This is a genomic window from Streptomyces sp. NPDC044921 (assembly GCF_056432865.1).
The window spans coordinates 55,553-153,027 of sequence record NZ_JBWKIF010000022.1 but is presented as its reverse complement, the minus strand read 5'-3'; the positions used below and the strand labels follow the sequence as shown (position 1 = coordinate 153,027).

Annotated in this window: 92 protein-coding genes, 7 tRNA genes and 1 pseudogene (1 of these 100 cut by a window edge); 27 read left to right on the top strand and 73 right to left on the bottom strand. The window is 72.0% G+C overall.

The features are described 5' to 3' along the window. The 13 genes from AC07DA_RS29395 to AC07DA_RS29335 form a co-directional block, all read right to left on the bottom strand. Positions 1 to 506: chorismate synthase (locus AC07DA_RS29395; protein ID WP_479131234.1), on the bottom strand; the 506-nt coding region annotated here is incomplete at its 3' end. A 225-nt stretch (positions 507 to 731) separates the two neighbouring features. Beyond that, positions 732 to 1,247, bottom strand: coding sequence for an acetyltransferase (locus AC07DA_RS29390; RefSeq protein ID WP_479131233.1), 516 nt, complete (start codon positions 1,245 to 1,247; stop codon positions 732 to 734). Between the two features lie 52 nt (positions 1,248 to 1,299). Then, the gene (locus AC07DA_RS29385; RefSeq protein WP_479131232.1) at positions 1,300 to 2,139 is read right to left on the bottom strand and encodes a shikimate dehydrogenase; all 840 of its coding nucleotides are present in this window, start codon (positions 2,137 to 2,139) and stop codon (positions 1,300 to 1,302) included. Further along, positions 2,120 to 3,835 (bottom strand): endolytic transglycosylase MltG, encoded by a 1,716-nt coding sequence (gene mltG / locus AC07DA_RS29380; protein WP_479131231.1) that lies wholly within the window; start codon positions 3,833 to 3,835, stop codon positions 2,120 to 2,122. Before mltG ends, AC07DA_RS29385 begins: the two co-directional genes overlap by 20 nt. A 121-nt stretch (positions 3,836 to 3,956) precedes the next feature. Next, positions 3,957 to 4,421 (bottom strand): Holliday junction resolvase RuvX, encoded by a 465-nt coding sequence (ruvX, locus tag AC07DA_RS29375; protein WP_479131230.1) that lies wholly within the window; start codon positions 4,419 to 4,421, stop codon positions 3,957 to 3,959. Positions 4,422 to 4,436: 15 nt separating this feature from the next. Further along, complete coding sequence (alaS, locus tag AC07DA_RS29370; RefSeq protein WP_479131229.1) at positions 4,437 to 7,109, bottom strand: alanine--tRNA ligase; 2,673 nt, start codon at positions 7,107 to 7,109, stop codon at positions 4,437 to 4,439. Then, positions 7,109 to 7,462: a hypothetical protein gene (locus AC07DA_RS29365; RefSeq protein ID WP_479131228.1), complete on the bottom strand. Its 354-nt coding sequence runs from the start codon at positions 7,460 to 7,462 to the stop codon at positions 7,109 to 7,111. The genes alaS and AC07DA_RS29365 overlap by 1 nt, the downstream gene beginning before the upstream one ends. A gap of 9 nt (positions 7,463 to 7,471) precedes the next feature. Next, positions 7,472 to 7,912, bottom strand: a complete 441-nt coding sequence (locus AC07DA_RS29360; RefSeq protein WP_383336581.1) for a DUF948 domain-containing protein — start codon at positions 7,910 to 7,912, stop codon at positions 7,472 to 7,474. A gap of 174 nt (positions 7,913 to 8,086) precedes the next feature. Then, the gene (rpsD, locus tag AC07DA_RS29355) at positions 8,087 to 8,701 is read right to left on the bottom strand and encodes a 30S ribosomal protein S4 (protein WP_309096595.1); all 615 of its coding nucleotides are present in this window, start codon (positions 8,699 to 8,701) and stop codon (positions 8,087 to 8,089) included. A gap of 299 nt (positions 8,702 to 9,000) precedes the next feature. Then, positions 9,001 to 10,356 carry a replication-associated recombination protein A gene (locus AC07DA_RS29350; protein ID WP_479131227.1) on the bottom strand — a complete coding sequence of 452 codons (1,356 nt, stop codon included), beginning with the start codon at positions 10,354 to 10,356 and terminating at the stop codon, positions 9,001 to 9,003. Between the two features lie 70 nt (positions 10,357 to 10,426). After that, positions 10,427 to 11,083, bottom strand: coding sequence for a vitamin K epoxide reductase family protein (locus AC07DA_RS29345; protein WP_479131226.1), 657 nt, complete (start codon positions 11,081 to 11,083; stop codon positions 10,427 to 10,429). Positions 11,084 to 11,310: 227 nt separating this feature from the next. Then, positions 11,311 to 12,573 (bottom strand): histidine--tRNA ligase, encoded by a 1,263-nt coding sequence (gene hisS, locus AC07DA_RS29340; RefSeq protein WP_479131225.1) that lies wholly within the window; start codon positions 12,571 to 12,573, stop codon positions 11,311 to 11,313. A gap of 11 nt (positions 12,574 to 12,584) precedes the next feature. Then, positions 12,585 to 13,292 (bottom strand): MBL fold metallo-hydrolase, encoded by a 708-nt coding sequence (locus tag AC07DA_RS29335; RefSeq protein WP_479131224.1) that lies wholly within the window; start codon positions 13,290 to 13,292, stop codon positions 12,585 to 12,587. 167 nt (positions 13,293 to 13,459) lie between these two features. Here AC07DA_RS29335 and AC07DA_RS29330 point away from each other — a divergent pair, with 167 nt between their 5' ends. Then, on the top strand, positions 13,460 to 14,302 hold the full coding sequence (locus AC07DA_RS29330; RefSeq protein ID WP_479131223.1) for a peptidylprolyl isomerase: 843 nt from the start codon (positions 13,460 to 13,462) through the stop codon (positions 14,300 to 14,302). 136 nt (positions 14,303 to 14,438) lie between these two features. After that, positions 14,439 to 15,668 carry a DUF349 domain-containing protein gene (locus AC07DA_RS29325; RefSeq protein WP_479131222.1) on the top strand — a complete coding sequence of 410 codons (1,230 nt, stop codon included), beginning with the start codon at positions 14,439 to 14,441 and terminating at the stop codon, positions 15,666 to 15,668. Positions 15,669 to 15,735: 67 nt separating this feature from the next. On the opposite strand, the gene relA is transcribed toward AC07DA_RS29325, so the two are convergent. The 15 genes from relA to pgsA all read right to left on the bottom strand — a co-directional run bounded on the left by relA (position 15,736) and on the right by pgsA (position 31,207). Then, positions 15,736 to 18,249 carry a GTP pyrophosphokinase gene (gene relA / locus AC07DA_RS29320; RefSeq protein ID WP_479131221.1) on the bottom strand — a complete coding sequence of 838 codons (2,514 nt, stop codon included), beginning with the start codon at positions 18,247 to 18,249 and terminating at the stop codon, positions 15,736 to 15,738. A 195-nt stretch (positions 18,250 to 18,444) separates the two neighbouring features. Continuing rightward, the gene (locus AC07DA_RS29315) at positions 18,445 to 18,984 is read right to left on the bottom strand and encodes an adenine phosphoribosyltransferase (protein ID WP_479131220.1); all 540 of its coding nucleotides are present in this window, start codon (positions 18,982 to 18,984) and stop codon (positions 18,445 to 18,447) included. Beyond that, complete coding sequence (secF, locus tag AC07DA_RS29310) at positions 18,981 to 20,096, bottom strand: protein translocase subunit SecF (protein WP_479131219.1); 1,116 nt, start codon at positions 20,094 to 20,096, stop codon at positions 18,981 to 18,983. Before secF ends, AC07DA_RS29315 begins: the two co-directional genes overlap by 4 nt. A gap of 1 nt (position 20,097) precedes the next feature. After that, positions 20,098 to 21,870, bottom strand: coding sequence for a protein translocase subunit SecD (gene secD, locus AC07DA_RS29305; protein ID WP_479131217.1), 1,773 nt, complete (start codon positions 21,868 to 21,870; stop codon positions 20,098 to 20,100). A 134-nt stretch (positions 21,871 to 22,004) separates the two neighbouring features. Continuing rightward, the gene (gene yajC, locus AC07DA_RS29300) at positions 22,005 to 22,502 is read right to left on the bottom strand and encodes a preprotein translocase subunit YajC (RefSeq protein WP_479131216.1); all 498 of its coding nucleotides are present in this window, start codon (positions 22,500 to 22,502) and stop codon (positions 22,005 to 22,007) included. Positions 22,503 to 22,687: 185 nt separating this feature from the next. Continuing rightward, positions 22,688 to 23,782 carry a Holliday junction branch migration DNA helicase RuvB gene (gene ruvB / locus AC07DA_RS29295; RefSeq protein ID WP_479131215.1) on the bottom strand — a complete coding sequence of 365 codons (1,095 nt, stop codon included), beginning with the start codon at positions 23,780 to 23,782 and terminating at the stop codon, positions 22,688 to 22,690. 24 nt (positions 23,783 to 23,806) lie between these two features. Then, positions 23,807 to 24,412 (bottom strand): Holliday junction branch migration protein RuvA, encoded by a 606-nt coding sequence (ruvA, locus tag AC07DA_RS29290; RefSeq protein WP_479131214.1) that lies wholly within the window; start codon positions 24,410 to 24,412, stop codon positions 23,807 to 23,809. After that, a complete protein-coding gene (ruvC, locus tag AC07DA_RS29285) occupies positions 24,409 to 24,960 on the bottom strand; it encodes a crossover junction endodeoxyribonuclease RuvC (RefSeq protein ID WP_479131213.1) in 552 nt (183 codons plus the stop codon). Before ruvC ends, ruvA begins: the two co-directional genes overlap by 4 nt. Positions 24,961 to 25,065: 105 nt before the next feature. Next, complete coding sequence (locus AC07DA_RS29280) at positions 25,066 to 25,818, bottom strand: YebC/PmpR family DNA-binding transcriptional regulator (RefSeq protein ID WP_031116589.1); 753 nt, start codon at positions 25,816 to 25,818, stop codon at positions 25,066 to 25,068. Between the two features lie 48 nt (positions 25,819 to 25,866). Next, the gene (gene pdxT / locus AC07DA_RS29275; protein WP_479131212.1) at positions 25,867 to 26,475 is read right to left on the bottom strand and encodes a pyridoxal 5'-phosphate synthase glutaminase subunit PdxT; all 609 of its coding nucleotides are present in this window, start codon (positions 26,473 to 26,475) and stop codon (positions 25,867 to 25,869) included. A gap of 6 nt (positions 26,476 to 26,481) precedes the next feature. Then, positions 26,482 to 27,387, bottom strand: a complete 906-nt coding sequence (gene pdxS, locus AC07DA_RS29270) for a pyridoxal 5'-phosphate synthase lyase subunit PdxS (protein ID WP_351361047.1) — start codon at positions 27,385 to 27,387, stop codon at positions 26,482 to 26,484. A 148-nt stretch (positions 27,388 to 27,535) separates the two neighbouring features. After that, the gene (locus AC07DA_RS29265) at positions 27,536 to 28,078 is read right to left on the bottom strand and encodes a hypothetical protein (RefSeq protein WP_479131210.1); all 543 of its coding nucleotides are present in this window, start codon (positions 28,076 to 28,078) and stop codon (positions 27,536 to 27,538) included. Between the two features lie 290 nt (positions 28,079 to 28,368). Then, positions 28,369 to 29,532: a glycosyltransferase family 4 protein gene (locus tag AC07DA_RS29260; protein ID WP_479131209.1), complete on the bottom strand. Its 1,164-nt coding sequence runs from the start codon at positions 29,530 to 29,532 to the stop codon at positions 28,369 to 28,371. Then, positions 29,529 to 30,437: a phosphatidylinositol mannoside acyltransferase gene (locus tag AC07DA_RS29255; protein ID WP_479131208.1), complete on the bottom strand. Its 909-nt coding sequence runs from the start codon at positions 30,435 to 30,437 to the stop codon at positions 29,529 to 29,531. The genes AC07DA_RS29260 and AC07DA_RS29255 overlap by 4 nt, the downstream gene beginning before the upstream one ends. After that, positions 30,434 to 31,207 carry a phosphatidylinositol phosphate synthase gene (pgsA, locus tag AC07DA_RS29250; RefSeq protein WP_479131246.1) on the bottom strand — a complete coding sequence of 258 codons (774 nt, stop codon included), beginning with the start codon at positions 31,205 to 31,207 and terminating at the stop codon, positions 30,434 to 30,436. The genes AC07DA_RS29255 and pgsA overlap by 4 nt, the downstream gene beginning before the upstream one ends. A 218-nt stretch (positions 31,208 to 31,425) precedes the next feature. On the opposite strand from pgsA, the gene AC07DA_RS29245 reads away from it, so the two are divergent. Further along, a complete protein-coding gene (locus AC07DA_RS29245; RefSeq protein WP_479131207.1) occupies positions 31,426 to 33,624 on the top strand; it encodes an elongation factor G-like protein EF-G2 in 2,199 nt (732 codons plus the stop codon). Between the two features lie 171 nt (positions 33,625 to 33,795). Beyond that, positions 33,796 to 35,463: a hypothetical protein gene (locus AC07DA_RS29240; RefSeq protein WP_479131206.1), complete on the top strand. Its 1,668-nt coding sequence runs from the start codon at positions 33,796 to 33,798 to the stop codon at positions 35,461 to 35,463. A 146-nt stretch (positions 35,464 to 35,609) separates the two neighbouring features. Here AC07DA_RS29240 and AC07DA_RS29235 read toward each other — a convergent pair whose 3' ends face one another. The 4 genes from AC07DA_RS29235 to AC07DA_RS29220 form a co-directional block, all read right to left on the bottom strand. After that, positions 35,610 to 36,170: an HIT family protein gene (locus AC07DA_RS29235; RefSeq protein WP_467738519.1), complete on the bottom strand. Its 561-nt coding sequence runs from the start codon at positions 36,168 to 36,170 to the stop codon at positions 35,610 to 35,612. Positions 36,171 to 36,236: 66 nt separating this feature from the next. Next, positions 36,237 to 38,213, bottom strand: a complete 1,977-nt coding sequence (gene thrS / locus AC07DA_RS29230; RefSeq protein WP_479131205.1) for a threonine--tRNA ligase — start codon at positions 38,211 to 38,213, stop codon at positions 36,237 to 36,239. Between the two features lie 91 nt (positions 38,214 to 38,304). Further along, complete coding sequence (locus AC07DA_RS29225) at positions 38,305 to 39,531, bottom strand: hypothetical protein (RefSeq protein WP_479131204.1); 1,227 nt, start codon at positions 39,529 to 39,531, stop codon at positions 38,305 to 38,307. Further along, on the bottom strand, positions 39,528 to 40,094 hold the full coding sequence (locus AC07DA_RS29220; protein ID WP_479131203.1) for a DUF4365 domain-containing protein: 567 nt from the start codon (positions 40,092 to 40,094) through the stop codon (positions 39,528 to 39,530). Before AC07DA_RS29220 ends, AC07DA_RS29225 begins: the two co-directional genes overlap by 4 nt. 170 nt (positions 40,095 to 40,264) lie before the next feature. Between AC07DA_RS29220 and AC07DA_RS29215 the strand changes: the two genes are divergently transcribed. Continuing rightward, entirely contained in the window at positions 40,265 to 40,993 is a 729-nt protein-coding gene (locus AC07DA_RS29215; protein ID WP_479131202.1) for an exonuclease domain-containing protein, read from the top strand. Between the two features lie 59 nt (positions 40,994 to 41,052). Here AC07DA_RS29215 and AC07DA_RS29210 read toward each other — a convergent pair. Next, positions 41,053 to 41,124 (bottom strand) — tRNA-Val (locus tag AC07DA_RS29210). A gap of 39 nt (positions 41,125 to 41,163) precedes the next feature. Beyond that, positions 41,164 to 41,610, bottom strand: a complete 447-nt coding sequence (locus AC07DA_RS29205) for an SRPBCC family protein (protein ID WP_479131200.1) — start codon at positions 41,608 to 41,610, stop codon at positions 41,164 to 41,166. Between the two features lie 97 nt (positions 41,611 to 41,707). Between AC07DA_RS29205 and AC07DA_RS29200 the strand changes: the two genes are divergently transcribed. Next, on the top strand, positions 41,708 to 44,086 hold the full coding sequence (locus AC07DA_RS29200; RefSeq protein ID WP_479131199.1) for an SCO7613 C-terminal domain-containing membrane protein: 2,379 nt from the start codon (positions 41,708 to 41,710) through the stop codon (positions 44,084 to 44,086). Positions 44,087 to 44,093: 7 nt separating this feature from the next. Here the strand turns inward: AC07DA_RS29200 and AC07DA_RS29195 are convergent, their stop codons facing one another. The 7 genes from AC07DA_RS29195 to AC07DA_RS29165 form a co-directional block, all read right to left on the bottom strand. Further along, a complete protein-coding gene (locus tag AC07DA_RS29195; protein WP_479131198.1) occupies positions 44,094 to 46,829 on the bottom strand; it encodes an exo-rhamnogalacturonan lyase family protein in 2,736 nt (911 codons plus the stop codon). A 114-nt stretch (positions 46,830 to 46,943) separates the two neighbouring features. Then, complete coding sequence (locus tag AC07DA_RS29190) at positions 46,944 to 47,573, bottom strand: hypothetical protein (RefSeq protein ID WP_479131197.1); 630 nt, start codon at positions 47,571 to 47,573, stop codon at positions 46,944 to 46,946. A 7-nt stretch (positions 47,574 to 47,580) separates the two neighbouring features. After that, on the bottom strand, positions 47,581 to 48,462 hold the full coding sequence (locus AC07DA_RS29185; protein ID WP_479131196.1) for a carbohydrate ABC transporter permease: 882 nt from the start codon (positions 48,460 to 48,462) through the stop codon (positions 47,581 to 47,583). Then, positions 48,459 to 49,460 carry a carbohydrate ABC transporter permease gene (locus AC07DA_RS29180; protein ID WP_479131195.1) on the bottom strand — a complete coding sequence of 334 codons (1,002 nt, stop codon included), beginning with the start codon at positions 49,458 to 49,460 and terminating at the stop codon, positions 48,459 to 48,461. The genes AC07DA_RS29185 and AC07DA_RS29180 overlap by 4 nt, the downstream gene beginning before the upstream one ends. Continuing rightward, a complete protein-coding gene (locus AC07DA_RS29175; RefSeq protein ID WP_479131194.1) occupies positions 49,460 to 50,749 on the bottom strand; it encodes an ABC transporter substrate-binding protein in 1,290 nt (429 codons plus the stop codon). The genes AC07DA_RS29180 and AC07DA_RS29175 overlap by 1 nt, the downstream gene beginning before the upstream one ends. 750 nt (positions 50,750 to 51,499) lie before the next feature. After that, positions 51,500 to 51,571: transfer RNA gene (locus tag AC07DA_RS29170), tRNA-Val, on the bottom strand. Between the two features lie 75 nt (positions 51,572 to 51,646). After that, positions 51,647 to 52,105, bottom strand: coding sequence for a TIGR02611 family protein (locus AC07DA_RS29165; protein WP_479131193.1), 459 nt, complete (start codon positions 52,103 to 52,105; stop codon positions 51,647 to 51,649). Between the two features lie 191 nt (positions 52,106 to 52,296). Here AC07DA_RS29165 and AC07DA_RS29160 point away from each other — a divergent pair, with 191 nt between their 5' ends. Together AC07DA_RS29160 and AC07DA_RS29155 are read left to right on the top strand one after the other, a co-directional pair. Further along, positions 52,297 to 52,710 carry an SsgA family sporulation/cell division regulator gene (locus tag AC07DA_RS29160; RefSeq protein WP_004002642.1) on the top strand — a complete coding sequence of 138 codons (414 nt, stop codon included), beginning with the start codon at positions 52,297 to 52,299 and terminating at the stop codon, positions 52,708 to 52,710. A 285-nt stretch (positions 52,711 to 52,995) separates the two neighbouring features. After that, positions 52,996 to 53,556, top strand: a complete 561-nt coding sequence (locus AC07DA_RS29155; RefSeq protein ID WP_479131191.1) for a CGNR zinc finger domain-containing protein — start codon at positions 52,996 to 52,998, stop codon at positions 53,554 to 53,556. Between the two features lie 72 nt (positions 53,557 to 53,628). Here the strand turns inward: AC07DA_RS29155 and AC07DA_RS29150 are convergent, their stop codons facing one another. Further along, positions 53,629 to 53,805, bottom strand: coding sequence for a hypothetical protein (locus AC07DA_RS29150; protein ID WP_479131190.1), 177 nt, complete (start codon positions 53,803 to 53,805; stop codon positions 53,629 to 53,631). Between the two features lie 150 nt (positions 53,806 to 53,955). Continuing rightward, positions 53,956 to 54,396, bottom strand: coding sequence for a hypothetical protein (locus tag AC07DA_RS29145; RefSeq protein ID WP_479131245.1), 441 nt, complete (start codon positions 54,394 to 54,396; stop codon positions 53,956 to 53,958). Between the two features lie 177 nt (positions 54,397 to 54,573). On the opposite strand from AC07DA_RS29145, the gene AC07DA_RS29140 reads away from it, so the two are divergent. Continuing rightward, positions 54,574 to 55,086 carry a DsbA family protein gene (locus tag AC07DA_RS29140; RefSeq protein ID WP_479131189.1) on the top strand — a complete coding sequence of 171 codons (513 nt, stop codon included), beginning with the start codon at positions 54,574 to 54,576 and terminating at the stop codon, positions 55,084 to 55,086. Between the two features lie 33 nt (positions 55,087 to 55,119). Here AC07DA_RS29140 and AC07DA_RS29135 read toward each other — a convergent pair whose 3' ends face one another. Genes AC07DA_RS29135 through AC07DA_RS29125 form a run of 3 tightly spaced genes read right to left on the bottom strand, consistent with a single transcriptional unit; the run spans position 55,120 to position 57,861 of the window. After that, a complete protein-coding gene (locus AC07DA_RS29135; RefSeq protein WP_479131188.1) occupies positions 55,120 to 55,944 on the bottom strand; it encodes a GNAT family N-acetyltransferase in 825 nt (274 codons plus the stop codon). 55 nt (positions 55,945 to 55,999) lie between these two features. Then, positions 56,000 to 56,821 (bottom strand): aminotransferase class IV, encoded by an 822-nt coding sequence (locus tag AC07DA_RS29130; RefSeq protein WP_479131187.1) that lies wholly within the window; start codon positions 56,819 to 56,821, stop codon positions 56,000 to 56,002. Then, a complete protein-coding gene (locus AC07DA_RS29125; RefSeq protein ID WP_479131186.1) occupies positions 56,818 to 57,861 on the bottom strand; it encodes a chorismate-binding protein in 1,044 nt (347 codons plus the stop codon). The genes AC07DA_RS29130 and AC07DA_RS29125 overlap by 4 nt, the downstream gene beginning before the upstream one ends. A 178-nt stretch (positions 57,862 to 58,039) precedes the next feature. On the opposite strand from AC07DA_RS29125, the gene AC07DA_RS29120 reads away from it, so the two are divergent. The 5 genes from AC07DA_RS29120 to AC07DA_RS29100 all read left to right on the top strand — a co-directional run bounded on the left by AC07DA_RS29120 (position 58,040) and on the right by AC07DA_RS29100 (position 58,509). Then, positions 58,040 to 58,112, top strand: a tRNA-Gly gene (locus AC07DA_RS29120). A 37-nt stretch (positions 58,113 to 58,149) separates the two neighbouring features. Further along, a tRNA-Cys gene (locus tag AC07DA_RS29115) sits at positions 58,150 to 58,223 on the top strand. A gap of 1 nt (position 58,224) precedes the next feature. Beyond that, positions 58,225 to 58,296, top strand: a tRNA-Val gene (locus AC07DA_RS29110). Between the two features lie 26 nt (positions 58,297 to 58,322). Next, positions 58,323 to 58,394 (top strand) — tRNA-Val (locus tag AC07DA_RS29105). 43 nt (positions 58,395 to 58,437) lie between these two features. Continuing rightward, positions 58,438 to 58,509, top strand: a tRNA-Val gene (locus AC07DA_RS29100). A 58-nt stretch (positions 58,510 to 58,567) separates the two neighbouring features. Here AC07DA_RS29100 and AC07DA_RS29095 read toward each other — a convergent pair. The 5 genes and pseudogenes from AC07DA_RS29095 to AC07DA_RS29075 all read right to left on the bottom strand — a co-directional run bounded on the left by AC07DA_RS29095 (position 58,568) and on the right by AC07DA_RS29075 (position 61,271). Next, the gene (locus AC07DA_RS29095; protein WP_479131185.1) at positions 58,568 to 58,861 is read right to left on the bottom strand and encodes a TFIIB-type zinc ribbon-containing protein; all 294 of its coding nucleotides are present in this window, start codon (positions 58,859 to 58,861) and stop codon (positions 58,568 to 58,570) included. Between the two features lie 79 nt (positions 58,862 to 58,940). Next, positions 58,941 to 59,768, bottom strand: a complete 828-nt coding sequence (locus AC07DA_RS29090) for a phosphotransferase family protein (protein ID WP_479131244.1) — start codon at positions 59,766 to 59,768, stop codon at positions 58,941 to 58,943. Continuing rightward, positions 59,754 to 60,290, bottom strand: a pseudogene (locus AC07DA_RS29085) (aminoglycoside phosphotransferase family protein); the annotation flags it as partial. The gene AC07DA_RS29090 and the pseudogene AC07DA_RS29085, both read right to left, overlap by 15 nt. Positions 60,291 to 60,587: 297 nt before the next feature. Then, positions 60,588 to 60,797 carry a hypothetical protein gene (locus AC07DA_RS29080; protein ID WP_369197422.1) on the bottom strand — a complete coding sequence of 70 codons (210 nt, stop codon included), beginning with the start codon at positions 60,795 to 60,797 and terminating at the stop codon, positions 60,588 to 60,590. A gap of 234 nt (positions 60,798 to 61,031) precedes the next feature. After that, a complete protein-coding gene (locus AC07DA_RS29075) occupies positions 61,032 to 61,271 on the bottom strand; it encodes a hypothetical protein (protein ID WP_086565650.1) in 240 nt (79 codons plus the stop codon). 195 nt (positions 61,272 to 61,466) lie between these two features. On the opposite strand from AC07DA_RS29075, the gene AC07DA_RS29070 reads away from it, so the two are divergent. Continuing rightward, a complete protein-coding gene (locus AC07DA_RS29070) occupies positions 61,467 to 62,921 on the top strand; it encodes a serine/threonine-protein kinase (RefSeq protein ID WP_479131184.1) in 1,455 nt (484 codons plus the stop codon). A 19-nt stretch (positions 62,922 to 62,940) separates the two neighbouring features. Here the strand turns inward: AC07DA_RS29070 and AC07DA_RS29065 are convergent, their stop codons facing one another. Beyond that, positions 62,941 to 63,273 (bottom strand): NUDIX domain-containing protein, encoded by a 333-nt coding sequence (locus tag AC07DA_RS29065; protein ID WP_479131243.1) that lies wholly within the window; start codon positions 63,271 to 63,273, stop codon positions 62,941 to 62,943. Between the two features lie 226 nt (positions 63,274 to 63,499). Here AC07DA_RS29065 and AC07DA_RS29060 point away from each other — a divergent pair, with 226 nt between their 5' ends. Genes AC07DA_RS29060 through AC07DA_RS29050 form a run of 3 tightly spaced genes read left to right on the top strand, consistent with a single transcriptional unit; the run spans position 63,500 to position 65,877 of the window. Further along, on the top strand, positions 63,500 to 64,309 hold the full coding sequence (locus AC07DA_RS29060) for an ABC transporter ATP-binding protein (RefSeq protein ID WP_479131242.1): 810 nt from the start codon (positions 63,500 to 63,502) through the stop codon (positions 64,307 to 64,309). Then, positions 64,306 to 65,067: an ABC transporter permease gene (locus AC07DA_RS29055; RefSeq protein ID WP_479131183.1), complete on the top strand. Its 762-nt coding sequence runs from the start codon at positions 64,306 to 64,308 to the stop codon at positions 65,065 to 65,067. The genes AC07DA_RS29060 and AC07DA_RS29055 overlap by 4 nt, the downstream gene beginning before the upstream one ends. A gap of 15 nt (positions 65,068 to 65,082) precedes the next feature. Beyond that, positions 65,083 to 65,877, top strand: a complete 795-nt coding sequence (locus tag AC07DA_RS29050; protein WP_479131182.1) for a MerR family transcriptional regulator — start codon at positions 65,083 to 65,085, stop codon at positions 65,875 to 65,877. Between the two features lie 66 nt (positions 65,878 to 65,943). On the opposite strand, the gene AC07DA_RS29045 is transcribed toward AC07DA_RS29050, so the two are convergent. The 10 genes from AC07DA_RS29045 to AC07DA_RS29000 form a co-directional block, all read right to left on the bottom strand. Next, entirely contained in the window at positions 65,944 to 66,423 is a 480-nt protein-coding gene (locus AC07DA_RS29045; RefSeq protein ID WP_479131181.1) for a hypothetical protein, read from the bottom strand. A gap of 89 nt (positions 66,424 to 66,512) precedes the next feature. Beyond that, a complete protein-coding gene (locus tag AC07DA_RS29040) occupies positions 66,513 to 67,331 on the bottom strand; it encodes a TrmH family RNA methyltransferase (RefSeq protein ID WP_479131179.1) in 819 nt (272 codons plus the stop codon). A 64-nt stretch (positions 67,332 to 67,395) separates the two neighbouring features. Beyond that, a complete protein-coding gene (gene cobA / locus AC07DA_RS29035) occupies positions 67,396 to 68,637 on the bottom strand; it encodes a uroporphyrinogen-III C-methyltransferase (protein ID WP_479131178.1) in 1,242 nt (413 codons plus the stop codon). A gap of 184 nt (positions 68,638 to 68,821) precedes the next feature. Then, entirely contained in the window at positions 68,822 to 73,291 is a 4,470-nt protein-coding gene (gene cobT, locus AC07DA_RS29030) for a nicotinate-nucleotide--dimethylbenzimidazole phosphoribosyltransferase (protein ID WP_479131177.1), read from the bottom strand. A gap of 366 nt (positions 73,292 to 73,657) precedes the next feature. After that, positions 73,658 to 74,878, bottom strand: coding sequence for a precorrin-6y C5,15-methyltransferase (decarboxylating) subunit CbiE (cbiE, locus tag AC07DA_RS29025; RefSeq protein ID WP_479131175.1), 1,221 nt, complete (start codon positions 74,876 to 74,878; stop codon positions 73,658 to 73,660). A 145-nt stretch (positions 74,879 to 75,023) separates the two neighbouring features. Next, on the bottom strand, positions 75,024 to 75,656 hold the full coding sequence (locus AC07DA_RS29020) for a GNAT family N-acetyltransferase (RefSeq protein WP_479131173.1): 633 nt from the start codon (positions 75,654 to 75,656) through the stop codon (positions 75,024 to 75,026). A 138-nt stretch (positions 75,657 to 75,794) separates the two neighbouring features. Next, a complete protein-coding gene (locus AC07DA_RS29015) occupies positions 75,795 to 76,613 on the bottom strand; it encodes a MetQ/NlpA family ABC transporter substrate-binding protein (RefSeq protein ID WP_479131172.1) in 819 nt (272 codons plus the stop codon). A 61-nt stretch (positions 76,614 to 76,674) separates the two neighbouring features. Further along, on the bottom strand, positions 76,675 to 77,382 hold the full coding sequence (locus tag AC07DA_RS29010) for a methionine ABC transporter permease (RefSeq protein WP_479131171.1): 708 nt from the start codon (positions 77,380 to 77,382) through the stop codon (positions 76,675 to 76,677). Further along, a complete protein-coding gene (locus tag AC07DA_RS29005; protein ID WP_479131170.1) occupies positions 77,379 to 78,413 on the bottom strand; it encodes a methionine ABC transporter ATP-binding protein in 1,035 nt (344 codons plus the stop codon). The genes AC07DA_RS29010 and AC07DA_RS29005 overlap by 4 nt, the downstream gene beginning before the upstream one ends. 374 nt (positions 78,414 to 78,787) lie before the next feature. After that, positions 78,788 to 79,438 carry an HAD-IA family hydrolase gene (locus AC07DA_RS29000; protein WP_479131169.1) on the bottom strand — a complete coding sequence of 217 codons (651 nt, stop codon included), beginning with the start codon at positions 79,436 to 79,438 and terminating at the stop codon, positions 78,788 to 78,790. 69 nt (positions 79,439 to 79,507) lie between these two features. Between AC07DA_RS29000 and AC07DA_RS28995 the strand changes: the two genes are divergently transcribed. Then, a complete protein-coding gene (locus tag AC07DA_RS28995; protein WP_479131168.1) occupies positions 79,508 to 79,867 on the top strand; it encodes a hypothetical protein in 360 nt (119 codons plus the stop codon). Further along, complete coding sequence (locus tag AC07DA_RS28990) at positions 79,848 to 80,279, top strand: hypothetical protein (RefSeq protein ID WP_479131167.1); 432 nt, start codon at positions 79,848 to 79,850, stop codon at positions 80,277 to 80,279. The genes AC07DA_RS28995 and AC07DA_RS28990 overlap by 20 nt, the downstream gene beginning before the upstream one ends. Positions 80,280 to 80,346: 67 nt before the next feature. On the opposite strand, the gene AC07DA_RS28985 is transcribed toward AC07DA_RS28990, so the two are convergent. The 3 genes from AC07DA_RS28985 to AC07DA_RS28975 all read right to left on the bottom strand — a co-directional run bounded on the left by AC07DA_RS28985 (position 80,347) and on the right by AC07DA_RS28975 (position 82,651). Then, a complete protein-coding gene (locus tag AC07DA_RS28985) occupies positions 80,347 to 80,844 on the bottom strand; it encodes a GNAT family N-acetyltransferase (protein ID WP_479131241.1) in 498 nt (165 codons plus the stop codon). 57 nt (positions 80,845 to 80,901) lie between these two features. Further along, on the bottom strand, positions 80,902 to 81,396 hold the full coding sequence (locus AC07DA_RS28980; protein WP_479131166.1) for an RNA polymerase sigma factor: 495 nt from the start codon (positions 81,394 to 81,396) through the stop codon (positions 80,902 to 80,904). Positions 81,397 to 81,484: 88 nt separating this feature from the next. Continuing rightward, positions 81,485 to 82,651 carry a glycerophosphodiester phosphodiesterase gene (locus tag AC07DA_RS28975; protein WP_479131164.1) on the bottom strand — a complete coding sequence of 389 codons (1,167 nt, stop codon included), beginning with the start codon at positions 82,649 to 82,651 and terminating at the stop codon, positions 81,485 to 81,487. A gap of 384 nt (positions 82,652 to 83,035) precedes the next feature. On the opposite strand from AC07DA_RS28975, the gene AC07DA_RS28970 reads away from it, so the two are divergent. Next, positions 83,036 to 83,710: a lysophospholipid acyltransferase family protein gene (locus AC07DA_RS28970; RefSeq protein ID WP_479131240.1), complete on the top strand. Its 675-nt coding sequence runs from the start codon at positions 83,036 to 83,038 to the stop codon at positions 83,708 to 83,710. 136 nt (positions 83,711 to 83,846) lie between these two features. Here AC07DA_RS28970 and AC07DA_RS28965 read toward each other — a convergent pair whose 3' ends face one another. The 4 genes from AC07DA_RS28965 to argH all read right to left on the bottom strand — a co-directional run bounded on the left by AC07DA_RS28965 (position 83,847) and on the right by argH (position 88,566). Continuing rightward, entirely contained in the window at positions 83,847 to 85,379 is a 1,533-nt protein-coding gene (locus tag AC07DA_RS28965; RefSeq protein WP_479131163.1) for an MFS transporter, read from the bottom strand. Beyond that, positions 85,376 to 85,927, bottom strand: coding sequence for a TetR/AcrR family transcriptional regulator (locus AC07DA_RS28960; protein ID WP_479131162.1), 552 nt, complete (start codon positions 85,925 to 85,927; stop codon positions 85,376 to 85,378). The genes AC07DA_RS28965 and AC07DA_RS28960 overlap by 4 nt, the downstream gene beginning before the upstream one ends. Before the next feature lie 85 nt (positions 85,928 to 86,012). Further along, positions 86,013 to 86,984: an aldo/keto reductase gene (locus AC07DA_RS28955; RefSeq protein ID WP_479131161.1), complete on the bottom strand. Its 972-nt coding sequence runs from the start codon at positions 86,982 to 86,984 to the stop codon at positions 86,013 to 86,015. A gap of 148 nt (positions 86,985 to 87,132) precedes the next feature. Beyond that, positions 87,133 to 88,566, bottom strand: a complete 1,434-nt coding sequence (argH, locus tag AC07DA_RS28950; protein ID WP_479131160.1) for an argininosuccinate lyase — start codon at positions 88,564 to 88,566, stop codon at positions 87,133 to 87,135. A gap of 259 nt (positions 88,567 to 88,825) precedes the next feature. Here argH and AC07DA_RS28945 point away from each other — a divergent pair, with 259 nt between their 5' ends. From AC07DA_RS28945 to AC07DA_RS28920, 6 genes are all read left to right on the top strand, one after another. Continuing rightward, positions 88,826 to 89,674, top strand: a complete 849-nt coding sequence (locus AC07DA_RS28945) for a hypothetical protein (RefSeq protein WP_479131159.1) — start codon at positions 88,826 to 88,828, stop codon at positions 89,672 to 89,674. A gap of 133 nt (positions 89,675 to 89,807) precedes the next feature. Beyond that, positions 89,808 to 90,395 (top strand): pyridoxamine 5'-phosphate oxidase family protein, encoded by a 588-nt coding sequence (locus AC07DA_RS28940; protein WP_479131158.1) that lies wholly within the window; start codon positions 89,808 to 89,810, stop codon positions 90,393 to 90,395. A gap of 3 nt (positions 90,396 to 90,398) precedes the next feature. Further along, the gene (locus tag AC07DA_RS28935) at positions 90,399 to 91,094 is read left to right on the top strand and encodes a L,D-transpeptidase family protein (RefSeq protein ID WP_479131156.1); all 696 of its coding nucleotides are present in this window, start codon (positions 90,399 to 90,401) and stop codon (positions 91,092 to 91,094) included. A 127-nt stretch (positions 91,095 to 91,221) separates the two neighbouring features. After that, positions 91,222 to 92,604 carry a ferredoxin reductase family protein gene (locus AC07DA_RS28930; protein ID WP_479131155.1) on the top strand — a complete coding sequence of 461 codons (1,383 nt, stop codon included), beginning with the start codon at positions 91,222 to 91,224 and terminating at the stop codon, positions 92,602 to 92,604. Positions 92,605 to 92,644: 40 nt separating this feature from the next. Then, complete coding sequence (locus tag AC07DA_RS28925) at positions 92,645 to 93,721, top strand: FMN-binding protein (protein ID WP_479131154.1); 1,077 nt, start codon at positions 92,645 to 92,647, stop codon at positions 93,719 to 93,721. A gap of 55 nt (positions 93,722 to 93,776) precedes the next feature. After that, positions 93,777 to 94,517 carry an FAD:protein FMN transferase gene (locus AC07DA_RS28920; RefSeq protein WP_479131239.1) on the top strand — a complete coding sequence of 247 codons (741 nt, stop codon included), beginning with the start codon at positions 93,777 to 93,779 and terminating at the stop codon, positions 94,515 to 94,517. Positions 94,518 to 94,586: 69 nt separating this feature from the next. Here AC07DA_RS28920 and AC07DA_RS28915 read toward each other — a convergent pair whose 3' ends face one another. The 4 genes in view from AC07DA_RS28915 to argJ are tightly spaced (at most 7 nt apart) and all read right to left on the bottom strand, a layout consistent with a single transcriptional unit that may run on beyond the window. Continuing rightward, entirely contained in the window at positions 94,587 to 95,132 is a 546-nt protein-coding gene (locus AC07DA_RS28915; protein WP_031114708.1) for an arginine repressor, read from the bottom strand. Positions 95,133 to 95,139: 7 nt separating this feature from the next. Continuing rightward, positions 95,140 to 96,339, bottom strand: a complete 1,200-nt coding sequence (locus tag AC07DA_RS28910; RefSeq protein ID WP_479131153.1) for an acetylornithine transaminase — start codon at positions 96,337 to 96,339, stop codon at positions 95,140 to 95,142. Continuing rightward, the gene (gene argB, locus AC07DA_RS28905) at positions 96,336 to 97,244 is read right to left on the bottom strand and encodes an acetylglutamate kinase (RefSeq protein ID WP_479131152.1); all 909 of its coding nucleotides are present in this window, start codon (positions 97,242 to 97,244) and stop codon (positions 96,336 to 96,338) included. Before argB ends, AC07DA_RS28910 begins: the two co-directional genes overlap by 4 nt. Then, positions 97,241 to 97,475, bottom strand: partial view of a bifunctional glutamate N-acetyltransferase/amino-acid acetyltransferase ArgJ gene (argJ, locus tag AC07DA_RS28900; RefSeq protein WP_479131151.1) — the 3' portion only. Its footprint extends 917 nt past the window's final position; the window shows 235 of its 1,152 coding nt (coding positions 918-1,152); its start codon lies off the right edge, out of view; its stop codon occupies positions 97,241 to 97,243. Before argJ ends, argB begins: the two co-directional genes overlap by 4 nt.

The window sequence follows — 97,475 nt, the reverse complement described above, 5'->3', positions numbered from 1 at the left end:
ACATGGGAGACGATCTCCACGCCGGTGGTCTCCTTCAGGTACGAGCGGGCCACCGCACCCAGCGCCACCCTGGCCGCCGTCTCCCGCGCCGAGGCGCGCTCCAGCACCGGCCGGGCCTCGTCGAAGCCGTACTTCTGCATCCCCGCCAGATCCGCGTGCCCGGGGCGCGGACGGGTCAGCGGCGCGTTACGCGCCAGCCCCGCCAGCACCTCCGGGTCGACCGGATCGGCCGCCATGACCTGCTCCCACTTGGGCCACTCGGTGTTGCCCACCATGACCGCCACCGGCGAGCCCAGCGTCAGGCCGTGCCGGACACCGCCCAGGAAGGTGACCTCGTCCCGCTCGAACTTCATCCGGGCACCGCGGCCATAGCCCAGCCGCCGCCGCGCGAGATGGTCCGCCACCATGTCCGTGGTGATCGGCACACCGGCGGGAAGACCCTCCAGCGTCGCCACGAGTGCGGGACCGTGGGACTCACCCGCGGTCAGCCAGCGCAACCTGCTCAACGGTGCTCCTCAGTGCTCGCGCCCTGGTACTGCCCTGCGTACGCACGTCCTCGCGTACGTCGACGGCCTGACCGGGTGCGCGGCCCCGGTCCGCCGTTTCCGATCCTCCCACGTCGACGCACGCGGACCGGAATCGGTCCGCGTGACGGACAGGGGACCGGGCCGGGCGGGGACGTGCCGCGGCGCCCCGCCGGGTGGCGGATGCCGGGTCCCGTCGCGAGGGCGTCAGCCGCAGTGGCCGAACCCGCTCGTGTAGCTGTCCCAGAAGACTCCGTTGTCCACGTACTCGATCCCGCCGGTGTACTTCACGCACTTATTGGCGGCCTGGACGTAGACGGGGCCCGCGTAATAGCTGTAATTGGCCTTGTCCCGCTTCCAGCTGCCGCCCTCGACGAGAATACCGGCCTCCGTCAGGGCACTGACCCCGACATAACCGTTGATGTGCATGGTCACCACGCAGTTGTAGCCGCTCGACGCGTTGTAGAGCAGAGAGACCCGAGCCGCGGGCTTTCTGGTGCTTTTGTCGAATCCGACCGTGTGGGATTCGAGGACCCTGTATCCGGAGCCGCATGCCGCTTCGGGCGTCGAGGCTGCGGCTGCGGCAGGCGTCGCCGAGGCGAGGCCCATCGCTCCCGCCAGGCCGACGGCCAGCGCGATCGACGTGAGATGTCTGCGCATTTCCATTCCCCTCCCGTGAATACCGTGCCGCCACAAACTAGCGACGAGGAGGGGGATGATCAACTAGGAATTCTCACTTCCGGTTCGTTGACCGAAAACAGGCGGTCGCGGTTTTTTACCGGGCTGCGAGAGCGCGTTCTCCCGCAGTTCGCATCGTCGTCAACGGAGCCGGTGAGATGCCCGTAATCTGTTCCACCTGGAGAACGGCCTGATGGACCAGGAGGTCCAGTCCGCTGACCACCGCACCCCCGTGAGCCGACCACCGCGCCGCCAGAGCGGTCGGCCAGGGGTCGTAGAGCACGTCGAAGAGCGTGGCCGGCCGCTCGGGGACGGCGGAGGCCAACGCGTCCGTGGCTCCCGCGGGCGTCGTGGCGATCACGAGCGGGGCGCGCAGCCCCTGCTCGGCGTCCGCCCAGTCGGCGATCCGCACGTCGACGTCCAACCGCTCGCCCCACTGCCGCATCTCGGCCGCCCGGGCCTCACTGCGCACGTGGACGACGATCTCGCCGGTGCAGATCCTGGCGAGCGCCGCCAGCGCGGACGAGGCCGTGGCGCCTGCGCCGAGGATGGCGGCGGACTCCGTCTGCTCGATGCCGCGTTCGCGCAGCGCGGCGACGATACCGGGGATGTCCGTGTTGTCCCCGACGCGCCGCCCGCCCTCGGTGAACACGACGGTGTTGACCGCCTCCACGGAGGCCGCCGTCGCACTGATCTCGTCCAGCAACGGAATGACGGCCCTCTTCAGCGGCATGGTGAGCGACAACCCGGCCCACTCGGGGCCGAGCCCGTCCACGAACCCGGGAAGCGCCGCTTCGTCGACCTCGAAGCGGTCGTACGACCAGCCGTTCAGCCCGAGCTCGGCGTACGCCGCGCGGTGCAGTACCGGAGAGAGCGAGTGGGCGACGGGGCTGCCGAGCACCGCGGCACGGCGGGTGTCAGTTGCCGGAGCTGGCATCGAACTTTTCCTTCAACTTCAGGAACTGCGCGTGCGTCTTGGCGAACTCGGTCTTGCTCACGCCGTCGGTCGCCACGAAGTAGATCCAGCCGTCCTTCGTCGGCTTCAGGGCCGCCTGCAACGCGACGTCCCCGGGGTTTCCGATCGGCCCCGGCGGCAGACCCTTGTTGGTGTACGTGTTGTACGGGTCCTTGTTGCTGTTGATCTCGGTTTCGCTGATGTGGATGTTGCTCTCGTTTTTCAGGTAGTTGAAGGTCGAGTCGAACTGGAGCAGCTGGTTGGTCTCCGTGTTGGTGGGTTTGAGGCGGTTGTAGACCACCTCGGCCATCTTCCGGAAGTCGTCGTGCGTCTTGCCCTCGGCCTGGACCAGGCTGGCCACCGTGATCAGCTGCCACGGGCCGTCGAGGCCGAGGCTCTCGGCCTTCGCCTCCACGCCGATCCTCTCGTAGTTCTCGGAAGCCCGGGCGACCATCTGCTTCAGCACGGCCTCGGGCTTCTGGCCCTCCTTGACGCCGTAGCTGGAGGGATAGAGGAACCCTTCCAGCGGGTCCTTGACGTTCGGGTGGTTCTGCGCCCAGGCGGGCAGGCCGAGCTTCTTGTAGTCCTTTTTGGCGACCGCGGCGGTGGTGCCGTCCTTGACCTTCAGCCGCTTGTCGATGAGCCGGTAGATGTCGGCGTTGCGTTTGCCCTCGGCGATGATCAGGTTGTCGCGGCTTTTGGGGCTGAGCATCAGTTCGACCGCGCTCGCGGCCGACATCTGCTTCTGCAGCGTGTACACGCCGTCCTGGATGGCCTTGCCGTCGGGGTTCTCGGACTGCGCCGAGACGAAGGCGTCGACGCTCTTGACGACCCCGGCGGACTTCAGCACCTGCCCGATCGTGTATCCGCCCGCCCCCTTGGGGATCTCGACGGTCACCGTCTGCCCGTTGCCGTCCCCCGCGAAGTCCGGGGCGTCGCCGAAACGGTCCTGGTAGAACTGGTAGCCGAAATAGCTCACGCCCGCCAGGCCGCCGCCGAGGACCAGGACGACCAGCAGGCAGGCCACGCCGTTGCGGCCCTTCTTGGGTTTGCCGCCGCGTCCCCGCTGGTCGTCGCGGCCGCGGCGGTCCCCCGGCTCGTCGGCGTCCTCGTCGTCACCGCCCGCGAAGAACGCGTGTTCGCCCTGGTCGGGGCCGGGGTCCCAGTCGGTCTCCGGCTCCCCGTCGGCCTGTCGGCGGCCGGGCGGCTCGGGGGGCGGATAGGCGTCGGGCGTGGCGTAGTGGTCCTGCTGCCGGCCCACGTCGTACGCCCCGGCCTGCTGCCCGTAGGGGTCCGCCGGGTCGCCGGGGTAGGAAACGTGCTGGTGGGGGTCGTTGGACCAGCCGCCGTCGCCGTACTGCTGCTGGTGGTAGCCCTGGTCCTGCGGCTGACCGTGGCCCTGCTGTCCGGGGTACTGCTCGTGGCCGTGGGGCTGTGCCTGGTAGTGCTGCTGGTCGTACGGGTACTGCTGCTGCGCGTGACCGTATCCGGCCTGCTCACCGGTGCCCCAGTCGCCGTACTGCGGCTGCTGCGGCTGCTGCGGGTAGTGCTGCGGCTGGCCGCCGTACGGGGACTGCTGACCCTGGTGGGCCTGCTGTCCATCCCATCCGCCGTCCCCGTACAACGGGTCCTCCGGATGCCACGGTTCGGAGCCCTGGCCCCGGCCATACTCAGTCATCGATCCCCTAGAGCCGCGAGGCGGCGGTCACGCGGCGTCCGGCTCGGCTCCCGTCCCGCCTCTTGCTGTGCGGGGGCTGTTCGAATGCCGCCGCATCGCGCGGAACGTTACCGTATCGCGATCAGATGACCACTTCGACGTCTTCGCCGGGTGCTTTACCTGACACCCGTTCGGATTCAAGCGCCTGCTGCAGGATGACCACGGCCGCTGCCTGGTCGATGACGGACCGGCCCTTCTTGGACCTCACGCCGGAGGCGCGCAGCCCTTGAGTGGCCGTCACCGTCGTCATGCGTTCGTCCACGAGTCTCACCGGAACAGGGGCGATCATGCGTGCCAGTTCCTGGACGAAGCCGCGGACCTTGACCGCGGCCGGGCCCTCGCCCCCCTTGAGGGAGCGCGGCAGCCCGGCGACGACCTCGATCGGCTCGTACTCCTCGACGAGTTGCTTCAACCGCCGATGGGCCGCGGGGACGTCGCGCCCCGGGACCGTCTCCACCGGGGTGGCGAGGATCCCGTCGGGGTCGCACGAGGCGACCCCGATCCGGGCGTCCCCGACGTCGATCGCGAGTCGACGTCCTCTGCGCATCTTCTCGACCGTCCCTTACTTGGCCGTCTCGGCGACGAGGCGCTCGACGGCGTCCACGGCGTCACCGATCGCGGCCGGGTTCTGGCCACCGCCCTGGGCGACGTCGGGCTTGCCGCCACCGCCACCGCCGAGGGTCTTGGCGGCCGTACGGACCAGGTCGCCGGCCTTCAAACCGCGCTCGCGGGCGGCCTCGTTGGTGGCGATGACCGTCAGCGGCTTGCCGTTCGCCACCGTGAACAGGGCGACCACGGCGGCCCGGCCGCCCTGGATGCGTCCGCGCACGTCCAGGACGAGCTTGCGCAGGTCGTCGGCGGTCGTACCGTCCGGGACCTGGCCGGTCACGACCGCAACGCCGCGGACGTCCTTGGCGGACTCGGCGAGTCCGGCGGCGGCCTGGAGGACCTTCTCGGCGCGGAACTTCTCGATCTCCTTCTCGGCGTCCTTGAGCTTGCCGAGCATGGCGGAGACCTTCTCCGGGAGCTCCTCCGGACGGCCCTTGAGCAGCTCGGTCAGCTGGTTGACCACCGTGTGCTCGCGGGCGAGGAAGTTGTAGGCGTCCACGCCGACCAGGGCCTCGATACGGCGCACACCGGAGCCGATGGACGACTCGCCGAGCAGCTTCACCAGACCCAGCTGGGCGGTGTTGTGCACGTGCGTGCCGCCGCACAGCTCCTTGGAGAAGTCGCCGATGGTGACCACGCGCACGCGCTCGCCGTACTTCTCGCCGAACTCGGCGATGGCGCCCTGCTTCCTGGCCTCGTCGATGCCCATGATGTCGGCGCGGACGTCGAGGTCGCGGGCGAGCACCTCGTTGATCTTCTGCTCGACGTCGGTCATCACGGCCGTCGGGACGGCCGACGGGGAGCCGAAGTCGAAGCGGAAGCGGCCGGGCTGGTTCTCGGAACCGGCCTGGGCGGCGGTCGGGCCCAGGGCGTCGCGCAGGGCCTGGTGGGTGAGGTGCGTGGCCGAGTGGGCGCGGGCGATGGCCTTGCGGCGGCGGTCGTCGATGGCGGCGTGGGCCTTGGCGCCCACGGTGACCTCGCCGACCTGGACGACGCCCTTGTGCACGTAGACACCGGGGACCGGCTTCTGGCAGTCGCGGATCTCGATGACGGCGCCCGAGTCGGCCTTGATGCGGCCGGTGTCGCCGATCTGTCCGCCGCCCTCGGCGTAGAACGGGGTGCGGTCGAGGACGATCTCGACCTCGTCGCCCTCGGTGGCGGCCGGGGAGGAGACGCCGTCGACGAGGATGCCGACGATCGTCGACTCGCCCTCGGTGTCGGTGTAGCCGATGAAGTCGGTGGCACCGGCACGGTCGGCGATCTCGCGGTAGGCGCCCATGTCGGCGTGGCCGGTCTTCTTGGCCTGGGCGTCGGCCTTGGCGCGCTCCCGCTGCTCCTTCATCAGGCGGCGGAAGCCCTCCTCGTCCACGGACAGCCCCTGCTCGGCGGCCATCTCCAGGGTGAGGTCGATGGGGAAGCCCCAGGTGTCGTGGAGCAGGAAGGCCTTGTCGCCGGGCAGGACGGTGGAGCCGGCCTGCTTGGTCTCGGTGACGGCGGTGTCGAGGATGTTGGTGCCGGCCTTCAGCGTCTTGAGGAAGGCGTTCTCCTCGGCGAGGGCGACCTTCTCGATGCGCTCGCGGTCGGTGATCAGCTCGGGGTACTGCTGCCCCATCATGCCGATGACGACGTCGATCAGGTCCTTGACGACCGGGCCGGTGGCGCCGAGCAGGCGCATGTTGCGGATGGCGCGGCGCATGATGCGGCGCAGCACGTAACCGCGGCCCTCGTTGCCGGGGGTGACGCCGTCGCCGATGAGCATGGTGGCGGTGCGCATGTGGTCGGTGACCACGCGCAGCGAGACGTCCGAGGCGTGGGCGTCGCCGTAGCGGACGCCGGTCAGCTCGGTGGCCTTGTCGATGACGGCCATCGAGGTGTCGATCTCGTACATGTTCTGCACGCCCTGCAGGATCATGGCGAGACGTTCGAGACCGAGGCCGGTGTCGATGTTCTTGCTGGGCAGTTCGCCGAGGATCTCGAAGTTGTCCTTGCCGGTGCCCTCGCCCCGCTCGTACTGCATGAAGACGAGGTTCCAGATCTCCACGTACCGCTCGTCGTTGACGGCGGGGCCGCCCTCGGCGCCGAACTCGGGGCCGCGGTCGTAGTTGATCTCGGAGCAGGGGCCGCACGGGCCGGGGACGCCCATGGACCAGTAGTTGTCCTTCATGCCCAGGCGCTGGATGCGCTCCTTGGGCACGCCGACGACCTCGTGCCAGATGCGCTCGGCCTCGTCGTCGTCCTTGTAGACCGTGATCCACAGGCGCTCGGGGTCGAGGCCGTAACCGCCCTTGTCCTGGGGGCTGGTGAGCAGCTCCCAGGCGAGCTTGATGGCGCCTTCCTTGAAGTAGTCGCCGAAGGAGAAGTTGCCGCACATCTGGAAGAACGTGCCGTGCCGGGTGGTCTTGCCGACCTCCTCGATGTCCGGTGTGCGCACGCACTTCTGCACGCTGGTGGCGCGGGTGAAGGGCGGCTTGACCTCACCGAGGAAGTAGGGCTTGAAGGGCACCATGCCGGCGGGGACGAGGAGCAGAGTCGGGTCGTCCGCGATGAGCGACGCCGAAGGGACGACGGTGTGCCCGCGCTCCTCGAAGAAGCTCAGCCAGCGACGGCGGATCTCAGCCGACTCCATCAGTGGTCCTCATTCCGGTTGTACGTGTACGTCTGGTACGTCGAACCCTCGACGTACTTCGGGTTGTTGCGGTTCTCGATGGCGGCGTACCGCCGGGGGCCGGGGAGTTCGGGACTCTCGTTGATCCCGAGGGCCTCACCCAGCTCCGCCTCGCGGGCGGCCATGTTGTCCCGGACGTCGAGGGCGAAGCCCACGGCGCGGTCCTTCAGGCGGTGACCGGCCTCGATCGCCTTGTTCCCGGCGGCCTTGGCGAGGCTCTCGGGGGTCAGCTGCTTGAGCTTGCGGTTGACCTTGGTGGTGGCCCAGACACCGGCGGCGACGCCCGTGGTGAACCAGAAGGTACGGCGGAACATCGCTGGCTCTCAGTCCCTCTTCCCTCGGGCGCTGCGCCGAGAGACCGTACGGCCCACGATCACGGTACGCCTGGACGCGTTGGCGGGCACGTCCTCCTTGCGGCCGCCGAGGGCCCGGCGCACGCCGTAGCCGAAGGCGGCGACCTTGACCAGGGGGCCGCCGAAGGTGGAGGCGACGGTGGTCGACAGCGCGGAGGCGTTCGACGTGACCTCCTGGACGTCGGAGGCGATCGCGTCGACCCGCTCGATCTGGGTCTGCGCGGAGCGCACCGCCGTGGAGGCCTCTGCCAGGAGCGGGACGGCCTGGTCGGTCACATCCGCGACGAGCTTGGTGGTCGCCTTGAGCGTCTGGGCCAGCCTCGCCAGGGCGACGGCGAGGAAGGAGACCAGGATCGCCCAGAAGACGGCCACCAGGATCCCGGCAACCTCTCCACCGGACACTGTGTGCACCCGCTCCCTGAAACGTGCCTGAACATCGAAAAAGTCGTGCGACGAGCCTATCGCGCCGGGGGTGGCGCTCCGTACCGGATTACCTACCGGTGGCCGCTCGATCGCGAAAGCCCGCCGCCTCGCCCGCCGGGGGCGGGGAGACAGCGGGCTGAGGTACCGCGTGCCTGCCGGGGATCAGCGGGCGTAGTACTCGACGACGAGCTGCTCGTCGCAGATCACCGGGATCTCCTTGCGGTTCGGCTCACGGTCCAGGCGGAACGCCAGGGCCTTGAGGTTCACCTGGAGGTAGCGCGGGGTCTCGCCCTCGGGGGCGAAGCCGCCTTCACGGGCGATCGTGAAGAGCGTCTTCTCCTTGGAGCGGTCGCGGACCTGCACGACGTCGTCCGGGCGGACACGGAAGGAGGGCTTGTCGACCTTCTTGCCGTTGACCTGGATGTGGCCGTGCACGACCATCTGACGGGCCTGGTAGATCGTGCGGGCGATGCCCGAACGCAGGACCAGGGCGTCGAGACGGCGCTCGAGCTCGATGATCAGGGCCTCACCGGTCTTGCCCTGGACCTTGGAGGCACGCTCGTAGGCGCGGACGAGCTGGCGCTCGGACACGTCGTACTGCGCGCGCAGGCGCTGCTTCTCCAGCAGACGGACCTTGTAGTCCGAGTTCTGCTTGCGGCCGCGGCCGTGCTCACCCGGCGGGTAGGGACGGGCCTCGAAGTACTTGACGGCCTTCGGGGTCAGCGCGATACCGAGGGCACGCGACTTCTTGACCTTGGGGCGGGACTGGTTCGCCACTGCTTCTCATTTCCTTGATTCGGCTTGTCAGGGTGGTGGGAGGTCGCATCCGCAGCCGGGGAAACCCGCCTCGGTCCGTGGACCTCGGTGGGCAGCCGCTCCCCTGGTCTGGGCACATACGTGCAGCACGCGAGTGGCCCACCGACCGGTCCCGTCCGCAGGACGAGGGGTGGTGGGCTGCCCGCGACACCTTCGACGGTGCGCGACGCTCCTGGAACAGGTCCCGGAGGACCGGCTCCGGCCGACTGTCCCGTTCTGACTGCGCGGGACGCGGCACTCCGGACGAGTTTACAGGGTTCTCAGGACCGCTTTCGACCGAGGTTCTTCCTGGTCCACTCCACCGCGTCCGCGTAGCGGGCCTCCGCGCCGTGCCGGGTCGGCTCGTAGTACTCGCGGTCCTTGAGGGCGTCCGGGGCGTACTGCTGGGCGGCGATGCCCTCGGGCAGGTCGTGCGGATACACGTAGCCCTGACCGTGGCCGAGCTTGGTCGCGCCCTTGTAGTGGCTGTCGCGCAGGTGCGCGGGGACCGGTCCGGCGAGGCCCTTGCGCACGTCCTCCAGGGCGGCGCCGATCGCGGTCGTCGCGGCGTTGGACTTGGGCGCGAGGGCCAGGGCGATGGTGGCGTGGCTGAGGGTGAGGGCCGCCTCGGGGAAGCCGATCATCGCGACGGCCTGGGCGGCGGCGACCGCCGTCTGCAGGGCAGTCGGGTCCGCCAGGCCGATGTCCTCGCTGGCGGAGATCATCAGGCGCCGGGCGATGAAGCGGGGGTCCTCGCCGGCCTCGATCATCCGGGCCAGGTAGTGCAGGGCGGCGTCGACGTCGGAGCCTCGGATGGACTTGATCAGGGCGCTGGCCACGTCGTAGTGCTGGTCCCCGTCGCGGTCGTACTTCACGGCCGCCCGGTCGACCGTCTCCTCCAGGGTGGTCAGGCCGATCTCCGGCTCGCCCTTGTCGAGGGCGGCACCGGCGGCCGCCTCCAGGGCGGTGAGGGCGCGGCGGGCGTCGCCGCCGGCGATGCGCAGGAGGTGGCTCTCGGTCTCCTCGGGGAGGCCGACGGCGCCCTTGAGGCCGCGCTCGTCGGTCAGGGCCCGGCGCAGCAGGCCGCGGATGTCGTCGTCCGTGAGGGGTTCGAGGGTGAGGAGCAGGGAGCGGGACAGCAGGGGCGAGATCACGGAGAAGTAGGGGTTCTCCGTCGTCGCCGCGATGAGCGTCACCCAGCGGTTCTCGACGGCCGGGAGCAGGGAGTCCTGCTGGGCCTTGCTGAAGCGGTGGATCTCGTCGAGGAAGAGGACGGTCTCCTTGCCGTAGCCGCCGGAGGCGCGGCGGGCCCCGTCGATGACCGCGCGGACCTCCTTGACGCCGGCGGTGATCGCCGACAGCTCCACGAAGCGAGCGTCGGTCGCCTTGGAGACGACGTACGCCAGGGTGGTCTTGCCGGTGCCGGGCGGGCCCCAGAGGATCACCGAGGAGGGGCCGGCCGGACCGGAGGCGGCCTCGCCGACCAGTCTGCGCAGCGGTGAGCCCGGCTTCAGCAGGTGCTGCTGGCCCACTACCTCGTCGAGGGTGCGCGGGCGCATCCGCACGGCCAGGGGGCTGCTGGACGGCTCCTTCTCCTGGCGTTCTTCGGCTGCGGCGGTGAACAGGTCGGGCTCCACGTCAGAAACCCTAAATCACCGCACTGACAATCCGGCCGGGGCCGGTATCGGCCTGGACCCGGAGCGCCCGTCAGCTGGTCCAGAAGTCCCACCAGCGGGTCAGGATCAGCATGGCGATGATGCCGATGTGCAGCACCGGCATGACCCAGGTGAACTCGCCGAAGAAGCCCTTGAGCCAGCCGGGGGCGGGCAGGAAGCCCTTGCGGATGTTGAACGACGTCACGTACCAGAACATGACGATCGTCGCGACCCAGGCGAGGCAGCACCACAGGCACAGGGCGTTGATCCGGTACAGGGACTGGAACATCAGCCAGGCGCAGAAGACCACGCCGAACAGGCAGCCGGCGTTGAAGGTGAGCCAGTACCAGCGCGGGTAGCGGGCGCGGGCGAGCAGGCTGATGCCGACACAGACGACGATGCCGTAGGTGACCAGGCCGAGCATGGGGTTCGGGAAGCCGAAGACCGCGGCCTGATCGCTCTCCATGACGCTGCCGCAGGAGACGACCGGGTTGAGGCTGCACCCCGGGGTGAACGTCTTGCCCTCGACCTTGGCCTCGAGGAGCTTGAACTTGTCGAGCGTGATGACCCAGGCGGCGAGCAGTCCGGCCGCGCCGGTGATCACGAGCAGCAGGGCGAGGGCCCGGCTGCCGCCCTCCGCGCGGGGCGCGATCTCGGCGCGCTCCGGCTCGGGCTCCGTGGAGACGTCCTTGACTGTCGTCTTGCTCATCACGCCGATTCCGTCACTCGAGACCTGAACCTCTTCGGTCAGGGCCATTGTGCCGCACCGGCCCCTGTCTCCACCGTCGACCGGGACAAGGACGGCCACGCCGTCGCCCCTGAGGGTGGGTTTCGGCCGACGTCCGTCGCACGGCAGCACAAGGGTGCGAACGGGACCGGGGGACGGCGAAGGCGCCGGCCCCCTCGACGGGTTTCCGGCGCCTCGCGGGAGCACGGTTAGCCGAGCCGGGCCTCCAGTTCCGCCACGATCTCGTTGACGCCCACGGCCGTCTGCTCGCCGGACTCCATGTCCTTGAGCTGGACGACGCCCTCGGCGAGGTCGCGTTCGCCGGCGACGATCGTGTAGCGGGCGCCGCTGCGGTTGGCGTTCTTCATCGCGCCCTTGAGGCCCTTGCCGCCGTAGGAGAAGTCGGCCGCGATGCCGTTCTTGCGCAGTTCGCCGACCTTGGCGAACAGCACCCGGCGGGCCTCCTCGCCGAGCGGGACGGCGAACACGCTGGTGCTGGCGGGCAGTTCCAGCTCGACGCCCTCCGCCTCCAGCGCGAGGACCGTGCGGTCGACGCCGAGGGCCCAGCCGACGGACGGCAGCGCGGGGCCGCCGATCATCTCGGAGAGGCCGTCGTAACGGCCGCCGCCGCCCACCGCGGACTGCGATCCGAGGCCGTCGTGGACGAACTCGAAGGTGGTGCGGGTGTAGTAGTCGAGGCCGCGCACCAGCTTCGGGTCGTCCTCGAAGGCCACGCCCGCCGCCGTGAGCAGCTCACGGACCTCCTCGTGGTACGCCTTGCAGGCGTCGCACAGGTAGTCGCGCAGCAGCGGGGCGCCGGCCAGCTGCTTCTGGACCTCCGGGCGCTTGTCGTCGAGGACGCGCAGCGGGTTGATGTCCGCGCGGCGCAGCGTGTCCTCGTCGAGGTCCAGGCCGCGCAGGAACTCCTGCAGCGCCGTCCGGTACACCGGGCGGCACTCCTTGTCGCCCAAACTGTTGAGCAGGATCCGGAAGTCGCTCAGGCCCAGCGAGCGGTACGCCTGGTCGGCCAGGATGATCAGCTCGGCGTCCAGCGCCGGGTCCTCGGCGCCGATGGCCTCGGCCCCGACCTGGGAGAAGTGACGGTAGCGGCCCTTCTGGGGGCGCTCGTAGCGGTAGTACGAGCCGGAGTACCAGAGCTTGACCGGGAGGTTGCCCGCCTTGTGCAGGTTGGCCTCCAGGGCCGCGCGCAGGACGGAGGCCGTGCCCTCGGGACGCAGGGCGAGCCGGTCGCCGCCCTTGGTCTCGAAGGCGTACATCTCCTTGGTCACGATGTCGGTGGACTCACCGACGCCGCGCGCGAACAGTTCGACGTTCTCGAAGCCGGGCGTCTCGATGTAGCCGTAGCCGGAGTTGCGCAGCGGCGCGGCGATCGCCTCGCGGACGGCCAGGTACTTGGCGGAGTCCGGCGGGATCAGGTCGTACGTGCCCTTGGGGGCCTTGAAGGTGCTCACGGAGGGTCTCGTCACATTCCTCGTCGGGGAGCCTCACCGGCTCCCTGGCCGGCCGCCACCTGCCGCATGTACGGGTTGGTGGCGCGCTCCTGGCCGATGGTCGTCTGGGGGCCGTGGCCGGACAGCACCACGGTCGAGTCGTCGAGCGGCAGGCACACGCGGGCCAGCGAGTCGAGGAGCTCGGCCGTGTCACCGCCGGGCAGGTCGGTGCGTCCGACGGAGCCGGCGAACAACAGGTCGCCCGAGAACAGGATCGGCGGGATGTCCGCCGCCTCGGGCAGGCCGAAGGTCACCGACCCCTTGGTATGGCCCGGCGCGTGCGAGACGGTGAGCTCCAGGCCCGCCAGGCCGAGCTGGGCGCCATCGGTCAGCTCCTTGACGTCGTCCGGTTCCCCGATGGTCAGTTCGCCCAGCAGCGGCATGCCGATCGAGCGTCCCAGTGCCTTCTCGGGGTCGCTCATCATGTACCGGTCGTCGGGGTGGATCCAGGCCGGCACGTCGTGCGCGCCGCACACCGGGACGACCGAGGCGACGTGGTCGATGTGGCCGTGGGTGAGGACGACGGCGACGGGCTTGAGCCGGTGCTTGGCGATGGCCTCCGCGACGCCGTCGGCGGCCTGATGGCCGGGGTCGATGATCACGCACTCCTCACCGGCGGCGGGGGCGACGAGGTAGCAGTTCGTCCCCCAGGCCCCGGCGGGGAACCCGGCAATGAGCACGATCGTCCTTCGTTGTGTCGATACGGGCGGCTGCGGCTGTCGTCAGAGCCTACCGGCGCTGCCGTTTCCACAGCGAACCCATATACGGTACGGGGCACACGCACGCGGTCGGCGCACAGGACCCACGCGTACCGGTCGACGTATCAGACGCATGAGGAGAGAACCCGGTGGTCAGCCAGGAACAGCGGCGGCGTCAGCTCGCCCGGGAGAAGTACCTGCGGCAGCAGCAGCGGCGCACTGACGCACGGCGCAAGACCCGTATCCGCAACTCGGTGATCGCCTCGTTTCTCGGCGTGGTCGTGGTGCTGTCCGTGACGGTCTTCCTGACCAAGCCGTTCGAGGACGACGGCAAGGAGAACGCCAACGCGGAGGTCACCCCGAGCGCCTCGGCCAGCAAGGCCCCGGACCCCTGCGAGAAGCCCGCCGCGGGCAAGGTCAAGTCGGAGACCTGGAAGAAGGAACCGGCCATGACCATCGACGAGTCGGCGAAGTACACGATGAAACTGGACACGACCTGCGGCGGGATAGACATCGCGCTGAAGGCGTCGGCGGCCCCGCACACCGTCAACTCGTTCAAGTTCCTCGCCGACAAGGGGTACTTCGACCACAGCAAGTGCCACCGGCTCACCGACCAGGGCATCTACGTCCTGCAGTGCGGCGACCCGCAGGGCACCGGCATGGGCGGACCGGGCTACACGATCCCGGACGAGAACCTGAAGGACAAGAGCCTCAAGGGCGGGGTGTACCCGGCGGGCACGGTCGCGATGGCGAACCAGTACAACCCCCAGACCAAGCAGGGCCGCGACAGCGGTGGCAGCCAGTTCTTCCTCGTCTACCGGGACAGCCAGCTGCCGCCCGACTACACACCGTTCGGTACGGTGTCCGAGGCGGGCATGAAGGTGCTGCAGAAGATCGCCAAGGCCGGAGCGCAGGCACCCGACCCCCAGACGGGCAACACGGCGCCCAACGCGACGGTCGTGATCAACAAGGCGACGGTCAGCGAATCCTGACCCCCAACTGCGAAATTTCGGTCGCGCGGGATGCGGACAGGCCCCCCGCCGGTCGCCTATGTTGGCCGTGACGAAACTGTGGACGATGCCCGGGGGAGCTTCAGGCCCCTCGCAGGCATCATGTGGAGGAGGCGCTGTGAGCAGCGACCCGTGGGGCCGCGTCGACGAGACGGGGACCGTGTACGTGCGTACGGCCGACGGCGAGCAGGTCGTCGGTTCCTGGCAGGCGGGCTCCCCCGAGGAGGCGCTGGCCTATTTCGAGCGCAAGTACGAGGGCCTGGTTGTCGAGATCGGCCTCCTCGAGAAGCGAGTGAAGACCACCGACCTGTCGGCGAAGGACGCCCAGGCCGCCATCGACCACATTCGCGAACAGGTCGACGCGCATCACGCGGTGGGTGACCTGGACGCCCTGCGGGTGCGGCTGGACAAGCTCGTGGAGCTGGTGGAGGCGCGCCGCGAGGAGCGCAAGGCGCAGCGCGCCAAGCAGTCCGACGAGGCCCGCCACGCCAAGGAGGCGCTGGTCGCCGAGGCGGAGGAGCTGTCGCAGTCCGACCAGTGGCGGGCGGCCGGTGAGCGGCTGCGGGCCCTGGTGGACACCTGGAAGGGCCTGCCGCGGCTGGACCGCAAGTCCGACGACGAGCTGTGGCACCGGTTCTCGCACGCGCGGTCGGCGTTCTCCAAGCGGCGCAAGCAGCACTTCGCGCAGCTGGACGCCCAGCGCGAGGAGGCCCGCAAGACCAAGGAGCGGCTGGTCGCCGAGGCCGAGGCGCTGTCGAACTCGACGGACTGGGGCGCGACGGCGGCGCGCTACCGCGAGCTGATGGCCGAGTGGAAGGCCGCGGGCCGCGCCCAGCGCGAGCACGAGGACGACCTGTGGAACCGCTTCCGCGGCGCCCAGGACGTCTTCTTCGCGGCGCGCAGCTCGGTCTTCGCCGAGCGGGACGCCGAGCAGGCGGAGAACCTCAAGCTCAAGGAGGAGCTGGCCGAGGAGGCCGAGAAGCTCCTGCCGATCACGGACCTGAAGGCGGCCCGGGCCGCGTTCCGGAACCTGAACGAGCGCTGGGAGGCCATCGGCCACGTGCCGCGCGACGCCCGGCCGAAGGTCGAGGGCCGTATGCACGCCGTCGAGCGGGCCATCCAGGAGGCCGAGGAGGCCGAGTGGCGCCGCACCAACCCGGAGGCGCGTGCGCGCGCCGAGGGGCTGACCGGGCAGCTCCAGGCCGCGGTGGACAAGCTGCGGGGCCAGATCGAGCAGGCCCGCGCGCAGGGCAACAACGCCCGGGCGGACAAGCTCCAGCGTGAGCTGGAGGGCCGCCAGGCGCTGCTGGACCAGGCGCTCAAGGGCCTGCAGGAGTTCGGCGGCTGACAGCGGCCGGAAAGGGGCTCCCGTACTCGTCGTACGGGAGCCCCTTTCGTGTGCCCGCTACGGGCCGTTACGTCCTGTTGCGCGCCGACGTCACGCGGTAGACGTCGTAGACGCCCTCCACGCCCCTGACGGCCTTCAGCACGTGGCCGAGGTGCTTCGGGTCGCCCATCTCGAAGGTGAAGCGGGAGGTGGCGACCCGGTCGCGGGAGGTCTGCACGGCCGCCGACAGGATGTTGACGTGCTGGTCGGACAGCACGCGGGTGACGTCCGACAGCAGCCGGGAGCGGTCCAGGGCCTCGACCTGGATGGCGACCAGGAAGACCGAGGACTGGGTGGGCGCCCACTCGACGTCGAGGATGCGCTCGGGCTCCCGGGACAGCGAGTCCACGTTGACGCAGTCGCTGCGGTGCACCGAGACGCCGCTGCCGCGGGTGACGAACCCGATGATGGGGTCGCCGGGCACGGGCGTGCAGCAGCGGGCCAGTTTGACCCACACGTCCTCGACGCCCTTGACGACGACGCCGGGATCGGAGCTGGAGCGGCGCTTGCGGCTGCGGCCCCGGGCCGGCGGGACCGACTCGTCGATCTCCTCGGTGGCCGCCTCCTCGCCGCCGAGGGCCTGCACCAGCTTCTGCACGATGTTCTGCGCGGAGACGTGCCCCTCGCCGATCGCCGCGTACAGCGCGGAGATGTCGGCGTAGCGCATCTCGTGCGCCAGGGTCACCAGGGAGTCGCCGGTCAGGATGCGCTGGATCGGCAGGTTCTGCTTGCGCATGGCGCGGACGATGGCGTCCTTGCCCTGCTCGATCGCCTCGTCGCGGCGCTCCTTGGAGAACCAGGCGCGGATCTTGTTGCGGGCGCGCGGTGACTTGACGAAGCCGAGCCAGTCCCGGGAAGGGCCGGCGCCGGGTGCCTTGGAGGTGAAGACCTCCACCAGGTCGCCGTTGTCGAGGGTGGACTCCAGCGGGACCAGGCGGCCGTTGACCCGGGCACCTATGGTGCGGTGGCCCACCTCGGTGTGCACGGCGTACGCGAAGTCCACGGGGGTGGCGCCCGCCGGGAGCGCTATGACGTCGCCCTTGGGGGTGAAGACGAAGACCTCGTTGCGGGACAGGTCGAAGCGCAGCGACTCCAGGAACTCGCCCGGGTCCTCGGTCTCCTTCTGCCAGTCCAGCAGCTGCCGCAGCCACGCCATGTCGTTGATGGCGTCCTTGTCCTTGCCGGACGACTTGGGCGCGTCCGTGCGGACCTTGGAGGCGCCGGCGACGGCCTCCTGCTTGTACTTCCAGTGCGCGGCGATGCCGTACTCGGCGCGGCGGTGCATGTCGAACGTGCGGATCTGCAGCTCGACCGGTTTGCCGCCGGGGCCGATGACCGTCGTGTGCAGCGACTGGTACATGTTGAACTTGGGCATCGCGATGTAGTCCTTGAACCGGCCGGGGACCGGGTTCCATCGCGCGTGCACCGTGCCGAGGGCCGCGTAGCAGTCGCGGACGGTGTCCACGAGGACGCGGATGCCCACCAGGTCGTAGATCTCCGCGAAGTCCCGGCCGCGGACGATCATCTTCTGGTAGACGCTGTAGTAGTGCTTGGGGCGGCCGGTGACGGTCGCCTTGATGCGGGCCGCCCGCAGGTCCTGCTGGACCTCGTCGGTGACGATGGCCAGGTACTCGTCGCGCTTGGGCGCGCGCTCGGCGACCAGCCGGACGATCTCGTCGTACATCTTGGGGTAGAGGATCGCGAAGGCGAGGTCCTCCAGCTCCCACTTGATGGTGTTCATGCCCAGGCGGTGGGCGAGCGGCGCGTAGATCTCCAGGGTCTCGCGCGCCTTCTTCTCCTGCTTCTCGCGCTTGAGGTAGCGCATGGTGCGCATGTTGTGCAGGCGGTCGGCGAGCTTGATGACCAGGACGCGGGGGTCCTTGGCCATGGCGACGACCATCTTGCGCACGGTCTCGGCCTGGGCGGCCTCGCCGAACTTGACCTTGTCCAGCTTCGTGACGCCGTCGACGAGCAGGGTGACGACGTCGCCGAAGTCGCGGCGCAGGTCCTCCAGGCCGTACTCGGTGTCCTCGACCGTGTCGTGCAGCAGCCCGGCCATCAGCGTGGCCGGATCCATGCCCAGCTCGGCGAGGATGGTGGTCACGGCGAGGGGATGCGTGATGTACGGGTCGCCGCTCTTGCGCTTCTGGCCGCGGTGCCAGCGCTCGGCGACCTGGTAGGCGCGCTCGATCTGGCGCAGCGTGGAGGTCTCGATCTTGGGGTCGTTGCTGCGCACTATCCGCAGCAGCGGCTCCAGCACCGGGTTGTACGGGTTGGCGCGCTGCACGCCGAGGCGGGCCAGGCGGGCGCGGACGCGGTTGGAGGAGCCGCTGCGGGCCGGCTGACCGGAGGCCTGCCGCACCGGCGGGGCGGGCTTGGGGCGCGCCTGCTCGGCGGGCTTGTCGACCGGTGCCGACTGGGCGTGCTCGACCGGCCCGCGGGTGTCGTTCTTCGCGTGGGGCGCGTTCGGCGCGGGCTTCGCCGCGGCCGCCGAGGCGGACTCGGGCTTGGCGGCGGTCAGGTGCTGGGCCTCGTCTGGCAAGAGGGCTCCTCGTGCGCGATCCGGGTCCCCCGGTCAGGCTCCGGAGACCCCATGGTAGCGATCCTGGGCCCCAGGATCGCCTTCAGGCCACTGTGAGAGCCGTCAACCCGGGTAAACACCAGAGGCGGGCTCCGGATTCCTCCGGGCCCGCCTCCGCGGTGCCGTGCCGGTGTACACCGCCCGGCGACGGGGTTGCTAGACCGTGAGCAGCGCTTCCAGCGGGGCGCCGCCCAGCGCCGGCTCCAGGCGGGCGCGGCCGCCGAGGAAGCCCAGCTCCATCAGGACGGCGAGGCCCGCGACCTCGGCGCCGGCCCGGCGGATGAGCCGGACCGAGGCCTCGGCGGTGCCGCCGGTGGCGAGGACGTCGTCGACGACCAGGACGCGGTCGTCGGCGCTGAGGTCCTCGGCGTGCACCTCGATCTCGGCCGAGCCGTACTCCAGGTCGTAGGCCTGGGCGAGGGTGGCTCCGGGGAGCTTGCCCGCCTTGCGCACGGGGATGAAGCCGAGGCCCGCGCGGACGGCGACCGGGGCGCCGAGGATGAAGCCACGGGCCTCCAGGCCGACCACCTTGGTGGCGCCGGTGCGCTGGGCGATCTCGGCGAGGGCGTCCGTGAGGGCCGTGAACGCCGCCGGGTCGGCCAGGAGCGGGGTGATGTCCTTGAACATCACGCCCGGCTCCGGGTAGTCGGCCACGTCCCGGATGCGGCTGAGCAGCAGCTCCCTGATGTCGGTCATCGGCGCTTCCCCGAGGGACGGCCGCGGCCGCGGCCGCGGGACGCCGGCTGGTTGCGCGGACCCACGACCGCGGGAGCGGCGTCGTCCTCGGGTTCACCGGCGTACGACTCGTCGTCGTGGGACTCGGTCTCGCCCTTGGCGGCGGACTGGGCCCGCTTGGCCAGGACGCGCTTCCTCAGCGCCTTCATCTGCGGCTCGCGCTCCTTGAGGTCGGCGACGAGCGGCGTGGCGATGAAGATCGAGGAGTACGCGCCGGCGGCGAGGCCGACGAACAGGGACAGCGAGATGTCGTTCAGCATGCCGGCGCCGAGCACACCGCCACCGATGAACAGCAGGCCCGCCACCGGCAGCAGCGCGACCACCGTGGTGTTGACGGAGCGGACCAGGGTGCTGTTGATGGACCGGTTGGCGACGTCGCTGTAGGTCCAGCGGGTCTGTTTGGTGAGGTCCTTCGTCTGTTCCTTGAGGCTGTCGAAGACCACGACCGTGTCGTAGAGCGAGTAGCCGAGGATGGTCAGCAGACCGATCACCGTGCCTGGGGTGACCTCGAAACCGACCAGGGCGTAGATCCCGACCGTGATCGTGATGTCGTGGATCAGGGCGACGAACGCGGCGACCGCCATTCTCCACTCGAAGGCGATCGCCAGGTAGATCACCACGAGGACGAGGAAGATGCCGAGGCCCTGCCAGGCCTTGTTGGCGATCTGCTCACCCCAGCTGGGGCCGACCAGTTCGGCGTTGATCTGCTCGGGGTCGATCTTGAGGTCGTCCGCGAGGGTGTTCTTGATCTGGTTGGCCGCGCCGGTGTCGATGCCGGCGACCTGGATGCGCAGGCTGCCGTCGCCGAGCTTCTGCACGATCGCGTCGTGGCCGGAGGCCTCTTCCGCGTAGGTCTCGGCCTGGGCCACCGAAACGGCGGTGTTCTTCGGGGTGTTGAAGACGGCACCGCCCTGGAACTCGATGCCCATGTTCAGGCCGCGGACCGCCAGGCCCACGATGGCCGTGATGGTGATCAGGATCGACAGGCCGTACCAGATCTTGCGGTTCTTGACGAAGTCGTAGCCGATCTCGCCACGGTGCAGTCGAGCGCCGAGGTTGCCGAGTTTCGACATCTCAGGCCTCCTTGGTGTCGACGGGGACGGCGGGGCGGCGGGTGCGGCGCAGCGGCGGCTGCGCACCCAGGCTCTTGGGGTCGAGACCGGACCACTTGTGTCCGTTCGCGAAGAACGGGCGGCGGGCCATCAGCGTCAGCAGCGGCTTGGTGAAGAGGAAGACCACGACCACGTCGAGCAGGGTGGTCAGGCCGAGCGTGAACGCGAAGCCCTGGACCTTGCCGACGGTGACGATGAAGAGCACCGCGGCGGCGAGGAAGGAGACGAAGTCGGAGACCAGGATGGTGCGCCGGGCGCGCGGCCAGGCCCGCTCGACGGCGGGGCGCAGCGAGCGGCCCTCGCGGATCTCGTCGCGGACGCGTTCGAAGTACACGATGAACGAGTCCGCCGTGATGCCGATGGCGACGATGGCGCCGCAGACGGCCGGGAGGTTCAGCGCGAAGCCGATGGCCGGGCCGAGCAGGGACATGAGCGTGTACGTGAGCGCGGCGGAGACCAGCAGCGACAGGATCGCGATGAACGACAGGCCGCGGTAGTAGACCAGCAGGTAGATGACGACCAGCGCCAGACCGATCGCACCGGCGATCAGTCCCGCCCGCAGCTGGTCACCACCGAGCGCGGCGGTCACGGTCGTCATGCTGTCGACCTTGAAGGTCAGCGGCAGCGCGCCGTACGTCAGCATGTTCGCCAGCTCCTGGGCGGACTGCTGGGTGAAGTTGCCGGAGATCTCGGCGTTGCCGCCGGTCAGCGCCTGGCGGACGTACGGGTCGGAGACGACGTCGCCGTCGAGGACGATGGCGAACTGGTTCTGCGGCGACTGGTTCTGCGCCAGCTTGCCGGTGATGTCCGCGAACTTCTTGGCGCCGCCGTCCGTGAAGTCCATCGTGACCGTCCAGCCCGCACCGGTCTGCGTGTTCAGCACGGCCTGGGCCTTGTCCACGTCCGTGCCGTCGACCTCGGCGGGGCCCAGGATGTACTTCTGCCACTGGCCCTGCGCGTTCTTGCCGCAGGCCAGCGTCGGCTCGGAGGCCTTGGCGGTGTCGCCGACGGTGGAGCGGGTCTTCTCGTCGGTGCAGTCGAGCTTGGCGTACTGCTCCTGGAGCTTGCCGGCGGCGGCGTCCGAGGCTCCCCCGCCGGCGGACGGCGACGGGCTGGACTTCGCCGGGTCCGAGGCGCTGGCGGACGGCGTGGCGTCGGCCTTGAGCGCGTCCGTGACCGCACGGCCCTGCGTGGTGGGAGAGGTGGACGGGGATCCCGATCCCTTGTCGGTGGCCTCCGGCTTGTCGCTGGCCTTGCCGGACGGCTGGCCCGAAGGGCTTCCCGAGGGGCTTCCCGTGGGGCTCGGCGACGGGACCGCGCCGCCGCCGGAGACCTCGGTGGCGACGACCGGGCGGAAGTAGAGCTTGGCGGTGGTGCCGACCTGCTTGCGGGCCTGCTCCGAGTTGGTGCCCTTGGGGATGTTGACGATGATGTTGTCCCGGCCCTGTGTCTGGACCTCGGCCTCCTGGACGCCCAGGCCGTTGACACGACGCTCCATGATGGAGACGGCGGTGTCCATGTTCGTCTTGTTGATCGCCGCCTCGTTGCCGGCCTCGGGGACCGCGCGGAGCGTGATGCTCGTACCGCCGGCCAGGTCGATGCCGAGGCGCGGGGTCGTGTGCCCCGAGGCGAACATCCCACCGGTGAGCGCCGCGACGGCGATCAGGATCAGGGCCAGCGAGCGCCCCGGCTTGCTCTGGGCGCTCGCGCTCCGGCCCTTTTTAGGTGTGGCCACCTTCTCGTACTCCCTCTCGGGCCGCCTCGCTCCGGGTCGGCGGACGGGCGGCCATGACATGGTGTCGGGACTCCGTGCGAGTTATGGCGTGTCCCGGGGTGCGCGGGGCCCTGCCCGCGCACCCCGGGACACGACTACTTCGCCTCGGAGCCGCCGTCGGTCTTCTTCGGCTCTGCGCCCGGCTTCGCCTCGCCGGCCGGGGCCTCGTCGGCCGCTTCCGCGGCCGTGTCCTTCTTGCCGAGGTCGACGGCCTTGTCGTCAGCGGGGGCGTCGGTGGCGGAGTCGCCGGTCTCGGTGAGGGAGGAGGCGTCGTCCGGGACGATGTCGGCGTCGGACTTCAGGTCGTGCTCGATGCCGTGGACGATGCGGTTGTACTCGTCGTCGGTGAGGACGGCACCGATGGCGTTCTTGGCGAAGAGGAGCTCGACGCCCGGCCCGGCGTCGAGGAGGACGGTGTCCTCGTTGACCTCCTTGACCGTGGCGTACATGCCCCCGATGGTGCGGACACCGCTGCCGGGCTGCATTTGGTTCCGCATCTCCACGGCCTGCTGCTGCTTCTTCTTGGCCGACCGGGTCATCAGGAACATGGCCCCGATGAGCACGATGAACGGGAGGAGGGTCAGGAGACTCACGGGTCGGTACTTCCTTCACACGACCGCGCTGTGAGCGGCCAGATGGTTGGGGGTGTGTACGCCGCCGACAAAGGCGGCATCGGCGGAGTCTAAGCGAGTCCGCGCGCATGGAACAACGCTCAGCATGGCACCGGGGTTCCTGCTCCGGCCACTGTCCTCGCCGACCCGGAGCCGTATCGGCGCCGTCACGCCCCGAACAGGTCCTGTTGTCCGTTTCCGGCGGTCTGGGAGCGGGGCGGGGTGAGGCCGAGGTGCGTCCAGGCGGCGGGCGTGGCGACCCGGCCGCGCGGGGTGCGGGCGAGCAGTCCCTCCCGGACGAGGAAGGGCTCGGCGACCTCTTCCACGGTCTCACGCTCCTCCCCCACCGCGACCGCGAGCGTGGACAGGCCGACAGGGCCGCCGCCGAAGAGTTTGAGCAGGGCCTCCAGCACGGCCCGGTCGAGGCGGTCCAGGCCGCGCGCGTCCACCTCGTAGACGGCGAGGGCGGCGGCCGCGATGTCCCGGGTGATCAGCCCGTCGGCCTTGACCTGCGCGTAGTCGCGGACGCGGCGCAGCAGGCGGTTGGCGATACGGGGGGTGCCGCGGGAGCGGCCGGCGATCTCGGCGGCGCCGGCCGGGTCGATCTCCACTTCCAGCAGGTCCGCCGAGCGGTGGACGACGCGCTCCAGCTCGGCCGGTTCGTAGAACTCCATGTGGGCGGTGAAGCCGAAGCGGTCGCGCAGCGGGGGCGGCAGCAGACCGGCCCGGGTGGTGGCGCCGACCAGGGTGAAGGGGGGCAGCTCCAGCGGGATGGCGGTGGCTCCGGGGCCCTTGCCGACGATGACGTCGACGCGGAAGTCCTCCATCGCCATGTACAGCATCTCCTCGGCGGGCCGGGACATGCGGTGGATCTCGTCGAGGAAGAGGACCTCGCCCTCCTGGAGGGAGGAGAGGATCGCGGCGAGGTCGCCGGCGTGCTGGATGGCGGGGCCGGACGTGATGCGGATGGGGGCGCCCATCTCGGCCGCGATGATCATCGACAGGGTGGTCTTGCCGAGGCCGGGGGCGCCGGAGAGCAGCACGTGGTCGGCGGTGGCACCGCGCGCGCGTGCGGCGCGCAGGACGAGGTCGAGCTGCTCGCGGACCTTCTCCTGGCCGATGAACTCGCCCAGGTCCTTGGGGCGCAGGGCGGCCTCGACGGCCTGGTCCTCACGGTCGGCGCCGGAGTCCACCAGCCGCTCCTCGGCGGGCCCGCCGAGCCGCTCGGCGGCCTCGGCGTCGGTCGTGTCGTCCCAGTTCATGTGATGTGCCTCGGGGGGTGGGGGTCAGCGGGCGCGGTTCAGGGTCTGCAGGGCCGCCTTGAGCAGCATGCCGACCTGGGGCGTGCCGCCGGCCGCCTCGGCCTGGGGGGCCACGGCGGCGACGGCCTCGTCGGCCTCGCGGGTCGCGTACCCGAGGCCGATGAGGGCGGCGTGCAGCTGGTCGCGCCAGCCGGAGCTGACCGGCGCGCCGACGGCGGGTGCGCCGACCGGGGCGCCGAGCCGGTCCTTCAGCTCCAGCAGCAGCTTCTGGGCGCCCTTCTTGCCGATGCCGGGAACGGCCGTGAGGGCCTTCTCGTCGCCGGTGGAGACGGCCCGGCGCAGGGCGTCGGGGGTGTGCACGGCGAGCATGGCCTGGGCGAGCCGCGGTCCGACGCCGCTCGCGGTCTGGAGCAGTTCGAAGACCTGCCGCTCGTCGTCGTCCGCGAAGCCGTACAGGGTGAGGGAGTCCTCGCGCACGACCAGGGACGTGTGGAGCTTGGCGGGCTGGCCCAGGCGGAGCGTGGACAGGGTGTTCGGCGTGCACTGGACGGCCATGCCGACGCCGCCGACCTCGACGACCGCTGCGTCCGGGGCGAGTGCGGCCACTGTGCCGCTGACGAACGCGATCATGCCGTACGGCCTTTCGGTGCTGTGGTCGGTGCTGTGGCGGTGTGCCGGGCGACGGCCTGCTGGAGCCGGTTCTGGGCGGGGGCGCGCCAGATGTGGCAGATGGCGAGGGCGAGGGCGTCGGCCGCGTCGGCGGGCTTGGGCGGTGCGCCGAGCCGGAGCAGCCGGGTGACCATCGCGCCCACCTGCGCCTTGTCGGCCCGGCCGCTGCCGGTGACGGCGGCCTTGACCTCGCTGGGCGTGTGCAGCGCGACGGGGATGCCGCGGCGGGCGGCGCACAGCATGGCGACGGCGCTGGCCTGGGCGGTGCCCATCACCGTACGGACGTTGTGCTGGCTGAAGACGCGCTCGACGGCGACGCACTCGGGCCGGTGCTCGTCGAGCCACTGCTCGATGCCCTGCTCGACGGCGACCAGGCGGTGTCCGAGGTCCGCGTCGGCGGGGGTCCGGACGACGCCGACGCCGATCATGGTGAGCGGCCGTCCGGCCGCGCCCTCCACGACGCCCACACCGCACCGGGTCAGTCCCGGGTCCACCCCCAGCACGCGCACGCGCCCTCCCTTTCGGTCACCTGTTTGTGCAGGCTATCGGGTACCACCGACAACGCGACGGGCCGACGGGGTGTGTCCCGTCGGCCCGTTGCTCCCGTGCGCGGGTCAGGCGTCGACCTTCTCCATGACCTCGTCGCTGACGTCGAAGTTGGCGAAGACGTTCTGCACGTCGTCGCTGTCCTCCAGCGCGTCGATCAGCTTGAAGATCTTCTTGGCGCCCTCCTCGTCCAGCTCGACCTGCATGGTCGGGACGAAGTTGGCGTCGGCGGAGTCGTAGTCGATGCCGGCGTCCTGGAGGGCGGTGCGGACCGCGACCAGGTCGGTGGCCTCGCTGATGACCTCGAAGGTCTCGCCGAGGTCGTTGACCTCCTCGGCGCCGGCGTCCAGGACGGCGCCGAGGACGTCGTCCTCGGTCAGCTCGCCCTTGGGGACGATCACGACGCCCTTGCGGTTGAACAGGTACGACACCGAGCCCGGGTCGGCCATGGAGCCGCCGTTGCGGGTCATGGCGACGCGGACCTCGGAGGCGGCGCGGTTGCGGTTGTCGGTGAGGCACTCGATGAGCACCGCGACACCGTTGGGGCCGTAGCCCTCGTACATGATCGTCTCGTAGTCGGCGCCGCCGGCCTCCAGGCCGGCGCCGCGCTTGACCGCGGAGTCGATGTTCTTGTTGGGGACCGACGACTTCTTCGCCTTCTGGATGGCGTCGTAGAGCGTCGGGTTGCCCTCGGGGTCGGCGCCGCCCATCCGGGCCGCCACCTCGATGTTCTTGATCAGCTTCGCGAAGAGCTTGCCGCGCTTGGCATCGATGACGGCCTTCTTGTGCTTCGTCGTGGCCCATTTAGAGTGGCCGGACATCTGCCTGTCTCCTTCGCGTAACCCATCTCAGCAACGAACGCAGGAATCCTACAAGGAGTCCGCTGTCCGGTTCGCCCTCACCATGGCGACGAACAGGGCGTGCACCCGGTGGTCGCCGGTCAGTTCCGGGTGGAACGAGGTGGCCAGTGCGTTGCCCTGGCGCACGGCGACGATGTGCCCGTCGTGCTCGGCGAGCACCTCGGCCCGGGCGCCGACCGACTCGACCCAGGGGGCGCGGATGAAGACGCCCTCCACCGGTTCGCCCTCGACGCCCTCGAGTGCGACGGCCGCCTCGAAGGACTCGTTCTGCCGGCCGAAGGCGTTGCGGCGTACGATCATGTCGATGCCGCCGACGGTCTCCTGGCCCGAGCGCGGGTCGAGGATCTTGTCGGCGAGCATGATCATGCCCGCGCAGGTGCCGTAGACCGGCATGCCGGCCCGCACGCGCGCGCGGAGCGGCTCCATCACGCCGAAGAGCACCGCGAGCTTCGAGATGGTCGTGGACTCACCGCCGGGGATGACCAGGCCGTCCACCTCGGCGAGTTCCTCGGGGCGGCGCACCGGCCTGGCCACGGCGTCGGCCGCGGCCAGGGCCACGAGGTGCTCCCGTACGTCGCCCTGGAGGGCCAGGACGCCTATGACAGGTGCTTCGGTCATGGGTGGTTACCAGCCGCGGTTGGCGTAGCGCTCGGTCTCGGGGAGGGTGTCGCAGTTGATGCCGACCATGGCCTCGCCGAGGTTGCGGGACGCGTCCGCGATGATCTTCGGGTCGTCGTAGAAGGTGGTGGCCTTCACGATGGCGGCGGCGCGCTTGGCCGGGTCGCCGGACTTGAAGATGCCGGAGCCGACGAAGACGCCCTCGGCGCCGAGCTGGCGCATCAGGGCCGCGTCGGCCGGGGTGGCGACACCGCCGGCGGAGAAGAGGACCACGGGGAGCTTGCCCAGCTCGGCGACCTCCTTGACCAGCTCGTACGGGGCGCGCAGCTCCTTGGCGGCGGCGTACAGCTCGTGGTTGTCGTAGCCGCGCAGGCGGGCGATCTCGTTCTTGATCTGGCGCAGGTGGCGCACCGCCTCGACGACGTTGCCGGTGCCGGCCTCGCCCTTGGAGCGGATCATCGCGGCGCCCTCGGCGATGCGCCGCAGGGCCTCGCCCAGGTTGGTGGCACCGCAGACGAACGGCGTGGTGAAGGCCCACTTGTCGGAGTGGTTGACCTCGTCGGCCGGGGTGAGCACCTCGGACTCGTCGATGTAGTCGACACCGAGGGACTGCAGCACCTGGGCCTCGACGAAGTGGCCGATGCGGGACTTGGCCATGACCGGGATGGAGACGGCCTCGATGATGCCCTCGATCATGTCCGGGTCGGACATGCGGGCCACGCCGCCGTCCTTGCGGATGTCGGCCGGGACCCGCTCCAGGGCCATGACGGCGACCGCGCCCGCGTCCTCGGCGATCTTCGCCTGCTCCGGCGTGACGACGTCCATGATGACGCCGCCCTTGAGCTGCTCGGCCATGCCGCGCTTCACACGGGCGGTGCCGGTCTCGGGAGCCTGGTTTTCGGAGATGGACACGGGTGACCTCGCTGAGGGGAAAGGGAGTTTCTGCAGCACCGAGGAAACGGGAGGGGACCAGGCCACATCAAGGGCCAATGGGAACGCCGTGGATCCTTTTCGGGAGGACCGGCGGGGAACGGCCGGTGAACGCGGGCCCCGGCCGGGGTCAGGCGGCCCGGTCGACCAGGGCCGCCGGTGGCTCGTCGTCCATCTCGAAGGCCAGAGGGAAGGGCGCGTGACCGGCCAGGCGGAACCAGCGCACCTTGCGGTGCCGGCGCAGGGCCCGGGCGGCGCGTACGGCGTCGTTGTGGAAGCGCCGGGCCATCGGGACCCTGCGGACCGCCTCGGTGAGCTCCCGGGCCGCCTCCTCTCCCCCGGGCGCCCCGCGCACCGCCTCCACCTGCGCCGGCTCCCCGAACACGGCCCGCAGCGCCTGGCTCAGCTCGCTCTCGGCGACCTCACGCTGGTCCTCCTCGGCCTGCCGTGCGGCGTGGGCGGCCTCGTAGAGCACGATCGAGGCGGCCGGGTCGAGCACGCCGGAGGTGGCCAGCTCCTGGGCGACGGAGGCACGGCGCAGCAGCTGCGCGTCGAGGGCCGCGCGGGCGGCGTCGATGCGTGCGTGCAGCCGGTCCAGCCGCCCGGCCGTCCAGCTCAGGTACAGGCCGATCGCCACGAGGGCGACGAGGATCCAGATGAGGGTTGCGGTCACGGGCCAAGAGGCTACCGGGGCACTGCGCCGGGCCGGCCGGGTGTCCTGCCGGGGCGCTCCGCTCGGTCGGCCGGGCATCCTGCCGGTGGTGGGACCTGGCCCGGCCCTCCTGGGGGCTGCCGCCCCCGGACCTGCGCTGTGGGCCTGAACGGCCTCGTCGCCGATCGGCGGCCGGCCGGGCGGTGGGGACCGCGCGGCCTCACCCGCGGCGGGCGAACGGGCCGGTTGGGTGGGGGCGGCGCCCGGCGCCGCCCCGTCCGTGCGCGGCGCGCTTCGCGCGGCTCCGGCCGTCAGTCCCGGGCCAGCCCCAACCGGCTCCACAAGCCGCTGGTCCGTTCGTCCTCGGCCACCGCCGCCGCGCCCGCCGTCACCGTCTCGTAGACCGACAGGATGTCCGCGCCGACCGTCGACCAGTCGAAGCGCCGTACGTGGGCGCTGCCCCGCTCGCGCAGCTCGGCGCGCCGCTCCGGGTCCTCCAGGAGGCGTACGGCCGCGTCGGCCAGGGCGTCGGCGTCCTCGTTGGGGAACAGTTCGCCCGCCGCTCCCCGGTCCAGGACCTGGGCGAAGGCGTCCAGGTCGGAGGCGAGGACGGGGGCCCCGGCGGACATGGCCTCGACCAGGATGATGCCGAAGCTCTCGCCGCCGGTGTTGGGCGCGACGTACAGGTCGACACTGCGCAGGAAGCGGGCCTTGTCCTCGTCGCTGACCATGCCGAGGAACTCCACGCGCGGGCGCAGCTCGACGGGCAGGGACTCCACCGCCTCCTTCTCGTCGCCGCGCCCGGCGACCAGCAGCCGGGTCTGCGGCCGGGCGGCCAGGATCTTCGGCAGGGCCTTCATCAGCACCGGCAGGCCCTTGCGGGGCTCGTCGATGCGCCCGACGAAGCCGATCGTGTCGCCCTGCCACTCGGCCTTCGGCTCGGCCTGGGCGAAGAAGTCGACGTCGACGCCGTTCGGAATGACCACCGCGTCCCCGCCGAGGTGTTCCACGAGCGTGCGGCGGGCGTACTCGCTCACGGCGATCCGGGCGCTGATCTTCTCCAGGGCGGCCTGGAGGATCGAGTACGCGGCGATCATGGCGCGGGAGCGCGGGTTCGACGTGTGGAACGTCGCCACGATCGGGCCCTGGGCGGCCCAGCAGGCCAGCAGGCCCAGGGAGGGCGAGGTCGGCTCGTGGATGTGGATGACGTCGAACGCGCCCTCGTGCAGCCAGCGCCGCACCCGCGCCGCGCTCAGGAAGCCGAAGTTCAGCCGGGCCACGGAGCCGTTGTACGGCACCGGCACCGCGCGCCCGGCCGAGACCACGTACGGCGGCAGGGGGGTGTCGTCGTCGGCCGGGGCCAGCACGGACACCTCGTGGCCGAGGCGGAGGAAGTACTCGGCGAGGTCGCGGATGTGGAACTGGACCCCGCCCGGTACGTCCCAGGAGTAGGGGCAGACGATGCCGATCCTCACGGGCGCCCCTTCGCGGGGTCGAGGTCCTTGAGCCACAAGCGCTGCAGCATGTGCCAGTCCTCCGGGTGGTCGGCGATGCCGGTGGCGAAGGCGTCGGCCAGCGTCTGTGTCATGACAGACGTCTTCTCGGCGCGCGTGCCTGACTCGGGCACCTCGACGGGCGGGTGGACGCGGCCGCGCATGACGGGCGAGTCCTCGTACCAGAGGGTGACGGGCAGCAGCAGGGCGCCGGTCTGCTGGGCGAGCAGGGCCGGTCCGGCCGGCATGCGGGCGGTGTCGCCGAAGAAGTCCACCTCGACGCCGGAGGCGGACAGGTCGCGGTCGGCGACCAGGCAGACCAGGCCGCCGTCGCGCAGCCGCCGGGCCAGGGTGCCGAAGGCGCTGCCGCCGCTGTGCGGCAGGACCTCCATGCCCAGGCCCTCGCGGTAGGCGACGAACCGGTCGTAGAGCGTCTCGGGCTTCAGGCGCTCGGCGACCGTGGTGAAGGGGATGCCGAGCTCGGTGGTGACCCAGGCGCCGGCCAGGTCCCAGTTGGCCAGGTGCGGCAGGGCCAGGATCACGCCCCTGCCCGCGTCCATGCCCTCGGTGAGGTGGTGCAGGTCCTTGACGTCGACGCCCGCCCGGATGCGTTCCTTGCTCCAGGCGGGGAGGCGGAAGGACTCCATCCAGTAGCGCAGATACGACCGCATGCCCGCGCGGGAGAGCTCGGCGAGGCGCTCGGGGCTCGCGCCGGGCACCACGCGCGCGTAGTTGCTCTCCAGGCGCCGCACGCCCTTGCCGCGCTGCTTCCAGGCGGCGTCGGCGATGGCGCGCCCGAGCCGTACGGCGACCGGTTCGGGGAGCTTCTTGACGGTGCTCCAGCCGAGGCCGTACAGCGCGTCCGTCAGCCGGTCCTGGGCGCTCACGTGGCCGCCTCGCTCCCGTGGGAGGCGTTCTGCTGCTCACCCTCATTGTCCTGCGCGCCGGACGGGTCCTGCGCGGCCGCCGCCTGCTCGGCCTCGGCGGACTCCCGGCGGACCGTGACGACCCGCTGGATCAGCGTGACGAGGCTGCCCACGGCGACGATCCACAGGGCGACCGGAAGCAGGTACTGGATGCCCGGGACGCCGAACGCGTGCAGACCGGCCAGACCTGCCGCGACCAGGGAGATCACGAGCCGCTCGGCGCGCTCGACCAGCCCGTTGACCGCGACCGGCAGGCCGATCGACTCGCCGCGGGCCTTGGTGTACGACACCACCTGGCCGCTGGCCAGGCAGAAGATCGACACGGCGCACAGCACCAGGTCGTCGCCGCCGCCGGCGTACCAGAGGATGAAGCCGCCGAAGATCGCGCCGTCGGCGACCCGGTCGAGCGTGGAGTCGAGGAAGGCGCCCCAGCGGCTGGAGCGGCCGAGCTGGCGGGCCATGTTGCCGTCGACGAGGTCGGAGAACACGAACAGCGTGATCACGACCGTGCCCCAGAAGAACTCGCCCCTGGGGTAGAAGACCAGCGCGCCCGCGACCACTCCGGCGGTGCCGATGAGCGTGACGGTGTCGGGGCTGACGCCCCGGCGGATCAGAAACGCGGCGAACGGTGTGAGGACACGCGTGAAGAATGCACGCGCGTACTTGTTCAGCATGGCCTTCCCGAGGGTCGGTGTCGCCGTCTGGCCCCTGCTGGCCACCGGCTGGCCCATCGTAGCCACGCGCGCGTGCGGGCGAGGGGCGGGCACCCGGACCCCTTTCGGCTGAACCGCCGGGGTGCCGGTGGCGGGCGCGGTCGTGTCGTTCGTATGGACGCACCGTGACGGGAGTGGGAAGGTCGAAGAACCGCGGGCGTCGCCGGAGCCGCACCGCACGCGGGCTCCGCTTGCCCGCGCCCACAGTGACCTCACCGTGCACGGGAGGCAGGACCATGGGCGACAAGGCACAGACACACCCCGGAGCCGCCGGCAGGGCACAGGCGGCCGACCACCCCCAGTCCGTACGGAACGTGGTGCTGGTCGGCCACTCCGGATCGGGCAAGACCACGTTGGTGGAGGCCCTCGCGCTGACCGCGGGGGCGGTGAACCGGGCGGGCCGCGTGGAGGACGGCGGCACCGTCTCCGACTACGACGAGATCGAGCACCGGCAGCAGCGCTCGGTGCAGCTGTCCCTGGTGCCCGTCGAGTGGGACGGCATCAAGGTCAACCTCCTCGACACCCCCGGATACGCCGACTTCGTCGGTGAGCTCAGGGCCGGTCTGCGCGCGGCGGACGCGGCCCTCTTCGTCGTCTCGGCCTCGGACGGCGTGGACGGCTCGACGCGCATGGTGTGGGAGGAGTGCGCGGCCGTGGGGATGCCCCGGGCCATCGTCGTCACGCACCTGGAGGCGGCGCGCGCCGACTTCGAGGAGATGACCCGGATCTGCGCGGAGGCCTTCGGCGCGGACGACCCGGACGCGGTCCTGCCGCTCTACCTGCCGCTGCACGGCCCGCAGGCGCCCGACGGGCACGCCCCCGTGACCGGGCTGATCGGGCTGCTGTCGCAGAAGCTGTTCGACTACTCCACCGGTGAGCGCAAGGAGTCGGAGCCGGGCGAGGACCAGCTGCCGCTGATCGAGGAGGCCCGCAACCGGCTGATCGAGGGGATCATCTCCGAGAGCGAGGACGAGACCCTCATGGACCGCTACCTCGGCGGGGAGCCGGTCGACGTCAAGACCCTGATCGACGACCTGGAGCGGGCCGTGGCGCGCGGGGTCTTCTTCCCCGTCCTGGCCGCCGCCCCCGCGGCCGAGGGTGCCCGGCAGGGGCTCGGCACGGTCGAACTGCTGGAGCTGATCACCGGTGGCTTCCCGACGCCGCTGGAGCACGAGACGGTGCGGGTCACGACGATCGACGGCGAGCCGCGCGAGCTCAAGCCGTGCGATCCGGACGCGCCGCTGGTCGCGGAGGTCGTCAAGACGTCCTCGGACCCGTACGTGGGCCGGCTGTCGCTGATCCGCGTCTTCTCCGGCACCCTGCGCGCCGACCAGACGGTCCACGTCTCCGGGCACGGCCTGGCCGACCGGGGCCACGAGGACCACGACGTCGACGAGCGCATCGGCGCCCTGTCCACGCCGTTCGGCAAGCAGCAGCGCCCGGTGTCGCACGTCATCGCCGGTGACCTGGCCTGCGTGGCCAGGCTGAGCCGCGCCGAGACCGGCGACACCCTGTCCGCCAAGGACGACCCGCTGCTCATGGAGCCGTGGCAGATGCCCGACCCGCTGCTGCCGCTGGCCATCCAGGCGCACAGCAAACCGGACGAGGACAAGCTGTCGCAGGGCCTGGCCCGGCTGGTGGCCGAGGACCCGACGATGCGGCTGGAGCAGAACCAGGACACCCACCAGGTGGTCCTGTGGTGCCTGGGCGAGGCGCACGCGGACGTGGCCCTGGAGCGGCTGCGCAGCCGGTACGGCGTCCAGGTCGACGTCGTACCGCACAAGGTGTCCCTGCGTGAGACCTTCGCGACCAAGGCGTCCGGGCGCGGGCGGCACGTCAAGCAGTCCGGCGGGCACGGGCAGTTCGCCATCTGCGAGATCGAGGTCGAGCCGCTGCCGGGCGGCTCCGGCATCGAGTTCGTGGACAAGGTCGTCGGCGGCGCGGTGCCCCGGCAGTTCATCCCGTCGGTGGAGAAGGGCGTACGGGCCCAGGCCGCCAAGGGGGTCGCCGCCGGGTACCCGCTGATCGACGTCCGCGTGACCCTGCTGGACGGCAAGGCGCACTCGGTGGACTCCTCCGACGCCGCGTTCCAGACGGCCGGGGCGCTCGCGCTGCGGGAGGCCGCGGCCGGCGCGAGGATCCACCTGCTGGAGCCGGTGGCCGAAGTGTCGGTGCTGGTGGGCGACGACTTCGTGGGCGCCGTGATGAGTGACCTGTCGGGGCGGCGCGGCCGGGTGCTCGGCACCGAGCAGACCCCCGGCGGGCGCACCCTGGTCCGGGCCGAGGTGCCCGAGATCGAGATCGGCCGGTACGCGATCGACCTGCGCTCGATGACGCACGGCACGGCCCGCTTCAGCCGCCGTTACGCGCGGCACGAGCCGATGCCGCAGCAGGTCGCGGAGCGGGTGCGCGAAGAGGCGCGCGCGGCCTCGTAGTTGGCGCTCCGGCGCCTCCGACTGCCCCCGTGAGGGCTCCCTTCCGGGGCGGCGGACGGCTTGCGGGCCGTCCGCCGACGGCCGCGGGGTCGTGCCGATACGCTGATGACCTGATCAACAGGTGTGCGGAGCGCGGAAGTCGGGAAGGCCGCAGATGCGGATGCGGCAGCGATGGGGGCGGCAGTGACGGACGGATTCGACTTCAGTCCCGGGGCGCAGGTGCCCGTGGCGGGTGCGAGCGGCCAGACGGCGGCGACGTACGCGCTGGCCGCGGCGGCGTACCGGGACGACGAGGTCACCAAGATCCTGAACGCCGACAACGAGTGGCACCAGTCCAAGGTGACCCCGCCGCGGCCCTGGGCGAAGATCTTCCGTCCGCGGTTCGGTGAGGCCTTCTCCCGCGCGATCATCGACCGCATGCTGGGCGCCGGGCGCAAGCCGGTCATCCAGTCCTTCGGCATCGAGCCCCAGGTCGTCGTGGAGCACTGCCTGGCGGCCCACCGCATCCGCCGCGACCGCGACAACATGCTCTCGGCGATCACCGTCATCTGCGGGGTGCTCTTCCTGCCCGGCTTCCTGGTGTGGCTGCTGGTGTTCACGCTGCGCACCACCATGGCCAAGCGGGACGACAAGCGCGCGGGCGCCCTCGCCACGACGCTGCTGGTCGCCGTGGGCGCGCTCGCCGTGCTGTTCCTGCTGCGCATGCCGTTCACCGGGTTCTGGGGGTGGTACGCGCGCCTGGCGATCGTGATGCCGGTGGTCGGCTGGTTCTGGGCCAAGCAGATCTGCGAGCGCACGGCCCGCGACCTGCGCGAGCGCTGGTCGAGCCTGCTCTCGGGCGGGGGCGTCGGCGCCAAGATCCCCGAGGCGGTGCCGGGCACGCCCGGTGACGCCGCCGAGCAGGTCCGCAAGGAGCTGGCCCGGCTGGCCGCCGAGCAGCGCTCCAACTCGGCCTTCTACGCCGGCCCCAAGGGCATCCTCGGCATGGGCACCCGCTGGGGCAGCTGGCAGCTGGCCGAGGAGCTGGTCTCCGCCGAGCCCGGCAAGGACTTCCACCCGTTCCGCAGCTGGGACGTCATCGTGGCGATCCAGGGCGGCCTGGGCATGCTGGAGCGCACGTCCATCAACACCGGCGGTTTCCCCAAGCCGACCATCACGCACTGGGTCGTCACGCCGATCGGCGAGAAGGCGACCGAGGTGTCCCGGCCGAGCGGCGCGGACGTCGAGGCGTACACGGTCCGCAACCACGCCATACAGGAGATCTGCAACAAGCAGCAGTTCGGCAGCGGCGACCGGCACTACCTGGGCGTGCAGTGGACCCTGTGGGACGGCCACCTGGTGATCACGATGCTGATCACGGTGACCGTGCTGCACGACACGCTGCGCATCGAGGTCACCGGTCACGCCCTGGGCCCGGTCAACTCGCTGTTCAACGAGAAGCCCGCGGCCAAGGAGAAGACGGTCCAGAAGGCGTTCCGCTTCTGGGAGACCCGCACGGTGAAGCTCCCGCTGATCGACGCCGACGAGGTGGTGCGGCTGGCCGCGCGCGCCCCGCTGACCTGGTACCCGCCGCTGCTGAACTGGCTCGGCGGGAGCCTGACGCTGCCGGAGCCGTTCGGCCTGCGGCACGCGTGGGCGGACCAGCCGTGGCGGCACCGGTTCATGGCGGACGACGCGCTGCGGGCGGCGACGCCGGTGCTGCGCGTGGTGCACGCCGCCGCGCTGAAGGTGCTGCGGGAGAACGGCGTGAACGTGGAGAAGTTCGGGGCGCGCTCGGCGGCGCTCAGCGGGGCGGTGCAGGAGGCTTCGCCGAAGAAGGCGGATGTGTACGACGCCTAGTGGGTGAGGTGCCCTGCGTTGTGGCTGGGGCGAGGGTGGGTGCGCGGCCCGGCGCTGCGGGGTGCCTCCCCCAAGCTCTTCGAGCAGGGGGACCCCCGGCGCCCCACCCGTGCCGCCCCCAGCGGCACGCCTGCCCGCAGGCTGAGCTAGCTGCTCGGCCAGGCCTCCGCCAGCATCTTCCGCGTGTCGGCGAGCAGCTGCGGCAGCACCCGCGTGTGCCCCACCACCGGCATGAAGTTCGTGTCCCCGCCCCACCGCGGCACGATGTGCTGGTGCAGGTGCGCCGCGATGCCCGCGCCGGCGACGGAGCCCTGGTTCATGCCGATGTTGAAGCCGTGCGCGCCGGAGGCGGTGCGCAGGGCCGTCATCGCCTGCTTGGTGAGTTCGCCCAGCTCGGCGGTCTCCGCGGCGGTCAGGTCGGTGTAGTCGGCGACGTGCCGGTAGGGCACGGTCATCAGGTGCCCGCCGTTGTACGGGTAGAGGTTGAGCACCGCGTAGACCTGCTCGCCGCGGCGGACGACGAGTCCGTCCTCGTCGGACTTGGCCGGGATCGAGCAGAAGGGGCAGCCGTCTCCGGCGCCCGGGCCGGTCGGCTTGTTCTCGCCCTGGATGTAGGCCATCCGGTGGGGCGTCCACAGACGCTGGAACGCGTCCTGCGTCCCTACTCCCAGCTGCTGCTCCGGCTCACTCGTCATGCAGTGCAGCATATGGCGTCGAGCTGGGGGGACGGCAAAGGCCCCCGGGTTCGTCCCGGGGGCCCGTGCGCCGTGCGATCAGACCTGGGCGCGCTCGTCGACGACCTTCTGGATCTTCGCGATGGCCTCGTCGAAGGGGATGCCGTTCTCCTGCGATCCGTCGCGGTAGCGGAAGGACACCGAGCCGTTCGACATGTCCTCGTCGCCCGCGATGACCATGAAGGGCACCTTCTGCTTCTGGGCGTTGCGGATCTTCTTCTGCATCCGGTCGGAGGAGGAGTCGACCTCGACGCGCAGGCCCTGCTTCCTGGCGGCCGCGGCGAACTTCTCCAGGTACTCGACGTGGGCGTCGCCGATCGGGATGCCGAGTGCCTGGACCGGGGCCAGCCAGGCCGGGAAGGCGCCCGCGTAGTGCTCCAGCAGCACCGCGAAGAAGCGCTCGATCGAGCCGAACAGGGCGCGGTGGATCATGACGGGGCGCTGCTTGGAGCCGTCGGCGGAGGTGTACTCCAGGTCGAAGCGCTCCGGCAGGTTGAAGTCGAGCTGGATGGTCGACATCTGCCAGGTGCGGCCGATGGCGTCCTTGGCCTGGACGGAGATCTTCGGGCCGTAGAAGGCGGCGCCGCCCGGGTCCGGGACGAGGGGCAGGCCCTGCTTCTCGGCGACCTGGCGCAGCGTCTCGGTGGCCTCCTCCCAGGCCTCGTCGGAGCCGACGAACTTCTCCGGGTCCTTGGTGGACAGCTCCAGGTAGAAGTCGGTCAGGCCGTAGTCGCGCAGCAGCTCCAGCACGAACGTGAGCAGCTTGTCGAGCTCCTCGGACATCTGCTCGCGCGTGCAGTAGATGTGCGCGTCGTCCTGGGTGAAGCCGCGGGCCCGGGTCAGGCCGTGCACGACGCCCGACTTCTCGTACCGGTACACGGTCCCGAACTCGAACAGGCGCAGCGGCAGTTCACGGTAGGAACGCCCGCGCGCGTCGAAGATCAGGTTGTGCATCGGGCAGTTCATGGGCTTGAGGTAGTAGTCCACGCCCTCGTCGAGCTGCATGGGCGGGTACATGCCGTCGGCGTACCAGTCCAGGTGGCCCGAGGTCTCGAAGAGCTTCCCCTTCGTCGCGTGCGGGGTGTAGACGAACTCGTAGCCCGCCTCCTCGTGCCGCTTGCGCGAGTAGTCCTCCATGACCCGGCGGATGATGCCGCCCTTGGGGTGGAAGACGGCGAGGCCGGAGCCGATCTGCTCCGGGATGGAGAACAGGTCGAGCTCGCTGCCGAGCTTGCGGTGGTCGCGCTTCTCGGCCTCGGCGAGGAACTCCAGGTGCGCCTTCAGCTCGTCCTTGGTGGGCCAGGCGGTGCCGTAGATGCGCTGGAGCATGGGGTTCTTCTCGCTGCCGCGCCAGTAGGCGGCCGCGTTGCGCATCAGCTTGAACGCCGGGATGTTGCGGGTGGTGGGCAGGTGGGGACCGCGGCAGAGGTCCTTCCAGCACAGCTCGCCGGTCTTGGCGTCCAGGTTGTCGTAGATCGTCAGCTCGCCGGCGCCGACCTCGACGTCCGCGCCGTCGTCGGACGAGGCGGAGCCCTTGAGGCCGATCAGCTCCAGCTTGTACGGCTCGTCCGCCAGCTCCTCGCGGGCGGCGTCGTCGGTGACGACGCGGCGGGAGAAGCGCTGCCCGCGCTTCTGGATCTCCTGCATCTTCTTCTCGATGGCCTTGAGATCCTCGGGCGTGAACGGCTTGTCGACGTCGAAGTCGTAGTAGAAGCCGTCCTTGACGGGCGGGCCGATGCCGAGCTTGGCCTCGGGGAAGAGCTCCTGCACGGCCTGCGCCATGACGTGCGCGGTGGAGTGGCGCAGGATGTTCAGGCCGTCCTCGGAGGAGATCTCGACGCCCTCGACCTCGTCGCCGTCCGACAGGGCGTACGACAGGTCCTTGAGCTCGCCGGCCACGCGCGCGGCGATGATCGAGCGCTCGCCGGCGAAGAGCTCGGCGGCCGTAGTGCCCGTCGTCACCACGCGTTCTTCCCGCTCGGAATCGCGTTGGATGATCACACGGACGTCTGACACCGGTCTCTCCTGACTGAAGGGGGCTGCGGCGCCATACCGGAGCGCACGCACGAGTAAGGATCGTACCGACCCGGGACCACCCCGGGCGAAATCAGTCTCCGCAGTCCCCTCCGCAGGCCTCCTCGAAGAAGTCCAGGTTCTCCTGCAGCTCCTTCATCAGCCGGTCCCGCTCGGCGTCGTCGACCTGCACGGGGACGACACCGTGGGCGCCGGTGAGGCGGCGGAACCCGCTCCGGCTCTCCAGCCGTCCGTGCACCCGCACCGGCAGCCCGACCAGGTGGGCGTGCCCGGCGATCCGGTAGGCCTCCTCGTCGAGGGTGATCCGGACGTGCGGCACGTCGGCCCCGGTCAGCACGCGCAGCCGTACGGTGCCCTCGCCCCGCGGGCCCGAGCGGCGCATACGGGTGACCGCCCCGGTGATCCGCACGGGTACGGCGGGTTCCTCGCGCAGGTAGCGGGCACCGGCCTCGCGCAGCGCGGGCAGGTCGCCGGGTGAGAACTCGACGGGTTCGGCGGCGGGTGCGCAGCCCTCCGGCACCCCGGCCGCGGGGGCCCACGCGACGGTGATCCGGGCGCCCTCGGTGCCCCGGACGAGGGCGACGAGGGACTCGGTGAGCTCGTGGCTCACCCCGGCCTCGACCGCCGCGTCGAAGGCGTCCATGCCGCCGGTGGCGCGCTGGTAGTCGATGGCCTCGCGCGCGGCGAACAGGGCCTGGTGGAGGCGTACGGCGAGGGGCCGGCCTCCGGTGACGGGCACGAAGGCGGTGAGGCGGCCGCCGGTGGCGGAGCCGACGAGGACGCTCTGCAGGGCCGTGGCGGCGGCGCGGCGGTGGCGGGCGCCGTGGTAGCCGGCCCGGGCGCGGGTGGCGAGGGCCGCGGCGAGCAGCATCCGGCGGGCGGCGGTGCGCAGCCGTTCCTCGGCGGTCCAGGGCGCCGCGCCGGCGGGCCCGGCGGGCACGTCCTGCCACCAGCGGACCTCGTCGCTGGGCACGGCGAGGGAGACGAGGACCTCGCGGGCGGAGGGCGAGCCGCTGCGGGACAGGGCGAGCAGCGCCTCGGCGAGCAGGTCGTCGCTGTCGGGGAAGGCGCGGCTTGCGGGGACCAGCAGGCTCGTGCCGCTGCCGCCGGGTCCGGGCGGGGTCCAGCGGCCGTACTGTCCCGGGGCGCCGCCGCGGCGCTGCCAGCCGTGCCGCCGCAGCAGGGCGCCCAGGACGGCCGGGTCGACCGCGGCGGGGTCGGGCGGCGAGCCGCTCCAGGCGGTGTCCACGGGGTGGGGCCGGACGGGCCTCGCGGGCTCCTGGGTCGGGCGGTGCGTCACGGTCTGCCTCCCGTCCCGACGCGGGTCATGATCTCGCACAGCGCCCGGTCGTCGAAGATGCGTGAAGTCGGTATGCGCACGGTGGTGCGGCGGCGGCCGGTGATCGGGTGCCCGGCGAGGTTGGTCCAGTAGCAGCAGTGCCTCAGATCGAGCCGGTCGTGCCCGGCGCGCAGCCAGTCGTCCCGCAGCCGCGGCACCAGCATCACCACCAGGATCTTGTGCACGGACACGGGGGTGCGGGCGAGCTTCGCCAGGTGGTCGTTGTCGAGCGTGAAGGAGAAGGCGCGGCCCGGGGGGTGGGGCGGGACCTGGTAGGTGGCCTTGAGCTGCACCTTGATGGTGACCTCGTCGTCGACCGTGTGCCCGGGGGCGCTGTGGCTGACGTGCCAGTCGATGCCGTTGTCGGGAAAGGGCTGGGACAGCGAGCAGCCGGCGGCCGCCGCGACGGCGTGCAGATAGCCGACCTGCAGTGTCTCCATGCAGGCGGTGGTGGCGAGAGAGCCCCGGGACAAAGCCGTGCTCCCGGGCAGCAGCCCGCCCCGTTCGGGCTGCGCTATGGCCATGGCCCAACAGCCTTCCAGAACAAGTGATTCCCCGCTGCGGGCCGCTGAACTGCGTCGACCCGTACTCCTGTTGTCTCCTTCCGGCGTACGGCGCAAACAGCCCGGGTATCACCGGTTCGGGCAGCGGACGGGACGTCAACTGCCGAAGGTGATCGAGGGGTTGTGTGCGTATGACGACGTGCTGGTACGAGGGGCCGCTGGCCGCCTTCGACACGGAGACGACGGGCGTGGACGTCGAGACCGACCGGATCGTGTCGGCCGCCGTCGTCGTCCAGGACGCCCCGGGCATGCGGCCGCGGGTCAGCCGCTGGCTGGTGAACCCGGGGGTGCCGGTGCCCGCCGAGGCGACGGCGGTGCACGGGCTGACGGAGGATCACCTGCAGCGCAACGGCCGGTGGCCGGCGCCGGTGATGTACGAGATAGCGGAGGCGCTGGCCGAGCAGGCCCATGTCGGCCGTCCCGTCGTGGTGATGAACGCGCCGTTCGATCTCACCCTGCTGGACCGGGAGTTGCGGCGGCACCGCGCCTCGGCACTGGCCCGCTGGTTCGAGGCGGCGCCACTGCTGGTGCTCGACCCGAGGGTGCTGGACAAGCACCTGGACCGCTACCGCAAGGGCCGCCGTACCCTGACGGACCTGTGCGCGCACTACGGCGTCGCCCTGGAGGGCGCGCACGACGCGGCGGCGGACGCGGCGGCGGCGCTGGAGGTGACCCGGGCGGTGGGCCGCCGGTTCGCGTCCCGGCTGGAGCGGCTCGCGCCCGGTGAGCTGCACACGCTGCAGGCGGTGTGGCACGCGGCGCAGGCCCGGGGCCTGCAGGCGTGGTTCGCGCGCAGCGGCGTGGACGAGGCGGTCGATCCCGCCTGGCCGCTGCGCCCGGAGCTGCCGGCGGCGGCCTGAGAGACGGGCGCGGAGGCAGAAGAAAACCGGTCCGTCTGCGACGGACCGGCTGTTTCCGGTGGGCGATACTGGGTTCGAACCAGTGACCTCTTCGGTGTGAACGAAGCGCTCTCCCACTGAGCTAATCGCCCGGGAACGCACTGAACAATACAGGTCCCGGCACGCTTCCTTCAAACCGCTCGCAGGTACCGGAGCAGTCCGCGCCGCCCGGACCGCATCATCAGCGCGTGATTGGCGCGGAAGACGGGCCGTCCCGGTACGGCGAACCGCCTCAGCAGCGGCTTGCCGACGTTCACCACCTGGTCGTACCGCGCCAGGCTGCCCGCCGCGTGGGGCGTGACCGTCCAGCGCGCCCAGCCCTCGATGTCCCCGGACACGGCGATCTCCAGCACCCCGGCGCCGGGGTCGCGCCGCACCTCCCGTGCCGTGAAGGTCATGTCGTACGGCAGCACGGAGCGGATGCGGATCACGCCGGTGGTGCCGTCGAGCCGGGTCACCTCCCGGACCTGGCGCCACCAGCGCGGGTAGTCCTCGGGGCGGTCCAGCACCTCGTACACCGCGGCGGGCGGTGCGGGCACGGGCCACAGGCTGCGGAAGCGGTAGTGGTTCCAGTCCATGTCCGCAGTGTGCCCACCCGGGGCGGGGACCGGCTGAGTACGCGCCTGAGTATCCGCGCTCATGTCCGGCCCGGTGACGCGGGCCACACTGCGTGCCATGACGCACCTTCCGCCCCCGGCCGAGGAACTGCGGCTCCTCGACGCCGAACTGAGGCAACTGGACGCCCGCCGGGCTCAGTTGCTGACTCGCCGCGCCTGGCTCGTCGCGGCCCTGCAGCAGACGGGGCGGCCCTCGCGCCCCTGGGCGCACCCGCGGCCCGCCACCCCGCCCCGCCCGGAGACCGCCGCACCCAGCGTGCAGAACGTGCTCCTGGTGCTCGGCGGTGTCCTGCTCACCCTCGCGGCCGCGGTGTTCACGCTGGTCAGCTGGGGGCACATGGGCATCACCGGGCGGGCGCTGGTGCTCGGCGCGGTCACGCTGGCCGCGCTCGCGGTGCCCGCGGTGCTGCTGCGTCGGGGGCTGCGGTCGACGGCCGAGTCGGTGGCGGGGCTCGGACTGGCCCTGACCGTCCTGGACGCGTACGCGCTGCACCAGGCGGCCCTCGCCCAGGCGGACGGGACCGGATACGCGGCGGCCGCCACGGCGGTGCTCGCCGTGCTCTGGTCCGCGTACGGCCTGCTGCCGGCCACGGCCGCCCTGCGGCTGCCCCGGCCCGCCGCGCTGGCGGCGGCCCAGTTCCCGCTGCTGCTGGGTGCGCTGGCCGCCGGCGCGGGTCCGTCGGTGATCGCGGCCGCGCTGCTGGTGACGGCCGGGCTGGACGCGGGTGTGGCGCTGCGGGTGACGAACCCCTCCGTGCGGATCACCGCGGTCGTCGGCGCGTACGGCACGGGCGGCTCGGGTGTCCTCGTCGCCGGCTGGCTGTCCGGGACGGCCGACGGGCCGGGCGCCGCCGCCCGGGCGGGCGCGCTGCTCCTGCTCGCGGCGGGCATCGCGCTGGCCGCGGCCCGGCGCGGTCCGGGAACCGCGCACCCCCTCGGCCTCGCGATCGCCTCGGGGCTGCTGACCGTCGCCGCGCTCGGCGCGGTGCCGCGCGCGGTGGTCCCTTCGGAGTGGGTGGTCCCGGCCCATCTGGCCCTCGGGGTCGCGCTGTTGACCGCGCTCCGCGCGGTACGGCTGCCGGACGCCGTGCGGCACGGCTGGGTCTGGGCCTCCGCCGCCGTGCAGGCGCTGGCCCTGGTGTGGACGCTGCCGGTGTCGGCCCTGGTGGTGCTGGGCCCGGCCGGGTGGCTGGGCCGGGTGTGGAGCGGTGCGCCGTCGGACGCCCGGGCGGCGGTCACCGTCGAGGCGCCCTGGCCGCCGGACGCGGCGACGGCCCCGGTGGTGCTGCTGGCGGTCGCGGCGGTGCTGGCACGGGTGGTCCGCGCGGAGCAGTGGCGCGCACGGGCCCGGCTCGGTGCGCTGGGCCTGCTGTGGGCGGCGGCACTGCTGCTCCCGGCGATCCTGGCGGTTCCCTACGCCGCGGGCGTGGCGGTCCTGGTGGTCCTGACGGCGGCCGCGCTGTACACGGGCCGGACCGCTTCGGCCGGGGCACGGCTCACCGCCCTCGTCCTCGCGCTGGTCACGGCCGTCGACCTCACCCTGGTCTCCCTGGCCTCCCAGACCGCGACGCTGGTCGTGCTGTCCGTGCTGACGGCCCTGCTCGCCGCGTCCTCGTGGCGGACGGGACTCACCGCCTTCACGGCTCCCGCCGCCCTGGTGTACGCCGCCGCGCTGGCCTCGGCCACGGGCGCGGCCGCGGACTGGCCACCGGCCCGCACGGCCCTGCTGGTCCTGGCCGTGCCCGCGGCCGCCGCCCTGCTCGCGGCGCGTCTCGTGGAGACCCGGACGGTCGTGGCGGTGGAGGTCACCGCTGCCGCCACCGGCCTGCTCGCCGTGGGCCTCGCCGTCACCGACCCGCCGCTGCTCGCCCTGGTGCTCGCCCTGTGCGGGGTGATCGCCGCGGGGACCGCGCTGCGTCCCGGCCGCCGCGACGTCGGCTACGCGGCCACGGCCCTGTTCGTGCTGGCCGCGTGGGTACGGCTGGCGGCCTGGGACGTCACCACGCCCGAGGCGTACACGCTGCCGGTGTCCGTCCCGGCCCTGCTCGTCGGCTTCCTGCGCCGCCGCCGGGACCCGCGGACCACCTCCTGGACTGCGTACGGCGCCGGACTGACCGCCACCCTGCTGCCGGGCCTCGTCGCGGCCTGGGGCGACCCGCACTGGACGCGTCCGCTGCTGCTGGGCACGGCGGCACTGCTGGTCACCCTGCTGGGCGCCCGGCACCACCTCCAGGCACCGCTGGTGCTCGGCGGCTCGGTGCTGGCCCTGGTCACACTGCACGAGCTCGCCCCGTACGTCGTGCAGGTGACCGGGGCACTCCCCCGCTGGGCGCCCCCGGCCCTCGCCGGGCTCCTGCTGCTCGCACTCGGGGCGACGTACGAGCAGCGGATCCAGGACGTGCGGCGGGTGAGGGACGTGCTGGGCAGGATGAACTAGCCGCCGGTCACGGCATCCTGTCCCCGAGCAGGGCCAGGTTCTCGATCGCGGCCAGGCCGTACAGCGAGGTGTCGTTGGTGGAGACCCACGGCGCCTCGCTGCCCGGCACCAGCGTGAGCGGCCCACTGAGCTTCTCGGTCCTCCAGGGCGCGGACTCCTTGTAGCCGTCGGAGTTGTAGAACTTGTCCCACGCGCGCTTGGCGAGCTTCTCGTCGCCGCTCTGGACGGCCGCGTACGCGTCGAGGCGCGAGTGGCCCTGGAAGAGGATCAGGGAGCCGAAGTTGCTGCCGTAGCGGGCCGCCTGTTCGGCCTTGGTGGCGTTGAAGTAGCGGCAGTAGTCGAGGTAGGCCTCCTTGAACTCCGGCATGTCGACGAGGTCGATGAGCTCGGCGCACAGTTCGTTGAGGCCGAAGACGGCCGACAGGTGCGAGACCTCCACCTTGGGCTGCGCCGCCACGGCGAACCTGCCGGTGTCCAGGTCGTACAGGCCGCTGCCCTGCACGAATCCGTTGGGCTGGGCGGCGATGGTCTCCATCGTGGACAGGACACGCGCCTTGGCCTTCTCCCACTTGGGGCCCTTGCGCTCCCACTCGGTCAGCCAGGCCGAGACCAGTCCGCTCCAGTCGGTGCCGAAGCCGATCGACAGGGCGTGCCGGTCGGGCGTGTAGGGCTCGGTGCGGATCTTGCGCAGCGGGTCGAGGGCGAGGAACGTCTCGTCGGAGTCGACGTTGGCGTGCATGAGGTCGCCGACGCGTTCGTCCGCCGTGAGGAAGTAGTAGTAGCGCCGGTAGGTGGTGTTGGCGATGCGCTGCTGCTTGGCGCTGTCGGCCCAGTGCTGCACGCCGTGCCGGGTGCCGAGGCCCGCCCACTTGCCGAGGTGGTAGACGTCGACCTCGCCGGTGTGCCGGGTCATGGCCTCGGCGAAGCGGAAGACGTCGGCCCGGCCGGAGCGCAGGTAGGCGTACCAGAGCCACAGGTCCGGCGACAGCTCGGAGTTGTCCCAGGCGTAGCCGCCGACGTCGTAGCGCCACTGGTGCCGGACGGTGTCGTAGGTGTGCATGATGTCGCCGTAGTCCCAGAAGCCGTACCACCGGCGCATCTCCACCTGGTCCTTGTAGTAGGTGAAGAGGAAGTCGAGGTGGTCCTCGATCTTCGCCTTGGCCGGGGTGGAGCGGTCGGGTTCGGCGAACAGGCCCTTGCCGAAGACGCCCGCCTCGATGAGCTGTTTCGGCGGGGCGGCGAGCTGCGGGAGGACCCGGACGGCCTCGACCTGCTCGGCGAGCGTCTCGGCGCCCGGGGTCGAGGCGTTGGCCCAGAACAGCAGCTCGGAGGTGCGGGCGATGCCGTAGGGGGTGCCGAACTCGGGCTCGTAGTCCTCGTAGGTGATGTTGAGGCCTTCGAGCTGCTCGGGGAAGGTGTCCTGGCCCATGCCGTCGTGGTAGAAGCGCATGTCCATGGGCTGTGCCTCGGGCGACCAGAGCCAGAGGGTGACCTCGGCGGCGTCGGTGTGGGCGTCGCGGATGTCGAGCTGGGCGGGGTACTTCTCCCAGAAGTCGCGCAGCCCGAAGGAGAGGCCGCCGCTCGCCCCGCCGACGTACCCGAAGCCGGAGGCCCGCCGGCCGCCGCCCGCCCCGATCCAGCCGTAGCCCTTCTTGGTGCGCTTGCGCAGGGTGAAGCCGTCGGCCGAGAGCTGGGAGAGGGTGTAGTCGCCCCACTCGGGGATGTACTGCAGGCGGGTGGTGACGCGCTGGTCCCAGGTGGCCGGGTCGGGGAGCTTCTTCCCCTCGTACTGGGCGGCCTGCACGGCGGCGCCCGGGTCGCGGCGCAGTCCGGTGACGCCCTTGACGGCCTCGCGCAGCAGGCCGGTGCCGTCACCGCCGATGCGGATGTGGCGGTCGTAGGACGCGTCGCGCATCGGCACGGTGAAGCGGACGCCGAGGCCGCGGATGAAGTCGCCGGACGCCTTGCCGGGCTTCTGGGTGCCGTCGTAGGTGATGGTGTGCACCATGCGGAAGGAGTCGGCACCGGCGTAGAAGTAGAGCCGGACGGAGAACGGCAGCCAGCTGCGGTCGCCCTTGCGGTGCTTGCCGTCGATGCGGACGACGGCCCGGACGGGGCCCTCCTGTTCGACCTGGACCCTGGAGATGGCTCCGTCGAAGCGCTCGGTCCTGACCGTGCCCTGGTCCTCGTCCTCGAACTCCGGCTGGCGGATCATCACCAGCCGGCCGTTGCGGGCGATCTCCGTCGCGCCGCGGGTCACCGACTTGACGAGCGTGGAGCCGGACGTGCCGATCCGCACGGTGATGACGCCGGTCGATACGTCGACGGTGCCGCCGCGCCGGGCGACGGTGACCTTCTTCTCGGGCGCGGCGGGGGTGCCGGCCCGCAGGGTGAGCTTGCCGTCGCCCGAACCGACCGCGTGGGCGGTCCACTTGAGGGAGCCGTCGGGCCAGTAGGCGATCGGCCACGACTGCACGGGTACGGGCGTGCCGTCCGCGTCCGTGAGCGCGAAGGTCTGGTCCTCGCGGTACGCGCCCTTCGGCCAGGGGACGCCGACGGTGGAGCCCGGGGCCGCGCCGAGGCCGCCGTCCTCCAGCCAGTCGAGGACCACCGGGTCGGGGTCGCCGGGCGCGGCCGCGGGCGCGGCCTGGGCGTCCTGCGTGCCCAGCGTCCAGCTGAACTGGGCGGCGGCTCCGGCGACGGCGGCCGCCTTGAGCAGGGATCTGCGGGGGATGGGAGACATAGGGGTTGCTGCCTTTCCTCGTCCGTGCGGAAGCGAATCCGTGTGATGGGCAGGGGCATGACAGAGAGAGGCGCGGCGCCCGGGGCGCCGGCCTGACGAACGCGGGAACCGTCGTCAGCGGTGCCGGTACCGCTTCTCCACGGCGACCGCCGCCGCCGCCACGGCCCCGAGGACGGGGACCGCCAGCGGCGTGGCGAACCAGGCGGACACGGGCACCACGGCCAGCCCGGCGACGATCAGGAAGGACCCGGCCGGATCCAGCACGGTCCGCCGCCCCGCGTGCGCGAGCAGCGTCCGCCAGCGGTCGCCCGGCTCCCACACCGCCGCCGCGCGCAGCCCGGCCACGACGAGCCCGATCAGCGCGACGACTCCGAGGGCCCCGACCAGAGGCCCGCCGGGGACGCCCGCGCGGACCGCCCGCACGTCCACGCAGACCGCGGCCAGCGCCGCCCACCCGGCGAGCCCGGCGAGCCATCCGCCGCGCAGGGCCGCCCGGAAGTCGGCGACGAACTCGCGCAGACCGCCGCCCTCGTGGGCCGTGCGGCGCCTGAGATGCCGCGCCCCGGCGGCGAAGGCCGCCGGGTACGTCACGACGCCCAGCGAGGCCACCGCGATCCACACGCCGGTCAGCAGGCACTCGGCGAACACCGCGAACACCGCCCAGGCCCTCGACTCCGTCCGAGCGGGGGACGCCCCGTGAGCGAGCGCCTTCGCACCGCGTGTCCTCAACCGTGTCCCGGCCATGTTCGCCTCAGCCCTTCAGACCCGACGTGGCCATGCCGTCGATCAGATAGCGCTGGAAGGCGAGGAAGAAGGCGAGGACCGGCAGCAGCGCGACCAGCGACATGGCGATCATGCCGCCGTAGTTGGCCACGGCGTCCTGGTCCACGAACATCTTCAGCCCCAGCGAGACCGTGTACTTGTCGGGCTCGTTCAGGTAGATCAGCGGGCCCATGAAGTCGTTCCACGCGTTGATGAAGGTGAAGATCGCGCTGGTGATCAGGGCCGGACGGCACAGGGGCAGCACGATCGACCAGTAGATGCGCGCGTGCCCGCAGCCGTCGAGCCGGGCGGCCTCGTCGAGCTCCCTGGGCAGGTTGCGCATGAACTGCACCATCAGGAAGACGAAGAACGCCTCCGTGGCCAGGTACTTCCCCAGCAGCAGCGGGGTGTAAGTGTTGATCATCTCCATGTTGCGGAACAGCACGTACTGCGGGATCAGCAGCACGTGGTACGGCAGCAGGAGCGTGCCGATCATCAGCGTGAACAGCAGGTTCCGTCCCGCGAACCTGATCTTCGCGAAGGCGTAGGCGGTCAGCGAGCAGGACACCAGGATCCCCACCACGGACCCCACCCCGAGCAGCAGGGAGTTGAGGAAGAACGTGGAGATGGGGATGTCCGCGATGCCCTCACTGAGCCGGGAGTAGTTCGAGGTGATCGGGTCGCCCGGGAAGAGGTCCAGGCTGCCGACGATGTCCTCGCTCCTCTTGAACGAGGCGCCGATGACCCAGACCACCGGGTACAGGATCACCGCGAGGATCAGCAGGGACCCGATGTGCCAGGCGACGGACCCGGGGAGCCTCCGGCGGAACGCTCCCGCGGGGGGCTTGATGTCGGTGGCCGGTGCCGTCATGAGGCGCCCTCCTCGTAGTGCACCCAGCGCTTCTGGGACCAGAACAGCACCGCCGTCACCAGGGCGACCGCGATCAGCAGCAGCCAGGCCATCGCCGAGGCCATGCCCATCCGGCTGTTCTCGAAGCCCTGGACGTAGAGGTAGCAGGTGTAGACCATCGAACCGTCGGCCGGGCCGCAGGCGCTGCCCCCGGCGCCGCCGCCGACGATGTACGCCGAGCTGAAGATCTGGAAGGAGTGGATCGTCTCCAGCAGGACGTTGAAGAAGAGGACCGGCGAGATCATCGGCAGGGTGATGTTCCAGAACCGCCGCAGCGTGCCGGCCCCGTCGACCTCGGCCGCCTCGTACAGCTCCCGCGGGACCTGCTTCAGGCCGGCGAGGAAGATGACCATGGGGGCGCCGAACTGCCAGACGGTGAGCGCCACCAGGGCGTAGATGATCATGTCCGGGTCGCCGGTCCAGCCGCCCACGTCGACGCCGAACAGCTTCTGCGTCCGGTCGACGACCGCGTCGTCCGAGAAGATCGCCCGCCACACGATCGCGACGGACACGCTCGCGCCGATCAGCGACGGGGCGTAGAACGCCGCCCGGTAGAAGGCCTGCCCGCGCCGCTTCTGGGCGAGGAGCAGCGCCACCCCGAGGGCCGCGAGCAGTTTGAGCGGCGTGCCCACGACCACGTACCACAGCGTCACCTGCACCGAGTGGCGCCAGCGCGGGTCGCCGAACATCTCGGAGAAGTTGTCGAGGCCGATCCACTTGGGCGGGTCGAACAGGTTGTAGTCGGTGAACGCGAAGTAGAGCGAGGCGACCATCGGGCCCGCCGTCAGCAGCAGGAACCCGGCGATCCACGGGGACATGAAGAGATAGCCGGCCAGGTTCTCCCGGCGCCGCCGCCGCTTGAGGGCGGCGGGGCGCGCGGGTTTCACCGGACCGTGCCGCGGCTCGGAGTCCCGGGTGAGGTCCTCCGTCGCAGGGGCGTGTGTCACGGTGGTTCCCATCAGGTGCCGAGAGCCGTCTTCGACTCGGTGAAGAACTGCTTGACGGCTTCGTCCACCGACCGCTTGCCCAGGCCGAGCTCCTCGGCGATGCGCAGGAACGCCGACTCACAGATGTCCGCGCCGTTCGGGTGCGGCGTGATGGGCTCCAGGACACCGGCCTCCACGAGGGACTCCTCGTAAGCCGCGATCGCCTTGTTGACCTCGTCGGTGGGCTGGTAGGCGTCGAACTGCGCCTGCGTGGCGGGCACGCCGCGGTCGTAGCCCATGATCTTGGCGACCTCGGGGTCGTGCACCATGAAGTCGATGAACTGGGCGACCTCCTTCGGGTGCTGGGTGCGCCGGGAGGCGCTCAGCATGAGCGAGCCGAGGTACTGGCCCGTCCTCTTGCCGTCCGTGGTGGGGATCGGCGCCAGGGCGTACTCGCTCTTGCCCTCGGCGCTGTAGCGGACGGTGAAGTTGTCCCAGGTGAACTCGCCGCCGGAGAGCTCCGCGGCGAGCGCCGACTTGGGCTTGATCTGGGCGACCTTCCCGGGGTCGGAGTACAGCCCCTCCTCCACACCCTTCCTGGCCTTCGTCCACCAGTCCGTCAGGTCCGCCTCGGTGAAGCCGAGTCCGTCCTCGGTGAAGAACGCCTTGCCGTTCTGGCGCAGGTACAGGTCGTAGAGGTACATGGTCCCGTACATGCCGCTGTCGCCGGCGCGGCCCGTCCTGTCGCGGATCCTCTTCATGCCCGCTTCGAAGTCGTCCCAGGTCCAGCCCTGCTCGGGCTTGACGCCGGCCTTGGTGTAGACGGGCTTGTCGATGACCAGGGCCATGGAGTTGGAACCGACCGGAACGCCGAGGAGCTTGCCGTCGATCTCGCCGAACTTCTCCAGTCCCGCCCGGAATCCCTCCATCCGGAGGTGGCCGGCCTCGACCTGCTCACCGAGGTCGAGCAGGACGTTCTTCGCGTCGTATTTGCGGAGGAACCCGATGGCATTCTGGAAGACGTCCGGCGGATTTCCGCCGGAGGCCTGCGTGTTGAACTTCTTCCAGAAGTCGAGATAAGGCTGGAAGTCCGTTTTCACCTTGATCTTCGGGTACTTCTTCTCGAAGAGCGCGATCGTCTTCTTGATTCTCTGGGCGCGGTCCTCCGCACCCCACCACGCGTAACGGATCGTCACCGTCCCGTCGGCGGACGCCCCTCCGTCACCACCGCAGCCGGTGGCCGCCGCCAGCCCCAGCGTCGCCGCCGTGGCCCCGGCCGCCTTCAGAATCGTTCGCCTCTCAACATTCCTGCCGCTCACCACGGTTGGACCTCCCCGCACGTTGCCCCGCTCGCATGAATCGTTTCAAGTAAGCGCTTGCTGGCACAAGTTACGGAGGGGCCGATGGTGCGTCAATGATTCGGACAAGAATTTCTCACCGAAGGCACCGGGCGCGGGGCCGGGCGAGGCGGCGGGAGCGGGTGCGCCGTACGGATACGTCGCCGGTGCGGTGGGTGCGGCCGACGGGGCGAACGCGGCGGGACCGGCCGGACGGGTCGCGCGGGCGACCGAAAGACGACGGCGCGGTGGCGGGAGCCGAGTGGCGAGCGCTGTCTGTTTCCGGCCAGACGGAGGGTGCCGCGCGGCGAGGGACGGAGCGTGACCGAAGGGGGGCGGACCTGCGGATCTTGTGGACCGCGGCCGCGGCCCGGCGAGGGGGGCGGTGTCCGATGTCGCGCGCCCCGGGCCCCGGCCCCGCACGCCGACGCGGAGGCGGGCGATGCCGCGAAAGGGGGCGCAGCAGCCGCCGCACGGGCCCGAGGAGGCCAGGGCCGTGCTCGCCGCCCGACCGGCCGGGCCGCCGAGCACCCGTCCGGGCCGACCGGCGCCGAGCATCCACGGTCCGCCGCCCGCCGGAACTCAAGCCGCGGCACCCTGGGAGCCCTCGGGGGACCCCGCGGGGAGCGGGACGACACGGCGACCATCAGGCGCCGCCCCCGCGCCCCGCGGCGCCCGCCCGTCCACAACGACGGCGGCCCACCCGCTTCATCGCAGGTGGGCCGCCGTTCCGGGTGGGCGATACTGGGTTCGAACCAGTGACCTCTTCGGTGTGAACGAAGCGCTCTCCCACTGAGCTAATCGCCCGGACGCAGGAAGAACATTACCCCATGTCAGGGGGTGCCTGTGACCATCGGTGAGGGCCGGCACCCCCGGCACGGCTCACTGGTTCTCGATCTTCCACGGCATGACGATGCCGAACTTCCAGACGTAGACGCCGACCAGCACGGCCACGATGACCAGCCCGATGCTCGTCAGGATGATGTTGCGGCGCCGCACTTTGGGATCGAGGGCGCGCTGTGCCGCCTCGGTGACCTTCCGCTTGGTCCAGCGGAGCACCAGCTGCGCCCACACGAACTCGGTCGCCCAGATCGCCATGCCGCCGAAGATCACGACCCAGCCCGGCCCGGGCAGGGGCAGCATGATGATGCCCGCGACGACGACCGCGAGCCCGATGATGAAGACGCCGACCTGCCAGCTCATGTGCAGCAGCCGACGCGCCTTGACGAATTCCGGCGCCCGCGAGCCGAGCCCCCGGTGCGGCTCGCCGTGCGCCTCGTCCGTCCCCGTCTCGTTCGATGCCACGGCCACCTCGCCCGGCTCGTCACTCCCCGTATTCATACGGCCAAACACTACCCGAGCGAAACCGGTCACCGGAATGGACGCACGACGCGAACGATCTCTCGGCCGGAAGAGTTACGTAAAGGCACGCAAAACACTCAGAGGGGTTTACAACGGCACCGTAGGTGGCATGTCGATTTCGCCGACGTGCGAATCCCCGAGCGCACACTGAGCGAAAGGCCCTGGCGCTTATGAACACCACGGTCAGCTGCGAGCTGCACCTGCGCCTCGTTGTGTCGAGCGAGTCCTCCCTGCCTGTCCCCGCAGGCCTGCGGTACGACACGGCCGACCCCTACGCCGTGCACGCCACCTTCCACACCGGAGCCGAGGAGACCGTCGAGTGGGTGTTCGCCCGCGACCTCCTCGCCGAGGGACTTCACCGCCCCACGGGCACCGGCGACGTCCGCGTCTGGCCGTCGCGCAGTCACGGTCAGGGCGTCGTGTGCATCGCCCTGAGCTCTCCGGAGGGCGAGGCCCTGCTCGAGGCCCCGGCGCGGGCCCTGGAGTCCTTCCTGAAGCGCACCGACGCCGCCGTGCCTCCCGGCACGGAACACCGGCACTTCGACCTGGATCAGGAGCTGTCGCACATCCTGGCGGAAAGCTAGGTCGAGGCCCTCACGAAGCCGCCCGGCGCCGTCGACTCGGGGAGACGGCTCGGGCTCGGACAACCGCATACGGGATACACCGGCGCCGGCCACCGCGGAGCACGCGGGGCGGCGCCGGTCCGCGTCGCGCCAGGGGCGCCGGGGCCGCTCGGGAACCACGGCGGCCCCGCCGGCGTTGTACGCGAAGCCAGGTGCGGGCGCGAGGGCGGTCCGGCGGATGCGGAGCCGTTAGCATCGGCCCCCACCGACGGGCGCCCGCCCGACCCCCAGGCCAGGGAGCGAATCGTGCTGATCACCCATGACACCCGGTGCGCCCTCGACACCGTGGTCGATCTGGTGAACACCGCGCCGGAGGACGACACGGCGGCCGACGGCCTGCCGGACGTGGCGACCCTCGCGGAGTTCGTGCGCAACCACGAGATCAGCGATGTCGGCGTGCTCTCGGAGCTCGACCTGTCCGCGGTGCGCGAGATCCGCGGCCGGTTCGCCTCCGTCTTCGCCGCCGCCGACGCCCGGACCGCCGCCGGCCTGATCAACGAGCTGGTCGCCGCCGCCGGCACCACCCCCCGGCTCACCGACCACGACGGCTACGACTGGCACGTCCACTACTTCGCGCCCGGCGCGTCCGTCGCCGACCACCTGGCCGCCGACTGCGGGATGGCGCTGGCGTTCTTCGTGGTCGCCGGGGAGCAGGAGCGCCTGCGGCGCTGCGAGGCGCCCGACTGCCGGCGGGCCTTCGTCGACCTGTCCCGCAACCGCTCCCGCCGCTACTGCGACAGCCGCACCTGCGGGAACCGGCTGCACGTGGCCGCCTACCGGGCCCGCCGCAAGGAGGCGGCCGGCTGAGCGCCCGGCCGCCGACGAGACGTCGGTGCCGACGCGGTCCCGGCGGGTGACGCCGGGTACCGCGGGTACGGCTCACAGCAGCAGCAGATCGTGCAACGAGGCCATGAGCAGCAGACACCCGATCACCGCAAGGAAGATCATCAGCGGTGGCTGGGAAAGGGCGAAGAGGCAACCACGTGGTTCGTCCCGTGGGGGGCGGGGCTCGTCCCGCGGCGCGGCGGGGTCGCTCTGTTTCGTCGTGTCCAGCATCTCGCGGCGATGATGACCCAGCCGCCGGGCCGGACGCGATCGGCGGCCTCGTTCCGTACGGGAGTGCGTCGATTGCGTGAGGTCCGGTGCAGGTTGTGATCACTTCCGCGCGCTCGCGGACCCACTGTGACGATCCGGCCGGCGCGGGCCTCAGATGCCGTGCTTCTTGAGGATGGCCTCGATGTCGCTGAAGTCGTCGTCCCCTCGGGACGCCGCCGCGGGCCGGGCCGCCGGCCGCGAGCCCTGGCCGAGGGAGGGCGCCGAGGCCCCCGGGGCCACCGCGTCGGGGCGGTTCGCCGCGCGGGCCGCCGCCCGGCGCTCCTTGCGCGTGCCGCCGCGTCGGCGCTCCACGAGGCGTGTGGTCGTGAACAGCACCCACGCGAGGCCCAGCACGCCGAAACCGGCCCAGGCCGCCGGGCTGAAGGCCGTGTCGGCCAGCCATTCGACGATCCCCGTCATCACCAGCCCGACCGGCACCAGCGAGTAGGCCGCGACACGGACCGCCGCGAGGAAGCGCCGGCGGTACGCCGTGACGGCCGCGATGCCCAGGCCCGCCGCGGAGACGGCGGAGCAGACGGTCTCGGCAATCATCCGGTCCTCCAGGCGTGGCGCGGTCGGGCGCGGGCACTTCGTCTCCTCCCATCCTGCACCCGGCACACCCCGGCGGGCCATGCTGCGGCCGGACATCAGGGACATCTCCGGGTCTCCTCCTCCCCAGGTGCCGGTCCGGGCTGCACCCGTGGCCGCCCCTGCTGGAAGACTGTGGGCATGAGCGACTCCTCCCCCGCCCCCGTTCTCGAGATCTGGTGCGACCTGCAGTGCCCGGACTGCCGCACCGCGCTGGACGACCTGCGTGCCCTGCGCGACCGCTACGGCGACCGCCTCGAACCGCGGCTGCGGCACTTCCCCCTGGAGAAGAACAGGCACGCCTTCGCCGCCGCCCAGGCCGCGGAGGAGGCGTGGGAGCAGGGACAGGGGTGGCGTTACGTGGAGACCCTGCTGGGCCGGGTCGAGGAACTGGGCCGCAAGGGCGAGCCCTTCCTGGTGGAGGTGGCCCGGGAACTGGGCCTGGACGCCGAGGAGTTCGACACCGCGCTGGTCGACGGCCGGCACATCCTGGTCGTGGACGCCGACCAGGCCGAGGGCAAGGCCATCGGCGTGACCGGCACCCCCACGTACGTCATCGGCGGTGAGCGGCTCGACGGGGGCAGGAGCCAGGAAGGCCTGCGCGAGCGCATCGAGGAGATCGCGGACCGGCTGCTGGCCGGGCCGGGGCACTGATCAGCCCTCCCCGGCTCCGGCCCCCCCGGGCCGCTACAGCAGTGGCTTGTACACGGCGTACCGCGTCGTCTCGTAGCCGAGGGACGCGTAGAGCCGTTCGGCCGGGGTGTTGCCCGTGAAGACGTTGAGGCCGAGGACGCGCCTGCCCTCGGCGATCGTCTGGGCCTCGGCCAGCAGCATCAGGGTGCGGCCGTGCCCCTCGCCCCGGTGGGCGGCGTCCGTCTCGACGTCGAAGACGAAGGCGTCTTCCTCGCGCACCGCCAGCCACAGCGTGCCCACCGGTGTCCCCAGGTGTTCGACGACGCTGATGAGCATGCCGGGGCTGGCGAGGCCCTCGGGCAGCAGCGTGGCGTGGTCCCGCTCCGACTTGGCCCGGGCCTCGGCTTCCGGAACGCCCCGGTCGATCCAGCTTCGGGCGTAGTCCTCCTTGCCCTTCGCCAGCCAGGGCCCGAACTCCGCCTCGGTCATGGGCCGGGCCCGGCTGCCGGACGGCAGCCCGGGCGGGGCGTCGCCGAGCCGCTTCTCCATGCCGCGGTTGCGCACGACGTATCCGAGCGCCGTGGCGAACCGCAGCGCGGGCTCGGACTCCCCCGGGACCGTGGCCTCGATCCGGCGGCACCCCCAGCCGCGCGCCACCTCCTCCGCGGCGAGCGCGGCCACCGTGCCCCGGCCGCGCCCCCGGTCCGGCTCCTCGATGCGGAGCTTCATGATGCGGGCCACCGCCTCGCCGAACACGGGATGCGTGCCGAGGTGTACCGCCCCTACGGGACGGCCGTTCACGCACACCTGGTAGCGGCGCGAACGCGTCCCGTCGACGTTCTGCTGAAGCGGCTCGGTCGGCCGCAGGGTCGTGGTCATCAGGGGTGTTCTACCCGCAACCACGGGCCCGGTTCAGCCCGATAGACGCGGGCGGTCAGGGATCGAGGTCGTTGCCGGACCGCTCCTCGAAGATACGCATGGCCTTCGCGGTGACCGGACCCGGCGCCCCGGGCAGTTCCCGGCCGTCGACCCGGCGCACGGCCTGCACGTCGCGCAGCGTGGACGTCAGGAAGATCTCGTCGGCCCGCCGCAGGACGTCCAGCGGCAGGTCGGTCTCCTTCGCCCCGGTCCACTCGATCGCGAGCGCGCGCGTGATGCCCGCGAGACAGCCCGAGGCGAGCGGCGGGGTGTGGATCTCGCCGTCGAGGACGACGAAGACGTTCGACCCGGTGCCCTCGCAGAGCTGCCCCACCGTGTTGCCGAACAGGGCCTCGGAGGCGCCCTGTTCCCGGGCGCGGGCCAGCGCGACGACGTTCTCCGCGTACGAGGTGGTCTTCAGGCCGGTCAGCGCGCCGCGCTCGTTGCGGGTCCAGGGGACCGTGATCACGGCGGTGGAGTCGGGGCGGCGGGTCGTCTCGCCGAGGGCGACGACAAGGGTCGGGCCGTGGTCGCCGCGGTCGGAGCCGAGCGGGCCGTGGCCGCCGGTGTAGGTGATGCGGAGGCGGCCGAGCGGCACCGGGTTCGCCTGGAGGACGGCGGCACAGGCGCGGCGCACCTCGTCGTGGTCCGGGTCGGGCAGACCGAGGCCGCGCGCGGAGCGGGTGAGCCGGTCGAGGTGCCGGGTGAGCGCGAACGCCCGGCCGTCCACGGCCTTCACCGTCTCGAAGATGCCGTCGCCCACGGTCAGTCCGTGGTCGAAGACGGAGACGCGGGCGGACTCGATGTCCTGCAGCCCGCCGTCGAGCCAGATCTTCACGTCAGGTCCTCTCCACTCACCTCGTACGCGCCCGACGCTATCGCGAGCAGCCGGGCCGCCTTCAGCTCGGTCTCCCGCCACTCCCCCTCGGGGTCGGATCCCCAGGTGATGCCCGCGCCGGTGCCGAAGCGCAGCATGCCCGCGGCCCGGTCGATCCAGAAGGTACGGATGCCGACGGCCAGCGCACCGGCCTTCCGGTCGGCGTCGACCCAGCCGATGCCCCCGCAGTACGGCCCGCGGGGCGCCGTCTCCAGGGCGTCGATGATCCGCAGGGCACTGGACTTGGGCGCGCCGGTGACCGAGCCGGGCGGGAAGGCGGCGCCGAGCAGCTCGGCCCAGCCGGCTTTGTCCGCCAGCTCACCGCGGACCGTCGACACCAGATGCACCAGACCCGGGTGCTTCTCCACGGCGCACAGGTCGGGCACGGTCACGCTGCCCGTGGCGCAGACCCGCCCGATGTCGTTGCGGACGAGGTCCACGATCATCACGTTCTCGGCGTAGTCCTTCTCCAGCAGGTCCGCCTCGGTCCGGCCGGTGCCCTTGATCGGCCCGGACTCGACGACCCGTCCGGCGCGGCGCAGGAACAGCTCGGGGGACGCGGTGGCGATCTCCACCCCGTGCCCGGGCAGGCGGATCGTTCCTGCGTAGGGGGCCGGGTTGCCGCGGGCCAGCAGCGCGGTGAGGGCGTCGACGTCGGCGCCGGGTGCGACGGGCGCGGACAGCACCCGGCACAGGTTGGCCTGGTAGACCTCCCCGGCCGCGATGTGCTCGCGGATCCGCCGGACCGCGGTCGTGTACCCGGCGCGGTCGAGTGAGGACGTCCAGTCACCGGCCGCCGGGCCGTGCCAGGCGCCCGGCGCGGGCGCGGGCACCTCGGCCGTGCGCACCTCCGCGAAGCGGGCGCAGGTCAGACGGCCCTCGAAGTCGGCGCAGACCGCCCAGAAACCGCTGGACTCCAGTGCTTCGGGGTCGTCGGTGACGTCGATGAGCCCGGTGGCGACGCGGTCGCCGAAACGGGCGAGAGGAGGGAGGTCGAGCACGCAGTCGAGTCTATGGCGGGTGTCCGGCGGGTGACCGGCGGATGCCCCCTCCGGGGCCGCGCCGACGCCCCTGAGCAGGGCAGGCGCAGCACGCTGCGCAAACGCGTTTTTGTACTGGCACCGGAATCCGCTAGAGTTCAACACGTCGCCGGGCCGCGAGAGCGGGCCGAAACGACAAGCGGACGTAGCTCAGTTGGTAGAGCGCAACCTTGCCAAGGTTGAGGTCGCGAGTTCGAGCCTCGTCGTCCGCTCGAAGGAACAGGGGGCTTCCCGGTCCCCTACACTCCTGGTGGAGTGGCCGAGAGGCGAGGCAACGGCCTGCAAAGCCGTCTACACGGGTTCAAATCCCGTCTCCACCTCCAAGGACGATTAGCTCAGCGGGAGAGCGCTTCCCTGACACGGAAGAGGTCACTGGTTCAATCCCAGTATCGTCCACTGGATCTCCTCGAAGATCCGTACCCGCGCGATTAGCTCAGCGGGAGAGCGCTTCCCTGACACGGAAGAGGTCACTGGTTCAATCCCAGTATCGCGCACGCAGTGCCCATGGTCCGCTGCTCACAGTGGCCATGACCCCGAGGACGATTAGCTCAGCGGGAGAGCGCTTCCCTGACACGGAAGAGGTCACTGGTTCAATCCCAGTATCGTCCACGTCACACCGGAGCCCCCGGCCGTTCGCGGCCGGGGGCTCTGTCGTGTGCTCATGGGTTCAGGACGAGAACAGCATGTGTCCGAAGCTCTTGTGGCGGTGGTGACCGTGGTGGCCGTGGTGGCCGTGACCGCCGTGGCCGCCGTGCGGGGCGCCCCAGGCCGGGGCCGCAGGGGCCGGGTAGGCCTGCGGCGGGGGTGGCGGGGCCGGCTGGGACCACTGGGCCTCCAGCCGGGTCAGCGACTCCAGCTCGCCGTAGTCGAGGAAGATCCCCCGGCAGCCGCTGCACTGCTCGATCTGGACGCCGTTGCGGTTGTACGTGTGCATCGGCGCTCGGCACTTCGGACACTGCATGGTCGTTCAACTCCTCGCCGGTCGGTCCTGCTTCGCGTCTCGCCGGGACAGACTCCGTCCGGCCGTGGTCGGTTGCACCCTACGTCGCGCGGTTCCGCGCCAACTGCGGCGGGACGGCGGGCATCCGGTCGCAGGCGTCCACGACCGCCTGCTCCACCGCGTCCAGGGGCCGCCCGGCCGCGACCGCCTTGGTGACGGCCCGGGCCGCGGTCTGCACGGTGAGGGCACGGGCAGGCACGTCCAGAACGGGCCAGGGGTCGCCGTCAGCGGGCACGGCCGGGCCGCCCGCCGCTCGATAGGCGGCGAGGAAACGGGCCCAGGCGTCCGGCGGGAGCAGGCCGCAGGCGTACCAGGCGGCGGGGCGGGCGAGGTCCCAGGCCGGGACGCCCACGCCGAGGTCGTCCACGTCGATCAGCAGCCAGGGGCCGTCGGGGGCGGGGTGGCGCAGGAGCTGGCCGAGGTGGAGGTCCCCGTGACAGAGGGTGGTGGCTCCGGGCATGGGGGCCTCGGCCCGGGCCCAGGCCGGGAGGCTGGCCCAGGCCCGCAGGACGGGGGCGGCCGCGGGGTGCGGGCTTGAAGCGGGGGGCGAAGCGGGGCCCGGGACGGAAGTGGGGCTCGGGGCGGAAGCGGGGCTCGGGGCGCAAGGGGAGGTCCGGGCGCAAGGGGGGATCGGGCCGGCCTCGATGTGCGAGGGCGAAGTGAGGGCCGAAACGGAGCCCGGGGCCGCCGTGAGGCTCGGGAGGCAAGCGGGGCTCGGGGCGACCTCGGCGTGCAGGGGCGAAGCGAGGCCCGGGGCCGCCGCGGCATGCGGGGCCGAAGCGGGGCGCGCGGGGCTCGGGGCGCACGCGGGGCGCGGGGTTGCCTCGCAAGGCGGGGTCGAAGGGGAGCCCGGGTGGCAAGTGGGCAGGGGGGCCGAAGCGGGCAAGGGGCCCGGAGCCGAAGCGGGCGCGGGGTGCGGGACGGAAGTGGGGCGTGGGGTGGCTGTCGCGCGGAGCCGGGCGACGGCGGCGGCCGCCTTGGCGGGGCCGCGCATGGGCGGCAGGTGCTCGGGGGCCGGGGTGCGGTGCAGGCGGGCGAGGAGGGTGGCGGCGGCTTCCCAGGGGGCGGCGTCGGGGTCGTGCGGATCGACGGGGGTGCCGTAGGGCCAGAGCGTGACGAGGCGGCCGTGCAGGTCGAGGGGGACCGGGGCGAGTGGGGGCAGGAGGAGGCGGGGATGGTGCGCGGCCACCGCGAGGCGGCGGGTCAGCTCGGTGGCGTCGGTGCCCGGGGGGTGCGCCTTGGCGACCGTGTCGCCGTGGCGTACAACGGTGCCGTCGGGGCGGTCCGCGAGGGTGGCGGCGCCGCAGGGGCAGGGTGCGGGGCGGGCGTGTGCGGTGGCCCGGGCCTCGGCGGTGAGGGCGGGTATGAGCCGGTCCGGAGCGGGTGTCACGCGGTGAGGGTACGCCCGGGTCACCCGGGTGGGTGCTCGCGTGCTCGGCGTCCGTGTCCGGGGCGGGTGGGCGCGCGGCTCGGCGCCACGGCGTAGTGCGGCGAACCGTACCGGTGCCGTCGCGGGTCGGCGGCTCCCCGGTCCGCAGGGGGTGAGCGCTCCCGCCGGGGAACAGCAATGCCGGCGCAGCTCCCCAGCTGCGCCGGCATCTGTGCCGTCCGCCGCACCCCCGTCCCCACGGGGTTTCATGGGTCGATGTCCCCGCCCGGACCGCTCTTCCGGGCCTGGGGTCGCCGCTCAGCGCCCCAGCATCTCTCCCACGGACGACGCCTGTGTGGCCACTGTCTCCCACCCGTCGAAGACGAGGAGGAGCAGGACCGCCAGGGGAAGGGCCATCAGCGTCGCCACCACGGGGTGGCGACGGCCCTGGCGGCGGGGGCGGAACGCGGCGGCGTAGGCCTTGCGTCCCTCCTCGCGGATCAGCGTCCGCGCTGCCGTGTGGGCCATGGTCCCTCTCCTGACCGTGCTCTGTTGTCGTTGACAGCGGCGGGTGTCTGACCTCGGGGGACGAGTGCTGCACCCGCCGCTTGACCTCAAATCTAGGCGCGCCGCCCCTCCCGGGCGTCATGCCCTCGTACCGATTGCCGGGCCTCCCCGAGGATGAGCCGCCACCTGCGATGTACTCCCCTGGGTGGAGACGCGGACCCGCGTCTCAGGGTCTTCCCCGACGGGACGCCGGTATCACCCTGCTTTGTCCGAGCTCTCCTCGCGCGGAACCGGTTGCTCCACCAGCGCGAGCACCCGGTTCGCCATGAACCGCGCCGTGCGTACGACTGCCCCGGTACGCGTGACTTCGCTCACTTCCACGACACCTCGGCGTACCGCCGTCTCCACCCTGCGTCCGGCCCGGCTCGCCACCACCTCGTACGTGCGCGTCGTGTCCCCGGCATCCACGACTATCTCCACACGGTCACCCTTCACAGGACCAATCCCCCTTCCGCGACAGGTGGTTGGGGTCACCCACGGCGCGAAGTCCACCTCCCCGCGCCCTCCCTGACCACCTTTCAAGTCTCCCACCCACCACTGACAATCCATCACGGTGAGAGGGCGCGGCCTCTGCGCGCGGGCGGCCGTGGAAACGTAAGCTGTGGCTCGTCACAGGACCGGGCAGCGGGGATGAACATGGCGATGATGCGCCTGAGGCGCGAGGACCCGCGCGTCGTCGGCTCGTTCAAGCTTCACAGACGGCTGGGCGCGGGCGGGATGGGCGTGGTCTACCTGGGCTCCGACAAGAAGGGGCAGCGGGTCGCGCTCAAGGTCATCCGGCCCGATCTCGCGGAGGACCAGGAGTTCCGCTCGCGGTTCGCCCGTGAGGTCTCGGCGGCCAGACGGATCCGCGGCGGGTGCACGGCCCGGCTCGTGGCCGCCGACCTCGACGCGGACCGGCCCTGGTTCGCCACGCAGTACGTGCCCGGCCCGTCCCTGCACGACAAGGTCGCCGCCGAGGGGCCGCTCGCCGCGGCCGACGTCGCCGCCGTCGGGGCCGCCCTGTCGGAGGGGCTGGTGGCGGTGCACGAGGCCGGGGTCGTGCACCGGGACCTGAAGCCGTCCAACATCCTGCTGTCCCCGAAGGGGCCGCGGATCATCGACTTCGGCATCGCCTGGGCGACCGGCGCCTCGACGCTGACCCACGTCGGCACGGCCGTCGGCTCGCCGGGGTTCCTCGCACCGGAGCAGGTGCGCGGGGCCGCCGTCACGCCGGCGACGGACGTGTTCTCGCTCGGCGCCACCCTCGCGTACTGCTCGATGGGCGACTCGCCCTTCGGACACGGCAGTTCCGAGGTGATGCTGTACCGCGTGGTGCACGAGGAACCGCAGCTGCACGGGGTGCCCGACGCGCTGGCCCCGCTGATCCGGGCCTGCCTGGCGAAGGACCCCGAGGAGCGGCCCAGCACGCTCCAACTGTCGCTGCGGCTCAAGGAGATCGCGGCCCGCGAGTCCCAGGACCTCGCCGGTGTCCGGCCGCCCGCGCCGCGTGGCGGCGAGTCCGAGCGGCCCGCCGACACCTATCCCGACCGCGGCCGGGGCCGGCCGGGACCGGGGACGTCCGGGGGGCAGCGCGGCCGGGGCACTCCCCCACCACGGGGTGCCGCCCCGGTGCGGGACGCGGGCGGGTCGCCGGACGGCGGCCCGGCGTCCCAGGGCGGGTCCGGCGCGCGGGGCGCGTCCCGGGCCCCCGGCACCGGGAACCGGCCGTCGGGCGGCGACCGGCGGAGCCGGACCCCGGTGCGCGGTGGCGGTGCCCCGCGCGGCGGCAGCCCGTCGCGCCCGGGTGCGCGGCCGACGCCCACCGGGCGCAACGGGACGCGGCCGGGCAGCGGCAGCCGGCCCGCCCCGCACAGCGGCACCGGGCGCCCGGCCAGGAACACGGGGACCGGGCTGCGGCCCGCCAATCCGCGGCTGCTGCGCCAGCGGCTCTTCGTGTTCGTCGTGGTCACGCTGCTGGTGGCGGTCGGCATCGCCCTGGTGCAGGGCTGCCAGGGCCCGGCCCGCGGACTGGGCGGCGACGGGACGGGCGTGCGGCAGGAGCACGTGGAGCGGGACTCCGGTCCGCGCGGGTTCGAGCCGTAGCACCCGGGCCCGCCGGGCCTCACCTTCCCGGCAGGATCCGCTCGAAGAACTCGCGGTCCGCGTCGAAGACCGGGTCCAGGGCCAGGAACTCCTCCGGGGTGACCCAGCGGGCGTCGGCCACCTCGTCCGGGTCCGGGACCACCTCCCCCGTGTCCGCGCGGGCGGTCCACCAGTGGAGGCGGAAGCGGTGGTCGTCGGTCTCCGACTCCCAGACCTTGGCCTGCGGGACGACGGTGAGGCCGACCTCCTCGCGGGCCTCCCGGACGACCGCCTGCTCCTGGGTCTCGCCCGGTTCGACCTTGCCGCTGAGCGAAGCAGGCGGGTTCGTCGATTTCTGGCCGGTGAGTCGCAGGAACCGACGCGTGAGTGGTTCACCGACAGCTATGAGTATGGCGGGTTCGCGGCCGAACGAGCGCGGGGCGAGCGCCCCGTCAGCGCTGCAGTGTGTCTGGGCGGTCGGCGATCTGAGTGCCGTGGTCGGAACGGGCTTGACCTTGACGCTGGGTCAACCCTCCATCCTTCCGGGAGGAGCTTCCGCGCAGTCGCCTGGAACAGCTCCGCGAAGGAGGCAGATGACCATGACAGTCCAATCGATCACCGGTCCGGCGATTCGCGTGCAAGGTCTCAAGAAGTCGTACGGGAAGCTCGAAGTGCTGCGCGGTGTGGACTTCGACGTGGCGCCGGGCAGCATCCTCGCCCTGCTCGGTTCCAACGGGGCGGGCAAGACCACGACCGTGAGGATCCTCGCCACGCTCCTGAAAGCCGACGCGGGGGCGGCGAGCGTCAATGGCTTCGACGTCGCCACACAAGCGGCGAACGTGCGGGAGTCCATTAGTCTCACCGGGCAGTTCGCGGCCGTCGACGAGATCCTCAGCGGTCGGGAGAACCTCGCTCTCGTCGCCAGGCTGCGCCACCTCAAGGACCATGGCGTGACTGCGGATGATCTGCTGAGGCGATTTTCGCTGAGCGAGGCGGGCGCGCGGCGAGTGTCCACGTATTCGGGTGGGATGCGCCGCCGGCTGGACATTGCGATGAGCCTCATCGGGAATTCGCCGGTGATTTTCCTGGACGAGCCGACGGCCGGTCTTGACCCCGAGGCGCGCATCGAGGTGTGGGATGCGGTCAAGGAGCTCGCCGGCCACGGAACGACGGTGCTGCTCACCACGCAGTACCTGGACGAGGCCGAGCAGCTGGCCGACCGGATCGCGATCCTCCACCAGGGTCGGATCATCGTGAACGGCACCCTCGCCGAGCTCAAGCAGCTCTTCCCGCCCGCCAAGGTCGAGTACGTCGAGAAGCAGCCGACTCTCGAGGAGATCTTCCTCGCAGTCATCGGCGGCAGCGACAAGAGCGACGTCACTGGCACGACAACTGGGGGACGAGGATGACCACGCACTTCTTCAACGACACTGCCGCGCTCACGGTGCGGACCCTGCGTCACGTCACACGCAGCATGGACACCATCATCACGACCGCCATCACGCCTGTCGCCATGATGTTGATGTTCGTCTACGTGTTCGGCGGCGCGATTGATACCGGGTCGGTTTCGTATGTGAACTACATGCTGCCCGGGATCCTGCTCATGACCATCGCCTCGGGCATCTCATATACGGCGTACCGGCTGTTCACCGATGTGAAGAGCGGGATCTTCGAACGATTCCAGTCCATGCCGATCGCTCGGTCGGGTGTGCTGTGGGCCCACGTCGTCACCTCTTTGGTCGCCAATCTGATCGCGCTCGTGCTCGTCGTGGGCATCGCTGTGCTCATGGGCTTCCGCTCAGGGGCGGGAGTGTCAGCATGGCTCGCGGTCGCCGGCATCCTGCTCCTGTTCACCCTGGCGTTGACCTGGCTCGCCGTGATTCCCGGGCTCTCTGCGTCGTCGGTCGAGGGCGCTGGCGCCTTCGCCTACCCGCTCATCTTCCTGCCGTTCGTCAGTTCGGCGTTCGTGCCCACAAAAACGATGCCCGGCCCGGTGCGTTGGTTCGCCGAACATCAGCCGGTGACGTCGATCGTCAACACGATCCGCAGCCTGTTCGCCCAGCGGCCGGTCGGCGACGACATCTGGACCGCCCTCGCGTGGTGTGTCGGCATCCTCGTCGTGGCGTACGTCTTCGCGATGGCCGCCTATCGCCGGAAGATCGCCTGATGCAGTCTGAGACCCATGCTCACCATCAGCCAGCTTGCGGCGTACGCCGGGGTGACGGTGCGGGCGGTACGTCACTACCACCGGATCGGGTTGCTGCCGGAGCCCGAGCGCGACCGGTCCGGATACCGGACCTACGACGCTGCCGCGGTCGTGCGACTGATCCGGATCCGCACCCTCGCAGACGCAGGCGTGCCGCTGGCCCGGGTACAGGAACTCCTTGACGCCGGCCCGGAGGACTTCACCGACGGCGTCCAGGAGATCGACAAGGCCCTGCGCGCCGAGATCCGGCGGCTGCAGGGCACTCGAAGCCGACTCGCCCGGCTCGCCGCCGGAGAGCACCTGGCGCTTCCGCAGAGCGTCGTGGACTACCTCGACAGGCTGCGCGGTCTTGGGGTTGAGGAGCGGTACATCGAGATGGAGCGGGACGCCTGGATCATGATCGCCGCCCAGGTACCGCACTCGATCGACGCCGTGATCACCAAGAAGCACGAGGAACTGGACGACCCCGAAATGGTGAAGCTCTACAGCCTTCTCAGCGGGGCACTCGACTGGCCGGCCGACGACCCGCGGATCGTCGAGGTCGCCGACATCATGGAGCGCTTGATGATTCGCGCCGTGGAGGCCGGCGATGTGGGTGCCGACGACGGCATCGACGACCAGTTCGTCGACCTGCTGGACTCAACCATGGTCGAGTCCTCACCGCAGGCCGCGCGGCTGTTGGCAATCCTGGAGGAGCGAGGCTGGAGGGGCTGGACCCGCATCGAGCGAGTGCCTGCCGAGAGACTCAGTACTGAGCTGCCGCCATCATGAAGGCAGGTCAGGGTCCTGGAGTGACCCTATTGGGGGTGCACGTGCTTCCCGGGGCGGCCGTCTGCCTCAGTGAGAAACAGGGCTGGCGCGGTGGGGGTGAGCAGCGTGGATGTACTTCATGGCAGTGGTGACGGAGATTGCGAAGACACGGACGAGGTGGACGGGATCTTCGGTCTCGCGGGCCTCATCCAGGATTCTGTCGGCGCGAACTGCGCGCAGAGTCAGACCGGCGGGATCGAAGCGCCTGTAGACGTAGTCCGCGCAGACAGCATCGGTCGCGCTGGCGGTCTGTTGAGTGACCAGGAGGTGCGCGTTGACGGTGCGTGGCCAACGCTGATGGCGGTAGCGGAGCCAGGCATGCAGCAGGTCAGCTGAGGTGTCGTCGAGGTGGACGACGTGACGGCCGTGGGGGCGGCGGATCAAAAGTTGCCGTCGGGTGAGCAGAACGTCGGAGAGGACGAGGTCGCGCAGGTCGGTGCCGCTTGCTGCGTGGAGGGCGACCAAGGCGAGAACCAGACGGGTAGCCGGGTTGGAGCTGGTCTCCACGCCACACCGACCGCAGCATCCTTGCTGGTCAGCGTATGTGCGACGCCAGCTTCTACAGGCATCGCACACTTGGAATTGTCAGACAGGCCCTAGACCCGGGGGCGGCCGGTGGCCACGGCGTAGAAGGCGACGGCGGCCGCCGCGCCCACGTTGAGGGAGTCCACACCGTGGGACATGGGGATGCGGACCCACTCGTCGGCGGCGACCAGGGCCTGCGTGGACAGGCCGTCGCCCTCGGCACCGAGCATGAGGGCCACGCGGTCCATGGTGTGCGGGGCGGCCTCGTCGAGGGAGCGGGCCTTCTCGTCGGGGGTCAGGGCGAGGAGCGTGAACCCCGCCTCGCGGACCGAGTCCAGGCCCTTGGGCCAGGTGTCGAGCCGGGCGTACGGCACGGAGAAGACCGCGCCCATGGAGACCTTCACGCTGCGGCGGTAGAGCGGGTCGGCGCAGTCCGGGGAGAGCAGGACCGCGTCCATGCCGAGGGCGGCCGCGGAACGGAAGATCGCGCCGATGTTGGTGTGGTCGTTGACCGACTCCATGACGACGACGCGGCGGGCTCTCCGCAGCAGGTCGGCCGCCGTGGGCAGGGGCTTGCGCTGCATGGAGGCGAGGGCGCCGCGGTGCACGTGGTAGCCGGTGACCTGCTCGGCGAGCTCGGGGCTGACGGCGTAGACCGGGGCGGGGAGCTCGTCGATGACGTCGCGCATGACGTCGACCCACTTGGCCGAGAGCAGCATGGACCGCATCTCGTAGCCCGCCTCCTTGGCCCTTCTGATGACCTTCTCGCCCTCGGCGATGAACAGGCCCTCGGCGGGTTCGCGCTTGCGGCGCAGCTCCACGTCGGTCAGGCCGGTGTAATCGCGCAGGCGCGGGTCGTCGGGATCCTCGACGGTGATGAGATCGGCCACAGGGTGATACTGCCTTGTCCTGGGTGCGGTGCCAACGGCTCGGTACGGGTTGTGTTACCCGGGGTTACTCGCGGGGTGCGGCGGGCGCGGGGCCGACCTTGACGACCTCGCCGACGACGATGACGGCGGGCGGCTTCACGTCCGCGGTGCGCACGGTCTCCCCGACGGTCGCCAGGGTGGCGTCGACGCGGCGCTGGCCGGCCGTGGTGCCCTCCTGGATGAGGGCGACGGGCGCGTCCGGGGACTTGCCGTGGGCGATGAGCGTCTCGGCGACCTTCCCGATCGTGCCGACTCCCATGAGGATCACCAGCGTGCCGGTCAGCTTGGCCAGGGACGGCCAGTCGACCAGGGACCGCTCGTCGTCGGGGGCGATGTGGCCGCTGACGACCGTGAACTCGTGGGCGACGCCGCGGTGGGTGACCGGGATGCCGGCGGCGCCCGGGACCGAGATGGAGCTGGAGATGCCGGGCACGACCGTGCACGGGATGCCGGCCTCGGCCAGCGCCTGGACCTCCTCCATGCCGCGCCCGTAGACGAAGGGGTCGCCGCCCTTGAGCCGTACGACGGACTTGCCCTGCTTGGCGTGCTCGATCAGGGCGTCGTTGATGGCCTCCTGGGCCATGAACCTGCCGTACGGGAGCTTGGCGGCGTCGATGACCTCGACGTGCGGGGAGAGTTCGGCGAGCAGGTCGCGCGGGCCCAGGTGGTCGGTGATGACCACGTCGGCCTCGGCGAGCAGGCGGCGGCCGCGCACGGTGATCAGGTCCGGATCGCCGGGACCGCCGCCGACCAGGGCGACTCCGGGCGTGCGGGTGCGGTGGTGCGGGGCGACCAGCGTGCCGTCGCGCAGGCCCTCGACCACCGCGTCGCGGATGGCGGCGGTGTGGCGGGGGTCGCGGCCGCGCGCGTCGGTGGTGAGGACGGCGACCGTGACGCCCTCGCTGTGGCCGGTGGCCGGGGTCCAGGCGGTGGCCTGGTCGGCGTCGTCGGACCGGACGCACCAGACGCGGTGGCGTTCCGCCTCGGCCGACGCCCGGGCGTTGGCCTCCGGGTCACTGGTGGCGATCAGGGCGTACCAGGCGTCGGCGAGGTCACCCTCCTGGTACGGGCGCCTGTGCCAGGTGATCTCGCCGGCGTCCGCCATCGCCTCGACCGAGGGGGTGGCTTCCGGGGACACGAGCAGGACGTCCGCTCCGGCGGCGACGAGCGCCGGGAGGCGGCGCTGGGCGACCTGGCCGCCGCCGAGGACGACCACGCGACGGCCGGTGAGGCGGAGGCCTACGGGGTAGGCGGGGTGTTCGGCCATGGGGGTGCGGCTCCTGTGGACAGCGGTGCGGTAGCCCTGACGTGCGGATTTTAATGGGCGGGCGGACGGGCGGCCCGGGTGGTCCAGTGGCTGGGCAGGGCAGCCGTGTGCCGGGCACGGTCCGTGCCCGTCCGCTCCGCCGCGCGGAACGGACGGGCACGGCCCTCCCGGGGCTCCCGGAGCCCTACTTCTCGGTCACGCCCGCCGAGTCGAACGTCGCCACCTCGTGCATCGCCCGGGCCGTGCTCTGGACCAGGGGCAGGGCCAGCAGGGCGCCCGTGCCCTCGCCCAGGCGCAGGTCGAGGTCGACCAGGGGGCGCAGGCCCAGCTTGTTGAGGGCCGCCACGTGGCCCGGCTCGGCGCTGCGGTGGCCGGCGATGCAGGCGGCCAGGACCTCCGGGGCGATCGCCCGGGCGACCAGGGCGGCCGCACCGGCGCTGACGCCGTCGAGGATCACCGGCGTGCGCAGCGAGGCGCCGCCGAGGAGGAGGCCGACGAGGGCGGCGTGTTCGAAGCCGCCGATCGCGGCGAGCACCCCGATCGGGTCGGCCGGGTCCGGCTGGTGGAGTTCCAGGGCGCGGCGGACGACCTCGGTCTTGCGGGCGAGGGTCTCGTCGTTGATGCCGGTGCCCCGGCCCGTGACCTCGGCCGGGTCGGCGCCGGTGAAGACGGAGATCAGGGCGGCGGACGCGGTGGTGTTGCCGATGCCCATCTCGCCGGTGAGCAGTGCCTTGTTGCCGGCGGCGACCAGGTCGCGGGCCGTCTCGATGCCCACCTCGACGGCCTGCTTGGCCTCCTCGCGGGTCATCGCCGGGCCGGTGGTCAGGTCGGACGTGCCGCCCCGGATCTTGCGGGGCAGCAGGCCCGGCGTGGCCGGGAGGTCGGCCGCGACCCCGACGTCGACGACGCACACCTCGGCACCCACCTGGGTCGCGAAGGCGTTGCAGACGGCGCCGCCGCCGAGGAAGTTGGCCACCATCTGGGCCGTGACCTCCTGCGGCCAGGGGGTGACCCCCTGCGCGTGGACGCCGTGGTCGCCGGCGAAGATCGCGACGGCGGCGGGCTCCGGGATGGGCGGCGGGCACTGTCGGGACAGACCGGACAGCTGGGCGGAGATGATCTCCAGCATGCCCAGCGCGCCGGCCGGCTTGGTCATGCGCTTCTGGCGCTCCCACGCCTCGCCGAGCGCCTTGGCGTCCAGCGGGCGGATCTGCGCGACGGTCTCGGCGAGCAGGTCGTGCGGTTCCTCTCCGGGCAGTGCGCGTCGGCCGTACGTCTCCTCGTGCACGACCCACGACAGCGGGCGGCGCTTGGACCAGCCCGCCTGCAGCAGCTCGGGCTCGTCCGGGAACTCGTCGACGTAACCGACGCACAGATAGGCGATGACCTCGAGGTGCTCGGGCAGCCCGAGCGCGCGCACCATCTCGCGCTCGTCGAAGAAGCTGACCCAGCCGACGCCGAGTCCTTCGGCGCGGGCGGCGAGCCAGAGGTTCTCCACGGCCAGGGCGGCCGAGTACGGGGCCATCTGGGGTTGGGTGTGGCGGCCCAGGGTGTGGCGGCCGCCGCGGGTCGGGTCGGCGGTGACGACGATGTTCACCGGCGTGTCGAGGATGGCCTCGATCTTCAGTTCCTTGAACTGCTTGGCCCGGCCCTTGGGGAGGGACTTCGCGTACGCGTCGCGCTGGCGCATGGCCAGTTCGTGCATCGCCCGCCGCGTGTCGGCGGAGCGGATGACGACGAAGTCCCAGGGCTGCGAGTGGCCCACGGAGGGCGCGCGGTGGGCGGCCTCCAGGACCCGGAGCAGCACCTCGTGCGGGATGGGGTCGCTGCGGAAGCCGTTGCGGATGTCGCGGCGTTCACGCATGACCTTCAGGACGGCCTCGCGCTCGGCGGGGTCGTAGGGGGGTGCGGCCGGGCCGGTGGACTCTCGTGCCTCTGTCACTGCGGGCGCGCCCTCTCCCTCTCGACGTTCCTGGTCCGCCAGGTCTTCCTGTTCGGCGGCCCGGGTGTCCAGGTCGTCGGCGTTCTGCGCGAGTCCGGCGTCGCCGTCACGGGGGGCGGGGACGAGGGCGACGGGCTCCGCCGCCCCGGGCTGCGCGGGCTGGGACTGCTGCGGACCCTGGACGGGCTGGCCGCTCCGCTCGTCCGCGGGCGGGGCGGGCAGCACCACGGTGACGTCCTCGGCGGAGGGACCGGTGGCCCCGGAGGCGGGGGCCGGGGCTTCGGAGGCCGGGGCCGGGGCGGGCGGCTCGGGGGCCTGCGGGTGAGCCGCCGCCGGCTCCGCGGGGGTGGGGGGCGTCGCCTCTTCGGCCTGTGCCGGGGGCGCGGCCTGTGCGGGGGCCTGTGCCGTCGAGGGCGCCGTCTCCGGAGGTGCGGTGGGCTGGGCGGCCTCGGCGGTGACCGGGGCGGCAGCCGGGGTGGCCGTGGCTTCGGCGGTCCGGGCGGCTTCCGCGGCGGGAGCTGCCGGTGCCGCAGTGGTGGCCGGGTCGCCCGGGGCCTCGGGGGCGGGGGCGGCGGTCTGAGGGGTCGTCATGCCGGGCTGCGGTGCGGTCGCCTCGGTGTCGGCCGGCCGGGCGGGGTGCGCCGGGGACTGTTCGCCGGTGTCGCCGGCCGTGGCGGCCGGTTCCTGCGCGACGGCCTCGGCGGGGGGTGCGGCCGGGGCGGGCGCGTCCTGAACCGCCGGGGCCGCCCCTGCGGACTCGGGGGTGCCGTCGGTCGCGGGGGCTTCCGCCTGCGTGGTGGGGTCAGCGTCCCCGGTGTCCGGCAGGGGGGCGGCGGCCCCGGGGTCCAGCGGGTTCGGTGCGGGTGCGGCGGCCTCGGGGCCTCCGGCCGGTTCCTCGGACACGGCCTCGGGCGGCGTCATGTCGGCCTGCTCGGGTCCGGTGGGCGCGTCGGGGAAGGGGATCGCCTCGGGTGCCGTTCCGGCTTCCGGAGCAGGAGCGGGCATCGTGTCCTGGTGTGCACCCGCGACGGCGGGCTGGGCGGAGGCCTCGGCGGATCCGTCGACGACCACGCCGGGCTCCTCACCCGGCACCTGTCCCGGTGCGGCCACCGCAGCGGCCTCGGCAGGGAGCGGCTGGGCGGCGTCCGGAGCGGCGGGCTCGGGCCCGCCCACAACGGGCACGCCCTGCGCGGGGACCTCCTGCGCGGGGGTCTCCTGCGCGGAGATTTCCTGCGCGGGGACGGGCTGCGTGGGGACGGGCTGCGGGGCCTCGGCACCCCCGCCCTGGGCCGGGTCCGGAGCGGAGGCAGCGGCGACCGCCGTGTCCTGCGCGGGGGCGGCCTCGGCACCGGTGGCCTGGGCGGCCTCCGGGGAGCCCGCAGCGGAGTCACCCGGCACCACGCCCTGACCACCAGCCTCGGCACCGGTCGCCTGCCCCGCGTCCGGGCCGACGCCCGCCGCGGGAGCGGCAACCGCCCCGTCCTGCACGGCCGCGGTCGACCCGCCGGCGACCTGGGCCGCCTCCGCGGGGTCTGCGGCGGGGTCACCCGCGGTCTGGGCGCCCTGGGCCGCCTCCGGTCCCACGGCGGCACCCGCGACCCCCGTGGCCTGCCCGGTCTCAGCGACGTCCGTCTGTGCGCCACCGGGGTGGGCGGCCGCTGCGGGCTCACCCGGAGCCGCAGCCGTGGCCTGCTCGGACACCAACGGCCCGGCCTCCGCCGTCTGCGCCAGGACCGCGGGCCCTGCCTCGGCAACCTGCCCCGCGACCGCCTGCTGAGCCTCGGCCGCCTGCGCGGTAACCGCTGGGTCGGCTTCGGCTGCCTGCGCGGAAACCACCGGACCGGCTTCGGCCGCCTGCGCGGAAACCACCGGACCGGCTTCGGCCGCCGCCTGTGCGGAAGGCGCCGCACCGCCCTCGGCCGTCTGCGCGGGCATCACCGGCCCGTCCTCGGGTGCCTGACCAGGCATCGCCTGCTGAACGTCGGCAGCCTGTGCCGCCATCGCGTGCTGGGCCTCGGCCACCTGCGCGGACGCCGCGAGCCCCGCGTCGGCGGCCTGCGCGGAAACCGCCGCACCGGTTTCGGCCGCCTGGGCCGGGATCGTCTGGCCCGCCTCGGTCGCCACCCGTGTCACCACGGCCTGGGCCGCCCCCACCGGCTCCGGGGCCGGAACAACCGTTTCGGCAGGGGCCGCCCCCGCGCCCGGCTGGGGCTGCGGCATGGGCGGTGCGCCCCACGGCGCTGCCGGGGCCGGAGCCGTCTCCGCTGCGCGCGGGGCGTCGAGGTACTCGGGGCCGGGCGCCGGCGCGGGCTGGCGCACGGGCGCGTCGGCGGGGCCGCGGTCGGCCAGGGAGCGGACCGGGCTCGCGGAGCTGTCGGGCAGCGGCGGGCCCAGGTGCAGCGGGCGGCGCGGGGTGATCGGCGGGATCGGCGGCGGGTCGGGCAGGCGGACGCCGCCGAGGTCGACCGAACCGCTGTCGCGGCCGGAGAGCTCGTGCGGGCCCGGCTGGTGCGCGGTCTCGACGACCGGCTCCGGCGCGGGCGGGGCGACCTCGTGGCCCCAGGCACCCTGGGCGCCCGGCAGCAGGAGGTCCTCGTCCTCGGCAGGGGTCTCGGAGAGGTAGGTGTACGAACCGTGCGCGGCGCCCGGCTCTTCCACCATGCCTGAGTTCTCGGGCAGTCCCTCGCCCGGGACCTGGCCGGTGTCGGTCATGCGTACCCCTCGCCCATCGGTTAGTGCTCCTACGACCAGCTCACCCGGAACGGCGCACCGACCGCCCCACAGTGAAGAACGAGCGTGCGTCCACAGCGGCACGAGCGGCTCGCCCGGAAAAGGCGACAAAGCCATTCACTGGCATTGTTGCGGCCGTGGCACCCTCACGGCAGCTTGATCCGCGACGGTTCCGCTGTGGACTGCGCCACGTTGCGCGTCCTCCGGTTCTGCCGTACCACACCCACCCCAAAACGGGCGGGTTTTCCGGACATTGACCGACGAACCGCCGGACGCCCGCGTGCGGTGCAGCGATCGGCCAGCCTACCGCGCGCAGTACGACAAACCGATCACGGGGACGGTCGGGGATCAGCCGCCGCGCTTCGGCAGCACCCCGCTGAGCAGGAACGCGACGCTCCGTTCCTTCTCCGACCAGGCCCGGGTGTCGAGTTCTACGGACTGGAGCAGGGCGCACTCGACGGCGTAGCCGTGCTCGCTCAGGTCGCGGCCGACGCGTTCGGCGGCGTCGCGGGTGGCGGCGTGCGTGACGATGCGCTGTGGGCGCCGGTCGGCGACCGCCGAGACGACGGCCGCTCCCCCGCCGCCGACGCGGACGACGTCCGGTTCGGGGAGGTTCTCCAGGGCGTGCGGGGCGGTGCCGTGGACGATCTGGAGCTGGACGCCGAGGCGGCGTGCGGTCGCGTCGGTGCGGGCGCACGCGGCCCGGTCGCTGTCGACGGCGAGGACGGCGGCGCCGGCGCGGGCGGCCTCGACGGCGAAGGCGCCGCTGCCGCAGCCGATGTCCCACACGAGGTCGCCGACGCGGGGCCCGAGGCGGGCGAGTTGGGAGGCGCGCAGCAGCCGGGTCTCGCCCTCGCCGAGGTCGCCGTCGTAGGCCTCGGCGGGCAGGGCCCAGCCGCGCGGCCCGGCGGATAGGTCGCGGCCGGCGAGCCAGCCGCCGTTCTCCCCCGCCGTCTCGGGCCGGGCGGGGCCGCCGAGGACGATGACGACGTTGGGGTCGCGCCAGGTGTGGTCGGCGGCCTTGTCGGAGGTGACGATGGTGACGCGCTCGTGGTCGGTGCCCAGTTCCTCGCAGATGACGAAGGAGCGGTGGACTCCTTCGAGGAGCAGGCCGAGTTCGGCGGGACCGGCGCCGGGCGAGGTGAGGACCGCCACCTTGGGGTGGGCGCGGCAGACGTTCACGGCGCGGCGCAGCGTGCGGGGGTGCGCGACGACCACTTGTGCGTCGTCCCAGGGCATGCCGGCGCGGGCGAAGGCCGCGGCGACGGAGGAGACGGCGGGGACGACCTCGACCTCCAGGCCGAACTCGGGGGCGCGCAGGGTGCGTACGATGCCGAAGAAGCCGGGGTCGCCGTCGGCGAGCACGACGGCCGTGCCGCGGTGGGCGGCGATGCGGCGGGCGGCGAGGGCGAGGCTGCCGAGGCGGACGCGCTCGGCGCCCGCGGGCACCTCGGGGAGTGCCAGGTGGTGGGCGGCGCCCGCCACGAGTGTCGCGGCGCCCAGGGCGGCGCGTGCCGCGGTGGTCAGCGGCGAACCGTCCCAGCCGATCACCGTGACCCGGTCGGCCATCGTCGTCAGTCTCCAGGGGTTTGCGCAGGTCGTCTGTGTGTCGTGTCGGGGTGCGGCCCGCGGGCGGGCTCCGTGAGGGTACCCGGTGGAGGTTGCGGCGGGGGCGGCGGTGTCCTCGTCGCGATCGCCCGCCGGGGGGTTCCGGTCAGTTCCAGTCGCCGAAGGACGTGAATCCGCCGGGCAGCTGGTCGCCGACGCCCTCCAGGTCCTCGGGGAGCAGGCTCCACACGATGAGGTCGGTGCGGACCTCGGTCCACTCGCCGCCGTCGGTCCGGGTCCGCGCTATCCAGGCGCCGCGCAGCACGCCTTCGCTGATGCAGCCGATCTTCTGGGCCACCTGCTGGGAGGCGGTGTTGTCGGCGGCGGTGCGCAGTTCGAGGCGCTCGAACTTCTGGTCGTTGAAGAGCCAGCGCGCGGTGACGAGCGCGGCCTCGGAGGCGTAGCCCTCGCCGCGGGCCCAGGGGGCGATGACGTAGGAGATCTCGCTGGAGCGGACGCGCCAGTCGGTGTTCTTGAGGTGGACGATGCCGACCAGGCGCTGGGTGAGGAACTCGGTGACGGCGAAGACGATGCCGCGGCCCTCGGTCCGTTCGGCGGGGGCCTGTTCGGTGATCCAGGCGCGGGCGTGGGCCTCGGTGTAGGGCTGCGGGACGGAGGTCCAGGCGGTGACGAGCTCGTCGTTCATCATCTCGGCGAAGGCCTGGACGTCCGGCTCCTCGAAGGGGCGCAGGACCAACCGCTCCGTGTTGATGGAGACGTTGGGGAAGGTGCTCGTCATGCGCCGCTCCGTAACCTTCGGGAACCTTCGGGGCCTGCTGAACTGCCCAGCATGCAGCATGAAAGCACTGATCCGCACCACGGGCCCTCCCCCACCGGGTGAGGGAGGACCCCGGGTTCGCGGCTGCCGGGCGCGGGCTCAGAAGGAGGCGAGCACCGAGCCGGCGTACTTGTCCTGGATGAACTTCTTCACCTCGGGCGAGGTGAGGAGCTTCGCCAGCTTCTTCACGCGCGGGTCGTCCTCGTTGCCCTTCTTCACGGCGAGGAAGTTGCCGTAGGGGTTGTTCTTCGGCGACTCCAGGACGAGGGCGTCCTCGGCGGGCTTGAGGTCGGACTCGATGGCGTAGTTGCCGTTCACGACGGCGGCGTCCACGTCGTCCAGGGAGCGCGGGGTCTGGGCCGCCTCCAGTTCCTTGAACTTGAGCTTCTTCGGGTTCCCGGTGATGTCGGAGGGGGTCGCCTCGTTGCCGACGCCCGCCTTGAGGGTGATGAGCCCGTTGGCGGCGAGGAGCTTGAGGGCGCGGGCCTCGTTGACGGTGTCGTTGGGGATGGCGACGGTCGCACCGCTCTTCAGGTCGTCGGCCTTCTTCACCGTGCGGGAGTACAGGCCGAGCGGCTCCAGGTGAACCGTGACGACGGGCACGATGTCGGTGCCGTTCTTCTTGTTGAAGTCGTCGAGGTACGGCTTGTTCTGGAAGTAGTTGGCGCCGACGGAGCCGTCCTGCGTCGCCGTGTTGGGCGTGACGTAGTCGGTGAACTCCTTGACCTGGAGGTCCAGGCCCTCCTTCTTCGCCAGGTTGTCCTGCACGTAGGTGAGGATCTCGGCGTGCGGGACGGGGCTGGCGGCGACGATCAGGGGTCCGTCGGTGGAGGAGCTGTCGCCGCCGCAGGCGGTGAGCCCGAGGGTGAGGGCTCCGGCGGCGAGGACGGCGGTGGTGATCTTGGCGGTGTTACGCACGAAAAGTGCCTTTCCTTATGGCCTTGCGAGGGTGCGACCCCGTTGTGGGTGAACGGGGGGTTCAGGAGGCGGCTTTGAGCAGCCGCAGCTTGGGGGCGGGTCCTGCGTGGGCGCCGCGGCGGTGCAGGGAGCGGGCCGCGTAGTCGCCGGCGAACTGGATGAGGGAGATGACCACGGCGAGGATCGCGACGGTGATCCACATCAGCCCGGTCTCGAAGCGCTGGTAGCCGTAGCGGATGGCGATGTCGCCGAGGCCGCCGGCGCCGACGGTGCCCGCCATGGCCGAGTAGCCGATGAGGGCGACGACCGTGGTGGTGGTGCTGGAGATCAGCGACGGCAGGGACTCGGGGACGAGGACCTTGCGCACGACGGTCCAGGTGTTGCCGCCCATGGCCTGCACGGCCTCGACGAGCCCGTGGTCCACCTCGCGCACGGCCGTCTCGACCAGCCGGGCGAAGAACGGGATGGCGCCGACGGCGAGCGGCACGATGGCGGCCTCGCGGCCGATGGTCGTGCCGGTGATCCAGCGGGTGAAGGACATCAGCGCGACCATCAGGATGATGAACGGCAGGGAGCGCGCGATGTTCACGACCTGCCCGATGACCTTGTTGGCGGCGAGGTTCTGCAGCAGGCCGCCGCGGTCGGTCAGGACCAGCAGGATGCCGAGCGGGAGGCCGCCGACGACGGCGATGAGGGTGGACCAGCCGACCATGTAGAGCGTGTCCCAACACGCCTGCTCCAGCAGCGGCCGCATCTCGGACCAGGTCACTTGGCACCTTCCTTCACCAGCGTGGACTCGCGGCCCGGGACGTCGATCTGCAGGCCCTTCTCGCGCAGGAACCCGATCGGCACGACGTTGTCCTCGTAGCGGCCGGGCAGTTCGATGCGCATCCGGCCGACCTGGAGGCCGCCGACGGTGTCGATGGCGGCGCCCAGGATCGAGATGTCGATGTTGTAGGTGCGGGCGAGCTGCGAGATGACGGGCTGGGTGGCGCTCTCGCCCTGGAAGGTGACGTCGACGACGGTGCGGTCGGCGCCGGAGGCCTCGCCGTCCAGCGGGAACAGCGCGGCGGCCAGTTCGGAGCCGGGGGTGGCCAGGAGCTCGCTGACCGTGCCCGACTCGACGATGCGGCCGTGCTGCATCAGGGCGGCCGAGTCGCAGACCGACTTCACGACGTCCATCTCGTGCGTGATGAGCAGCACGGTCAGGCCGAGCTGCCGGTTCAGCTCGCGCAGCAGACCCAGGATCGACCGGGTGGTCTCCGGGTCGAGGGCGCTGGTGGCCTCGTCGGAGAGCAGCACCTTGGGGTCGCCGGCCAGGGCGCGGGCGATGCCGACGCGCTGCTTCTGGCCGCCGGAGAGCTGCGCCGGGTAGGACCCGGCCTTGTCGGCGAGGCCGACCAGGTCGAGCAGTTCCAGGGCCTTGCGGGAGCGCTCCTTGCCGGACTTGCCGAGGATCTCCAGGGGCAGTTCGACGTTGTCCTGCACGGTCCGGGAGGACAGCAGGTTGAAGTGCTGGAAGACCATGCCGATCCGGCTGCGCGCCCGGCGCAGCTCCCTCCCGGCGCGCGGGCCGCGGCCGGCCAGGGCGGTGAGGTCCTGCCCGTCGACGGTCACGGTGCCGGAGGTGGGCCGTTCCAGCAGGTTGACGCAGCGGATGAGCGAGGACTTGCCGGCGCCGGACTGGCCGATGACGCCGTACACCTCGCCTTCGCGGACGTGCAGGTCGACGCCGTCCAGGGCGGTGACCTCGCGGCCGCGTGCACGGTAGACCTTGGTGAGGTCCGTGGTGGTGATCACGTGGGTTTCCGTCACAGTCGAGTGCGCGGGCGTGGGTGGTCCCGGGCACGGGTGCGTTCGTTCGGGGACGCGGCACGGTTCTCGCTGAGGCGTGGAACCGGAGAGAACATGTGCGCGGGGCGTCGGCGTCACGCGGCGCTCAGGGCGCGCGGACAGGCCGCGGTCTCGCTTCGGGGCGCGAGCTCGGGGATGCTGCGGGGGCCCTCTAGCAGGCGCACATTCGACACATACAACGAGCACCGGGCGTCATGGTCGCCTCGGTCGCCGGGATGCGGTCGCTCGTCGTGGTCATGCGGTCAGTAAAACACGCGTACGGTCCTGACCGGCCGCCGCTGTCCGGATTCTGGACAGCGGTGGACGGCGGCGACCGCCCGTCAGGGGCGCGGGGCGATCTCCACGCCCTCCTCGGTGACCAGTGCGGACAAGGCCGACAGGTTCTCCACGACCAGGTCGGCGTGGAGTTCGTGGGCCCGGTGGGTTGTGGTCAACGCCACGGTGGTCATACCGGCGGCACGGCCGGCCGCGAGTCCCGCGGGGGCGTCCTCGAAGACCACGCAGTGGGCGGGGTCGACGCCGAGCGCGCGGGCGGCGAGCAGGTAGGGCTCGGGGTCCGGCTTGCCGCGCGTGACGTCGTCGGCGGCGACGAGCGTCTTGGGCAGGATGCCGACGGCGTCGAGCCGGGCCTCGGCCAGGCGCCGGGTGGCGGAGGTGACGACGGCCCAGCGGTCGGCGGGAAGGGAGTCGAGGAAGGCACGGGTGCCGGGCAGCAGTTCCACACCGCCGTTGGGGACGTCCTCGACCTCCAGGTCCTCGATCCGGGCGACGGCCTCCGGCACGATCCCGGCCGGCAGCAGGTCGGCGGCTATCTCGGCGGCCGGACGGCCGTGCAGCTCGACGCGCGCGAACTCCTCGGGCGTGATCCCGTACTCCGCGGCCCACCGGGCCCAGCAGCGGTCCACCGAGGCGAGGGAGGAGACCAGGGTTCCGTCGTTGTCGAACAGCAGGGCGTGCGCGCGGATCTTCATGTCCTCGACCCTACGGTGCGGGCCGGGGGCGGGAGCATCGGGCCTTTTCGGCCGTAATAAGGTCGCTGCATGCTCACTGTCCTGACGCTGGTGACCGGGGTCGCCGCGCTGCTGCTCGCCGCCTGGTGTGGCTGGGCGGCCTACCGTGACCAGCCGACGAAGGACTGGCACTTCATCGGGATGGCCGTGGTCACGCTGCTGGCGCTGGTCCAGCTGGTGGTGGGGATCGTGCTGCTGGCGCGGGGCGAGGAGCCCGAGCAGGGCACGACGATCTTCGTGGCGTATCTGCTGGGGGCGTTCGCGTGCGTGCCGGCGGCCGGGTTCATGTCGCTGGCCGAGCGGACCCGGTGGGGTTCGGTGACGGTCGCCGCGGGTGGCGTGGTGCTGGCGGTGCTGGAGGTGCGGCTCTATGACATCTGGGCGGGCTGAGGTGAGCCGGCGGCGGCTGATCTCCGGACCGGGCACGCTGCTGGTGTGGCTGTACGGCGTGATGGTCGTGGGCGCGGTGTCGCGGTCCGCGTATCAGATCGCGACCGAGTTCGACCGGGCGCCGCTGGCGTACTCGCTGTCGGCCGTGGCCGGCGTCGTGTACGGGTTCATCACGTACTCGCTGGTGCGGGGCGGGGAGACGGCGCGGAAGGCGGCGCTGGCGTGCTGCGCCGCCGAGCTGGTGGGCGTGCTGACGGTGGGGACGTGGACGCTGGTCGAGCCGTCGGCGTTCCCGGACGCGACGGTGTGGTCGGACTTCGGGATGGGGTACCTGTTCATCCCGGTGCTGCTGCCGCTGACCGCGATCCACTGGCTGCGGCGGTCGCGTGCGCGGCAGGGGGAAGCGGGCTGAGGGGCGCCGGCGCCCGCGGGTGCGTCGTGGCTGTCCGCGCGGTTCCCCGCGCCCCTGGGGACGAGCTTCAAGCCGTCGCCGCGTAGGCACTCGCCGGCTTCTCCAGGACGATCATCGGTACGCCGTCCGCGCCCTGGGACGTGCCCACCGTCTCGTAGCCGACCTTGCGGTACAGGCGGAGGTTGCCCTCGCTGCGGTGGCCCGTGTGCAGGCGGAAGCGGGTCGCGCCGTGCTGGTCGGCCAGCGCCGACTCGGCCGCGCGGAGCAGGCGGGCGCCGATGCCGTGGCCCTGGAGGCGCGGGTGGACGCAGAGCTTGCCGATCGCGGCGGCGCCGTCCTCGGTGACCGAGCCCCGGACCGAGCCGACGACCTCGTCACCGAGCCGGGCGACGAAGACGCAGTCCCGGGCGACCTCCTCGCGGACGGAGTCGAGGGTTTGGACGAGCGGGTCGATGCGGTAGTTGCCGTACAGCGCCGCCTCCGTCTGGAAGCACAGGTACTGCAGCCTGAAGATCTGCTCCGCGTCCTGCTCGGTCGCCGCAGAGATGGTCACGCTCATGCCCATGTGCGCACGCCTCCCGCTCATCTGATCACCTGTCGTTCCTCACTCCTATCCCCGTCCTCAGCGGGCCGCAACCTCCGGTGTGAGCAATCTGCGCAGACATCCCAGGCATCTGGAACGTTCCGGGCCAAGACTCCCCTGTGAGATACCCAACTCCCCTGCGATTTCGCGGTAGGTCAGGTCCTCCGGCGAGAGCAGGGCCTCGATCAGCCGGGGACAGCGGCCCGGGAGGCGGCGGACGGCCGCGCGCAGGGCCCGGCCCCGGGCCGCGGCGAGGGCCAGTCGCTCGGGGTCGTGGTCGCCGTCGTCGACCGGTTCGCCGGCGTACGGCCGTTCGAGGCGGCTCGTGCGGCGGCTGCGGCGCGCCTCGGAGCGCACGGCGCGGCGCAGCCACTCCTCCGGGTCGGCCGGCGGGCCGTCGGCGTCGAGGCGCTCCAGCAGGCGCAGCCAGACCGCCTGCTCCAGGTCGCCGGGCTCGACCCCGGCGGCATATGCCTCGGCCGAGGCCTCGGCGGTGAGCAGGGGGCGCAGGGCGGTGACCAGGTCGTGCGTCATATGCGGACCGACGCGGCCGCCCGGGCGGCGGGTTGCCCGGGCGGCCCAGCCTCACTCGAACGATGGGTGCGCGTTCGCGTATTGACGCTCAGGCGTCGCGGAAGTCCTCGCGGGCCAGCAGGCCGGTGTCCGGCTGGTCGGTGAAGACGCCGTCGATGCCGGTCGCGAAGTACGCCCGGTAGGCGCCGAAGACGTCCCCGTAGGCGTCCGCGTCCGTGCCCTTGCGGAAGTTCGCCGGCAGGAAGGGGTTCTCGTTGCGCAGGGTGTACGGGTGCAGGATCAGCCCGACCCGGTGGGCGTCGGCGACGAGCGTGGTCGGCCGGGTGAGGTTGCCCTTGGCGTCCCGCGGAATGATCAGGTCCAGGGTCGGTCCGATGCCCTGCGCGTACGAGGCGATCTCCCTCAGTCCGGCCGGCTTGACCAGGTCGGCGACCGTGCGCGGGTCGCCGCTCTCGACGAAGTCCCAGGGGCGGGAGTCCGCCGACGACAGCAGGACCACCAGCGGGTTGTCGACGAGCTTGTTCAGGCGCTCGACGCTGGTCGGTTCGAACGACTGCAGGATGACCGGGGAGGTGCGCCGGTCCTTGCGGTACTTGCGCAGCAGCTTGGCGACGCGCTCCTCCAGCGGGAGTCCCTGCTTGCGGAAGTAGGTGGGGTGCTTGAGCTCGGGGTAGATCCACACCTGCTTGCCGCGCTTGCGGGTCTGCTCGTCCTGCCAGCGCAGGACCTCCTCGAAGGTGGGGATCTCCCAGCGCCCGTCGTAGAGGGTGTTGTGCGGGCGGTTGGCCGGGATGCGCTCGACCGCCCGCAGGGTCTTCAGCTCGGCGAGCGTGAAGTCCTCGGTGAACCAGCCGGTGGTGGAGACGCCGTCGAGCAGCTTGGTCTTCCTGCGGTCGGCGAACTCGGGGTGGGCGGCGACGTCGGTGGTGCCGCCGATCTCCGGCTCGTGACGGCACACCAGGTGGCCGTCCTTCGTCGGGACCAGGTCGCCCGCCTCGACGATGTCGGCGCCCATGTCGAGCGCCAGCTGGTACGCGCCGAAGGTGTGCTCGGGGCGGTAGCCGCTGGCGCCGCGATGGCCGATGATCGTGGGCCTGGGCAGGCTCCGCACTCCCCCGCCGCCGGGCCGGGCGCCGTCGGCTCTCGCCGTGCCGGTCATGCCGAGGACCGCTCCGCCGGCGCCGAGCACCGCCGCGCCGAGCAGGGCCCGCCGTCCGGTCCCACCCGTGTTCTCGTTCGACTCCTGCGTTCCCATGAGCGCCCTCCTGCCGTCGGCTCGTCAGTGCGGGCCGATCGTAGGGGCGCGTACATGACCGGCGGGAGACCGCGGGCGGAACACGCGGGTGACTGCGGATGTCACTAGTGACCGGTGAGGGCGGTGAGCTGACGGTTCGTCGCGTCCGGCTCGATTCGGCGCGGCGGTTCTGGGAACGCGTCCGGCAGGCCCGGGGCGATGTGCGTCACACCATGTCGGCCGTGTCACGGACCGTCGGCGGCGCGCCACCGCAGGTAAACACGCGTCAACAGTGCGTAAGACCTCGGTGAAGTCGCCGCGCCCGATGTGCGTGACCCCGAGGCCCGCGAGTATCGTCCTCACCTGCACAGACTCATAGTGAACCCCTTGACACCGGAGGGTCCGTTGTCCCGCTTCGCGCTCATCAAGGCAGTGCTCGGCCCGATCATGCGCCTGATGTTCCGCCCACAGGTGGAGGGCGCGGAGCACATTCCCGGCGACGGTCCCGTCATCCTGGCCGGGAACCACCTGACGTTCATCGACTCGATGATCCTGCCGCTGGTCTGCGACCGTCAGGTCTTCTTCATCGGCAAGGACGAGTACGTCACCGGCAAGGGCCTCAAGGGCCGGCTGATGGCGTGGTTCTTCACCGGCGTCGGCATGATCCCGGTGGACCGCGACGGGGGCCGGGGCGGGGTCGCCGCGCTGATGACCGGGCGCCGGGTGCTGGAGGAGGGCCGGGTGTTCGGCATCTACCCCGAGGGCACGCGCTCGCCCGACGGACGGCTGTACCGGGGGCGGACGGGGATCGCCCGCCTGACCCTGATGACGGGGGCGCCCGTGGTGCCGTTCGCGATGATCGGCACGGACAAGCTGCAGCCGGGCGGGGCGGGTCTGCCCCGCCCGGGCAAGGTCACCGTGCGCTTCGGCGAGGCGATGGAGTTCTCCCGCTACGAGGGGATGGACCGCGACCGGTACGTGCTGCGGGCCGTGACCGACTCGGTGATGAGCGAGGTCATGCGGCTGTCCGGGCAGGAGTACGTGGACATGTACGCGAGCAAGGCGAAGGAAGCGGCGTAGGTCCGGCGGCCGGGCGCGTGTCGGGGCCGACGGCCGGTGGGCCGCGCGGCCGCGGGCGCGCGGGGGGCGCTCACGCGCTTCCCCGCGCCCCTGAGCGTGGTCGCCCGTTCGGGGGGCGCCGCGTCGGCCGCACGGGTCACGCGTGGCCCGTGCCGCTCTCCAGCTTCTGCCCCCGCAGCAGGAACCACGCCGCCACCGCCGCCGCCAGCAGGACGGCCGCGCCGACTCCCGCCGCCAGCGTCAGCCCGTCGACGAAGGCCGCGCGGGCCGCGTCCAGCATCGCGGCGGCACTGTGCGCGGGCATGCCCGCGGCCACCTCGACGGCACCGCCCAGCGACTCGTGGGCGGCGGCCGGCGTGCCCGCCGGGCCGGTGAAGCCGCGGTAGACGCCGGTCACGATCGAGCCGAGCACGGCGATACCGAGGGCCGCGCCCAGTTCGTACGCCGTCTCGGACACCGCGGACGCCGAACCCGCCTGTTCCTGGGGCACGCTGGAGAGGATCACGTCGGCGGTCACGGTGAAGGAGAACCCGGCACCGACCCCGACGACCAGCAGCGCGGCCCCGAGCAGCGGGTAGCCGGTGGACTGGCCGATCACCGTGAGCGCGGCCAGCGCGAGACCGATCGCCGCGAGCCCGCCGGAGACCACGGCGCGCACCGAGAAGCGGCGGGCCGCACGTCCCGCGATCAGACCGGCCGCCACCGCGCCGATCGCGGCGGGCAGTTCGGCCAGACCCGCCTCGAACGGGCGCCTGCCCTGCACGAGTTGCAGGTACTGCGAGAGGAAGAACACCAGCCCGGACAGGCCGAGGATGGTCAGCAGGTCGGCGAGCACCGCCCCGCTGAAGCCCCGGTTGCGGAACAGCCGCATGTCCAGCAGCGGCGTCGGGAGCCTCAGCTGACGGCGGACGAACCCGTACAGGGCCGCCGCGCCCAGCAGACCGGCGGCCAGGGTGCTCCAGGCGAAGCCGTGGCTCGCCGCCTCCTTGACGGCGTACACGAGGCCGATCATCCCGACCAGCGACAGCACCACGCTGACCAGGTCCCAGGGGCCCGGGTTCGCGGTGCGCGACTCGGGCAGCAGCCTGATCCCGACGAGCACCAGCACGGCCATCACCGGCAGGTTGATCAGGAAGACCGAACCCCACCAGAAGTGCTCCAGCAGGAACCCGCCGACGATCGGCCCGACGGCCGTACCGGCGGAGGCGGTGGCGCCCCAGATCCCGACGGCGAGGCTGCGCTCGCGCGGGTCGTGGAACAGGTTGCGGATGAGGGCGAGGGTGGCCGGCATCAGGGTGGCGCCGGCGACGCCGAGCAGCGCCCGGGCGACGATCAGCATCTCGGGCGTGGTGGCGTAGGCGTTGACGACGGATATCGCGCCGAACACCGTGGCGCCCACGAGCAGGATCCGCTTGCGGCCGATGCGGTCGCCGAGGCTGCCCATGGAGACGAGCAGACCGGCGATGACGAACGAGTACACGTCGCCGATCCACAGCAGCTGCGTGCCGGAGGGCTTGAGGTCCTCGCTGATGTAGGGGGTCGCGAGACCGAGGACGGTCGCGTCGACGGCCACCAGCAGCACGGCGAGCACGAGGACGCCGAGCGCCAGCCAGCGGCCCGGGCGCTTCACCGCCTCGGTCGTGGTCGTCGGCTGCAGGGTGCTGGTCATGGTTCCTCTCTTCTGAGCGCGCCGCCGAGCAGCAGCTCGACGATCATGTGCGGGAAGTCCTTGGGGGCGCCCTTGCCGCTCTGCACCAGCCAGGCGCCGGAGGCCAGCAGGCCGTACAGCGCCTCGGTGAGCCAGGCGGGCGTGAGGTCGATGCGGAACTCACCGTCGAGCTGGCCGCGCCGGAACAGGGCGGAGATCCGGTCGTCGATCAGGGTCCAGCCCGCGTTCTGCTCCTCGCCCTCGAACAGCTGGTTCTCGGTGTAGAGGAAGGCGAGCAGACCGGCCACGGGCTCCACGGCGGCCACGAGCCGGCGCACGGCCTCGCTCGCCGTGCCCTCGTCCAGCCGGGCCGCGTCCAGCGCGGCCTCGCACTCGGCGATGCCCAGCGACTCCAGCGCGCGGACGAGGGCGTCACGCCCGGCGAAGTGCCGGTGCAGCGTGGCCCGGCTGATCCCGGCCGCCTTGGCGACCTCGTCCATGGTCGCGGTGGATTTGCGGGTCAGCAGGGCGGCGGCGGCGCGCAGCACGTGGTCAGGATCGACAGCCATGAGACAACAGTACACCGAATGAGACACGCATGTCTCATTCTGGGCACGCATGACTCATGGCTGTCGCTCGGGAAGCGTGGAGAGGTCAGTGCCAGGGCAGCTGTCCGCGCCGCTCCCAGTAGGCGCGCGGGTCTTCGGCCAGCGTGGCGAGGCGGGCCAGCTGGTCGTCGTCGAGGTCGACGACGGCGGCGTGCAGGTTGGAGGCGAGCTGGCCGGTGGTTGCGGCACCGGAGAGGACGACGCCGGCCCAGGGCTGCCGCAGGACGAGGGCCAGGGCGACGGCGTCGCAACCGAGACCGGTCCGCTCGGCGATCTCCCGGAGGACGTCCGGGGCGTGCGGACCGGCGAGGCGCCCGTTGGCCATGCCCTCCTTGACGATCACCGTGAGGCCCGCGTCGTGGGCCTCGGCGAGCGCGGGCGCGGCGGACGTCTCCAGCGCGTTGTACGTGGACTGCACGGTACGGAACAGGGGTTCGCCGTCGACCGTCACGGCGAGGGCGGCGCGGATCGCCTCCGCCTGGGCGGGACCGCTGGTGGAGAAGCCGACGGTCAGGCCCTGTGCGGCGGCCTCGGCCAGCCTGGCGTGCAGTTCCTTGTCGGTGAGGGCCGGGCTGTCCGGGGTCACCGAGTGGATCTGGTACAGGTCGAGCCGGTCGCCGAGCACGGCGTCGCTCTCGGCGCGCTGCCGTTCGTAGGCGGCGAGGCTGTGGTCCTTGACCTCGTGCGTCTCGGCGTCGGTGGACCAGTCGGCGGTGTAGGTGTAGCCCCACTTGCTGCCGACGACGATGTCGTCCAGGCCGGGCCGCGCCTCGATCCATTCGGCCAGGAACTCCTCCGAGCGGCCGTAGGAGCGGGCCGCGTCGAAGTAGCGGACGCCCTGGGCGTAGGCCGCGTCGAGGAGTTCGTGGGTGCGGGCGCGGAGCGCTTCGACGCTGCGGTCCCGTCCGAGGTCCTCGTCCCGGTCGAGGTTGATGTAGCCGGGGCGTCCGACCGCGGCGAGGCCCAGGCCGATGTGGCAGGTGGGGGTGGTCGCCGAGGCCAGGCGGGCGAAGGGCATCGGGGGCTCCGTTCGGTCGGCTGTGGCTTTCGACCAACGTAACCCCCGCGACGGTCCGCGCCGCGGAGCCCGGGGCTCGCCGCGTTCCGGCGGGTGCGGGGCCCTCGGCCCGTCGCGCGCTTCCCGCGCCCCGGTGGGCCTGACCGCCTCAGCCCCGCTTCCTGGCCGTGGCCCATGCGTGCTGGGCCGCCACGTCCTGCTTCACCTCGGCCAGCTGGATGGCCACCGCGCTCGGGGCCGTGCCGCCCCGGCCGTCTCGGGAGGCCAGGGCCCCGGGGACGTTGAGGACGGAGCGGACCTCGGGCGTCAGGTGGGACGAGATCTTCGCGAACTGCTCGTCCGTCAGCTCGTCCAGTTCCTTGCCCTCCGCCTCGGCGGCCTTCACGCACTCGCCGGCGACCTCGTGGGCCACCCGGAACGGAACGCCCTGCTTGACCAGCCACTCGGCGATGTCCGTGGCGAGGGAGAAGCCGGCCGGGGCCAGTTCCTCCATGCGCTCGCGGTGGACGGTGAGGGTGGCCATCATGCCGGTGAAGGCGGGCAGCAGGACCTCCAGCTGGTCGATGGAGTCGAAGACCGGCTCCTTGTCCTCCTGGAGGTCGCGGTTGTAGGCCAGCGGAAGCGCCTTGAGCGTGGCCAGCAGGCCCGTCAGGTTGCCGATCAGGCGGCCGGACTTGCCGCGGGCCAGCTCGGCGATGTCCGGGTTCTTCTTCTGCGGCATGATCGACGAGCCCGTCGAGAACGCGTCGTGCAGGGTCACGAAGGAGAACTCCTTCGTGTTCCACAGGATGACCTCCTCGGCGATCCGGGAGAGGTTGACCCCGATCATCGCCGTGATGAAGGCGAACTCGGCGACGAAGTCGCGGGAGGCCGTGCCGTCGATGGAGTTGGCCGCCGAGCCGTGCTCGAAGCCGAGGTCCTTCGCCACCGCCTCCGGGTCCAGGCCGAGCGAGGAGCCGGCCAGGGCGCCCGAGCCGTAGGGCGACACGGCCGTGCGGGCGTCCCACTGGCGCAGCCGCTCCGCGTCCCGGGACAGGGACTGCACGTGGGCGAGGACGTGGTGCGCGAAGAGGACCGGCTGGGCGTGCTGCAGGTGTGTGCGGCCGGGCATCGCCACGTCGGGGTGGGCCTCGGCGAGGCCGATCAGCGCGTCCTGGAGCTCGGCGATCAGGCCGCCGAGGACCCGGGCGCGGTCGCGCAGGTACATGCGGAAGAGCGTGGCGACCTGGTCGTTGCGGGAGCGGCCCGCCCGGAGCTTGCCGCCGAGGTCGGGGCCGAGGCGCTCCAGCAGGCCCCGCTCCAGGGCCGTGTGCACGTCCTCGTCGGCGATCGTGCCCGTGAAGGAGCCGTCGGCGACGTCCGCCTCCAGCTGGTCGAGCCCGGCGATCATCCGGGTCAGCTCGTCGTCCGTGAGGAGGCCGGCTTTGTGCAGCACGCGCGCGTGCGCGCGGGAACCGGCGATGTCGTAGGGCGCGAGACGCCAGTCGAAGTGGACGGACGCCGACAGCTTCGCCAGCGCCTCGGCGGGACCGTCGGCGAAACGGCCGCCCCAGAGCCGGACGTCACCGCTGTTGCTGCTCACCTGCTGCGCTCCTCAATCGGTGGGACGGGCCACCGCCACGGACAGTGTTCTGCATGAGTATGCAGACCTCTGCATGATTCGTCAATCGAGCCGGGCCGGGAGTGGGACCAGGGCGCCGATCCGGGGGACGCTTTCCGGTCACGCGGAGGGAATTTCGCGAGTCCGTTGAACGCGGGAAACCGCTTACCCGTACCACTCGCCGAACGCAGGCGCCGCGCTCGTACACCCACGACCCACCGACCCCAAGTGAGGCACCCCCATGTCCAGGGCCCTTCCGAAGTACAACAAGCGTCGTGTCGCGTTCATCGGCGGCACGGCCGCGGTGGCGCTGTCCGGCACGGTGATCGCCGGCTTCGCGCTCGCCGGGGAGACGTCCCGGAACGGCGGGACGGACGCCCGGACGCTGGCGGGCCCCGGCACCATCACGTGCCCCGACGTCCGCTCCAAGCTCCCGGCGGTCCCCGCCTCCGCCAGGGCCGAGGTCGACCGCAACCTCGCCCTCCTCGACACCCAGATCCGCGAGGCCAACACCCGCCTGGCCAACACCGTCGGACAGGGCGGACCCAACTTCGTCCAGAACGCCATCCTCGGCCCCCTCAAGGACAAGCGCGTCGCGACCGTCAACCGCATCGCCACCGCCATCGGACGCACCGCCGCCAAGCCCCAGGGCCTGGACTCCCTGGCCGCCTGCGCACTGAACGCCTCCGGAACCAACGCGGGCGGCGGCCAGGCCGGCGCGGCACCCTCCGGCGCGGCGCCCGGGCAGCAGGCGGGCGGCAACGCGGGCAACGGCGCGAACGCCGGCAACGCCGGTCCCGGCACCATCGGCTGCCCCGACGTCCGCTCCAAGCTCCCGGCCGTGCCCGCCTCCGCCAGGGCCGAGGTCGACCGCAACCTCGCCCTCCTCGACACCCAGATCCGCGAGGCCAACACCCGCCTGGCCAACACCGTCGGACAGGGCGGACCCAACTTCGTCCAGAACGCCATCCTCGGCCCCCTCAAGGACAAGCGCGTCGCGACCGTCAACCGCATCGCCACCGCCATCGGACGCACCGCCGCCAAGCCCCAGGGCCTGGACTCCCTGGCCGCCTGCACGCTCACCAAGTGACGTGACAGGCGCCGTGGCCGCCCCGTGGGAGCGCCGGCCGGGGCGGCCACGGGCGGGGGCGGGACCCGGCAGAGGTGACCGGATCCCGCAATTCCTTAGACAGCCGAAGGACCTGCGCCCATAATCGCTGGACATGGGAAAGACCTACCAGGCCATAGAGGGCCGGCTCCGCTCGTTCATCGAGGCGCAGCCGGTCTTCTTCACCGCCACCGCTCCCCTGTCCGCCGACGGCACGGTCAACCTCTCCCCCAAGGGCCTCAAGGGCTCCTTCGCGGTGCTCGACGAACGCACCGTGGCCTATCTGGACTTCGCCGGCTCCAACGCCGAGACCATCGCCCATCTGCGCGAGAACGGGCGCATCACCCTGATGTGGTGCGCCTTCCAGGGTCCGCCCACCATCGTGCGCGTGCACGGCAGGGGTGAGCCGGTCTTCCGCGACGACCCCCGGTTCGGGGAACTGCTCGCCCGCTTCCCGGACATCGACCCGGCGCCGCACGGACTGCGCGCCATCATCGTCGTCACGGCCGAACTCGTCCGCGACACGTGCGGCTACGCGGTGCCCTTCATGGCGTACGAGGAGGACCGGGACCTGCACCGCAAGCGGTTCGCCCGCGAGGACGACGCCTCGCTCGACGCGTACTTCGCCCGGAAGGAGCACGTCGCCACCAGCCTGGACGGACTGCCCGGGCTGCCCCTGCCGCTGCCGCCCTCTACGGTCTGAGGCATGCGCCCCGGTGCCGTCGCCCTCACCGTCCTGTCCCTGCTGCCGCTCGGCGCCGGGCCGCCCGCGCCGCCGCTGCCGGCCCGGATGGCGGACACCGGCGGCGGCACCCAGCTGATCACCGCGGTGGCACCGCGGACCTCCTCCACGACGGGCACGGTCACCTGGTGGGACCGCACCCGGGGCGGCCGGTGGGTGAAGGCGGGTTCCGCACCCGCGCGCTTCGGCGCGAAGGGACTCGCGGAGGGCACCGCGCGCAAGCAGGGCACCCACACCACCCCCACCGGCCTGTACGACCTGCCGTACGCGTTCGGCATCGAGGCGGCGCCACGCGGGACGGCGTACCCGTACCGCCGGGTGCGGCAGGAGTCCTGGTGGTGCCAGGACAACGACTCGCGCTCCTACAACCGCTGGACCGAGCCCCGCGCCGCCGACTGCCGGGCCGCCGAGTCCGAGCACCTGATCACCTACCGGACGCAGTACGCGCACGCGCTGGTCATCGGCTTCAACTACGAGCGTCCGGTGCGCGGGCGGGGTGCGGGCATCTTCCTCCACGTCCACGGACGGGGCGCGACGGCCGGCTGCGTCTCCGTGCCCGAGGCCGCGATGCGGCGGATCCTGACCTGGGCGGACCCCGCGCGGCGGCCGCACATCGCCGTGGGGACGGAGAGCGGGAGCACGGCCGTCGCCCGCCTGTGACGAGCCGGCGGCCCGGCGGGGGTTACCAGCGGTCACGGCGGTCCGCGCACGACTCGGCGGGCGACTGAACGCTCCCGTGTCCCGGCACGTATCTGTGGGCCAAGGGTCAAGTCCCCACGGAGGAACCGTGACCACCACGCTCGCAGGCGGCCGTGCCGCCCGCCGCCAGACGATGCGCCGCATCCGCCCGCGCCGCTCCCCGGCCGTACCGCTGCTGATCGCCCTGTGGGCGGGTGCGGTGGCCGTGCTGTGGCTGTGGTGGGACAACACGCCGTCCCTCGCGGACACCGCGAGCAAGATCCTCGCGGCCGGCCGGATCACGGGTCTGCTCGCCGGCTACCTGATGGCGCTGGTGGTGCTCCAGATGGCGCGGGTCCCGGCCCTGGAACGGCGGGTGGGCACCGACCGGGTCGCGCGCTGGCACGCCATGACCGGCCGCTACACCCTCTGCCTGGTGCTCGCGCACGTCTTCCTCACCATGTGGGGCTACGCGCTGCAGGCGGGCAAGGGGCTCGGCGACGTCGTCCAGCAGACCGTCGACTCCGTCAACCAGCTGCCGGACATGGGCAAGGCGGCCATCGGCACGGGCCTGCTCTTCGTCATCGGCATCCTGTCGATCGGCGGGGTGCGCCGGCTGATCGGGTACGACACCTGGTACCACGTGCACCTGCTCACCTACGCGGCGGTGTACCTGACGTTCTGGCACCAGATCACCACCGGCAACGAGTTCGCCGTCGAGCCCACCGCGAAGACCTTCTGGTACGGGCTGTACGGAGCGGTGACCGCGCTGGTGGTCTGGTACCGGATCCTCACCCCGATCCGGCTGAACCTGCGGCACCGCATGCGCGTGGAGGCGGTCATCGAGGAGACCCCGGGCATCGTGTCGGTGCTGATCGGCGGGCGCAAGCTGCACCGGATGGGCGCGGAGGCCGGGCACTTCTTCCGCTGGCGGTTCCTGGCACCGGGCATGCGCTTCAGCTCCCACCCGTACTCCCTGTCGGCGGCGCCCCGCCCGGACATGCTGCGGATCACCGTCAAGGCGATCGGCGACCACACCGCCCGGCTGCGCGAGCTGACGCCCGGCACCCGGGTGTGGGCGGAGGGGCCCTACGGCGCGATGACCGCCCAGCGCCGCAGCCGCGGCAAGGTGCTGCTGGTGGCGGGCGGTGTCGGGATCACCCCGATGCGGGCGCTGTTCGAGACGCTGCCCGGCGCGTCCGGCGACATCACGCTCCTCTACCGCGCCAACAGCACCCAGGACTTGGCCCTGTGGGGCGAACTCGCCAAGATCGCCGACGAGCGCGGGGCGCGGCTGATGTACGCGGTCAACAGCCCCGACGGGGAACGTCCCGACATCTCCGCCGAGTCCCTCCAGCGGAAGATCCCGGACATCGGCGACCACGACGTCTTCATGTGCGGGCCGCCCGGTTTCGCGCAGTCGGTCTACGAGGCACTGCGCGGTGCGGGAGTCCCCGCCCGCCGTATCCATCACGAGTCGTTCGAGATGTGAGCGACGGGACACCAACGGCCCTTCAGGAGTTTGGGAAACGATGAGGAAGTCTCACCCCGTCCGGCGTGCCGTGCTCGCCGGCGCGGCCACCGTCTCCGGGATCGTGCTGCTGCTGTCACTGAAGCCGGCCTCCGACCCGGGCGCCGCCCAGGCGGCGGGTGGCCAGGTGCCGCCCGCGGCCGCCGGGCAGGCACCGCAGGGCGGCGTGAACGGCGCGGTCACCGGTGACGCGGCGCGGACGCAGTACGGACCGGTGCAGGTCCGCGTGACCATGAGCAACGGCAAGATCACCAAGGCGGAGGCGGTCCAGACCCCCAAGGGCGGCCAGAGCGACCAGATCACCGCCAGCGCCGTGCCGCGCCTCAACCAGGCGGCGGTCGCGGCACAGAGCGCGGACATCGACGCCGTGTCCGGGGCGACGTACACCAGCGCCGGCTACAAGAAGTCGCTCCAGTCGGCCCTGGACAAGGCGAAGGCCGCGGCGGGCGCCGGGCAGGGCACGGGCTCCGGCTCGGCCACGGCCCGGACGGTGACCGGTGATGTCGCGCAGACGCAGTACGGGCCGGTCCAGGTCCGGATCACCGTCGCCGACGGGAAGATCACCAAGGCCGAGGCGGTGCAGGCCCCGAAGGGCGGCCGCAGCGACCAGATCACCTCCAGCTCCGTCCCCCGCCTCAACCAGGCCGCCGTCGCGGCCGGCACCGCGCAGATCGACTCCGTCTCCGGAGCCACCTACACCAGCGCCGGCTACAAGCAGTCCCTCCAGTCGGCGCTGGACCAGGCCCCGGCCGGGGGCGGCTCCTCCCAGGCGGGCGGCCCGGGAGGCGGCCAGGAGCAGGCGCGGACCCGGACGCTCACCGGCAGCGTGGCGCAGACGCAGTACGGTCCCGTGCAGGTACGCGTGACCGTCACGGGCGGGAAGATCACCAAGGCCGAGGCGGTGCAGGCCCCGAAGGGCGGCCGCAGCGACCAGATCACCTCCAGCTCCGTCCCCCGCCTCAACCAGGCCGCCGTCGCGGCCGGCAACGCGCAGATCGACTCCGTCTCCGGAGCCACCTACACCAGCGCCGGCTACAAGCAGTCCCTCCAGTCGGCGCTGGACCAGGCCGGTGGCTGACGCGGTGGCCGATTCCGCACAGGCTCCCGCCGCGGTGCGTCACGTGGAGGAGACGATGGGGACCGTCTTCTCCCTCGACGTCCGCGGCGGGGAACCGGCCGCCGTGCGCGCGGCCCTGGACGAGGTCGTGGCCGCACTGCACCGGGTCGACGAGGTGTTCAGCACCTATCGCGAGGACAGCCAGGTCTCCCGGCTGCAGCGCGGCGAGGTGAGCGTCGGGCAGTGCGATCCCGAGGTCGCCGAGGTGCTGGAGCTGGCGGCGGAGGCGGGGCGGGTGAGCGACGGCTGGTTCAGCACGTCGTACCGGGGCCGCCTCGATCCGACCGGCATCGTCAAGGGCTGGGCGGTCGAACGGGCGGCGCGGCGGCTGGCGCAGGTGCCCGGGGTGTGCGGGGTGAGCGTCAACGGCGGCGGGGACGTGCAGCTGCTGGGCGCGCCGGAGCCGCGGCGGCCGTGGCGGGTGGGGGTGTCGGACCCGTTGCGGCCGGGCGGGCTGGCGGCGGTGGTGTCCGCGGCCGGGGCGGAGGAGTTGTCGGTGGCGACCTCCGGTACGGCGGAGCGGGGGGCCCACATCGTCGACCCGCGCACCGGCCGTTCGGCCGTGACCGACCTGGTCGCCGTGACGGTGGTGGGGCCCCGGCTGACGTGGACGGACTGCTGGGCGACGGCGGCGTTCGCGATGGGGTCCCGGGAGGGCCTGGCGTGGCTGGAGTCGCTGCCGGACGTGGAGGCGCTGCTGATCACGGCCGGTGACGAGGTGCGGTGCACGGCGGGCCTGGCCACGCGGCTCGGGTGACCGGCCCCCAGGGGCGGCGCGGGGAACTGCGCGAGCGGCCACGGCCCGCCCGCACCCGGACGGCGTCCCTCAGTGCCCGTTCTGCGCCAGCCTCAGCAGATGGTCGGCCAGGGCCTGCCCGCCCGTCGGCTCCCGGCTGATCAGCAGCAGCGTGTCGTCCCCGGCGATCGTGCCCAGGATGTCGTGCAGTTCGGCCTGGTCGATGGCCGAGGCCAGGAACTGCGCGGCCCCGGGAGGGGTGCGCAGGACCACGAGGTTCGCGGAGGCCTCCGCGGAGATCAGCAGCTCCTGGGAGAGCCGCCGCATCCGTTCCTCCTTGGCCGATCCGCCCAGCGGGGCCCGCGGCGTGCGGAACCCGCCCTCGCTCGGCACCGCGTAGATCAGGTCCCCGTCGGTGTTGCGGATCTTGACCGCGTTCAGCTCGTCCAGGTCCCGGGAGAGCGTCGCCTGCGTGACGCTCAGCCCGTCGTCGGCGAGCAGCTTCGCCAGCTGGCTCTGCGAGCGGACCGGCTGCCGGTTGAGGATGTCCACGATCCGGCGGTGGCGTGCGGTGCGGGTCTGCGGCACGGCGGGCCCGTTCGCCCCCGGCTGCTCGTGGTCCTGCGCCTGGCTCATCGTCGTCTCATTCCCCGGATCGTCCGTCCCCGTCGGCTGCCTGGAGGATGCCGGGCAGCGCTCCCAGGAACGCGTCCACCTCGCCGTCACGCAGATTCAGCGGTGGCATCAGCCGGACGACGTCGGGGGCGGGCGCGTTCACCAGGAAACCGGCCTCCTGGGCCGCCTGGCGCACCTGCGGCGCGAGCGGCCCGGTGAGCACGATACCCAGGAGGAGGCCCGCGCCCCGGACGGAATGGATCACGTGATGGCCGAGGCCCTCGATCCCGTCCCGCAACCTCTCGCTCTGCCGCTTGACGTTCTCCAGCAACCCCTCGTTCTCGATGGTGTCGAGGACGGCGAGTCCGGCGGCGCAGGCGACGGGGTTGCCGCCGAAGGTCGTGCCGTGGTGGCCGGGCCGGAGCAGCTCCGCGGCCCGCCCGAAGGCGACGGTCGCGCCCAGCGGCAGCCCGCCGCCGAGCTGCTTGGCCAGGGTCACCACGTCGGGCAGGACGCCCTCGTGGGCCTGGTACTCGAACCAGTGCCCGGTGCGGCCGATGCCGGTCTGCACCTCGTCCAGGACGAGGAGCGCCCCGGTCGCGGCGGTGATCGCCCGGGCGGCCTTGAGGTACCCCGGGGGCGGGACGACGACGCCGAGCTCGCCCTGGATCGGCTCCAGGACGACCAGGGCGGTCTCCTCGGTGACGGCGGCGGCCAGGGCCTGCGCGTCGCCGAACGGCACGTGGGTGACGTCGCCGGGCAGCGGCAGGAACGGCTCGCGCTTGGGCTGCTGGCCGGTCAGCGCCAGGGCCCCCATGGTCCGGCCGTGGAAGGCGCCCTCGGTGGCGACGACGTGGGTGCGCCCGGTCAGCCGGCCCATCTTGAAGACGGCCTCGTTGGCCTCGGCGCCGGAGTTGCAGAAGAAGACCCGCCCGTCCCGGCCGAAGAGCCGCAGCAGCCGTTCGGCGAGCGTCACCGTCGGGTCGGCCATGAAGAAGTTGGAGATGTGACCCAGGGAGCCGATCTGCCGGGTCACGGCCTCGACGATCGCCGGATGGGCGTGACCGAGGGCGTTGGTCGCGATGCCGCCGACGAAGTCCAGGTAGCGCGTGCCGTCGGCGTCCCACACCGCGGTGCCCTCGCCGCGCACCAGGGGCAGCAGCGGGGTGCCGTAGTTGTTCATGAGGGCGCCGCGCCACCGCTCGGTGAGGTCCTCGTTGGCGGTCATGCGGCATCCCCCTTCTCGTCGGGCACGACCATCGTGCCGATCCCCTCGTCGGTGAAGATCTCCAGCAGGATCGAGTGCTGGACCCGGCCGTCGATGACGCGGGCGGTGTTCACGCCGTTGCGCACGGCGTGCAGGCAGCCCTCCATCTTCGGCACCATGCCGGAGGACAGGTCCGGCAGCAGCCGCTCCAGCTCGGAGGCGGTGAGGCGGCTGATCACCTCGTCGCTGTGCGGCCAGTCCTCGTAGAGTCCTTCGACGTCCGTGAGGACCATGAGGGTTTCGGCGCCCAGTGCAGCAGCGAGTGCCGCAGCCGCCGTATCAGCATTGACGTTGTAGACATGTCCGTCGTCCTGGGAGCGGGCGATCGAGGAGACGACCGGGATGCGGCCGTCGGCGAGCAGGGCCTCGAGGGCGCCGGTGTCGATCGCGGTGATCTCGCCGACCCGGCCGATGTCGACCGGTTCGCCGTCGATCTCCGGCTGGTGCTTGGTGGCGGTGATGGTGTGCGCGTCCTCGCCCGTCAGGCCGACGGCGAGCGGTCCGTGCCGGTTGAGCAGCCCGACCAGTTCGCGCTGCACCTGGCCGGCCAGCACCATGCGCACGACGTCCATGGCGTCCTCGGTGGTCACCCGGAGACCGGCCTTGAACTCGCTGACGATGCCGTGCCGGTCGAGGGCGGCGCTGATCTGCGGGCCACCGCCGTGCACGACGACCGGCTTGAGGCCTGCGTGGTGCAGGAAGACCACGTCCTGGGCGAAGGCGGCCTTGAGGTCCTCGTCGACCATGGCGTTGCCGCCGAACTTGATGACGACCGTCTTGCCGTTGTGCCGGACCAGCCAGGGCAGCGCCTCGATGAGGATCTGGGCCTTGGGGAGGGCGGTGTGTTTCCGCGTCGGGCTGCTCATGAGGAGTAGGCGCTGTTCTCGTGGACGTAGTCGGCGGTGAGGTCGTTGGTCCAGATGGTGGCGGTCTCGGACCCGGCGGCGAGGTCGGCGACGATGTGCACCTCGCGGTAGCGCATGTCGACCTTCTCGCGGTCCTCGCCGACGCCGCCGTTCTTGCAGACCCACACGCCGTTGATGGCGACGTTGAGCCGGTCCGGCTCGAACGCGGCCTTCGTCGTGCCGATCGCGGAG

Coding starts and splice junctions, on each gene's coding strand:
- AC07DA_RS29385 (WP_479131232.1), bottom strand. CDS start 2,139: ATGCCAGCTCCGGCAACTGACACCCGCCGTGCCGCGGTGCTCGGCAGC.
- mltG (WP_479131231.1), bottom strand. CDS start 3,835: ATGACTGAGTATGGCCGGGGCCAGGGCTCCGAACCGTGGCATCCGGAG.
- ruvX (WP_479131230.1), bottom strand. CDS start 4,421: ATGCGCAGAGGACGTCGACTCGCGATCGACGTCGGGGACGCCCGGATC.
- alaS (WP_479131229.1), bottom strand. CDS start 7,109: ATGGAGTCGGCTGAGATCCGCCGTCGCTGGCTGAGCTTCTTCGAGGAG.
- AC07DA_RS29365 (WP_479131228.1), bottom strand. CDS start 7,462: ATGTTCCGCCGTACCTTCTGGTTCACCACGGGCGTCGCCGCCGGTGTC.
- AC07DA_RS29345 (WP_479131226.1), bottom strand. CDS start 11,083: ATGAGCAAGACGACAGTCAAGGACGTCTCCACGGAGCCCGAGCCGGAG.
- AC07DA_RS29315 (WP_479131220.1), bottom strand. CDS start 18,984: ATGACCGACATCAGGGAGCTGCTGCTCAGCCGCATCCGGGACGTGGCC.
- secF (WP_479131219.1), bottom strand. CDS start 20,096: ATGTCGAAACTCGGCAACCTCGGCGCTCGACTGCACCGTGGCGAGATC.
- ruvB (WP_479131215.1), bottom strand. CDS start 23,782: ATGAACTGGGACGACACGACCGACGCCGAGGCCGCCGAGCGGCTCGGC.
- ruvA (WP_479131214.1), bottom strand. CDS start 24,412: ATGATCGCGTTCGTCAGCGGCACAGTGGCCGCACTCGCCCCGGACGCA.
- AC07DA_RS29280 (WP_031116589.1), bottom strand. CDS start 25,818: ATGTCCGGCCACTCTAAATGGGCCACGACGAAGCACAAGAAGGCCGTC.
- pdxT (WP_479131212.1), bottom strand. CDS start 26,475: ATGACCGAAGCACCTGTCATAGGCGTCCTGGCCCTCCAGGGCGACGTA.
- pgsA (WP_479131246.1), bottom strand. CDS start 31,207: ATGGGCCAGCCGGTGGCCAGCAGGGGCCAGACGGCGACACCGACCCTC.
- AC07DA_RS29245 (WP_479131207.1), top strand. CDS start 31,426: ATGGGCGACAAGGCACAGACACACCCCGGAGCCGCCGGCAGGGCACAG.
- AC07DA_RS29240 (WP_479131206.1), top strand. CDS start 33,796: ATGGGGGCGGCAGTGACGGACGGATTCGACTTCAGTCCCGGGGCGCAG.
- AC07DA_RS29235 (WP_467738519.1), bottom strand. CDS start 36,170: ATGCTGCACTGCATGACGAGTGAGCCGGAGCAGCAGCTGGGAGTAGGG.
- AC07DA_RS29220 (WP_479131203.1), bottom strand. CDS start 40,094: ATGGCCATAGCGCAGCCCGAACGGGGCGGGCTGCTGCCCGGGAGCACG.
- AC07DA_RS29215 (WP_479131202.1), top strand. CDS start 40,265: ATGACGACGTGCTGGTACGAGGGGCCGCTGGCCGCCTTCGACACGGAG.
- AC07DA_RS29205 (WP_479131200.1), bottom strand. CDS start 41,610: ATGGACTGGAACCACTACCGCTTCCGCAGCCTGTGGCCCGTGCCCGCA.
- AC07DA_RS29200 (WP_479131199.1), top strand. CDS start 41,708: ATGACGCACCTTCCGCCCCCGGCCGAGGAACTGCGGCTCCTCGACGCC.
- AC07DA_RS29195 (WP_479131198.1), bottom strand. CDS start 46,829: ATGTCTCCCATCCCCCGCAGATCCCTGCTCAAGGCGGCCGCCGTCGCC.
- AC07DA_RS29190 (WP_479131197.1), bottom strand. CDS start 47,573: ATGGCCGGGACACGGTTGAGGACACGCGGTGCGAAGGCGCTCGCTCAC.
- AC07DA_RS29185 (WP_479131196.1), bottom strand. CDS start 48,462: ATGACGGCACCGGCCACCGACATCAAGCCCCCCGCGGGAGCGTTCCGC.
- AC07DA_RS29180 (WP_479131195.1), bottom strand. CDS start 49,460: ATGGGAACCACCGTGACACACGCCCCTGCGACGGAGGACCTCACCCGG.
- AC07DA_RS29165 (WP_479131193.1), bottom strand. CDS start 52,105: ATGAATACGGGGAGTGACGAGCCGGGCGAGGTGGCCGTGGCATCGAAC.
- AC07DA_RS29160 (WP_004002642.1), top strand. CDS start 52,297: ATGAACACCACGGTCAGCTGCGAGCTGCACCTGCGCCTCGTTGTGTCG.
- AC07DA_RS29150 (WP_479131190.1), bottom strand. CDS start 53,805: ATGCTGGACACGACGAAACAGAGCGACCCCGCCGCGCCGCGGGACGAG.
- AC07DA_RS29145 (WP_479131245.1), bottom strand. CDS start 54,396: ATGATTGCCGAGACCGTCTGCTCCGCCGTCTCCGCGGCGGGCCTGGGC.
- AC07DA_RS29140 (WP_479131189.1), top strand. CDS start 54,574: ATGAGCGACTCCTCCCCCGCCCCCGTTCTCGAGATCTGGTGCGACCTG.
- AC07DA_RS29135 (WP_479131188.1), bottom strand. CDS start 55,944: ATGACCACGACCCTGCGGCCGACCGAGCCGCTTCAGCAGAACGTCGAC.
- AC07DA_RS29095 (WP_479131185.1), bottom strand. CDS start 58,861: ATGCAGTGTCCGAAGTGCCGAGCGCCGATGCACACGTACAACCGCAAC.
- AC07DA_RS29080 (WP_369197422.1), bottom strand. CDS start 60,797: ATGGCCCACACGGCAGCGCGGACGCTGATCCGCGAGGAGGGACGCAAG.
- AC07DA_RS29070 (WP_479131184.1), top strand. CDS start 61,467: ATGAACATGGCGATGATGCGCCTGAGGCGCGAGGACCCGCGCGTCGTC.
- AC07DA_RS29060 (WP_479131242.1), top strand. CDS start 63,500: ATGACAGTCCAATCGATCACCGGTCCGGCGATTCGCGTGCAAGGTCTC.
- AC07DA_RS29055 (WP_479131183.1), top strand. CDS start 64,306: ATGACCACGCACTTCTTCAACGACACTGCCGCGCTCACGGTGCGGACC.
- AC07DA_RS29050 (WP_479131182.1), top strand. CDS start 65,083: ATGCTCACCATCAGCCAGCTTGCGGCGTACGCCGGGGTGACGGTGCGG.
- cobA (WP_479131178.1), bottom strand. CDS start 68,637: ATGGCCGAACACCCCGCCTACCCCGTAGGCCTCCGCCTCACCGGCCGT.
- cobT (WP_479131177.1), bottom strand. CDS start 73,291: ATGACCGACACCGGCCAGGTCCCGGGCGAGGGACTGCCCGAGAACTCA.
- cbiE (WP_479131175.1), bottom strand. CDS start 74,878: ATGGCCGACCGGGTCACGGTGATCGGCTGGGACGGTTCGCCGCTGACC.
- AC07DA_RS29020 (WP_479131173.1), bottom strand. CDS start 75,656: ATGACGAGCACCTTCCCCAACGTCTCCATCAACACGGAGCGGTTGGTC.
- AC07DA_RS29000 (WP_479131169.1), bottom strand. CDS start 79,438: ATGAAGATCCGCGCGCACGCCCTGCTGTTCGACAACGACGGAACCCTG.
- AC07DA_RS28995 (WP_479131168.1), top strand. CDS start 79,508: ATGCTCACTGTCCTGACGCTGGTGACCGGGGTCGCCGCGCTGCTGCTC.
- AC07DA_RS28990 (WP_479131167.1), top strand. CDS start 79,848: ATGACATCTGGGCGGGCTGAGGTGAGCCGGCGGCGGCTGATCTCCGGA.
- AC07DA_RS28985 (WP_479131241.1), bottom strand. CDS start 80,844: ATGGGCATGAGCGTGACCATCTCTGCGGCGACCGAGCAGGACGCGGAG.
- AC07DA_RS28980 (WP_479131166.1), bottom strand. CDS start 81,396: ATGACGCACGACCTGGTCACCGCCCTGCGCCCCCTGCTCACCGCCGAG.
- AC07DA_RS28975 (WP_479131164.1), bottom strand. CDS start 82,651: ATGGGAACGCAGGAGTCGAACGAGAACACGGGTGGGACCGGACGGCGG.
- AC07DA_RS28965 (WP_479131163.1), bottom strand. CDS start 85,379: ATGACCAGCACCCTGCAGCCGACGACCACGACCGAGGCGGTGAAGCGC.
- AC07DA_RS28960 (WP_479131162.1), bottom strand. CDS start 85,927: ATGGCTGTCGATCCTGACCACGTGCTGCGCGCCGCCGCCGCCCTGCTG.
- AC07DA_RS28955 (WP_479131161.1), bottom strand. CDS start 86,984: ATGCCCTTCGCCCGCCTGGCCTCGGCGACCACCCCCACCTGCCACATC.
- AC07DA_RS28945 (WP_479131159.1), top strand. CDS start 88,826: ATGTCCAGGGCCCTTCCGAAGTACAACAAGCGTCGTGTCGCGTTCATC.
- AC07DA_RS28940 (WP_479131158.1), top strand. CDS start 89,808: ATGGGAAAGACCTACCAGGCCATAGAGGGCCGGCTCCGCTCGTTCATC.
- AC07DA_RS28935 (WP_479131156.1), top strand. CDS start 90,399: ATGCGCCCCGGTGCCGTCGCCCTCACCGTCCTGTCCCTGCTGCCGCTC.
- AC07DA_RS28925 (WP_479131154.1), top strand. CDS start 92,645: ATGAGGAAGTCTCACCCCGTCCGGCGTGCCGTGCTCGCCGGCGCGGCC.
- AC07DA_RS28920 (WP_479131239.1), top strand. CDS start 93,777: ATGGGGACCGTCTTCTCCCTCGACGTCCGCGGCGGGGAACCGGCCGCC.
- AC07DA_RS28915 (WP_031114708.1), bottom strand. CDS start 95,132: ATGAGCCAGGCGCAGGACCACGAGCAGCCGGGGGCGAACGGGCCCGCC.
- AC07DA_RS28910 (WP_479131153.1), bottom strand. CDS start 96,339: ATGACCGCCAACGAGGACCTCACCGAGCGGTGGCGCGGCGCCCTCATG.
- argB (WP_479131152.1), bottom strand. CDS start 97,244: ATGAGCAGCCCGACGCGGAAACACACCGCCCTCCCCAAGGCCCAGATC.